The sequence below is a fragment of the Phaeobacter italicus genome, from assembly GCF_001258055.1.
In the GTDB taxonomy this organism is placed as follows: Bacteria; Pseudomonadota; Alphaproteobacteria; order Rhodobacterales; family Rhodobacteraceae; genus Phaeobacter; species Phaeobacter italicus.
Window position 1 is genome coordinate 1 of the sequence record NZ_CVRM01000036.1, and the last position, 114,256, is coordinate 114,256.

Annotated in this window: 102 protein-coding genes, 1 tRNA gene and 1 pseudogene (1 of these 104 cut by a window edge); 50 read left to right on the plus strand and 54 right to left on the minus strand. The window is 58.7% G+C overall.

Annotated elements, in window-relative coordinates; translation table 11 throughout:
• The first annotated feature begins 195 nt into the window (after window positions 1-195).
• The 6 genes from NIT7645_RS17660 (at window position 196) to NIT7645_RS17685 (ending at window position 5,930) form a co-directional block, all read left to right on the plus strand.
• Window positions 196-1,140: a CheB methylesterase domain-containing protein gene (locus tag NIT7645_RS17660; RefSeq protein ID WP_046212009.1), complete on the plus strand. Its 945-nt coding sequence runs from the start codon at window positions 196-198 to the stop codon at window positions 1,138-1,140.
• Between the two features lie 23 nt (window positions 1,141-1,163).
• Window positions 1,164-1,718, plus strand: coding sequence for a chemotaxis protein CheD (locus tag NIT7645_RS17665; RefSeq protein WP_037303182.1), 555 nt, complete (start codon window positions 1,164-1,166; stop codon window positions 1,716-1,718).
• 152 nt (window positions 1,719-1,870) lie between these two features.
• Window positions 1,871-2,710, plus strand: a complete 840-nt coding sequence (gene modA, locus NIT7645_RS17670) for a molybdate ABC transporter substrate-binding protein (protein WP_074964303.1) — start codon at window positions 1,871-1,873, stop codon at window positions 2,708-2,710.
• A 9-nt stretch (window positions 2,711-2,719) separates the two neighbouring features.
• On the plus strand, window positions 2,720-3,415 hold the full coding sequence (gene modB, locus NIT7645_RS17675) for a molybdate ABC transporter permease subunit (protein WP_008563543.1): 696 nt from the start codon (window positions 2,720-2,722) through the stop codon (window positions 3,413-3,415).
• Entirely contained in the window at window positions 3,412-4,521 is a 1,110-nt protein-coding gene (gene modC / locus NIT7645_RS17680) for a molybdenum ABC transporter ATP-binding protein (protein WP_008563354.1), read from the plus strand. Before modB ends, modC begins: the two co-directional genes overlap by 4 nt.
• A gap of 119 nt (window positions 4,522-4,640) precedes the next feature.
• Complete coding sequence (locus NIT7645_RS17685; RefSeq protein ID WP_110732353.1) at window positions 4,641-5,930, plus strand: NAD(P)/FAD-dependent oxidoreductase; 1,290 nt, start codon at window positions 4,641-4,643, stop codon at window positions 5,928-5,930.
• A 32-nt stretch (window positions 5,931-5,962) separates the two neighbouring features.
• On the opposite strand, the gene NIT7645_RS17690 is transcribed toward NIT7645_RS17685, so the two are convergent.
• The gene (locus NIT7645_RS17690; protein ID WP_008563553.1) at window positions 5,963-7,006 is read right to left on the minus strand and encodes a zinc ABC transporter substrate-binding protein; all 1,044 of its coding nucleotides are present in this window, start codon (window positions 7,004-7,006) and stop codon (window positions 5,963-5,965) included.
• A gap of 94 nt (window positions 7,007-7,100) precedes the next feature.
• Between NIT7645_RS17690 and NIT7645_RS17695 the strand changes: the two genes are divergently transcribed.
• The 3 genes from NIT7645_RS17695 to NIT7645_RS17705 are packed head-to-tail and all read left to right on the plus strand — an operon-like array spanning window position 7,101 to window position 9,141.
• Window positions 7,101-7,583 carry a Fur family transcriptional regulator gene (locus tag NIT7645_RS17695; protein WP_008563511.1) on the plus strand — a complete coding sequence of 161 codons (483 nt, stop codon included), beginning with the start codon at window positions 7,101-7,103 and terminating at the stop codon, window positions 7,581-7,583.
• A complete protein-coding gene (locus tag NIT7645_RS17700) occupies window positions 7,580-8,350 on the plus strand; it encodes an ATP-binding cassette domain-containing protein (protein ID WP_008563518.1) in 771 nt (256 codons plus the stop codon). The genes NIT7645_RS17695 and NIT7645_RS17700 overlap by 4 nt, the downstream gene beginning before the upstream one ends.
• Window positions 8,347-9,141, plus strand: coding sequence for a metal ABC transporter permease (locus NIT7645_RS17705; protein WP_008563525.1), 795 nt, complete (start codon window positions 8,347-8,349; stop codon window positions 9,139-9,141). The genes NIT7645_RS17700 and NIT7645_RS17705 overlap by 4 nt, the downstream gene beginning before the upstream one ends.
• A gap of 66 nt (window positions 9,142-9,207) precedes the next feature.
• Here NIT7645_RS17705 and NIT7645_RS17710 read toward each other — a convergent pair whose 3' ends face one another.
• Together NIT7645_RS17710 and NIT7645_RS17715 are read right to left on the minus strand one after the other, a co-directional pair.
• Window positions 9,208-11,490 (minus strand): response regulator, encoded by a 2,283-nt coding sequence (locus tag NIT7645_RS17710; RefSeq protein ID WP_008563515.1) that lies wholly within the window; start codon window positions 11,488-11,490, stop codon window positions 9,208-9,210.
• 21 nt (window positions 11,491-11,511) lie between these two features.
• On the minus strand, window positions 11,512-12,393 hold the full coding sequence (locus NIT7645_RS17715; protein WP_008563469.1) for a PhnD/SsuA/transferrin family substrate-binding protein: 882 nt from the start codon (window positions 12,391-12,393) through the stop codon (window positions 11,512-11,514).
• Window positions 12,394-12,686: 293 nt separating this feature from the next.
• On the opposite strand from NIT7645_RS17715, the gene NIT7645_RS17720 reads away from it, so the two are divergent.
• Window positions 12,687-16,649 (plus strand): PEP/pyruvate-binding domain-containing protein, encoded by a 3,963-nt coding sequence (locus NIT7645_RS17720; RefSeq protein WP_008563457.1) that lies wholly within the window; start codon window positions 12,687-12,689, stop codon window positions 16,647-16,649.
• 104 nt (window positions 16,650-16,753) lie between these two features.
• Window positions 16,754-17,662 (plus strand): MurR/RpiR family transcriptional regulator, encoded by a 909-nt coding sequence (locus tag NIT7645_RS17725; RefSeq protein ID WP_008563420.1) that lies wholly within the window; start codon window positions 16,754-16,756, stop codon window positions 17,660-17,662.
• 24 nt (window positions 17,663-17,686) lie between these two features.
• On the opposite strand, the gene tviB is transcribed toward NIT7645_RS17725, so the two are convergent.
• The 5 genes from tviB to NIT7645_RS17750 all read right to left on the minus strand — a co-directional run bounded on the left by tviB (window position 17,687) and on the right by NIT7645_RS17750 (window position 23,355).
• Window positions 17,687-18,958: a Vi polysaccharide biosynthesis UDP-N-acetylglucosamine C-6 dehydrogenase TviB gene (tviB, locus tag NIT7645_RS17730; RefSeq protein ID WP_037303234.1), complete on the minus strand. Its 1,272-nt coding sequence runs from the start codon at window positions 18,956-18,958 to the stop codon at window positions 17,687-17,689.
• A 110-nt stretch (window positions 18,959-19,068) separates the two neighbouring features.
• Window positions 19,069-19,851: a dimethylarginine dimethylaminohydrolase family protein gene (locus NIT7645_RS17735; protein WP_037303232.1), complete on the minus strand. Its 783-nt coding sequence runs from the start codon at window positions 19,849-19,851 to the stop codon at window positions 19,069-19,071.
• 17 nt (window positions 19,852-19,868) lie between these two features.
• Entirely contained in the window at window positions 19,869-21,527 is a 1,659-nt protein-coding gene (locus NIT7645_RS17740) for a 5-guanidino-2-oxopentanoate decarboxylase (protein WP_050687677.1), read from the minus strand.
• Window positions 21,524-22,711: a pyridoxal phosphate-dependent aminotransferase gene (locus NIT7645_RS17745; protein ID WP_037303179.1), complete on the minus strand. Its 1,188-nt coding sequence runs from the start codon at window positions 22,709-22,711 to the stop codon at window positions 21,524-21,526. The genes NIT7645_RS17740 and NIT7645_RS17745 overlap by 4 nt, the downstream gene beginning before the upstream one ends.
• Window positions 22,708-23,355, minus strand: coding sequence for a TetR/AcrR family transcriptional regulator (locus NIT7645_RS17750; protein WP_008563404.1), 648 nt, complete (start codon window positions 23,353-23,355; stop codon window positions 22,708-22,710). The genes NIT7645_RS17745 and NIT7645_RS17750 overlap by 4 nt, the downstream gene beginning before the upstream one ends.
• A 91-nt stretch (window positions 23,356-23,446) precedes the next feature.
• On the opposite strand from NIT7645_RS17750, the gene NIT7645_RS17755 reads away from it, so the two are divergent.
• From NIT7645_RS17755 to NIT7645_RS17770, 4 genes are all read left to right on the plus strand, one after another.
• Window positions 23,447-24,232: an ABC transporter ATP-binding protein gene (locus NIT7645_RS17755; RefSeq protein WP_008563397.1), complete on the plus strand. Its 786-nt coding sequence runs from the start codon at window positions 23,447-23,449 to the stop codon at window positions 24,230-24,232.
• Window positions 24,233-24,304: 72 nt separating this feature from the next.
• Complete coding sequence (locus NIT7645_RS17760) at window positions 24,305-25,084, plus strand: transporter substrate-binding domain-containing protein (RefSeq protein WP_008563527.1); 780 nt, start codon at window positions 24,305-24,307, stop codon at window positions 25,082-25,084.
• Between the two features lie 9 nt (window positions 25,085-25,093).
• The gene (locus NIT7645_RS17765; RefSeq protein ID WP_008563347.1) at window positions 25,094-25,846 is read left to right on the plus strand and encodes an ABC transporter permease; all 753 of its coding nucleotides are present in this window, start codon (window positions 25,094-25,096) and stop codon (window positions 25,844-25,846) included.
• On the plus strand, window positions 25,843-26,622 hold the full coding sequence (locus NIT7645_RS17770) for an ABC transporter permease (RefSeq protein WP_050687679.1): 780 nt from the start codon (window positions 25,843-25,845) through the stop codon (window positions 26,620-26,622). The genes NIT7645_RS17765 and NIT7645_RS17770 overlap by 4 nt, the downstream gene beginning before the upstream one ends.
• Before the next feature lie 75 nt (window positions 26,623-26,697).
• Here the strand turns inward: NIT7645_RS17770 and NIT7645_RS17775 are convergent, their stop codons facing one another.
• Window positions 26,698-27,381 (minus strand): DnaA N-terminal domain-containing protein, encoded by a 684-nt coding sequence (locus NIT7645_RS17775; protein ID WP_008563361.1) that lies wholly within the window; start codon window positions 27,379-27,381, stop codon window positions 26,698-26,700.
• Window positions 27,382-27,965: 584 nt separating this feature from the next.
• On the opposite strand from NIT7645_RS17775, the gene NIT7645_RS17780 reads away from it, so the two are divergent.
• The 3 genes from NIT7645_RS17780 to NIT7645_RS17790 all read left to right on the plus strand — a co-directional run bounded on the left by NIT7645_RS17780 (window position 27,966) and on the right by NIT7645_RS17790 (window position 32,174).
• Complete coding sequence (locus NIT7645_RS17780) at window positions 27,966-29,270, plus strand: AAA family ATPase (protein WP_008563394.1); 1,305 nt, start codon at window positions 27,966-27,968, stop codon at window positions 29,268-29,270.
• Entirely contained in the window at window positions 29,267-30,391 is a 1,125-nt protein-coding gene (locus NIT7645_RS17785) for a ParB/RepB/Spo0J family partition protein (protein ID WP_037303224.1), read from the plus strand. Before NIT7645_RS17780 ends, NIT7645_RS17785 begins: the two co-directional genes overlap by 4 nt.
• 490 nt (window positions 30,392-30,881) lie before the next feature.
• Window positions 30,882-32,174: a family 16 glycosylhydrolase gene (locus tag NIT7645_RS17790; RefSeq protein WP_008563556.1), complete on the plus strand. Its 1,293-nt coding sequence runs from the start codon at window positions 30,882-30,884 to the stop codon at window positions 32,172-32,174.
• Window positions 32,175-32,198: 24 nt separating this feature from the next.
• Here the strand turns inward: NIT7645_RS17790 and NIT7645_RS17795 are convergent, their stop codons facing one another.
• A complete protein-coding gene (locus NIT7645_RS17795; protein ID WP_242656139.1) occupies window positions 32,199-33,113 on the minus strand; it encodes a sulfotransferase domain-containing protein in 915 nt (304 codons plus the stop codon).
• 126 nt (window positions 33,114-33,239) lie between these two features.
• Here NIT7645_RS17795 and NIT7645_RS17800 point away from each other — a divergent pair, with 126 nt between their 5' ends.
• Genes NIT7645_RS17800 through NIT7645_RS17810 form a run of 3 tightly spaced genes read left to right on the plus strand, consistent with a single transcriptional unit; the run spans window position 33,240 to window position 37,061 of the window.
• Window positions 33,240-34,514 carry a glycosyltransferase family 2 protein gene (locus tag NIT7645_RS17800; protein WP_110732350.1) on the plus strand — a complete coding sequence of 425 codons (1,275 nt, stop codon included), beginning with the start codon at window positions 33,240-33,242 and terminating at the stop codon, window positions 34,512-34,514.
• A complete protein-coding gene (locus tag NIT7645_RS17805) occupies window positions 34,507-35,775 on the plus strand; it encodes a glycosyltransferase family 2 protein (protein ID WP_159420190.1) in 1,269 nt (422 codons plus the stop codon). The genes NIT7645_RS17800 and NIT7645_RS17805 overlap by 8 nt, the downstream gene beginning before the upstream one ends.
• Window positions 35,772-37,061: an O-antigen ligase family protein gene (locus tag NIT7645_RS17810; protein ID WP_008563467.1), complete on the plus strand. Its 1,290-nt coding sequence runs from the start codon at window positions 35,772-35,774 to the stop codon at window positions 37,059-37,061. Before NIT7645_RS17805 ends, NIT7645_RS17810 begins: the two co-directional genes overlap by 4 nt.
• 7 nt (window positions 37,062-37,068) lie before the next feature.
• Here the strand turns inward: NIT7645_RS17810 and NIT7645_RS17815 are convergent, their stop codons facing one another.
• Window positions 37,069-37,818, minus strand: a complete 750-nt coding sequence (locus NIT7645_RS17815; RefSeq protein ID WP_008563517.1) for a hypothetical protein — start codon at window positions 37,816-37,818, stop codon at window positions 37,069-37,071.
• 12 nt (window positions 37,819-37,830) lie between these two features.
• Window positions 37,831-39,909, minus strand: a complete 2,079-nt coding sequence (locus tag NIT7645_RS17820; RefSeq protein ID WP_008563519.1) for a GumC family protein — start codon at window positions 39,907-39,909, stop codon at window positions 37,831-37,833.
• 167 nt (window positions 39,910-40,076) lie between these two features.
• Here NIT7645_RS17820 and NIT7645_RS17825 point away from each other — a divergent pair, with 167 nt between their 5' ends.
• The 3 genes from NIT7645_RS17825 to NIT7645_RS17835 are packed head-to-tail and all read left to right on the plus strand — an operon-like array spanning window position 40,077 to window position 43,224.
• On the plus strand, window positions 40,077-41,132 hold the full coding sequence (locus NIT7645_RS17825; protein WP_050687686.1) for a glycosyltransferase family 2 protein: 1,056 nt from the start codon (window positions 40,077-40,079) through the stop codon (window positions 41,130-41,132).
• 5 nt (window positions 41,133-41,137) lie between these two features.
• Window positions 41,138-42,079, plus strand: a complete 942-nt coding sequence (locus NIT7645_RS17830) for a glycosyltransferase family 2 protein (RefSeq protein ID WP_008563401.1) — start codon at window positions 41,138-41,140, stop codon at window positions 42,077-42,079.
• Window positions 42,080-42,081: 2 nt separating this feature from the next.
• Window positions 42,082-43,224 carry a glycosyltransferase family protein gene (locus NIT7645_RS17835; protein WP_037303223.1) on the plus strand — a complete coding sequence of 381 codons (1,143 nt, stop codon included), beginning with the start codon at window positions 42,082-42,084 and terminating at the stop codon, window positions 43,222-43,224.
• On the opposite strand, the gene NIT7645_RS17840 is transcribed toward NIT7645_RS17835, so the two are convergent.
• Complete coding sequence (locus NIT7645_RS17840) at window positions 43,152-44,189, minus strand: glycosyltransferase (RefSeq protein ID WP_050687688.1); 1,038 nt, start codon at window positions 44,187-44,189, stop codon at window positions 43,152-43,154. The genes NIT7645_RS17835 and NIT7645_RS17840 overlap by 73 nt on opposite strands.
• Before the next feature lie 238 nt (window positions 44,190-44,427).
• On the opposite strand from NIT7645_RS17840, the gene NIT7645_RS17845 reads away from it, so the two are divergent.
• Window positions 44,428-45,588, plus strand: coding sequence for an ABC transporter substrate-binding protein (locus tag NIT7645_RS17845; RefSeq protein ID WP_008563362.1), 1,161 nt, complete (start codon window positions 44,428-44,430; stop codon window positions 45,586-45,588).
• Between the two features lie 95 nt (window positions 45,589-45,683).
• Complete coding sequence (locus NIT7645_RS17850; RefSeq protein ID WP_050687690.1) at window positions 45,684-48,338, plus strand: methyl-accepting chemotaxis protein; 2,655 nt, start codon at window positions 45,684-45,686, stop codon at window positions 48,336-48,338.
• 89 nt (window positions 48,339-48,427) lie between these two features.
• Here NIT7645_RS17850 and NIT7645_RS17855 read toward each other — a convergent pair whose 3' ends face one another.
• The gene (locus NIT7645_RS17855) at window positions 48,428-49,576 is read right to left on the minus strand and encodes a lytic murein transglycosylase (RefSeq protein WP_037303222.1); all 1,149 of its coding nucleotides are present in this window, start codon (window positions 49,574-49,576) and stop codon (window positions 48,428-48,430) included.
• Window positions 49,577-49,833: 257 nt separating this feature from the next.
• Here NIT7645_RS17855 and NIT7645_RS17860 point away from each other — a divergent pair, with 257 nt between their 5' ends.
• The 5 genes from NIT7645_RS17860 to NIT7645_RS17880 are packed head-to-tail and all read left to right on the plus strand — an operon-like array spanning window position 49,834 to window position 53,628.
• On the plus strand, window positions 49,834-50,709 hold the full coding sequence (locus NIT7645_RS17860; protein WP_050687692.1) for an STAS domain-containing protein: 876 nt from the start codon (window positions 49,834-49,836) through the stop codon (window positions 50,707-50,709).
• Window position 50,710: 1 nt separating this feature from the next.
• Window positions 50,711-51,073 carry an STAS domain-containing protein gene (locus tag NIT7645_RS17865; protein ID WP_008563411.1) on the plus strand — a complete coding sequence of 121 codons (363 nt, stop codon included), beginning with the start codon at window positions 50,711-50,713 and terminating at the stop codon, window positions 51,071-51,073.
• Entirely contained in the window at window positions 51,070-51,477 is a 408-nt protein-coding gene (locus NIT7645_RS17870; RefSeq protein WP_008563403.1) for an ATP-binding protein, read from the plus strand. The genes NIT7645_RS17865 and NIT7645_RS17870 overlap by 4 nt, the downstream gene beginning before the upstream one ends.
• Entirely contained in the window at window positions 51,474-52,490 is a 1,017-nt protein-coding gene (locus NIT7645_RS17875) for an ATP-binding protein (RefSeq protein ID WP_008563474.1), read from the plus strand. Before NIT7645_RS17870 ends, NIT7645_RS17875 begins: the two co-directional genes overlap by 4 nt.
• 4 nt (window positions 52,491-52,494) lie before the next feature.
• Window positions 52,495-53,628, plus strand: coding sequence for a sensor histidine kinase (locus NIT7645_RS17880; RefSeq protein WP_082204900.1), 1,134 nt, complete (start codon window positions 52,495-52,497; stop codon window positions 53,626-53,628).
• Between the two features lie 9 nt (window positions 53,629-53,637).
• Here the strand turns inward: NIT7645_RS17880 and NIT7645_RS17885 are convergent, their stop codons facing one another.
• Window positions 53,638-54,765 carry an amidohydrolase gene (locus NIT7645_RS17885; protein WP_008563529.1) on the minus strand — a complete coding sequence of 376 codons (1,128 nt, stop codon included), beginning with the start codon at window positions 54,763-54,765 and terminating at the stop codon, window positions 53,638-53,640.
• Entirely contained in the window at window positions 54,758-55,783 is a 1,026-nt protein-coding gene (locus NIT7645_RS17890) for a diaminopropionate ammonia-lyase (protein ID WP_008563383.1), read from the minus strand. The genes NIT7645_RS17885 and NIT7645_RS17890 overlap by 8 nt, the downstream gene beginning before the upstream one ends.
• Window positions 55,784-55,867: 84 nt before the next feature.
• Here NIT7645_RS17890 and NIT7645_RS17895 point away from each other — a divergent pair, with 84 nt between their 5' ends.
• Entirely contained in the window at window positions 55,868-56,341 is a 474-nt protein-coding gene (locus tag NIT7645_RS17895) for an Lrp/AsnC family transcriptional regulator (RefSeq protein ID WP_008563524.1), read from the plus strand.
• Between the two features lie 93 nt (window positions 56,342-56,434).
• Window positions 56,435-57,676: a lytic murein transglycosylase gene (locus NIT7645_RS17900; RefSeq protein WP_008563559.1), complete on the plus strand. Its 1,242-nt coding sequence runs from the start codon at window positions 56,435-56,437 to the stop codon at window positions 57,674-57,676.
• 38 nt (window positions 57,677-57,714) lie between these two features.
• Here the strand turns inward: NIT7645_RS17900 and NIT7645_RS17905 are convergent, their stop codons facing one another.
• The 6 genes from NIT7645_RS17905 to NIT7645_RS17930 all read right to left on the minus strand — a co-directional run bounded on the left by NIT7645_RS17905 (window position 57,715) and on the right by NIT7645_RS17930 (window position 64,335).
• Window positions 57,715-58,629, minus strand: coding sequence for a LysR family transcriptional regulator (locus NIT7645_RS17905; protein WP_008563399.1), 915 nt, complete (start codon window positions 58,627-58,629; stop codon window positions 57,715-57,717).
• A gap of 47 nt (window positions 58,630-58,676) precedes the next feature.
• On the minus strand, window positions 58,677-59,711 hold the full coding sequence (locus tag NIT7645_RS17910) for an ABC transporter ATP-binding protein (RefSeq protein WP_008563480.1): 1,035 nt from the start codon (window positions 59,709-59,711) through the stop codon (window positions 58,677-58,679).
• Window positions 59,708-60,700: an ABC transporter ATP-binding protein gene (locus NIT7645_RS17915; RefSeq protein WP_008563513.1), complete on the minus strand. Its 993-nt coding sequence runs from the start codon at window positions 60,698-60,700 to the stop codon at window positions 59,708-59,710. Before NIT7645_RS17915 ends, NIT7645_RS17910 begins: the two co-directional genes overlap by 4 nt.
• A gap of 5 nt (window positions 60,701-60,705) precedes the next feature.
• The gene (locus NIT7645_RS17920) at window positions 60,706-61,653 is read right to left on the minus strand and encodes an ABC transporter permease (RefSeq protein ID WP_008563452.1); all 948 of its coding nucleotides are present in this window, start codon (window positions 61,651-61,653) and stop codon (window positions 60,706-60,708) included.
• Window positions 61,650-62,630, minus strand: a complete 981-nt coding sequence (locus NIT7645_RS17925) for an ABC transporter permease (protein WP_008563468.1) — start codon at window positions 62,628-62,630, stop codon at window positions 61,650-61,652. Before NIT7645_RS17925 ends, NIT7645_RS17920 begins: the two co-directional genes overlap by 4 nt.
• A gap of 148 nt (window positions 62,631-62,778) precedes the next feature.
• Window positions 62,779-64,335, minus strand: coding sequence for an ABC transporter substrate-binding protein (locus NIT7645_RS17930; RefSeq protein ID WP_050672392.1), 1,557 nt, complete (start codon window positions 64,333-64,335; stop codon window positions 62,779-62,781).
• Between the two features lie 492 nt (window positions 64,336-64,827).
• On the opposite strand from NIT7645_RS17930, the gene NIT7645_RS17935 reads away from it, so the two are divergent.
• From NIT7645_RS17935 to NIT7645_RS17945, 3 genes are all read left to right on the plus strand, one after another.
• On the plus strand, window positions 64,828-65,748 hold the full coding sequence (locus NIT7645_RS17935) for a calcium-binding protein (RefSeq protein WP_008563428.1): 921 nt from the start codon (window positions 64,828-64,830) through the stop codon (window positions 65,746-65,748).
• Window positions 65,749-65,883: 135 nt separating this feature from the next.
• A complete protein-coding gene (locus NIT7645_RS17940; protein ID WP_008563437.1) occupies window positions 65,884-66,369 on the plus strand; it encodes a DUF995 domain-containing protein in 486 nt (161 codons plus the stop codon).
• Window positions 66,370-66,511: 142 nt separating this feature from the next.
• Window positions 66,512-66,588: transfer RNA gene (locus tag NIT7645_RS17945), tRNA-Arg, on the plus strand.
• 107 nt (window positions 66,589-66,695) lie between these two features.
• On the opposite strand, the gene NIT7645_RS17950 is transcribed toward NIT7645_RS17945, so the two are convergent.
• Window positions 66,696-67,892: a tetracycline resistance MFS efflux pump gene (locus NIT7645_RS17950; protein ID WP_008563369.1), complete on the minus strand. Its 1,197-nt coding sequence runs from the start codon at window positions 67,890-67,892 to the stop codon at window positions 66,696-66,698.
• A 173-nt stretch (window positions 67,893-68,065) separates the two neighbouring features.
• Between NIT7645_RS17950 and NIT7645_RS17955 the strand changes: the two genes are divergently transcribed.
• Complete coding sequence (locus NIT7645_RS17955) at window positions 68,066-68,821, plus strand: class II aldolase and adducin N-terminal domain-containing protein (protein WP_008563482.1); 756 nt, start codon at window positions 68,066-68,068, stop codon at window positions 68,819-68,821.
• A gap of 15 nt (window positions 68,822-68,836) precedes the next feature.
• Here the strand turns inward: NIT7645_RS17955 and NIT7645_RS17960 are convergent, their stop codons facing one another.
• The 3 genes from NIT7645_RS17960 to NIT7645_RS17970 are packed head-to-tail and all read right to left on the minus strand — an operon-like array spanning window position 68,837 to window position 70,718.
• Window positions 68,837-69,175: a carboxymuconolactone decarboxylase family protein gene (locus NIT7645_RS17960; RefSeq protein WP_008563551.1), complete on the minus strand. Its 339-nt coding sequence runs from the start codon at window positions 69,173-69,175 to the stop codon at window positions 68,837-68,839.
• A 29-nt stretch (window positions 69,176-69,204) separates the two neighbouring features.
• A complete protein-coding gene (locus NIT7645_RS17965; RefSeq protein WP_008563514.1) occupies window positions 69,205-69,969 on the minus strand; it encodes an amino acid ABC transporter permease in 765 nt (254 codons plus the stop codon).
• A gap of 8 nt (window positions 69,970-69,977) precedes the next feature.
• Window positions 69,978-70,718, minus strand: a complete 741-nt coding sequence (locus NIT7645_RS17970) for an amino acid ABC transporter ATP-binding protein (protein WP_008563493.1) — start codon at window positions 70,716-70,718, stop codon at window positions 69,978-69,980.
• 125 nt (window positions 70,719-70,843) lie between these two features.
• On the opposite strand from NIT7645_RS17970, the gene NIT7645_RS17975 reads away from it, so the two are divergent.
• Window positions 70,844-71,614 (plus strand): transporter substrate-binding domain-containing protein, encoded by a 771-nt coding sequence (locus NIT7645_RS17975; protein WP_008563533.1) that lies wholly within the window; start codon window positions 70,844-70,846, stop codon window positions 71,612-71,614.
• Between the two features lie 63 nt (window positions 71,615-71,677).
• Here the strand turns inward: NIT7645_RS17975 and NIT7645_RS17980 are convergent, their stop codons facing one another.
• The gene (locus NIT7645_RS17980; protein WP_008563360.1) at window positions 71,678-73,858 is read right to left on the minus strand and encodes a methyl-accepting chemotaxis protein; all 2,181 of its coding nucleotides are present in this window, start codon (window positions 73,856-73,858) and stop codon (window positions 71,678-71,680) included.
• A 373-nt stretch (window positions 73,859-74,231) separates the two neighbouring features.
• Here NIT7645_RS17980 and NIT7645_RS17985 point away from each other — a divergent pair, with 373 nt between their 5' ends.
• Entirely contained in the window at window positions 74,232-75,014 is a 783-nt protein-coding gene (locus NIT7645_RS17985; protein WP_008563450.1) for an SDR family oxidoreductase, read from the plus strand.
• A gap of 62 nt (window positions 75,015-75,076) precedes the next feature.
• On the opposite strand, the gene NIT7645_RS17990 is transcribed toward NIT7645_RS17985, so the two are convergent.
• Both NIT7645_RS17990 and NIT7645_RS17995 read right to left on the minus strand, forming a co-directional pair.
• Window positions 75,077-75,730: a DsbA family oxidoreductase gene (locus NIT7645_RS17990; protein WP_008563506.1), complete on the minus strand. Its 654-nt coding sequence runs from the start codon at window positions 75,728-75,730 to the stop codon at window positions 75,077-75,079.
• A gap of 92 nt (window positions 75,731-75,822) precedes the next feature.
• On the minus strand, window positions 75,823-76,431 hold the full coding sequence (locus tag NIT7645_RS17995) for an NAD(P)H-dependent oxidoreductase (protein WP_008563391.1): 609 nt from the start codon (window positions 76,429-76,431) through the stop codon (window positions 75,823-75,825).
• A 116-nt stretch (window positions 76,432-76,547) separates the two neighbouring features.
• Here NIT7645_RS17995 and NIT7645_RS18000 point away from each other — a divergent pair, with 116 nt between their 5' ends.
• On the plus strand, window positions 76,548-76,913 hold the full coding sequence (locus NIT7645_RS18000) for a winged helix-turn-helix transcriptional regulator (RefSeq protein WP_008563412.1): 366 nt from the start codon (window positions 76,548-76,550) through the stop codon (window positions 76,911-76,913).
• Between the two features lie 95 nt (window positions 76,914-77,008).
• Here the strand turns inward: NIT7645_RS18000 and NIT7645_RS18005 are convergent, their stop codons facing one another.
• The 7 genes and pseudogenes from NIT7645_RS18005 to lpdA all read right to left on the minus strand — a co-directional run bounded on the left by NIT7645_RS18005 (window position 77,009) and on the right by lpdA (window position 86,423).
• On the minus strand, window positions 77,009-78,055 hold the full coding sequence (locus NIT7645_RS18005) for a helix-turn-helix domain-containing protein (protein ID WP_008563523.1): 1,047 nt from the start codon (window positions 78,053-78,055) through the stop codon (window positions 77,009-77,011).
• A gap of 91 nt (window positions 78,056-78,146) precedes the next feature.
• The gene (gene gcvP / locus NIT7645_RS18010; RefSeq protein ID WP_050687693.1) at window positions 78,147-81,002 is read right to left on the minus strand and encodes an aminomethyl-transferring glycine dehydrogenase; all 2,856 of its coding nucleotides are present in this window, start codon (window positions 81,000-81,002) and stop codon (window positions 78,147-78,149) included.
• A 61-nt stretch (window positions 81,003-81,063) separates the two neighbouring features.
• Window positions 81,064-81,429, minus strand: a complete 366-nt coding sequence (gcvH, locus tag NIT7645_RS18015; RefSeq protein WP_008563446.1) for a glycine cleavage system protein GcvH — start codon at window positions 81,427-81,429, stop codon at window positions 81,064-81,066.
• Window positions 81,430-81,447: 18 nt separating this feature from the next.
• Window positions 81,448-82,544, minus strand: a pseudogene (gene gcvT, locus NIT7645_RS18020) (glycine cleavage system aminomethyltransferase GcvT).
• 79 nt (window positions 82,545-82,623) lie between these two features.
• Entirely contained in the window at window positions 82,624-84,000 is a 1,377-nt protein-coding gene (locus NIT7645_RS18025) for an alanine/glycine:cation symporter family protein (RefSeq protein ID WP_050687694.1), read from the minus strand.
• A 52-nt stretch (window positions 84,001-84,052) separates the two neighbouring features.
• The gene (gene lipA / locus NIT7645_RS18030; protein ID WP_046211970.1) at window positions 84,053-85,000 is read right to left on the minus strand and encodes a lipoyl synthase; all 948 of its coding nucleotides are present in this window, start codon (window positions 84,998-85,000) and stop codon (window positions 84,053-84,055) included.
• A gap of 40 nt (window positions 85,001-85,040) precedes the next feature.
• On the minus strand, window positions 85,041-86,423 hold the full coding sequence (gene lpdA, locus NIT7645_RS18035; protein WP_008563546.1) for a dihydrolipoyl dehydrogenase: 1,383 nt from the start codon (window positions 86,421-86,423) through the stop codon (window positions 85,041-85,043).
• A 172-nt stretch (window positions 86,424-86,595) separates the two neighbouring features.
• Between lpdA and NIT7645_RS18040 the strand changes: the two genes are divergently transcribed.
• Window positions 86,596-87,207 carry a helix-turn-helix domain-containing protein gene (locus NIT7645_RS18040; RefSeq protein WP_008563417.1) on the plus strand — a complete coding sequence of 204 codons (612 nt, stop codon included), beginning with the start codon at window positions 86,596-86,598 and terminating at the stop codon, window positions 87,205-87,207.
• Between the two features lie 81 nt (window positions 87,208-87,288).
• Here the strand turns inward: NIT7645_RS18040 and NIT7645_RS18045 are convergent, their stop codons facing one another.
• Window positions 87,289-87,744: a hypothetical protein gene (locus NIT7645_RS18045; protein WP_224834538.1), complete on the minus strand. Its 456-nt coding sequence runs from the start codon at window positions 87,742-87,744 to the stop codon at window positions 87,289-87,291.
• A 296-nt stretch (window positions 87,745-88,040) separates the two neighbouring features.
• On the opposite strand from NIT7645_RS18045, the gene NIT7645_RS18050 reads away from it, so the two are divergent.
• The gene (locus NIT7645_RS18050) at window positions 88,041-89,378 is read left to right on the plus strand and encodes an NAD(P)/FAD-dependent oxidoreductase (protein ID WP_037303268.1); all 1,338 of its coding nucleotides are present in this window, start codon (window positions 88,041-88,043) and stop codon (window positions 89,376-89,378) included.
• Window positions 89,379-89,438: 60 nt separating this feature from the next.
• Complete coding sequence (pdxR, locus tag NIT7645_RS18055; RefSeq protein WP_050687736.1) at window positions 89,439-90,881, plus strand: MocR-like pyridoxine biosynthesis transcription factor PdxR; 1,443 nt, start codon at window positions 89,439-89,441, stop codon at window positions 90,879-90,881.
• A gap of 9 nt (window positions 90,882-90,890) precedes the next feature.
• Here pdxR and NIT7645_RS18060 read toward each other — a convergent pair whose 3' ends face one another.
• Genes NIT7645_RS18060 through NIT7645_RS18070 form a run of 3 tightly spaced genes read right to left on the minus strand, consistent with a single transcriptional unit; the run spans window position 90,891 to window position 95,154 of the window.
• Window positions 90,891-92,375 carry an aldehyde dehydrogenase family protein gene (locus NIT7645_RS18060; protein ID WP_050687738.1) on the minus strand — a complete coding sequence of 495 codons (1,485 nt, stop codon included), beginning with the start codon at window positions 92,373-92,375 and terminating at the stop codon, window positions 90,891-90,893.
• Window positions 92,372-93,547 (minus strand): mandelate racemase/muconate lactonizing enzyme family protein, encoded by a 1,176-nt coding sequence (locus NIT7645_RS18065; RefSeq protein ID WP_008563351.1) that lies wholly within the window; start codon window positions 93,545-93,547, stop codon window positions 92,372-92,374. The genes NIT7645_RS18060 and NIT7645_RS18065 overlap by 4 nt, the downstream gene beginning before the upstream one ends.
• Complete coding sequence (locus NIT7645_RS18070) at window positions 93,544-95,154, minus strand: GMC family oxidoreductase (protein ID WP_008563423.1); 1,611 nt, start codon at window positions 95,152-95,154, stop codon at window positions 93,544-93,546. Before NIT7645_RS18070 ends, NIT7645_RS18065 begins: the two co-directional genes overlap by 4 nt.
• A gap of 117 nt (window positions 95,155-95,271) precedes the next feature.
• Between NIT7645_RS18070 and NIT7645_RS18075 the strand changes: the two genes are divergently transcribed.
• From NIT7645_RS18075 to NIT7645_RS18090, 4 genes are read left to right on the plus strand one after another with little or no spacing between them, the layout of a single operon-like run.
• Window positions 95,272-96,180: a LysR substrate-binding domain-containing protein gene (locus NIT7645_RS18075; RefSeq protein ID WP_050687695.1), complete on the plus strand. Its 909-nt coding sequence runs from the start codon at window positions 95,272-95,274 to the stop codon at window positions 96,178-96,180.
• A gap of 31 nt (window positions 96,181-96,211) precedes the next feature.
• Complete coding sequence (locus tag NIT7645_RS18080) at window positions 96,212-96,472, plus strand: metal-sensing transcriptional repressor (protein ID WP_037303212.1); 261 nt, start codon at window positions 96,212-96,214, stop codon at window positions 96,470-96,472.
• A gap of 5 nt (window positions 96,473-96,477) precedes the next feature.
• Window positions 96,478-97,683, plus strand: a complete 1,206-nt coding sequence (locus tag NIT7645_RS18085; RefSeq protein WP_050687697.1) for an MFS transporter — start codon at window positions 96,478-96,480, stop codon at window positions 97,681-97,683.
• A 53-nt stretch (window positions 97,684-97,736) separates the two neighbouring features.
• Complete coding sequence (locus tag NIT7645_RS18090) at window positions 97,737-99,035, plus strand: AGE family epimerase/isomerase (protein WP_008563539.1); 1,299 nt, start codon at window positions 97,737-97,739, stop codon at window positions 99,033-99,035.
• 62 nt (window positions 99,036-99,097) lie between these two features.
• Here the strand turns inward: NIT7645_RS18090 and NIT7645_RS18095 are convergent, their stop codons facing one another.
• Window positions 99,098-101,536, minus strand: a complete 2,439-nt coding sequence (locus NIT7645_RS18095; RefSeq protein WP_008563505.1) for a YbcC family protein — start codon at window positions 101,534-101,536, stop codon at window positions 99,098-99,100.
• 18 nt (window positions 101,537-101,554) lie between these two features.
• Window positions 101,555-103,105 carry a proton-conducting transporter transmembrane domain-containing protein gene (locus NIT7645_RS18100; protein WP_008563364.1) on the minus strand — a complete coding sequence of 517 codons (1,551 nt, stop codon included), beginning with the start codon at window positions 103,103-103,105 and terminating at the stop codon, window positions 101,555-101,557.
• Between the two features lie 118 nt (window positions 103,106-103,223).
• Here NIT7645_RS18100 and NIT7645_RS18105 point away from each other — a divergent pair, with 118 nt between their 5' ends.
• Complete coding sequence (locus tag NIT7645_RS18105; RefSeq protein ID WP_008563466.1) at window positions 103,224-104,117, plus strand: LysR family transcriptional regulator; 894 nt, start codon at window positions 103,224-103,226, stop codon at window positions 104,115-104,117.
• Between the two features lie 161 nt (window positions 104,118-104,278).
• A complete protein-coding gene (locus NIT7645_RS18110; RefSeq protein ID WP_008563393.1) occupies window positions 104,279-104,863 on the plus strand; it encodes an invasion associated locus B family protein in 585 nt (194 codons plus the stop codon).
• 74 nt (window positions 104,864-104,937) lie between these two features.
• On the opposite strand, the gene NIT7645_RS18115 is transcribed toward NIT7645_RS18110, so the two are convergent.
• From NIT7645_RS18115 to NIT7645_RS18140, 6 genes are read right to left on the minus strand one after another with little or no spacing between them, the layout of a single operon-like run.
• A complete protein-coding gene (locus tag NIT7645_RS18115) occupies window positions 104,938-105,711 on the minus strand; it encodes a LamB/YcsF family protein (protein ID WP_008563558.1) in 774 nt (257 codons plus the stop codon).
• A 9-nt stretch (window positions 105,712-105,720) separates the two neighbouring features.
• On the minus strand, window positions 105,721-106,737 hold the full coding sequence (locus NIT7645_RS18120) for a 5-oxoprolinase subunit C family protein (protein WP_008563453.1): 1,017 nt from the start codon (window positions 106,735-106,737) through the stop codon (window positions 105,721-105,723).
• A complete protein-coding gene (locus NIT7645_RS18125) occupies window positions 106,734-107,486 on the minus strand; it encodes a 5-oxoprolinase subunit B family protein (RefSeq protein ID WP_008563478.1) in 753 nt (250 codons plus the stop codon). The genes NIT7645_RS18120 and NIT7645_RS18125 overlap by 4 nt, the downstream gene beginning before the upstream one ends.
• A 4-nt stretch (window positions 107,487-107,490) precedes the next feature.
• A complete protein-coding gene (locus NIT7645_RS18130; RefSeq protein WP_008563365.1) occupies window positions 107,491-108,795 on the minus strand; it encodes a TRAP transporter large permease in 1,305 nt (434 codons plus the stop codon).
• 9 nt (window positions 108,796-108,804) lie between these two features.
• Window positions 108,805-109,353 (minus strand): TRAP transporter small permease, encoded by a 549-nt coding sequence (locus NIT7645_RS18135; RefSeq protein ID WP_008563508.1) that lies wholly within the window; start codon window positions 109,351-109,353, stop codon window positions 108,805-108,807.
• Between the two features lie 53 nt (window positions 109,354-109,406).
• Window positions 109,407-110,378, minus strand: coding sequence for a TRAP transporter substrate-binding protein (locus NIT7645_RS18140; RefSeq protein ID WP_008563451.1), 972 nt, complete (start codon window positions 110,376-110,378; stop codon window positions 109,407-109,409).
• Between the two features lie 219 nt (window positions 110,379-110,597).
• Here NIT7645_RS18140 and NIT7645_RS18145 point away from each other — a divergent pair, with 219 nt between their 5' ends.
• Window positions 110,598-111,119 carry a winged helix DNA-binding protein gene (locus tag NIT7645_RS18145; protein WP_008563557.1) on the plus strand — a complete coding sequence of 174 codons (522 nt, stop codon included), beginning with the start codon at window positions 110,598-110,600 and terminating at the stop codon, window positions 111,117-111,119.
• A gap of 12 nt (window positions 111,120-111,131) precedes the next feature.
• Here the strand turns inward: NIT7645_RS18145 and NIT7645_RS19790 are convergent, their stop codons facing one another.
• The 6 genes from NIT7645_RS19790 to NIT7645_RS18175 form a co-directional block, all read right to left on the minus strand.
• Window positions 111,132-111,974: a TonB family protein gene (locus tag NIT7645_RS19790; protein ID WP_050687699.1), complete on the minus strand. Its 843-nt coding sequence runs from the start codon at window positions 111,972-111,974 to the stop codon at window positions 111,132-111,134.
• The gene (locus tag NIT7645_RS18155; protein WP_008563465.1) at window positions 111,971-112,357 is read right to left on the minus strand and encodes an ExbD/TolR family protein; all 387 of its coding nucleotides are present in this window, start codon (window positions 112,355-112,357) and stop codon (window positions 111,971-111,973) included. Before NIT7645_RS18155 ends, NIT7645_RS19790 begins: the two co-directional genes overlap by 4 nt.
• Window positions 112,354-112,701: a biopolymer transporter ExbD gene (locus NIT7645_RS18160; protein WP_037303209.1), complete on the minus strand. Its 348-nt coding sequence runs from the start codon at window positions 112,699-112,701 to the stop codon at window positions 112,354-112,356. Before NIT7645_RS18160 ends, NIT7645_RS18155 begins: the two co-directional genes overlap by 4 nt.
• Before the next feature lie 25 nt (window positions 112,702-112,726).
• A complete protein-coding gene (locus tag NIT7645_RS18165; RefSeq protein ID WP_008563430.1) occupies window positions 112,727-113,380 on the minus strand; it encodes a MotA/TolQ/ExbB proton channel family protein in 654 nt (217 codons plus the stop codon).
• Entirely contained in the window at window positions 113,377-113,811 is a 435-nt protein-coding gene (locus tag NIT7645_RS18170; protein ID WP_152333938.1) for a hypothetical protein, read from the minus strand. Before NIT7645_RS18170 ends, NIT7645_RS18165 begins: the two co-directional genes overlap by 4 nt.
• A 256-nt stretch (window positions 113,812-114,067) precedes the next feature.
• A protein-coding gene (locus NIT7645_RS18175; RefSeq protein WP_008563464.1) for an aldehyde dehydrogenase crosses the window boundary here: on the minus strand, window positions 114,068-114,256 show its 3' portion. 1,290 nt of this gene lie beyond the right edge of the window; the window shows 189 of its 1,479 coding nt (coding positions 1,291-1,479); its start codon lies off the right edge, out of view — the gene reads right to left on this strand; the stop codon is at window positions 114,068-114,070.

A 114,256-nucleotide genomic window follows, 5' to 3' on the forward strand; every position in this document is an offset into this window, starting at 1 on the left:
TTTGACGGCAACGCAGCAAAAGACATCTGGCAGGATTTCTGATCCAGCCTCGCGCATTCGCGCCCCAGCGGCGCGGATGCACCCATTCGAAACCTTTCGGCCCTTGTCCGAACGCAACAAGCGGAATGAACATTGTCACAGAGCCTTTTGATCATCACCACGGACCGGCGTTTTGCGCAGACTTTGCAACAGCATATGGAGGCCACTTACCCTGGTATGCAGGTGCTTTTGGCCAACAATCTGATGATGGCCTACAATCAGGCCGAAGCCGGCCAGCCCAAGTTTGCATTTGTCGAAGACGGTTTCACGAAACTTCCCGAATTTGAAATGATGATGGCGCTGTTCTCGGCGCTGGACATCCGCTGGGTGTCTGTCATGGACAATCAAACCTCTACACCCGCGCGGAGATCTTCGCCGCTGTTGGACGTGGGCGCAGGTATCTTCGAGCTGACCAAATCGGATCACCCCCGCGCCTTTTCTCAGTATTTTGACATGATGGTGCGGGCGCCACGGCGCAACCAACCCGCCACAATGAACAAATCTGCGTCCGGTTCGGCGAACGCGGCACCCGGCAGTGACAAAATCATCCTGATCGGGTCTTCTACCGGCGGTGTGGAAGCCCTGCGCAGCGTGCTCGTTGGCTTTCCGATCAATTGCCCACCAACACTGATTGTGCAGCACACCGGCAAGAACTTTGGCCGCGGATTGGTGTCTCTTCTGGACCGGGTCTGCCCTGCCAAAGTCAGCGCCGCAGAAGATGGCATGACCATCGCGCCCGGCAATGTCTATGTGGCCGCAGGGCAGCCGCGCCACATGGGGCTGACCCCCCGCAAACCATTGCGCACCCGCTTTAAGGATGGCCCACCCATTTCTGGGCATATGCCATCTGTCGATGCACTTTTTATGTCCGCAGTCCCGATGGCAAAACATGTTGTTGCGACAATCTTAACCGGTATGGGCCAAGATGGAGCACAAGGGCTGCTGGAGCTGCGCAGAGCCGGTGCCAAGACCTTTGCGCAGGATGAAAAAAGCAGCGTTGTCTACGGCATGCCACGTGTCGCCTGGGAAATGGGCGGCGCGCAACAACAGGTCTCGCTTGCGCGTATGGCCGGAACACTCATTCAGGCCTGCAAAACCTGAGACTAATTGGGAAGGAAACCACCTTGAGCGTCTTCGCTAACTCTTCGACGGTGACCGTTCTTCAGGGCGAATATCGTGTTTCTACCTCTCCAACGGTGGTGTTTTCCACCGTATTGGGGTCGTGCATTGCGGCATGTATTTATGATGACCAGGTCGGCGTCGGGGGAATGAACCATTTTCTTCTGGCCTCCTCCACCGCCAGCGACAGCGTGAATGCCCGCTATGGTATCCATGCAATGGAACTGTTGATCAACGGGATCATGAAAAAAGGGGCGCGCCGCGAAAATCTGAAAGCCAAGGTTTTTGGCGGCGCCAAGATGTCGGCCAACCTATCCGATATTGGTGCCTCAAATGCTGACTTTGTGCAGCGCTTTCTCCGTGATGAGGGCATCCCGGTTATTTCCTCCAGTGTCGGCGGAACATCTGCACGGCGTGTCCGGTTCCATCCGACCACAGGCGCTGCCCAGCAGACCCAAGTGAAGGACGATCGCCGACTGGGCGAAGTCGAACGCGCGGCAGCCAAGCCGGTTCCGCCCCCACAGCAAGCCGCAGATGCGGGAGCTGTTACCCTTTTCTGATAGGCGGCGTCACCATGCGCCTCTTTCTGGAGCGGGTCCGAACAAGGTTCGGGCCCGTTTTTTGCAGGCTCCCGCAAATCATACCGTCCCCCTTGTGATCCGCTCCCATTGCCACCTAATCTGACAGCTGTCGCTGCCAGAGGAGCAAACCCTTGAAACTACGGCCCTTGTTGCAACAGATCCAGCGCGTCCTTGCCGTCGCCAGAAGGGGTCTTGTGCGTCGTGCATCGGGGATCGCGGTCGCCATTGGACTTGCGCTGCTTTCCCCGCAACAGGCGACAGCCCAAGGTCCGGACAGAATAACTATTTTTGCGGCTGCAAGCCTTGGTAAGGCGCTCGGTGAGATCACGGAAGAATTTGAACGCGCCACCGGGATCAAGGCGGATTTGTCTCTCGCTGGATCCTCGCTCCTTGCCCGGCAGCTGCAATACGGTGCACCCGCTGACGTGTTCATCTCGGCCAACAGCGCATGGATGGACTGGGCCGAGGAAAAAGAGCTGATCGTTCCGCAGAGCCGGGTTGATCTGCTGTCGAACCGACTTGTTCTGATCGCGCCCGTTGACGCAGTCGAAACACTCGACCTGTCAGACAAGGCCGGGCTGTTGGCTGTCCTGTCAGATGGCCCACTCGCGATGGCGCTGATCGACGCGGTCCCGGCTGGGATCTACGGCAAAGCTGCGCTTCAAACACTTGATTTGTGGGATGATTTTTCCCCACATATTGCGCAAACAGACAATGTTCAGTCGGCCCTGACGCTGGTCGCGCAAGGCGCCGCGCCGCTTGGTATCGTCTATGAGACCGACGCAAAAGCGAGCGCACTGGTGCAGATCCTCGACCAACTGCCAAGGGAGAGCCATCCGCCGATCATCTACCCTGCCGCGGCGACCACCACCGGGCAGCAGCAAGCAAGCCTTGCCTTTCTCAGCTTTTTGCAGGGTGAGATTGCACAGGCCATTTTTGTCGGGCAAGGTTTCGACGTTCTAACGGAGTGATCCAAAAAGATGCAGTGGCTTGGGCCGGAGGAATGGCAGGCGGTCGCGCTGTCGCTGAAAGTGTCGTTTTGGGCGACCCTTCTGTCCCTACCCTTGGGCCTGTTGACCGCTGTTGCGCTGGCTCGGTGGTCGTTTCGCGGCAAGGCCCTCTTGAACGGTCTGGTCCACCTTCCATTGATCCTACCTCCTGTTGTCACCGGGTATATCTTATTGGTGGGATTTGGACCCAACGGTCCTGTTGGCGCTTTGCTGCAACCGTTTGGTATCGTGTTGGCCTTTCGCTGGACAGGCGCCGCACTGGCGGCTGCAGTGATGGGTTTCCCGTTGATGGTGCGGGCCATGCGCCTTTCGGTTGAAGCGGTGGATCCCAAGTTGGAGCAGGCCGCCGCCACCCTGGGAGCGTCACGGTTCTGGGTTTTTGCAACCGTTACCTTGCCGCTGATCCTGCCCGGTATTCTGGCGGGCATGGTGCTGTGCTTTGCCAAGGCGATGGGAGAGTTCGGCGCAACCATCACCTTTGTCGCCAATATCCCCGGCCAGACCCGAACGTTGCCGTCGGCCATCTATGCCTTCCTTCAGGTCCCGGGCGGCGAAAGCGCGGCCATACGGCTGGTCATCGTCTCAATCTGCATCGCCATGAGCGCATTGATTTTGTCGGAATGGCTGTCCCAGAGGATCGCCAAACGGGTGCGGGGTACGCCATGATCACACTCGACATCCGTCATAACCTTGGCAGTTTTGCGCTTGATCTTTCCTTTGACGCACCACGCGGTGTTACCGTGCTGTTTGGCCGCTCGGGGGCCGGGAAAACCACCGTGACCAATGCCGTTGCTGGGTTGTTGCGACCTGACTCAGGGCAGATCCGGTTGGGCGAGAGGGTTCTGTTTGACAGCAATGCCGGGATCGACCTGCCCACGCACAAACGTCGGATCGGCTATATCTTTCAGGACGCACGGCTGTTTCCACATCTGAGCGTCGCGAAAAACCTGACCTACGGACAGCGGTTTGCCCGGGGGAAGAAACCTGCTGCGTCCTTTGATAGGGTTGTGGACCTTCTCGGTATCGGCCACCTTTTGGATCGGGCACCGATCAACCTGTCTGGCGGGGAAAAGCAACGGGTCGCTATCGGTCGGGCGCTACTGTCCTCGCCCGAACTGATCCTCGCGGACGAGCCGCTCGCTGCGCTGGATGATGCGCGCAAAGCGGAGATTTTGCCCTATCTCGAACGGCTCCGGGACGAGATCGAGATCCCTATTTTGTACGTCACACACTCTGTCGCCGAAGTCGCCCGCCTGGCAACGACTGTGGTGGTGCTGCAAAACGGGCGGTGCCTGAAGTCCGGCCCGGCGGATCAGGTGCTTGGCGATCCAGAAGTGCTGCCGACGGGTGTGCGCGCTGCGGGTGCCTTGATCCAGGCACAGGTGACAAAACACCACCCGGACGGGCTGAGCGAACTGTCAGCAGGGGGCATTGCGCTGTTCCTGCCCGGCCACGACCAACCCCTTGGGCAAAGCCTGCGTCTCAGGATCGCCGCACATGATGTCATCCTTTCCCGCTCCCGCCCGGAAGGTTTGTCTGCCCTGAATATCATCCCGGGCCGGGTCACTGCACTGCACAGCGGGGGTGGGCCTGGCATGATGGTGTCTCTTCAAAGCGCCGCTGGTCCTGTTCTCGCCCGGATCACCCGTCGCTCTGCAGAGGCCCTTGGCCTCGCAGTCGGGGTTGAATGCCATGCAATCGTGAAATCTGTTTCGGTCGCGCGTGAAGATGTCGGCATTGGTGCGCCTTCCGCACAGACACCATCAGGATAAGGGAAATTCCAATTCTGCGAAGGCGTTTGATCATATTTTTCTCGGCAGATCCCGCGGTCTACGCTACTGCCGTTGTATTGATCTGATCTGAACCATCAAACCGGTAGCACGACATGAGTATCACCGCTGATCTTCCGCAAACGCTCTGGCACCAAACAGCACAGGAAACAGTTCAGGCCCCACCGTTGCTTGGCGAGGTGGAGGCAGATCTGGTGATCATTGGCGGCGGTTATACTGGCTGTTCTGCGGCATTGCGGGCTGCCGAACTTGGCGCCGAGGTCTGCCTGCTTGAGGCAGATACCTTTGGTGCGGGTGGCTCCGGTCGCAATGTTGGCCTGGTCAACGCCGGACTGTGGTTGCCACCAAAGCAGATCGACGCGCTCCTTGGACAAAAGGATGGCGCCCACCTGTCCCAGACCCTCGCAGCAGCACCGTCAATTGTTTTCGACATCATCAGTGCCCACCAGATCAACTGCGAGCCGACCCACAACGGAACGCTGCATTGCGCCCATGCGCCAAGCGGCCTGCAGGATTTGCAGATGCGCCACGCCCAGCTCACTGCGATAGGTGCACCGGTTGCGCTTATTTCGGCAGAGGAAGCCCGCGAACGGGTTGGCAGCGATCAGGTGCACGGGGCGCTGTTTGATCCCCGCGCGGGAACGATCCAACCCTATGCCTATGCCGTCGGGCTTGCCCGCGCGGCGGTCGCACAGGGTGCAAAACTGCACGCAAAATCTGCCGCAACCGAGATCTCCCACAATGGGCAGGGCCCGCGAGGGTGGCTGGTGAAAACCGCAACGGGCGCAGTGCGGGCGCGTCATCTGATAATGGCGACCAATGCCTATCCCCTGCCGATCAAAGGATATGCCGCCCCTGCAACGATCCCGGTCAGTTATTTTCAGGCGGCAACCGCGCCATTGCCAGATCACCTCGGCGACCAGATCCTTTCGGGATCAGAGGGCTGCTGGGACACCGGGCTTGTGATGTCGTCCTGGCGACGTGACCGGGCGGGGCGCCTCATCATCGGGGCCATGGGCGCGCTTTCCCATGTCGGCAGCGCCGTTCATATCAACTGGCTGCGCCGCAAGCTGGGTCAGATGTTCCCATCCCTCGCAGATCAACCATTTGAAGCGCAATGGGCCGGGCGGATCGCAATGACCAGCGAGCATATCCCCAAGATTCTCGATCTTGGCCAAGGGTATGCCTGTTTTGGATACTCAGGTCGCGGCATCGGGCCCGGAACGGTGTTTGGCCGTCAAATGGCAGAGGCCCTGCTGAGCGGCGATCACACAGCCCTGCCCGTTCCGGTCAGCCGCGACCACAGCCTGCCCTTTGCTCGATTGCGCAGCACCTACTACGAAACCGGTGCAACGCTTGTCCATCTGCTTGCTGATCGCGGGGCCCGCTGACGGCCCCGCCACCTGTATCTTATTTGCGTATCTTATTTGCAATCCGCAATGGCATTGGCAATGCTGGCCAAAAGATCCGTGTAAAACCCCGGTCCCGGCTCCAGCGCGACGCCAAGCGGATCGACGACGGCGGTTCCCGCATCAGTCCCATCAAGAACCGTGGCAACAAGGCCCGGATTGAACTGCGGCTCTGACAAGACGCATGTCACATGCTGGTCCGTAACCACGTCGCGGATCTCAGCAATGCGGGCCGGGCTAGGGTCTGACGCGTCAGACAAGGATATCGCGCCGGCCGCGGGCAAACCAAATCCGGTTTCGAAATACTGATAGGCATCGTGGAACACGACAAATGGCTTGTCGCGCACAGACTCCAGGTCTGATTTGATCTGCGCGGCCGCAGCAATGATCTCCGCCTGCCCCGCCTTGGCGTTGTCACGGTACAACCCTGCATTTTCCGGATCTTTTTCAGCCAAAACATCGGCAATGACATCCAGCCATGCCAAACCGTTCTCGGCCATCAGCCAAGCGTGGGGATCCAGACTTCCTGCTTCATGCGCATGACCATGATCGTCGTGAGTGTCATGATCTTCATCGTGATGGTCCGCATGATCATCATGATGCTCATCATGGCCGCCTTCGTCATGGCCATGACTGTCATGGCCGTGGTCATCATGATGATCGTCATCGTGGTGTGCATCGCCGGAAAGGGTGAACTGCACGGCATCGCGTATCACCAGCGTTTGCGTTCCTTCTGTCGTCAGAAGGGGCACGACAACCGCCTTGGACGCAAGGGTAGAAATCGGTCCCTCAAGCCACGGCGTCAGCTCGGGCCCGATCCAGAACACCACATCAGCCCGGTTCAGTGCCTTGGCCTCTGAGGGGCGCATCGAATGGCTATGCGGGGACGCGCCGGGGGGAACGACGAGATCGGGCTGTCCGACACCCTGCATGACACGCGCGACCAACCCGTGAACAGGGGAAATGTCTGTGGCAACCGACGGAACATCAGCCCAGGCTAGCCCGGTCATCGCCCAACCAACCGCGGTCAGGCCTGCGGCTCTGATGATTTTGGTCATATCTCACCTATGTAATCTTATAACATTGCAGTGGTTGATAAACGTCATAACATTACATATCAAGTCCCTTACGAGACTCACACCGGAGCACAACATGGATCCCATCGGCTTTGACGCGCATGACCACAGCCACTGCATCAGCGACGGGATCGCAGTTGCGGATGCCCATTGCCGTGCCAACGGCCTGCAGTTTACCCCCGTGCGCCGACGTGTTCTGGAAATCCTACTTGAGGCCCATCGTGCACTGGGGGCCTATGATCTTCTTGATGTCTTGCGCAAAGAAGGATTTGGATCCCAGCCACCGATTGCGTACAGAGCATTGGATTTTCTTGTAAAAAACGGGTTTGTCCACAAAATCGAACGACTGAACGCCTTTGTCGCCTGCTGTCATCCGGGCGAACGACATGCCCCATTGTTCATGATCTGCCGCGAGTGTAACGCCGTCGCAGAAGCCCCTGCCGAAGCCACCCAAGGCCGCCTTGGCGAGGCGGCCCGCGAAGTCGGCTTTCAGATTGAGCGCACCGTGATGGAGGCCGAAGGGCTCTGCCCCAAATGCCAGCCAGGGGGCGCGGCATGAACCTTGTCACGCTGTCGAACGTGACTGTCGCCCATAATGCCAACCCGGTTCTGCGCAACGTCAACTTTGCCATCAGTCCAGGAGAGATCGTGACGGTCGTCGGACCAAACGGCTCCGGTAAATCCACGCTTTTGCGCACCATTATCGGTGCTCTGCGCCCCAGCCAGGGCGCGCTCAACAAGGCGCCGGATCTGCGCATCGGGTATGTGCCGCAGAAATTGCATATCGACCCGACCCTGCCGCTAACAGTGCGCCGTTTTCTCAGCCTGCCAGTCGCTGTTCACGACGAGGCAGCAAAACGCGCGCTAGAGCAGGCAGGTGCGGGCCAGCTGATGCAACGACAGATGACCGGCCTGTCCGGAGGTCAATTTCAGCGGGTCCTTCTGGCCCGTGCGCTTTTGTGCAACCCGCAACTGCTCATCCTGGATGAGGCGACACAGGGCCTCGATCAGCCGGGATCAGCAGCCTTTTATCAACAGATCGAAAAGCTCCGCCAGGAGCTCGGCTGCGCCATTTTGATGGTCAGCCACGAATTGCATGTCGTCATGGCGGCCTCTGATCGGGTGATCTGCCTCAACGGTCATATCTGTTGTGAAGGCGCGCCGGAACAGGTGGCTTCTGCTCCGGAATACCGCGCACTCTTTGGCTCGGGCACCCAAGGCGCGCTCGCGCTTTACAGACATGAACACACCCATTCCCATGACCACAGTTGCGGACACGATCACGCCCACGACCCGCAGCCCGCGAAAGAGACCGAAAGCCAATGATCTTTGATGCGTTTTTGATCCGCGCTGCGCTGGCGGGGGTGGGTGTCGCACTGGCCGCGGCACCGTTGGGCTGTTTCGTGGTTTGGCGCCGGATGGCGTATTTTGGTGACGCCACTGCACATGCCTCAATCCTGGGCGTCGCGCTGGCCCTGAGCTTTGATACCTCGGTGTTTGCGGGCGTTCTGGTGATGGCACTGGCAATGGGCAGCACCGTTTCCAGCCTCAGCGGAAGGGGCTATGCCGTCGATACGCTGCTTGGTGTTCTGGCCCATTCTTCGCTGGCCTTCGGGCTGGTTGCTGTTTCATTTCTCAGCGGCGTGCGTCTTGATCTGATGGCGTATCTTTTCGGTGATATCCTTGCCGTCAGCCAGACAGATTTGCTGATCATCTGGGGTGGGGCCGCGATGGTCATCGCACTGTTGTGGTGGCGCTGGTCTGCGCTTTTGACGTCCACGCTCAATGCCGATCTGGCGCATGCGGCCGGGATTGACCCGCGCCGGGAACAGTTGATCCTGACCCTCGCGCTGTCGGTTGTTGTCGCAGTCGCCATCAAGGTCGTTGGCGTTCTGCTGATTGCTGCGCTTCTTATCATTCCCGCCGCCACGGCCCGGCCATTTGCCAAAACACCAGAACGCATGACGCTGATTGCCGCAGTCATCGGCGCGGTATCGGCGATCGGTGGGCTACAGCTTGCGTTTAGTTTTGACACCCCAACCGGTCCGACGATCGTCTGCCTTGCAGCCGTTCTGTTCGCCCTGTCCAACCTGCACCAGCTAATCCGGCGCACCTAGAGAGACCGCGATTTCCAGAAGGCCGTCACTTCGGCGCAGGAAAGCAGGCTGTCACAGCCAACCCTGTCAGGTTCCGGTCATTTGCACCGGGTCGACATCGACCCATTTGGTCACCGCATCCAGAAGCTCCTGCTTCTTTATCGGTTTGCTGAGGAAATCGTCCATGCCTGCAGCAAGGCACTGCTCCTTGTGGGATTGCAGCGCGTTGGCCGTCAGCGCAACGACAGGGCAGCGGGGCCAGTTACGGCTCGCCTCCAAGGCGCGGATATCACCTGTCGCCTCGATCCCGTCCTTTTGCGGCATCATCATATCCATCAGAACGATGTCGGGCCTGTGAGCCTTGAACAGATCCACCGCGTCTTCGCCGTTTGATGCAACGATAACCTCGATCGGCGCGGATTTGAGCATGCGGGTGACGACAAGCTGATTGGTTTTGTTGTCCTCTGCCAACAGCAGTTTCAGCTGTGGCTGTGCTGGGGCGGCACCGCGCGCGGCTGTGCTCAGCTTTCCGGGTCTCGCGGGGCTCCCGCCGTTCAGCGCCTTGGACATCACTGCACGAAGCTGAGACGCACGCACCGGTTTCAGTGCAACCTCGCACCGGCCCAGCCGTTCGCGGGTATATTGGTCAATCGTATTTTCCACCGACGACAGGATCACGATGGGCAGGTCGACATATTCAGGGATATCGCGGATGCGACGTGCCAGTTCATGACCGTCCATTCCCGGCATCTGGAAATCCTGCAGAATAATGTCAAAGCTGCGGCCTTCGTGGCGGGCATCAAGCAGCGTCTCCAGTGCCGCGTCACCGGAGGCAACCGCAACAGTGTTGACACCCCAGGTATCAAGCCGCTCGTTCAGGATAATGCGGTTCAGTTCCAGATCATCGACCACCAGAACGTTCAACCCTTCCAGCGAAACCTCATCGACCCTAGGCTGTCGCTGATGCTCACGCACCTTCAATGGCAGTTCGACCGTAAAGGTGGAGCCCTCGCCGAGGACCGATGTCACCGAGACAGTCCCGCCCATCATGCCAAGAAGACGGGTTGAGATCGCAAGCCCGAGACCCGTGCCTTCAAAGTTGCGTGTCGCAGCACCGTCGACCTGTTCAAACGCATTGAAGATACTGTTCAGCTGGTCCGCAGGAATGCCCGTGCCTGTATCCTTTACCGAGATGCGCAGATCACTATAGCCGCCTGCGGTGTGGCCTGACACCTCGATGTAGACATATCCCGCCGAGGTGAATTTGACCGCATTTCCGGCAATGTTTGTCAAAATCTGCCGGATACGTCCCACATCGCCTTCGAAAAATTCTGGCAGACCGGGGTCGTAACGGAGGGTAACCTCGACATTCTTTTCCGCGGCCTTGGGCGACAGCAATGTGACGACATCCTCGATCGCCGTCTGCAAATTGAAGGGAGCCCGGTCAAGCTCCATCTTGCCTGCTTCGATCTTGGAGAAGTTCAAAATGTCGTTGATGATCGTCAGGAGAGCAGAGCCAGATTTGGAAATGGTCTCCGCATACATCTTCTGATCGTCATCCAGATCCGTTTCCAGGATGAGCTCAGCCATGCCGATCACCCCGTTCATCGGCGTGCGGATCTCATGGCTCATGTTGGCAAGGAACTCTGATTTCGCGCGATTTGCGATGTCGGCGGCTTTGCGGGCGTCCTCCAGTGCAAATTCGCGTTCGTCGCGCTCTTCAAAGGTGTCCTCAAGCACACCGACAGAAAAGTTCAACGCGCGAAACTCACGCGAGGCAAACCAAGGCAGACGGTCCCGCCGACTGGCCATACCTGCAATCGCATCCGACATCCGCTGATGAATCATGTGGAGGGGACGCAGGGTGAGTTGATGAACCAGGATCAGCACCAAGAGCGACAGAACCGCGACCGATACGACGGTCCACATGATTGTCTGACGCACCTTTTCCTGAACCAACAACTGGCCTTCGCGTGTCGACCAGCTCACCACCATATGGCCAAAGTCAAACCCATCCAGCGTGATCGGGCTTTCGTACCTGACAAAATCCTCTTCTGCGACGCCTTCGGCAGAGCCTGCCTCAGCAATCGCAACGTCATCCACACTGCGGATCTGGATATGTAGCAGCTTGGGGTTTCGGGCGATTGCCTCATTCAGGCCGGTTTCCAGAACCGGAACATCTTCGACGATGATCGATTCCAGCATCAGCCCGCTGAGGAGAGAGATTGTCGTCTCGGCCTGTTCCTTCAGCTGGGCCTGCAGATTGCGCGTTTCGTAGCGGCGTGCAAGATCGCCAACCACCACGCCAACCAGCAGCGCGGCCAGCGCCAGCGATGCAACAATCTGAAAGAGAATGCCCGTACGTTTCATAAGGGTCCTTTAGTCGTGACGCTAAAACGCCTCGCTCTGCTCCATCGCATCACGGATCAAATCGTAATCGGCATCCGTTCCGTGAAGGAAGCCATTCTTGGAGACCCTGCGAACAATTTCTTCATTTTCAGAGGACAACATGATCTTGCGCATGGCGAGAACAATGGGTTCCGGCAAATCTGATGCCGCGAGCCAGGGCTTGGTCACGTTGTCAAAACTGGCGAGTACGCGGATCGGCACACCCTTTGCAACCAGCTTCTTAAAAGTACTTTCCTTCAATGCGCCTGCGGTGAACTTTCCAGCGCCAACCGCCTCTCCCACCAGGTCGTGACGACCCAGATATTCAAAGGTATGCAGATCCTCGCTCGTGATGCCCGCCTCCAACAAATGGCTCTGGGCAAGATATCGGCCGATGGTTGAGAGTTCGTCACCAAAGGCAAAGCTCAACCCGGCGAGATCTGACAATTTCGTGATCGTGCTGTCCTGATGAACCACGATCACACCCTTGAACCGCTTCTCTCCCTTTTTCGATTCCATCGCGACGATTTGGACATCAGGGTTCTTCTTCATCACATGCACGTAAGAGGCCGGGCCAAAGCGGGCAAAATCCACCTCGCCATCCGCGAGCTGATTGATCCCTTCTTCATATTCCTTGGCAACGGTCATCCGGATCGTCACCTTCTCGCCCAGCTCCTCTCCCAGGCGATTGGACAGGAAGGTCAGGAAAGGCATGTATTTTCGGACAGTTACAGTCGGCTTATCAGCCGCATATGTGCCGAAGGTGAGCGTGATTTCAGCCTGCGCAGCGCGGGGAGCCGCCAGCACAAGCATCAATCCAAGGGCGACCGCAAAAGCGGGCGTTGCGAAGCGCAGAATGCAACCAACAGACTTCAAACTCTTCATCACCGGTGATCTCCTTCTGGGGCCGGGTCACTGTTCAAACAAGGTAGTCCGCCCACATGCTGCCCTGATTATTAAGAAAATTCGGTTAATCGTTACTGAATAGTACAAAGAATTTTACGACTGTAGCCCGCAGACTGTATAAAAATTAACGTTTCAGTAACGAATTCAGCGCTTTTTTATAAAATTCGTCAAAAATTTGAAGATCGGACCTCAGTCCGACAGGAACTTCCGTGCTTACACAAACTCATAGATCCTCCCAGCCCCTCCGTTGCCCCCTATGGGCCTGCGTCGCGGTGTGCTGTCTCGCCCCCGGAGCGGCCTGGGCCATTCCCTCACCCGAACTTGTCATCGGCTCTGTCTCCTCTCTCTCGCAGGTGCTCGCAGTCGGCGTCGCAATGGTCTCGGGTCTTGGTGCTGTCGTGGCGACCAAACTGGGCTTCCAGCCCAAAAAAGGAGCCGAAGCGCGGCGCTATCCTGTCAAGCTGATCAGCGGTCTGGTTCTTTTCGCCCTGGCGCTCGCGTTCCTCAACTACTGGCAGTTCAGCACCCAGAAAGCGGCAGATCAGGCAAGGCTGCAGGCGACTTTGGTGCGGCCTGCGCAATTTGATGGCACAAAGATCAAGGATGCTACCCTGAAGGAGACCAGTTTCTCCAAACAGTCCGACCATCCGCTCGCGATGTCGACAGAGGACGCAGCTGCAGCCCTTGAGGATGGGGAGACCGTATTCTTCGACATCCGCGAAACCGGAGAGAATGCGATGGGAACCCTGCCAGGGTCCACGCACATCCGCTTTCCCGACTTTCTCCAGAGCCGCCCGGTTCAACCCGGTCAGAAGGTCGTTCTGTTCTGCCACAATGGCAACCGCAGCTCTGAGACCTGTGCAGAATTGGCCAAGCTTGGCATCGACTGCAGCTTTATTGCCGGCGGCATCGAGAAATGGATCGTGGAAGGGCGCGAATTCTCTGACAAGGATGTCAAAACCCTCTCCGACCTGCGCGCGATTCCCGAATACCCCGGCCGCGACACTCTTTTGACCACTGCCGAGTTTACAGACCTTCTGAACACGGAAGACCTGCAGATCGTTGACACCCGGTATCCCGGCGATTTCGCCTCTGGCCATCTGCCCGGCGCCATCAATATTCCGATCCGCAAGATGACAACGCAGGATCTGATGGCACAGATTGCGCTGCTGGATCCCGACAAGCCCACTCTGGCAGCCTGCTACGATCGGCGCAGCTGCTTCATGAGCCAGGTTCTGGGGCTGGAGTTGTCGCAGCAGGGCATCGATTTCCTTGGTCGCTACACTCTGCCTTGGGAATACTTCGTTGCCCCCAAACCCAAACCCCATGTTCAGGCCTGGCTGGCCGACCAACAAAGCGGGCTGTGGGACAAGGCGATCTCTGCGCTCGCGGCTGGCCTCCTGTGGGTGCATGAGCGCAGCCATATTCTGTGGGGATTGCTTGCCCTGTCATTGATCACCCGCATTCTGATCCTGCCGGTCGCCCTTAAATCTGAGCGCGACCAGATCATCACTGGTGAAACAGCTGATGAAATGAAGGAACTGAAAGAGCGGCTGGCCCATGACCCGGTGCGCAAGGCCCGCGCCGTCCAGGCGTTCTATGCCGAAAAAGGCCTGACACCGATGAAAAACCTGACCGCGCTTTTATTCCTGCCGGTCATGATGCTGGGTGTGTCAGCCGCACAAGAGGCCAGCGCCAGCCTGCAGACGCCATTCCTGTGGATGGCCGACCTGGGCTTGCCAGATCCGCTGTTCATCATGCCCGCACTGTTTTGCGCATTGGCCGCGATTTACCTCCTGTGGGCTGTTGCCAAAACACGGCGACAGAAACAGTTGTGGATGATCCTAGGCGTGCCTGCATTGTTTGCGATGGTGTTCAGCCTGACAGGGGCCGCCAATGCCTATCTTTGCTTCAGCCTGTCTTTGCTGCTGGTCCAGCGTGCGTATGTCACGGGTCTGCATCGCAAACTGGGCGACGCGCTCTCCTTGCGTGCTCACAAACGCCGCCTTGCCAAACTGCCGCGCGGCGTGATCCCGATGGGCTATACCGAGGAACTGGAACAAGCAGGCAACAAGGCGTTGCGCCTGTCGATCCTGAAAAATGCGGGACTGCCCGTTCCTGGCGGCGTCATTGTGCGATCTGATGCGATTCACGACTACAAAGCGATGTCTGACACCCAGAAAGACGTCTTTGCGGCACATGTTTTCGCCCTTGCCGGTGGCAAACCCGTTGCGGTGCGCTCTTCGGCCTCTAATGAAGATGGCGCCGACCAGAGCTTTGCCGGGGTGTTTGAATCCGTGCTTGATGTGACGGCCGACACGATCCGTTCTGCCTTGGATGAGGTTGTTCAGAGCTTCTCGTCTGAACGGGCTGCCAGCTACTCGGGTGAAGGTGACAGCGCCGATCAGGGCAATATCGTGGTTCAGGAAATGGTGCAGGCCGAATACGCCGGTGTTCTGTTTACTCAAGACCCAATGGCGCCAGGAATGACGATGGTGGAATGGGTCGAAGGCTGCGGCGAAGATCTGGTTTCGGGCCGCGTCACCCCGACCTCTCTCCGCTTTGGCCGCTATTCCGGTTTGCCTGCGGACGAAACCCAGGACACGACATTGGATCTGGCGCCGCTTTTGGCACTTGGTAAACAGATCGAAGACACATTCGGCTGCCCGCAGGACGTGGAATGGGCCTATGCCAATGGTCGCTTCCAGATCGTCCAGAGCCGCGACATCACCACCCTGACGCTGGGTTCCGAGGCCGAACAGGTCCGTCTGAGAGAATGGCGCGATCTCCTCGATCAGTATGGCGACGCCACCGCAGACCAGACCATTCTGGAGCAGGATGAAATGTCCGAGGTTCTGCCCCGCCCCACCCCGCTGTCGTTCTCGCTGATGGGCAGTCTCTGGGCACCGGGTGGCAGTGTCGACCTCGCGTGCCGGGCTTTGTCTGTCCCCTACAACCTGCCCGAAAACCGCCCCGGCCATCTGGTCAACCTGTTTGGCAAGACCTACGTCGATGTTCAGCTGAAAGATCAAATGACGCTCAAGCTGACGGCGGCCAAAGCCAAACAGCTGCGCAAGCAGGCCCGCCCGATGATCGATCGCTTTCGGGGGGAAACCCTGCCCGCGCTGACCGATCAGCTGGCCTTTTGGCAGGCGGTTGACTACCGCGCCCTGCCCTTGCCCAAACAGCTGGAGGCCATTCAGACGCTGCGCGACATGTTTGTCACCGACATTTATGTCGAGGCTGAAAAGGTCAACATTCTGGCAGGCTTTACCATGGGGGAGGCCAGCACGGCAGCAGCGGGGGATCCTGCGATCCGATCCCATCTGATGCACGCTGAACTGCCCCATGCGCCATCCAACCTGCTGTCGTCCTGCACGGGCGAAGCAGCCGAGGCACGTGCGCAGGCGCTGATGGGACACCGGTCCATCTTTGACTACGAGCTGAGCGCGCCGCGCTACAGCGAGGCACCAGCACTGTTGTCATCGCTTCTTGATAGTGCGGTGGAACCAATCAGCGGCAGTGTCCACACCCCGGCCAACTTGCCGGATGACCTGCATGAAACGGTTGAACTGGCCATCGCCTATCAGGACCTGAAAGAGCAGGCCAAGCATGAAGCCCTGCGGGTTCTTGCAGAACTGCGCCGCGCGCTTTTGGGACTGGCAGAAACGACCGGCCTTGATGATCTGGTGTTCTACCTGACGATGGAGGAAATCCTGTCCGGCAACTGGGACGCGCTTGCAGCGCTGCGCAGCAAGGCCGAAGCCCGCAAAAACCGCGAAGACCTGCGCAAACGCTCTGCTCCCAGCGAGGTGTCTTTGACCCTGCGCGACTGCGAACTGTTGTCGCTTGGGGCTCAGGCGGGGTCGGGCGACGGATCACTTGGCGGAACATGCGTGGCTGGTAGCGGCAGCGTGAAAGCCCGCATTTTCTGGGTCGAGGATGAAACCGCCATCGGTCCTGAGGTGTTTGACGGGTTCCAGGACGGCGACATCCTTGCCTGCCGCATGATCAACCCGGCCTGGCTGCCTTATGTTCAGCGCTCTGGCGCAGTCCTGAGTGAAGTTGGCGGATGGCTCAGCCACATGGCGATTGTTGCCCGCGAAAAGGACATCTTGATGCTGGTCGCCTGCAAGGGATTGGATCAACTCACCCATGGTGATGAAGTCACGGTCTCAGACGATGGCTCTATCACCGCGCCGGACGTGGAAGACTTGCAGGTGGTCTCTGCCTGAGACCTCATGACAAGATGGTGTTCCGCCCCTGTTGGTCATCAATGGGGGCGGAAAAACAGATGTTCCATCTTGCGATTTCTCACACATATGTTTGAAGTCCCCGCATGGAGCAGAACCCGGACCCAAAACAAAAGACCCGCCTCCTGGAGCGGCTGAAGGCAGATATGGCTGATCTGCCCCCTGCCCTGTCGGGGGCTGCGAAATACATCATAGACAACCCCGGTGACTTTGGTCTCGACCCGATCCGCGTCTCGGCACAAAAGGCAGGCGTCAGTACCAACTCACTTGTGCGGCTGGCTTCTCATCTGGGGTTTGACGGTTTTGAAGGGTTGCGCGGGCCGTTTCGCGCATCGCTCACCACCGAGCGCGAGGGCGGTCTTGGGCTGGCATGGCTGGATCGGCTCGAACAGCACGAAGCCACAGAGCGCCACGGGCGCATCGCACGAAACGAAGTCAACATCGTTGCCCGGTCCCTGCGATTGATGACGCCTGAGCGTACAGCCAAGATATGCCGCACGCTCACCTCGGCGCGGCGCTGCTATATCACGGCGACCCGTGCCAGCTATGCGCTGGCTTACTATTTTCACTACGTAGGCCGCATGGCCCTGCCCGGTCTGGACCTGGTGCCGCGTCACATGGGAACAGCCGTAGACGAGATGATGGACATCGGCCCATACGATTGTCTCGTGGCGATGACCTTTGCCCCCTATTCGGCCGAGACCCTTCAGGCGCTGCATTTCGCGCAATCCCGCGGTGCACAGCTTGTTCTCATTACGGACAGCGAGGTGATTACCCCCGGTCTGACCCCCGATCATCTGTTGCAGGTTGCGGATAACGCGCTGCATCCATTTGGGGGATATGCCGGCGCGATGGCTGTTCTGGACTGCCTGCTTACGCATCTCGTGGATGCAGGCGGCGATGCCGCACAGGATCGGATCCGCCAATATGAGGCGCTGCGCGAAGACACCGGCGCCTATTGGCGCGGGGGAAAGCTGCCAAAACTGCCAAAATAGTCAGGCGCCGTGGTTCAGCCGGACTCAGAGCCGCAATTCCGCCTCTTCCGGTTTCAGGACATATTTCAGATCATAGACGACTGCACCTGCGCGCCCAAGACTACGGATCGCACCCACGCCCATGCTGCGGAACTCATCATGGGCAACAGCAAGCAGGACGCCATCGTAGGCGCCTGCATCTGGATCCTGCACCAGATCCACACCGTATTCGCCCCGTGCCTCAACAGCGTCTGCATGGGGATCGTGAACATCAACCGTCAGACCGTATTCCTCTAGCGCACGCACCACATCAATCACCCGCGTGTTGCGCAGATCGGGGCAGTTTTCCTTGAACGTCAAGCCCATGACCAGAACCCGACCATCAGCCACCGCCATCTTTCTCTGCAGCATCGCCTTGACCATCTGGCTCGCCACATAGGCCCCCATCCCGTCGTTCAGACGACGGCCTGCCAACAAGATTTCCGGATGATAGCCGAGCTGCTCGGCCTTGTGGGTCAGGTAATAGGGGTCGACCCCAATACAATGCCCGCCAACAAGACCCGGACGAAAGTTCAGGAAATTCCACTTTGTTCCGGCGGCGCGCAGCACCGCTTCGGTGTCGATGTCCATCCGGTTAAAGATTTTGGCAAGTTCGTTGATAAGAGCGATGTTGATATCGCGCTGACTGTTTTCAATGACTTTCGCGGCTTCAGCGACGCGGATGCTCTCGGCCTTGTGGGTGCCAGCGGTGACCACCTCGCGGTAGAGCGCATCCACCTTATCAGCGATATGCGGTGTCGATCCGGAGGTAACCTTGACGATATCCGGCAACCGGCGGTTTTTGTCGCCCGGATTGATCCGTTCGGGGCTGTAGCCGGCAAAGAAATCCCGGTTGAACACCAGGCCAGAAACCCGCTCCAGCACGGGAACGCAATCTTCTTCGGTTGCGCCGGGATAGACCGTGGATTCATAGATCACCAGGTTACCTGGCTTCAGCACCTTGCCCACAGTTTCAGACGCAGCAAGGAGCGGACCAAGATCAGGTCGGTGGTTGGCATCAATCGGCGTGGGAACCGTGACGATATAGATTGCGCATTCCGCGATCTCTGCAATGTCAGAGGTCAGCGTCAGTTCAGTCGCCGCCGCCAATTCCGTTGCGGTGATTTCGCGAGTGCTGTCTTCGCCGCGCGAAAGGGCCTCGATCCGCTGTGAATTGATGTCAAAGCCAACAACTGGCCGGGATTTGCCGAACTCCACGGCAAGAGGAAGGCCGACATAGCCAAGGCCAATCACACAAATCCGTTCTGTCCTGCTCATCGCGATGCCTTCATGGTCCTTGCCTGCCCGATTGCCTTTCATAAGGGGTCGGGCAGCCAAGTTTCAACCGCGCGCGTGTCGATCACCTCTTATAGGCACGCCGCAGGCCGTCAGAACCGCAAAGACAGGCACGACATGCCGCCATCAAGCTTGGCGCATTCGGTATTGCTGATCTCAACCACCTCAAACCCCTCACGGCTCAACATGTCCGCCGTTCGCGGGAATCCTGCAGCCATCAGAACGAGATTGTTGAAGCGGATCGCATTTGCTGCAGCTTCCTCGCCGTCCGCGACATGCAGGACGCGGTAGCCTTCAAAACAGCCCGAGGCGTCCAGACGCTTGGTCGCCAGGATCGTCTCACCATCCATCAGCGAACAATCGGTCTTAAAGTGCAAGACACCCTCTGGCGTGAAAACCTCGCGGAGCTTGTGGCCCCATTCAGCTGCGATTTCGGCCAGCTCTGCCACCCCTGCCGCATCCGTGCGCGCAGAGCGCCCGACCAGGATCTCGCGTTCGGTGACCAGAATGTCGCCACCTTCGATATAGCCCGGTCCTTTGATTTCGCGCACATCATCATAAACCGCACGGATCGCCGGGGCCATTTCTGCCACCTCGCCCAAACGGGACGGAGCACCCGGGCGCATCAGAACCGCCCCCTGCGGCAGGCACAAAGCGGTATCCTCGACAAAGACCGCATCGGGATAGGCCTCAAGCGGCGGCAGCTCGATCACTTCTGCGCCGGTGCTTTTCAGTGCAGCAACATATTCGGTATGCGCCGCCAACATCTTGTCCAGATCCGGCGTGCCGATGTCTTCGGCCCGCAGCCCATCGACAATGCTCGCGGCAGGGCGCCGGGTAATGGCACGGCGGAACTCATAGGTTGGATTTGTCATCTGCATGTCCTTGATGCTCACTGTCCGGAAGGGACGAATTTTGGCGTGGTGATTTCGATCATTGCCGGCCCGCCAGCGTGGGCGACAGCCCGCAACGCCAATGCGACCTCTTCGGGAATGGCTGGAGTTGCCTTGTGGGCGATGCCATAGGACGCGGCGGTTGCCGCAAAGTCCGGCGGGGTTGGATCGCAGCCCAGCACTGGCACCCCAACATCCTCCATTGACCGGGCGATTTCCTGATAACCGTAGTTGTTCCAGACCACGAATGTGATTGGCAGGGCTTCATCGACCGCGGTCATGATTTCGGGGAGGGAAAACTGGGCGCCCCCATCGCCCACGATGCAAACGACCCGCGCCTGCGGTGCTGCGACAGCGGCCCCGATCGCTGCGGGGATGCCGTAGCCCAACGCACCATAGCCGGTCGCTGCATTAAACCAGCCGCCGGGGCGATCGTGGTCGTAGTAAAGATTGCCTGCATAAATCGGCTGCGCGGAATCCCCCACAATTATAGCGTCCGGCACCGCGTCCCGGATGGCATTCAGCACATCGACCTGTGCGCGATAGCCGGCCCCGATTTCCTCCCAGGCCTGGGAACGGGCCGCCGCAGCGCGATCACTGCCCCACCCCGGCTCCAGAGCGCTGGCCGTGGACAGATCCGCCAGCAGCCCCGCCAAGACCGCGGAAACATCCGCCTGCACCGCCAGATCGGCTGGATGGCGGTTCAGTTGCTCGGCGCAAAGGTCTACCCGGATCAGACCGGCCAGCTTGGGCATGGTCCCTGTTGCGTACATGTCGTAATCCGTCGGGCCCAGTTCCGTTCCAAGGGCCAGCACGACGTCCGCCTCTTCGATCAAAGCCCGCACCGCAGAAAGCGTCGGGCTAGCAGGTACGGACAAGGGATGATCAAACAGCACACCACGGGCATTCACCGTTTGCACAACCGGCGCTGACAGCTGTTCAGCCAGCTGGCGAAGCGCAATGCCACAGGTTTTCGCACCGCCCCCGACCAAGATCAGCGGACGGGCCGCACGACTGAGCCGCTCACGAATATCGGCAACCACTTTATCTGAAACAGACGACCGCTGGGGCTGGCAGTCAGGGGGCTGTGCCCCTTCCCCCTGCACGGTGGCATCGCGGTGACCTGCGATGTCCAGCGGGATCTGCACATGAGTGGGGCCTGGACGGGCCAGCTGTGAGCCGTCAATCGGCGCAAACACCTGATCCAATGTGGCAGACAGCGCATCGGCCTTGCTGACGTGACCGGACACAAGCGCAACCTGAGAGATCAGCCCATGCTGGTCCGGCAATTCGTGCAAATGGCCAAACCCACGACCGATCGTCTGGCTCTCATTAACACCGGAAATGACCAGCATCGGCACGGAATCCGCGCGGGCTTGGGCCATCGGCGTGATCGTGTTCGTCACCCCCGGCCCAGTGATGACAAAAGCAACGCCAGGCTGGCCGGATACGCGCGCATAGCCATCGGCCATGAAGCCCGCACCCTGTTCATGGCGCGGGGTGATGTGGCGGATGCCAGAGTTGGTCAGACCGCGATACAGTTCGACAGTATGCACGCCCGGAATGCCAAAAACGTGGCGGACCCCGCGTTTTACGAGCCCGGCAACCAGCGCTTCACCGACAGTGGGCGCATCAGATGTCTTTGCCTCACTGCTCATGCGACGGCCTCAGCGCGTTGATTTGCATGACGGGTGATCCGCTCAAGCGCTTTGTCAAACTCCGCATCATCAATCGTCAATGCGACCCGGACCCACTGGCGCAGGCTCTCGCCAAAGGATGACCCAGGCATGACCGCCACACCGCCGTTGAACAAAAGGTCATGTGCATAGGCATCGCCATCCATGCCCGTCGCAGAAACGTCGATCATCGCAAACATGCCCGCCTCGGGTCTATGAACGCGCAATCCTGTCGCGCCATGCAAATGGTCTGCCAGCTTTTCGGCCCGCGCAGCAAAACGCTTGCGCATTCCGGCTGCGACAGAAGACCCGTCGCGCACGGCCTGTTCGGTCATGTCCGCGATAAAGGGTTGATTGCCGAACAACATGGTTTCAGACAGCGGCAGCAACGCATCACAGAATGCCTCGCTTGCGATGCACCAACCGCTGCGAAACCCCGGCGCGGCGTGTGATTTGGAAATCGACGAAACCACAATCACGCGATCCGCATAAGCCTCACGAGACAGCGGTGACATGAACTCTGCCGCATCAAAGACCAGCTGCTCATAGACTTCATCCGAAATGATCCAGAGGTCATGCTGCACCGCCAGCGCGCCAATCGCGTCAAGATCATCAGCCGTCAGAATTGACCCAGTGGGATTATGCGGCGTGGTCAGCAAAATGGCCCGGCTTTGGGGGGTGATCCGTTCAGCGATATCATCGGCCTGCATGCGAAACCCGTGTTCAGGGCGCAGGGGAACCGGAACCACTTTTGCACCCGTCGACCGGATGACGCCCTCGTAGGTCGCATACATCGGATCGCCCACCAGCACCTCGTCCCCCGCCTCGGCAACCCCCATCATCACAGCATAAAGAGCTGTCTGCGTACCCGGAAAGCACAGGACATTTTCGGCACCGATCGGTCGCCCCAGACTATGGGTATATCGCGCCGCCAAAGTCTGTCGCAGGCTGTCTTCTCCGCGGCCATCGGAATAACCCGTCCGCCCTGCGAGCATGGCACGGCAAGCGGTATCCATCAGGGCGCTTGGCGGGGGGACATCCGGTTCACCGATGGTCATCTCGACAATATCAGCCCCCTCCGCGATCATGTCGCGGGCTTTCAGGTGCACTTCCCATTTGGCCCCACCAAGACCTGCGAGCCGCCGGGTCACATCTGTCATTCTCATGGCTGATCCACCTTGTTTTCCAGGTTAAGTCCCAAAATCGCGCCAACGGATTCCAAGCCGATTTTGGGCAATTCATCTTCAGCAAAAATCTCAGGAAGGGCGCCGCCCTCCATCCAAAGGCCATCGATCACAGCGTTGCAGGCCACCGCCAGGTGATGAAGCCGCGCAGGGCTGGCTGGGCGACCCGCCTCTTCCAAGGCGGCGGCGATCATCTCGGCCAGCTTGTGGCGGAAATAGTCGTAGGTCCGCTGGTGGATCTGCCGCATATGCGCATCCTGTTGGACCTTGTTCAAAAACCCCGCCCAAAGGGCGACTGCAGTGGGCTCCATCACCGGTGGGCGCAAGGACGCAGAGACAAATGCCGCTAGACGACCGCTGGCATCCGCGGAAATTTCCTTGAGCGGCGCCGACGTCAGATCGGTGATCCGAACCATGTGATGCTCGTAGGCGGCGGTCATCAGCTCTTCCTTTGAGGAAAAGTAATGCCGGATCAGGCCCTGGGTCACATCCGCCCGCTCCGCAATGTCCCGCACGGTTGCACCCCTCACGCCTTTTTCGGCGACCAGCTCAAGCGTGGCCTCGATCAGGGCCTCTTTGCGCTCCTCTGCGCTGGCGCGCTTAAATTTCCGGCGTTCTGGGGACACGGGCACTCCAATTGGCAGACAGTTAATTATACACTTGAATAATTACTGGAACTGCGACTTACTACAAGTCGAAATATGAGGACAGACGAAAATGCCCGATCCGACCCCTTCAGCCAGCTCAGCCCGGCCCGAAGCGATCCGCATCAGCGATCTGCACAAGTCATTCGGCTCGCTTGAGGTACTGAAAGGCGTCTCTCTGACCGCCCGCCAGGGGGATGTGGTCGCCATCATCGGAGGCAGCGGGTCTGGCAAGTCCACCATGCTGCGCTGCATCAACTTTCTCGAAACACCAAAGTCGGGCGAAATCGTTATCGGCGGCGAGACCGTGGAAATGCGCGCAGACGGCAGCCCAGCCAATCGCAAGCAGATCGAACGCATCCGGACCCGGCTGGCAATGGTATTCCAGCAGTTCAATCTCTGGACCCACCGCACCCTGCTGGAAAATGTGATCGAGGTTCCCGTCCACGTCCTCAAGATGCCGCGTGATCAGGCTGTTGCTCGCGCCCACGAATTGCTCGCCCGCGTTGGCCTGGGCGACAAGGCCGATGCCTTTCCCGCCTTTCTGTCTGGAGGGCAGCAACAGCGCGCGGCCATTGCGCGGGCTCTCGCTGTTGATCCAAGCGTCATGCTGTTTGACGAGCCGACCTCCGCACTTGATCCCGAACTTGTCGGGGAAGTTTTGACCGTCATCCGCGATCTTGCCGCCGAGGGGCGCACCATGCTGCTGGTCACGCATGAAATGAAATTCGCCCGCGAGGTCGCGGACCACGTGGTCTACCTCTTTGAAGGGCGGATCGAAGAACAAGGCCCGCCAGCAGAGGTCTTTGGCAATCCAAAATCAGAACGGCTGAAGCAGTTTCTGCGATCAGTCGCATAACCGGCCACACTCCAAGTGTGCGGCCCAATAAAATAAACAAAAACAAATACATCAACTGGGAGACAAACCAAAATGGCACTTCAGAAAACAATCCGGAAGACCCTTCTTACAACCGTGGCGCTGGCCGCAACAGCGGTGATGGCGCAGGCCGAACCGGTCAAGATTGGCGTCGCCGCCGAACCATATCCACCCTTCGCTTCGCTTGACTCCTCCGGGACCTGGGTCGGCTGGGAGATCGATGTCATCAACGCTGTCTGTGCCGCTGCAGAGCTGGAATGTGTCATCACGCCCGTTGCTTGGGACGGCATCATCCCATCCCTTACCGGCCAGCAGATCGATGCGATCATGGCCTCCATGTCGATCACCGAAGAGCGCCTGAAAACCATCGACTTCAGCGACCCCTATTACAACACCCCTGCCGTGATCGTGGCGGACAAATCAATGGACATCGACGCAACGCCCGCCTCTCTGGAGGGCAAGATCGTTGGCATCCAGGCGTCGACTATCCACCAGGCTTATGCGCAGAAATATTTCACCGGCGCCGAACTGCGGGTCTACCAGACCCAGGATGAAGCCAACCAAGATCTCTTTGCCGGGCGCATTGACGCAACCCAGGCAGACAGCATCGCAATGGCGGATTTCGTTGGCTCCGATGCGGGCGCCTGCTGCGAGATCAAGGGTGCCGTCGCCAATGACGAGGCAATCCTCGGCAAAGGCGTCGGCGCGGGTGTCCGCAAAGGTGAAACAGACATTCTGGAAGCCCTGAACAAGGGGATCGCAATGATCCTTGCAGACGGCACCCACGCTGAAATCACCTCCAAGTACTTCACGACCAGTATCTACTCGGAATAAGGCCTGGCCGTGACCAACGTCCTTGAACTGCTGGGACTGGCAGAGAGCGCAGAATTGCTTGCGCTCTCTCCACCGGGCTGGGGCGGCAACCTGCTCAGGGGCCTCCTCAATTCGCTTCAAATCGCCTTTGGCGCCTTTGGAATGGGCCTGATCATCGGTCTCTTCGGCGCCTACGGCAAATTGTACGGGGGGCCGGTTCTGCGGGATCTGCTGGCCATCTACACCACCGTCATCCGAGCCGTCCCGGAGTTGGTGCTGATCCTCATCCTCTATTACGTAGGCACCGATCTCATCAACAAGGCGGCGACTGCGATGGGGTATGATCGCGTTGAAATCAGCGGCATCGTCGCGGGCATCTGGGTTTTGGGCATCGTCCAGGGCGCCTATGCCACCGAAGTCCTGCGTGGCGCCATCAAAGCCGTGCCTCCGGGCCAGATCGAGGCCGCCCGCGCCTATGGCATGCCGGCCTTCATGACCATGCGCCGGGTAACCATCCCCGCAATGATGAGCTTTGCAACACCCGGTCTGGCAAACCTGTGGCTGATCGCAACCAAGGATACTGCGCTCCTTGCGATTGTCGGCTTTGCCGAGCTGACCCTTGAAACCCGACAGGCCGCCAGCAGCACCCGGGCGTATTTCACTTTCTTCCTGGCGGCTGGGGCGCTGTATCTTCTCGTCACGCTGTTTTCGGGACTGATCTTTGGCTGGATCGAACGGTGGGCGCGTAGGGGACAGCCGTCGCTCAAGGGGGGGCAGCCATGACGTCCTTGAAATCGCTGTTTGTTCCCCACCGCATCGTGATGATGATCCTATTTGCAGCTTTGGTTGTCTGGTGTGCGCTGTCTTTGCGCTGGGACTGGATCCCGCAGTATGCACCGCTTGCGGCCGAGGGATTGTGGACCACTGTCTGGATCCTCGTCGTAACCAGCATCCTTGGGTTTGCGTTGGCGGTGCCGCTTGGATTGGCCCAGGCAATTGGCCCTTGGTATCTGGCGGCCCCTGCCCGGCTGTTCTGCACCATCATCCGCGGCACCCCCCTGCTGCTTCAGATCTGGCTCTTGTACTACGGTCTCGGCTCTCTCTTCCCGCAGTTTCCGTGGATCCGCTCAAGCGAGCTGTGGCCCTATCTGCGGCAGGCGTGGCCATATGCTGTTTTGGCGCTGACGCTGTCTTATGCGGGCTATGAGGGCGAAGTGATGCGCGGCGCCTTCTCTGGCGTTGCCAAGGGCCAGCTGGAGGCCGCCAAATCCTTCGGGATGCCCCGTATGACAATGTTCCGTTGCATCTGGCTTCCTCAGGCTGTGCGGAACGTTCTGCCGACCTTGGGCGGGGAAACCATCTTGCAACTCAAGGCGACGCCTTTGGTGGCAACGATCACGGTCCTCGACATCTACGCGGTCTCTTCGCGGGTGCGATCCGATACCTTTATTGTCTATGAACCCCTGCTTTTGCTGGCGCTGGTCTACATGGCAATCGCGGGTGTCATCACCCTTGGGTTTCGCTGGTTCGAGAACAAGGTACCAAGCGCACAGCGCTAGGGCGTCCTGATTGTGATCTTGTCACACGGGCCCTCACTTGCCGGTGGGGGCCTCTTCTCTGTCTGGGGTCCGTGACTAAGACAGGATTGTCAGCATCTCGACATCGTCGTCGACATCACGACAGGCTGCAAGCAACCGGTCGCGCAGGTGCGAGATGACGTAGTTGGCATGAAAGCGGCTGGGGGCCTTCAGAACCAATCTCCCCCCTGCCCTGCTCTCCCGTGTGAGAGCCTGGATCCAGGCGGTGTAGGTGGCACCATCTTCCTGATGCAGGACGGCCTTGGCCAGGCTCCACTCTGTCCCGTCAGAGACATCAGGCGCAGGTGCTGCAGTCCCGGTCATCAGAGGTACGACATTGCGCTCAGGTTCGTTTGCGCCTTTCATCCGATGTTCAAAGTCAGGCCCGACCGCAGGCCAGCTGGCTTTGGTGTCTTCCAGGATCCTCTCGAGATCAAAGCCGTATTCAGTGACGCGACCCCGGGCTCCCTGGCGCTTCACGATAAGCCAGCCCAAAGCGCGCAACTTGGCCATTTCGCGTTTCACGGTTCGTTCGTCTACAGACCACATTCGTGCGATCTCGCGCTGACCAACGGCGAGTTCATCACGCTGCCAGTTGTAGCGCGCCGTCATCAGGGTCATGAACCGAAGAACCAGCCGCTGTGGTCCTTTTTCCAGCGACAAGGCATAAGTCCCCATCGCGGTCAGAATATCATACTTCAATGCCGAGGCATTACGCCCGACTGGTTTATTGGCAAGCATGGCTGCCCTCATGTCTCCGTCCGTGCGCGAACGGGTGCCTCGTCGTCTCATGTTGGCCATGAGATCCTGCTGGACGTTGATGGCTGGAAAAAGGACCGGTCCTCTCTTTGCCAAGAGGTATGGGTCAGTGCCGAACTCAACGCATTTCAGTTTGTGTATCCGATTTGCGTCCAGCGGCACGATTCTGTCAAGGGCTCAGTGATCGGGTATCCATCCCCAATTCCATTTTTGAATCAAAAATCGGTATTAATTGGTATTGGGTGACAGTCAGGGCGTCCCCTAATAGTGCAAAAATGTCCCCCAATATGTCGAGGGCGGGAAAGCAGTGTCACCCTATATAAGGGTCTGTAGTGCCTCAAAAGACTCTCAAGATCCGCGTGGCCCCATGATGTCGTTCCGAATCGGATGCCCCATAAAATAAGGGAATTCAGGCGCTTTTCCGCAGGATGTCCCCGCGGGGACAGGACGCTGATTGCTACGATAATAGGTTTTGCGTTTTTTGCAAATTCGGCGTAAACGGGTTTTGAGGAAGAAAAAGCGTCCGAAGGCAAGAATAATGTCGGACGTAAGATTGAGGAGCAGAGATGTTTACCCATCAAGACCTGGCACAGATGCAGGCGCAATCTCTCAAGATGCAGACCTGGATCCGGCAGCAGACGTTTTCACCACAGATGGAAAAAACCCTGCGCCGCTTTTCCAGCTGGGAAGTGGCGGAGCTGATTTTCAAAGTCAACCAATCCACCCTGCGCGGCCGCCTTGCAGCAGACCCAAGCCTGCCGCAAGGCCATGTTGAGGCCGATGGCCGACAGCGTTGGTATTCGCTGGAAGAGATCAACGAGCTGCGCCGACGCCTGAAGGTCAACCGCAAGTCGCTGATGCCGGAACGACCGGCGGGCAAACGCGCGCTGCGGGTGGCGGTCTCAAACTTTAAGGGCGGTGCCGGGAAATCCACCGTGGCGCTGCACTTTGCCCACGCGGCGGCGCTGGATGGCTACCGGGTTCTCTGCGTTGATTTTGACCCGCAGGCGACGCTGTCCCATTCGATGGGGTTGAGCGACGTGACGGAGGACTACACCGTCTGGGGGATCATGGCGCGCGATCTGGTCCGCGAGACAGAGCGGATGAACGCCACGACCCGCGGCGCAGAAAGTGGTAACGCCCTGCCCGAACGGCGCCTGCCTGACGCGATCACAGGCATGGGTTTGCAGGATTTGCGGATCAGCGACTTTGTCAAACCAACAAGCTGGCCAACCATTGATATCATCCCAAGCTGTGCCAACGCCGCCTTTGTTGAATTCGCCTCAGCGCAGTATCGTCATCTCAATCCGGAATGGTCATTCTTTGCGGCGGTATCGCGCTACCTCGATCAGCTGCCCTCCGAGGATTATGACATGATGATCTTCGACTGCCCGCCGGCCATTGGCTACCAGTCGATGAATGCGGTGTTTGCTGCGGACATGCTCTATATCCCGTCCGGGCCCGGATATTGGGAATATGACTCCACCACCTCTTTTATCGGGCAGCTGTCCGAAGCGCTGGAAGATCTTTCTGCCTTCAACGGTGTTGTCCCCGCGGGGACATTCAGCCTTCCCAAGGTTTTCCAGGAGGTCCGCTTTCTTCTGACGCGCTATGAATCCGGCAATGACTTGCACCGGGCGATGCGTGATGCGTTCTTCAAGGTGTTTGGTGATCGGATGACAGATCACCCGATTGAAATGACCCGGGCGGTTGAACAGTCGGGGCGCTTCCTGAGCTCGATCTACGAGATCGACTATCGCGATATGACGCGCGAGACCTGGCGGCGCGCACGGGCGTCGTTTGATCAGGCTTACGAAGAATTCAAGGGCAATGCCCTGGAGGCATGGAACAAGCTGGAGGATGAGGCATGAGCAAGCGCAGAATGTTCGACATCAACTTTCCGTCTGACCCCGCGCCGGAGCCCTCCCCTGCCCCGGCCGTGGAGCCCCCTGCCCGCGCACCTGAAACCAAATCTATGGGCCGACCGGGTGACGCGCGCCGTGGGCCGATGGCAACTGCGATCAGCGAAAACGCCGATGCGCTGCGGGCCCGTGCCGAAGCAGAGCAAAACATCCGTGCCGAAAATGACCGGCTCGCGCATGAGTTCGTTCGCCTCAAAAACTTGGGTCTGGTGGTGGACCGTATCCCGCTCGACAAGATTTCGACGAGCAAGTTGATCCGTGACAGGGCGGTAAATCGTGACCCTGATCTGGATGAGCTGAAAGAGTCGATCCGCGATCTTGGGCTGTCCAACCCCATCCGGGTAGAGGAAGACGGCGACGGCTATCAGCTGGTTCAGGGCTTTCGCCGGTTGTCGGCCTATCAGGCGCTTTATGCCGAAACCGGAGACGAAATTTACGGGCAAATCCCCGCAGGTCTGGTGGCACGCGGCGAGACGCTTCAGGGCCTTTATCGGCGCATGGTGGATGAAAACCTTGTCCGTCGTGACATCTCATTTGCCGAGATGGCGCAGCTCGCGCTTTCTTATGCTCAGGATCCGGAAACCTCCTCCGAGACGGTCGAGGATGCGGTTGCGATCCTGTATGCCTCTGCCGGGCGGCAGAAGCGCAGCTATATTCGCCACTTCGCTGAGCTGCTTGAACTTATCGGTGCAGAGCTGTCCTTTGCTGAGGCTATTCCGCGGGCGCTTGGTCTGGATCTGAAAAAACGGCTGGTCGAAGATCAAACGGCAGTCGAACGGCTCAAGGCTGTGCTGCGCGGTGCGACCTTTGCCTCCGCCGAGGAAGAACTGGCTGTTTTGAAGGAGGCGTTGAAAGCCCCTACCGAAATGCGCGAAACCGCCACCACGGAAAAGAAACCCGGCATGGCCAAGACCACATTGCGCTGCGTTGTCCCCGCGGGGACAGTGCGCTGCCAGGCGCGGGATGGCCGGATTGAAATGGCGATGGAGCGGGATTTTTCTGCCGTGGATCAAAAACGGTTGGAGAATGCGATCTCTGCCTTCTTTGATGCGCTGGACGGTGACGGCTGATCCTTGAAAGGCTGAGCACACAACCATCTACGGACCAGAAAGGTCGCCCCCCGGGGCGGCCTTTTTTTCTGGCAAAGCGCACGGCGATGGTTAACAGTCATTAATGTAGCTGCCGCATCCGCCCTTAGCCCCTGATCCATCTGCCGGGTCGCGGGTTTTGTCGGGTGCCTTGTTTTGGCTTCCCTCGGTCCTGCCGGACCAGTTCTTGTCGCGTCCCCGCGGGGACGGCGGCGCATATTGCCGTGTGGTCCAGCGCTCTGGCCTGTGCGGTATCATTTGTCATGCCGCTTTGTGGCCCGTTGTGGGCCACAGGGCCTGGGTCCAATTCGTTTCAAATGGAACCCTCTAAGATGGGTATTGAGTTTGTGTTAAACTTTATGAATGAGGCATCAATAGGCGGCAATTATGGCACAATCCCGCCATGCTTCGCCTCAAAAACCAAACCTGAGGCAAGACCGCTCAAGCGGCCATCAGGTTTGGAGACGCCAGAATGACCACGACTGAAGACACCGATCCCATTCTTGATCTGCGCCTGCCGGGGCAGCAACGGGACGAGGATGATTGGCTGGTCTCAACTTGGAACGCGGGCCAGTCCGTCGATACCAAATGGTCTGCAGAAAACGTGGTCATCAATTCCGATGGAGCGGTGGAACTGCATTTGACGTCCGACAATGACGCTGGTGAGCGGACATTCTCTGGCGGAGAGATCCAGTCAGAGGCCGCGCATGAAACCGGGGTTTGGTCCTGGACCGCACAGGCGCCGGATATGCAGGACGGCACTGTTTTCGGGATGTTCCTGTTTCAGGAGGACTATCAAAATGACCGCTGGCTGGAGTTCGATTTCGAGTTTGTGGGCGCCGACACAACACAGGTCCAGCTGAGCATCCATATGGAGGCCGAGGACGGCAGCAGGATCCGGCTGGCGGATGGCCCCGCGGGGACACAGGTCATTGATCTTGGGTTTGACGCCTCGGAGGGGATGCATACCTACGAAATCGAGCTGACGGGTAGCAGCGCGATTTTCCGGGTGGATGGTGTGGTTCTGGCCGAATACAGCGCCGCAGATATGCCGGGGCAGGTTTGGTATTCCGGCCCGGTCAAAAGCTTTGCTGATCTCTGGGCGGTATCGGAAAAACAATCGGCCTGGGCTGGCACGCCCGATCCCGATGCACCGCCTCTGGTCGCGGTTATCGAAGAGGTCAAATTGCCGGGGGACGACGGCACGGATGGAAACCAATCTTCCTTTGCCAGCGAGGTCACGGGGACCTCTGCCGCAGAAGATCTGTTTGGCACAGAAGGTGATGACCTGATCCGTGGTGCGGCGGGCAATGATCAGGTTGTTGGCGACAAGGGGGCTGACCATCTTTATGGCAACCGGGGCCGCGACATCCTGCGTGGAAAGGAAGACGATGATTTCCTGTTCGGCGGGGGCGGTCGTGACCGCTTGGCCGGTGGCAGCGGAGACGACCGTCTGAATGGTGGCGGAGGGTTCGACCAGCTGCGTGGCGGCGGGGGCGCCGATGTTTTCGTGTTCAAACCTGCGGGTGGGGCGGATCGGGTCAATGACTTCCGGCTGTCCCACGGGGACACTCTTGATTTCAGTGCGCTGGGGATAGACAGCGCAGACCAACTTCGTTGGCTGGATGGCGAGCGGGGCAGGGGGACACGCGATCTCGTCCAGATGGAAACCGCGGATGGGTGGAAAAACATCGCGGTGATCAATGACAAGGCAGAGGTGCTGACGCTGGACCTGTTGCTTGCGCAGGATGCGATCCTTTTCTAGACATATGTGTACATTAGTGTCTGATTAGCTGTTTAGAGCCTTCCAACTGTCCCAAGGAAGGCTCTCTCTCCCCAAGAGAGCGGGCAGGGCCCGCAGATCATCCGCAAAGATCCCCAGCATGGTTTCGCGGTCGCATTCGGTCATCGGTGGGACCACCTCCCGCATGTTTTGAGAGTTTGCCTGCAACAGGGTCGCAACCGGTCCTGTCTGTTTTACCCGCGCGAGCGCGTCTTCCAGACCTGCCTTGCGCAGTTGGTCCCCGCCCGCACGCAGCGCGCGCCGCAGGAGCGGACTGCGGGCGCGGTCGCTTTCGTTGCGCCGCTCCGTCAGAACGGGTGAGACGTAGGCGTCATCCAAGCCTGCAAAGCGATACACTGTCTGAGCGGCGGCAATCGGATCTGCACTGATCTCTTCTGCAAGCAGCACCAGCACCTGTGGAGGCCCCATCGTGTCGAGCCAGCGGCTCAGGTGGCGGTGGTAAAACCCCTGTTCGACATACGCGGGATTGTTTGCCAGCCCCTGTGCAAAAGGAAGCGGGGGGATGTGGCCCTTGATCACTTCGTGCAGGTGGTTCGAATAGGCGCGCGCGATGGGGTCCCGTAGCAAGCAGACGATCTTGATGTCTGGGTCGAAGGCTTTGACGCGCGCGGGGCAACGGGGATCGTAGAAATACGATGGTGATGCCTCAAAGCGGACGGGTTTTTCAGCGCCGGTCGCAAAGTGGCCGCAGTACCAGCTGTAACCGCGATCAAAATAGGCGCTGAAGAAGTCGATCTCCTTCGGGTCGGAGACGGCGGCATCGGGGTGGGCGCCGATCGCGGCATGGATGAAGGTCGAGGCACATTTCTGCGCGCCGATCCCGATTAGCGTCGGGCCGGTTCGGTGCAATTCTTGTGACTCTGACTTGCCGGGGGAGGGGGCCCTGCGCTGCTCACTCATCTTGGTGCCTTGGTTGGTCTTTGTTGTTCGGTGCTTTGCGGTATTAACAAGTCTTAACATTTTGCTCTACTGGCGCCACGGAAAACGGGCTGCTAGATCTGGGGTAAGACAAAGATGGGCAGGCAGATGCAGGGACCGGGCGAAACAACACCGGCGGGGCAGGCGAGCGCGACGGCGCCATTGGTATCCGTCATCATGGCAAACCATCAGGGCGCGGCCTATCTGGAGGCGGCTGTCCGTTCCGTACTGTTGCAGAGCCATGACCGGCTGGAGCTTATTGTTGCGGACGATGGCTCGACCGATGGTTCGCTTGAAATCCTCGACAGATTGGCAGCACAGGATGCCCGCATTGTGGTGCTTTGCCACGACAGCCCGTCTGGGCCTGCGGCCGCCCGAAACCGGGCTCTGAGCCATGCAAGGGGGCGCTGGCTGGCAATATGCGACTCTGATGACATCATGCACCCAGACCGACTTTCGCGGCTCCTGCGGGCTGCTGAGGCGCTGTCAGCAGACGCCGTGGCTGATGATATGATCCATTTTGCCACCGAGCCGCTGGCAGCCCCGCAGAGTGTCTTGGGTGAAGCTGCAACGGCGGACCCGTGGCAAATTACAGCTGCAGATATGCTGCGGATCCCGGCCAAGGGGCAGGGGGGTGGACAATTGGGGTATCTCAAGCCGTTGATGCGACGTTCCGCGCTTGAGGCGCTGCGCTATGACGAGACGCTGCATATTGGTGAGGATCAGGATTTATATCTGCGGTATCTGCTGCAGGGGGGCACGATGTGGGTGCTGCCGGAGGCTCTGTATCTGTACCGACGCCACCCTCGGTCATTGTCATATCGATCCAGCCAGGCGCAGGTTCTGGCAGCAATGGACGCGATGGAGCACCTGTGCGGCAGTCTGGATGCGGATCAGCTGAAGGATCTGAAAGAGATTATCGCAGATCGCAGGCGTATTCTGGAGGGCCGTCTTGCGTTCGAAGCCCTTGCCGATGATCTGAAAGCGGTCCGATTGTGGACGGCTGCACGTGGCTTGTTGCAACGGCCCGGATTGCTGCGACCGCTTCTGGTTGCGGTCTGGGCAAAACTCTCGCGTCGGATCGCCCCTGCTGATGCCGGGCGAGAGAGCCGGACCATCCATCTGATCGCGCCGGGTCAGCCCCATCCCAAGGCCGGAGAGTGGCGGCGGGTGCCAGATTTGGGTGCGGATCACGCGCAAAGCCCGCTGTGGGCAGAGCTGTGTTTCATTGCGTCGCGTTGCGCGCTGACATTGACCTACGGCGATCCGGCAGGTTTGTCGGCCGCGTGGCGGGTGCCTGCCGCTCAGGACATCGTGGCCCGGTCTGATGTGCAAAGTGATCTGCCCAGACCGTTTTTCGGTGATGGCGGCAAAAATGGATAGATCCGGTCCGCTCGTCTCTGTGGTGATGGCGAACCGCAATGGGGCCGCTTACATCGGGCTCGCGATTTCGGCGGTACTTGCACAGACGTTGAGCGATCTGGAGCTGATCGTTGTCGATGATGCCTCAGAAGACAACAGTTGGGAGATCATCCAAGGGTTTGCAGCCCAGGACAAGCGGGTTCGAACATTGCGGCGCACCTCGGTGGGTGGCCCGGCTGCTGCGCGAAATGAGGCACTGGCGATAGCGACAGGGGAATGGGTGGCGATCTGCGACAGCGATGACAGTCAGCATCCAAGTCGTTTGCAGCTGATGCTGGCGTCTGCCCTGAAACTGCAGGCCGATTTCGTTGCCGATGATCTCATCCTGTTTTCAGACCGGCCAATGGTGCGGGGCGAGACGATCCTCGGACAACATGCGCCAGCAGAGCCGCGACGATTGGGTGTTAACGATATCGTCTTGAGCGGCGTGGAGCGATCCGGCCTGCGACACGTCGGTTATCTGAAGCCTCTCATTCGTCGCGATGCCCTGCAAAAATTGGAGTATGACAGCGCGCTCCGTGTTGGAGAGGATTACGACCTGTATCTGCGGTTGGTGCTGTCCGGTGCAAAGATGTGGGTGTTGCCGATGGCGGCCTATCTCTACCGGCGCCATGCGGGATCGGTGTCTTATCGCAACGTGCCTGCGGATCTGACGGCGCAGATGGATGCCCTCAGGCGGATTGCACAAGATATCAACGCCCCGCAGATCGACACCGCTCTGCGCAGGCGGCTGCGATCCCTGAAACGGCGTCACGCGCAGCTGGTGCTGGCGCGTGAGGTGCGAGCGGGGCGCTGGTTGCGGGCTGTCTGGCTTACGCTGGGCCGGCCGGATCACCTGGTCTGGTTCGGTGCGGTTGTGCGAAATCGCGCAGGCTTGCGGCTGCAGGCTGCTGTCTCGCGGTTTTTGCGCCGACCGGTGGTTTGGCATCTGGGGGAGGGCGCCGGAGCGCTGCCTGTTCCGCGCCGATCCGACGGTTCACTGGATTTGAGCCATTCTGCGGCGGGGTTCTGGTCCAAGCTTGCAGCGGCCGCCTCTCGCCGCGTCGTGCGGCTGCGCATAAGCGGCACCATCGGGCAGTCAGCGGCTTGGATGGTGCCCGCAGCCCAAGCCACTGTGACTGGATCGACAGCGCAAGACGCGTTACCCATTGTAGCAGATCCCGCTTTGGCAGCGTCTGAGGCGAAAGGGACAAGCCCGAGCAGCAAAGGGGCAGCACAATGACCATGACAGCGGATGCCGACCCGCCTCGACCTCAGGGGGAGAACGCATCGAAAACCAGCTTGCGGCGCAATCGCGGCGGGTTCTGGTTGACCCGTGGGCAGATCCACATGGGGTATCTGATCCTTGCGGCGATGTCAGGAACCGGTGTTGTGTACCGCCTCGGGTTTCAATCTCCGGGCTGGATGGCGCTTTATGCGCTGACAGTGCTGTGGTTTCTGCGGGACTGGCGACAGAGCGCCAAGATCATATGGCAGGCCTGGCCGGTGCTGCTGCCCTGTTTGGTTGCGATGGCGTCAACCCTGTGGAGCGTCAACCCACCGGTTACGGCATATCGTAGTTTTCAGCTGACGATGACGACGTTGATTGCGATCCGGATTGCGTCTGCCATTCCGGCGCATCGGACAATGATTGTCGTCAGCCTGACCTCTGCGATTGGTGTGGTGTTTTCCTACCTGAACTCGGTCGTGACCTTTCTTGCGCCGGCCTACCACCCCAATGGCGCGTTGAAAGGCATCTACATGCACAAGAACTCGCTGGCGAAGGCGACCGTGAACGCGGCGCATGGGCTGGTGAGCCTTGGTTTCTATTGGCGCATGGCTGTGGTCGGATTGGTGGGCGCGGCGCTGATGATCCCGGTCCTCGGCATGGCGCAATCGGCAGGGGCCTATGTGACTTTTGCCATCCTCGCAATCTACGTGCCGGTTCTCTACATCCGGCGCTGGGGGGGCACCGCACGGCGCGTGGCGTTGGTGTTTTCGCTGATGGTGCTGTTTCTGGTGCCGCTTGTGATTGTCCTGTCCGGAATAGATGCGCTGGGATTGCTGCTGGAAAAGCTGGGCAAGGACAGCACATTGACCGGGCGGACCGTGATCTGGGCTTTTGGTCTGGAGGAGATCGCAGAGGCCCCACTGGGTGGGGTTGGCTTTGGGGCGTTCTGGTCAGTTCCCTCATATGCGCGGCTATATATCGAAGCCTATGTGGATGAGGGGCTTTATTGGTTTCACAACAGCTATATCGAGCTGATGGTCGGCAATGGGCTGTTGGGTGCTGTCACCTTTTTCGGCTTGCTGATTGGCGTCGTGATCCGTTGCTTTCAGTGGTATCTGCAGGATGGCAGTGTCACAGCCGGGTATTTCCTGTTCTACATTCTGATCAATCTGGTCGCAGCCCTGTCGGACAACGTCATCTACAATGAGCATTCGATCCGCCACATGCTGATCGCGATGGCGTGGATCTATGCCGGTCGTGCGCTGGGGCGATGGACGGACGTGCCGCGCAGTGGCTAGGGGCAACTCACAACGGCAAACCCATCGCAGCCTCAAGCGCCGGATCAAGCTGGCTGGCTATCCAGCTGCGATCTTCTGCGCTGATGAGACTACCGGGAGTTTTGGGCTTTACGTTGCGATCCGACCATGACCAGCCGAAATGCCCCTTTGGCACCTTCAAATCCGGGTGTGGGGGCACCGGGCTGATCTCGGCCAGACGTGCGATGATGGTTTCAGGGGATGTGCTGACCTCATCATGGGTGGTGAAAACCACCTTTGCGCCCCGCAGAGGAAGGGACAGCAGCGCTTCGGCCTTGGCGCGCCGCAGATCTAGGAGGTTGGCAAAGGGTCTCCCCGTGATGGGATGCAGATCCTGATTGAGCGGCTGGTTTTCCGCCGGGCTGGATCGGGGCAGGTCGAACCACTGTGGTACGTCGACGATGCTTTGCCATTCGGAGCGTATAAAGTCGGAAAATGCCAGGGCTCTCAGCTCTGGTCGGCTATGCCAGGGTTTGCCGTACATGCTTTCGAGCCAACCATAGGGTTCGCGAAAAATGACGACAAAGACGACATCTGATGGGGCAGCGATGAAATTCGGGAAAGCGTGTTTCCACATCTCATATCGCGGTCGCGCATGGGTGAAATTCTGCAGGATCAGCTGATCCAGAAAATTGGTGCCAGAGCATCGCTCTCCCAGAACCTGATAGTTCAGGACCGGAAGCCCGATTGCACGGCGGGCCAGATTTCGGGATTTCCGAACGAGAGAGGAAACCTGCATGATGCCTGCCCGTCAGCCGCGATAGTAGTTGTCGTGAGACCGTCGCGCCGGGCCGTAGAGCGGTTTGCGCCCGGCCTTGACCTTGGTCAGGACAATGCCATCGGGGCTGCGCCCACCTTGTTCCAACTGGCGCAGGGCATCGGCAAAGACCGATTGGCGTGTGGTGTTCCACTGGGCGAGTAGGATCAGGAGATCAGCGTGGCGGCCAATGATCCGCGCGTCGGGCACCACCGAGATGGGCGGTGTGTCGATCACGATAACATCCCAATGGTTGCGAACCTCTGCCAACAGATCCGGCAGACCCCCCTGGCTGAGCAGGTCTGCAGCACTCCCGCTGACGGTGCCTGCAGGCAGAATATCCACCTGACCCAATGCTCCGGGCAGGATGGCGTCAGCCAATGCGACCTTGCCGGACAGAACATCCGACAGACCCGGATGCTGATTGCCGTTGGCGAGCGGGTTGGACAGATAGTGGCGGCGGATGTCACCGTCGATCAGCAAGACCGATTTGCCGATTTGCGCAATGTTATGCGCCATCGCGGCGGACAGTGTCGATTTTCCATCCCCGCTCTCGGCAGAGGTAAAGACGACCACCTGAGGCGGGACATCGTCGCGAGCCATCAAAAGAGAGGTGCGCAGGTTGCGAATGGCCTCACCGTCGCGGGTTTGCGGGCCAAGGGCGGCAGCATCCTCGGGGCGGACCTTTTGGGTGAACTGATCAAGCACGGCGATCACCGGCACAGATGTGATGTTGGCAATCTGGCTGGCCGAATGCAGGCGGGCGCGGGTCAGTTGCAACGCAACAACCAGAACCGTGCCAATGAACCCGCCAAAAAACACCGAAAGGATCAGGATACGGCTCTTTTGGGGGAGGGCGGGCCTGTCTGGTGGGAAAGCCCGCGAGATCACCCGGCTGTCGGCGCGTTGCAGCCCCACCTGCATGGAGGTTTCTCGCAAACGGTTCTGGAAGTTTTCAAACAGCAGGCGGCTGGATTCCGCATCGCGCTCTGCCTGAACGATTTCAGTCAGCGCATCGCTTTGTGTGGCGATGGTGATCTCAAGCTCGGCCATTGAGGTGCGGATGGCCTGTTCCTTGGCCTCGGCCTCGCGCAGATCACGGGCGGCCTGAGCAAGAACCGCACGCCAGCCAGTCTGCGGATCGCTGGCGCGGCTCATCAATGCGCCATAGCCAAAACGACGGGCTGCGGCGCGTTGATCTGCTTCTGTTTGAACGGCGCTCAGTTCCGCCTGGGCAGAGGCGCGGGACGCGACCTCTTCGCTGCGTTCAGAAAGCGCGCTGCGCAGGGAAATCAGCCGGTTTTCCAATCCGATCAGCTGGGCAGGGCTGGTTACGTCTGCCTGGGCCCGAATTTCTGCAACGCGCCGTTCGTTTTTTTCCAACTGCCCGCGCAGTTCAGTCACCCGTTCAGCCAGCCAGCCGGTCGCCTGTGCGGTCACATCGAGTTTTACGGCCACCTGGTTTTCGACATAGATATCTGCAAATGCATTGGCGATTTCGGCAGCCTTGAACGGATTTTCGCTAAGAACCCAGATCGAGAAAATATAGGTGTCGGGGATGTTCACCACCTCGACATTCGACAAAAGCGTCTGGATCACCTTTTCACGCAGGAATGCGGGATCGGGGTCGCCGGTTATCTGATAGATCTCCATTCCGAGGATCGTCTTGATCGCGTTCTTCAGGCTCTGGACTGGATCAAATCCGGGATCACGGAGCAACATGTTGAATTCAGGATCCGCAACCAGATTGAGCCGGTCAACAACCTGGCCGCCCAGCTCGCGGCCGCCGAGAATATGGACTTCGGTTCGGATCACCTCGTCCGTTGCTGACAAGCTGCTGACAACGCTTTCGATGTCGACGACCTTTTCATCCCGCGGATCAAGCACCAGCTGCACTTCGGCTCCGTACAGGGGGACCGCAGCGATGAAGCCGCGCCAGACGCCAAAGGCGAGACCCAAAAGAACACAGAGCAGGATCAGCAGGCGGCCGCGCCAGATGATCGCGAAAATCGCACCGAGATCGAGCACTTCTTGCCCGTCATCAGCGGCAAAGGACGTCTTTGGCGTAGACACGTGGTTGACCCCATCGTTGTTGTTGCGCCCCCAACCCCCTTGCGCTGCACGATACCGCCTGGGGCCGGGTCTGGATTGTCCGGCCAGACTACGCGCAAAAATCAATCTGTTCCAGCGTCCTCCGATCCGCTAGACAGGTTGTTAACACTTTGCAGGCCGATAAGAGCATGAAGAAGAGCAGGCAAACAGGCGAGGTTGGTGCGCGTGACGTCACCGACGGGGCGCAGGCGCTGCGCATCCTGCTTGTGATCCCGACGCTGAATGAAGCCCAACACATTGTTGATTGTCTCGACAGTCTTCTGTGCGATCCGTTGCTGCAAGATCCTGACCGGTGCAGCGTGGTCGTGGCCGATGGTGGCAGCACGGATGGCACGGTTGATCTGGTGACGGCCTATGCGGCTGGCGCGCCCTGTCCTGTGCATGTGATGCGCAATCCCGATCGCATCCAGTCGGCAGGCATCAATCGGGCTGTCGAACACTACGGAGATGGGTTTCACCTGCTGCTGCGGTGCGACGCGCATGCGCTGTATCCTCAGGCATTTGCCAGTGATCTGGTGGCGGCATTTCGGGACGGCAGGGAAAAGGCATCCGTCGTGGTCCCGATGGTATCGACCGGACGCACGCCATTTGGCCAAGCGGCAGCGTGGGTGGTGGATACCCCTGCGGGATCAGGCGGCTCTGCCCATCGGGGCGGTCGCCGTTCGGGATATGTGGATCATGGCCATCACGCGCTGATGGATCTGACCTGTTTTCGCAAGGTGGGGGGATATGATCCCGACTTTAGTCACAACGAAGATGCAGAGCTCGATTGGCGGCTTTCTCAGGCTGGCGGCCGCATCTGGCTGGCGGGGGATGTGCGGCTTGGCTATATCATGCGAGATACCCTTGGCGCGCTATCACGCCAATACCGCAACTATGGGGCAGGGCGGGCACGGACCATTCTGAAGCATGGAATGCGCCCCCGGCTGCGGCAGCTGATCCCCGTCTTGAATTTCGTGGTCTGTGTGCTGGCTGTCCTGATTTCACCACTTTTTCCAGTCACGCTGTTTTGGCCTGTTGCCTATCTTGTGGCGCTCGCGGCCATCAGCGGTCTTGGAGTGCGAAAGCTGGGTGGAAAGGGCGCCTGGGCCGGCGTGGCCTTGTTTGCGATGCACATGAGTTGGGCGGTCGGATTTTTGGGAATGACACTGCGCCATTTCTGGCGGGGAATAGGAAAAGGCTGAAACTGATGCAGCGGATCTCGGTCCTTCTTTGCACATATCGACGTCAGAGCGTGGTTGAGACACTTGCCTCGCTGGCCCGACTGCGCGCGCCTGAAGGGTGTTTCATCAACATCATCGTGGCGGATAACGACGCGCGCCCCAGCGCCGAACATCTGGTGCGGGAGGAACCGGGCAGTTGGCCGGTGACCTATGTGCATGCGCCGGCGGCCAATATCTCTGTTGCGCGCAACGCCTGTCTGAGCATTGCACGTCAGCGTGGCTCTGACTGGATCGCCTTTATTGACGATGATGAGGTTGCGCCGGAGGATTGGCTTCTGCAGCTGATGGCTTGTGCGTTGGATGGGCAGGCCGATGTGGTGTCCGGCCCGACCCTGACACGCTATCCGGCAGATGCGCCTGCATGGATGGTTGCGCAGGACTGGCACAGCAACTGGCCAGAGATCCGGCGCAGCGCGACGGGGCAGATCAGCCCGCGCCAGACCGCCCACAGCTGCAATGCGCTGGTCCGCTTTTGTGGCACACCTTGGAGCGACGTGGAGTTTGATCTGAAACGCGGCACCAGTGGTGGGGAGGATACGGCGTATTTCTTTGCACTCTCTGCCCGTGGCGCGACGTTTGCAGTCAACCCGGACGCGGTTGTCGAGGAGGATGTCTCAGCTGATCGGCTGACATTGGCGTGGTTGGCCAGGCGGCGCTATCGCATGGGGCAAAGCTATGCCTCTGGGTCCAGTGGCTGGGCTGCCAAAAGTCGGCTTATTGTTCTTGCGCTTGCCAAGGTGATCTATTGCCTGTGTGCGGCCTTGATGAACGGGATGTCAGAGGGGCGGCGCAACTACTGGATTTTGCGCGGTCTCTTGCATGTGGGTGTCTTGTCGGGATGCGCCGCCCTGCCGCAGCCGCAGATCTACGGCCAGTCCAATCAGTCAATACGCGCGCCGGGGGAATAGGTTTGGCGCGGATTGTCTGCTTTGGGTCTGATCTGACGGATGTTGCGCAACTGCGGCGTCTCAGCTCGTTTCACGAGCTGGGGCATGAGGTGATTTCGGTCACGTCCCGCAAAGGACCAAAGCCTGAGGTCGCGTGGCAGAATATTGATCTGGGGCAGATCGGCCAGCACGGTCTCATGAAGAGAGCTGCGCTCGCACTCAAAGCGGCGCTTGCAGATCCGCGGCTTGCGCCGATTGTGGCGTCCGCTGATGTTCTGGTTGCGCGCAATCTCGACATGCTGGCGTTGGCTTGCGTGGTGAAGAGGCGTAGCAAGAGCACAGCGCCAATCGCCTATGAGGTCCTGGATATTCACAGCCTGCTGGAAGGGGACGGCGCTAAATCCCGTCTGGCACGTCTGGCAGAGCGGCGCCTTTTGCAGAGCGTCAGTGCGTTGTGGCTCTCCTCTCCCGGGTTCCACCGAGGCTACTTCTCGAACCGGCAGGGGTATGACGGGCCTTGGCATCTGGTCGAAAACAAGCTGGTGCTGGTAGATGATGCCCGTCGCCCCGACCCCGTCGCCGACAGTCGAGATGCGGGGGTGATCCGTCTGGGCTGGATCGGCGCGATCCGCTGCCGCCCGAGTTTTGAGTTGCTACTGGAAACCGCAAAGCGGATGGGTGGCGCGGTGGAGCTGCATATTCATGGGCAGATCCACGACCACGTCCTGCCGGATTTTCACGACCGAATAGCGGACGTGGCGCAGGTGGTGTTTCACGGCGCTTATGCCTATCCCGATGGTCTGGCGGCCTGTTACGGCTCTTGTGACGTGGTCTGGGCGCAGGATCTCTGGCAGGCGGGCGGGAATTCGGATTTGCTGCTGCCAAATCGGATCTATGAGGCAGGCTGGCACAATTGCCCGGTCATCGCGCTGTCAGGCACTGAAACCGGTCGCAAGATTGCGCAGACGGGGCAGGGGTGGACGATCGATGCTGCAACTCCTGACGCGCTGATTTCATGTCTGTCAGCGTTGGATCAACAGGCGATCAAAGCCTGTTCCCAAGCGATTGCGGCGATACCGGATGCGGTTTTTCGTCAGACAGAGGCCGATGTGACAGGTCTGCTTGGATCTGTGGGGATACCGGCGCGGTCGCACAGGGCTCCGTAAAGCTCCATGAAACGTTGCCCGCCGCGTAAGAGCGAGAGGTTTTCGACCACATAATCGCGCGGACGAAAGCCATGCCGCTGGTTCCAGAATTGATCAAACCGCTCTTCCATATTCTGGGTGGTAAAGCGCAGCCCACAGCGGTCATCGAAATACGGGACTGAACTGGGGGTGACAGGCCCCGGCGCGATCCGCTGTTGGCTGGGGTCGCTGAGTTTCCCTTCATCCCAGGCAAAAATGGGCAGTCCTGACGACATCGCCTCCTGACAGGCGAGCCCCTGCGTTTCATGTTCGGTGCAAAATACCATCGTGCGACTGCGGCCTAGGCTGGCACGAAACTGTTCAGGGGTGTGATGGCCATAGTGGATCTCTTCCACGGCCAGTCCGCGGGCCTTGAACAGCGCGCGAAGGGGGGCCATGAGATCAACGTCACGGGTTGGGACCTCCCATCTAACCTTGTTGTAGAGAAGGATATCGACGGTTTTGGTTTGGCTGGAAAGATCCGGCCAGGCATCGGTGTCGATGCCGACAAACATCGGGGCAAACAGGTCTCTGCTTTCTACCGGGTTGAGCATGATCGGCCATTGTGACGGATAGGTGACCGTCGCCAGGTTCATGCGTTGTCTGAGCGCGGCCAGATGGTCTGGATCAGGCACGCGGCCAGGACCATAGAGGATCGGGTTCTGCAGGCCGAATCGCGCCAGCGGAGCAAGATATCCGCTGAAGCCGACAGGGTAATCCGGGTTGCGGCGCGCAAATCCAAAGTCATTTATGCAGATTTCATGGCCAAGCATCTCAAGGCTTTTGGCGAGGTTGCTGAAGGCAACATAAAAGCCGGTACTGGGCTGGGCCCCTTTCATCAGACGATAGTGATACCGTAGCCGCTCGCGTAGATGAGACAGTGGCCGACCCCCTGGGAAATCATAGGCCTTCAGGTCATAGCCATCAAAAAACAAAGGAATTTTCACAGCGATACCCGATAAACAATCACTTCAAAATGTTCACAATGGTTAGCAGACAGGCGCCCCTGCGTCGATTGAATTAACCAAATTCCGCGGGAACGTCCGCACCGGCAGGGTCAGGCGGCTTGCCGCACTCTCGATAAAATTGGTCGCATTTCTGACGTAGGGGTACTTTGTCGCATATCTGGTTTGTTAACGCCTACGCCTCACTCTCCATCAGCGTTCTCGAAGGTGGAGTAGATCTATGTATCTCGGAAAGACAATGATTTCAGCGGCGCTGGCCTTGGCGCTGCCCGCGATGGCCCTGGCCGAACAAGGCATTACGAAAGACAAAGTCAGCTTTGCACAGGTGGCCGCTCTGGAAGGGCCGGCGGCTGCGCTTGGCCAAGGTATGCAGTTGGGCATGCAGGCGGCATTCAACGAAGCGAATTCCGCAGGCGGTGTCCACGGACGCCAGATCGCCTTGGACAGCATGGATGACAGCTATGAGCCCGACCGTTCGGTGGCGCTGGTCAAGAAAGTCATCGAAGACAACAACCATATTGGCCTGATCGGCGCGGTTGGTACGCCTACGTCATCCGCAACACAGCCTATTGCAACAGCGGCAAACGTTCCTTTTCTTGGCCCGTTTACCGGTGCCGGTTTTCTGCGTGATGCAAGCCACGGCAACATCCTGAACGTGCGGGCAACCTATGCCGCCGAGACAGAGGCCTGGATCGCGCATCTCGTTGATGAGCAGAACATGAAATCCATCGCACTGCTCTATCAGGACGATGGATTTGGTCGTGTTGGTCTCGCTGGTGTGACCGCAGCCTTGGAAAAGCGCGGCATGACATTGGTCGCGGAGGGCACTTATACCCGCAACACGACCGCTGTGAAAAAAGCCCTGTTGACCATCCGCAAGGCAAAACCGGATGCCGTTGTCATGGTTGGCGCATACAAGCCGGTGGCAGAGTTCATCAAACTGTCGCGCAAGCTGAAGTTCAATCCGACCTTCGTAAATATCTCCTTTGTTGGCTCTGACGCGCTCGCCAAGGAGCTTGGCGATGCGGGTGAAGGTGTCATCATCAGCCAGGTCGTGCCTTTCCCGTGGGATACATCTGTTGCCGTAGTTGCGGACTATCAGGCCGCGCTCAAGGCTTTGGACCCAGCAGCCGAGCCAGGTTTTGTTTCGCTTGAAGGGTATCTGACCGGTCGGCTTGCCATTGAGGCGCTGAAAGCCGCTGGTGCAGAGCTGACACGCGACAGCTTCCTTGCCGCGATGAATGGATTGGGCACCGTCGATTTTGGTGGCGTGACCATGACCTTTGGCCCCGGCGACAATCAGGGCATGGACGATGTGTTCCTGACCCGCATTACACAGGACGGTGGTTTCCAGCCGGTCGCGACCGGCGGCGAGTCCTGACTTTATCTCATGGGCCGGTGCGTTGTTTGCGCCGGCCTGTCTGAGAGCCGCCACAACCGGGCGGCGAATGTGAACTGAAATTTACAGGTAAGATCATGACGACGCAGACTCCCACAAGTGCGCTACGCAAATGGAATCCCCTGTCCAGCATCCGCGCGAAGATGTTTTTCATCCTGCTGGCGATGGCAGGAACCACGGCGGCGCTTGGCTTTGCAGTGATCCTTGCCTTTGAACGGGTTTCATCCGAGATGACGACCCTTTCGACAGAAAAGCTGCCCCAATTGCAGTTGAGTGGACAGATGATCGGGGCCGCGAGCGAAACAAAAGACGCGATGGTCAATGTGATGATGGCAGACAACGCCGATCAATTGACCAGTGCCACGCAGACTGTCGAGACGGCAGTCGCGCAGCTGGAGCAGACCGTCGCACAAATGCCCGAAGCCTTGCGATCGGAGTTTCAGCCAGATGTGGTGCAAGTCAAAACCGCGCTGGCGGAATCCGTGTCCTCGCGCAGGATCGCATTTCGCAACTCGGACGAGGTGATCAGCCTGACCGGCCAATTGCAGGAGTTGAGCGCGACGCTTCAGGGGACCCTGGCTGAAATTGCTGATGATGCGTATTTCAACCTGTCCATGGGGGGCGAAGACACCATCACATCGGTCGAGGAAACGTTGGCTGATTTGGTCGAGGTGAAGTTTGCAACGCTGCAAGCCCTGCTGGAAGCGCGCGGAGAGATCAACCTGATGTCCGGCATCGCACTGGCGATTGGCAACAGTTCCGATCTCTCAATGCGGTCGATCCTCAGCGATCTCGCACAGGCGTCTGCGGGCCGACTGTCTGATGTGGTCGATGGGCTTGAAGCGGCGGAAGTTGTAGATACGGAAGAGCTGCGCAATGTGTCCGCAACATTGTCTGATGCCGTGTCCCGTGGACGGTTCCAGTCAGAAGCACTTCGCCAAGAGGTGCTCGCTGCGCGGCTGTCAGCCGATGGGCTGCTGTCAACTGCGGTTGATGACATGGTGTTTGAGCTGACGATCGCAGCGGAGGATGCCAGCACAGGATCAAAGGACGCAATCCAGGGCCTTTTGACCAATGAGGTTGGTTTTCTCAACACGCTGCTGGAGATCAACACATGGATCAGCAACTTTCAGACCTCTGCGCTTGCGGTCGTAACCTCGCAGGATCCGGAACGGACGCTGGCGGCTGCCAAGCCGATGGCTCGCGCGGCAGGGGCGTTGGCGGAATACAGAGACTTTAACGACGGTGTTCTGGCAGCATCGCTTGATCAGATTGTTGCCCTTGCGCAGGCTGATAGCGGATTGTCTGCCTACCGGATTGCGTCGCTGAATGCCGATGCGGATGCCCGCAGCGCGGCCGAGGCGACAACTGCAGCGGTGCTGCAGATTGCCAACCGTGCCTCTGACCTTGGGGCAGGCAGCCAAAGCGAGATAGCCACGATGGCGGGGCAGATCGGCGCCGAGGTTGCAGAGGCGAAAGCCAATATTGAACGGCTTCTGGTGGTCGCGGGGGGTCTTTTGATCGCTGCACTGATTGTGACGCATGTGCTGATCCAACGGCCCCTGAATGCTATCAGCCGCACAACGGAACGGCTGGCAAACGGCGATATGAGCCCCATCAAAGGGTTTGATCGCACCAGTGACGAGGTTTTCAGGATCGCTCAGGCTCTGACCGTATTCCGCAACGGGCTGGTGGAAAAGGACGAGCTGGCCAAAACTGCAGAAGAGGAACGCGCCTTGCATCAGGCAGAGCAGGCGGCGGCCGTCACAGCGATCGGCAATGGTCTTGCGTCCTTGGCGCAGGGGGATCTGAGCGTGCGGATCAACGAGGATCTGAAAGATGGCTACGCCCAGCTCAAGGCTGATTTCAATCAGACCGCCGAGACGCTGAGCAACACGGTGGTGGAGATGGTCGATGTTGCCTCCTCCATCCGCAATGGTGCAGATGAAATCAGCCAGGCCTCTGATGATCTGTCTCGCCGGACGGAAAGCCAGGCGGCGACCCTTGAACAAACCGCAGCAGCGCTGGACGAGTTGACCGCCAGCGTGAAGTCCGCGGCAGAGGGCGCGCGCCAGGCTGAAGGGACGACGCAAAAGGCCAAGACAGAGGCGGTTGAGAACGGCAATGTGGTCGGCAGCGCGGTTTCCGCCATGACCGATATCGAAGAAAGCTCAAAACACATCGCGCAGATCATTGGTGTGATCGACGATATCGCGTTCCAGACCAACCTCTTGGCGTTGAACGCCGGGGTGGAGGCGGCCCGTGCAGGCGAAGCTGGTCGGGGCTTTGCGGTGGTTGCATCCGAGGTTCGGGGTCTGTCACAGCGCACATCGGACGCCGCGATGGAGATCAAGACCCTGATCAGTGAAAGCTCGAAGAAGGTGGACCTGGGGGTTGAGCTTGTCGGCAAGGCGGGTGCGGCGCTCAATGCGATTGTTGATCAGGTCAGCGAAATCTCAAAGCAGGTGTCTGAGATTGCTGATGGTGCGGTTACCCAATCAACTGGCTTGCATGAGATCAACATCGGCATGGGCCAGCTTGACCAAGTGACGCAGCAAAATGCAGCCATGGTCGAACAATCGACCGCAGCCAGCCATATGCTGCGGGGGGACGCGACCAAACTTGCCGAGCTTGTCGCGCATTTCACGGTGACGCCCGGCACTCCAAAATCGATGGAGACCTATGGCGCAGATGGTCAGGCCGAAAGCATGGATTGGCAAATGGTCAGCTGACGCTGCACAGGATCAAACAGAACACTAACCACAAGGGCGCAGAGTTTCTGCGCCCTTTTTGCTGATAGCCAAATCAATGCATCCTGACCCTAGAGCTCCAGTAGCAGGGACTGCGATGGTGTTCCGGTCAAAGGCAGACCGCGGCTTTGCTGATAGGCGCGGATAGCCTTTTCGGTGTTGGGGCCGATCACCCCATCTGCACCACCGGTATCGAAACCTCTGGCTGTGAGCCCCTTTTGCAGGGCAATCCGGTCCTCTTTGGTGAGTCCGTTTGCATCAGGTGGGAAGGGCGTGCGCAACGGTCCGCCGCCTGCAATCCGGTCAGCAAGATGACCAACGCCGATCGCATAGGCATCAGAGTTATTGTAGCGTTTGATGGCGCGGAAGTTTCCGGTCACCGCAAAGCGCGGCCCCCCTGGTTGGGGCTGGATGACTGTGCCTGTCGCTGATGTGTCGCCAGTGATCTCGCGTCCCCACGCTTGCCCGCGGGTCCAGCCATTGCGGGCAAGATAAGCGGCGGTGGATGCCAGCGCGTCGCTGGGGTCCTCTGACCAGATGTCGCGTTTTCCATCGCCGGTAAAATCCACCGCAAAGGCCTGGTAGGACGTTGGAATAAACTGTGTGTGGCCCATGGCGCCCGCCCAGCTGCCGGTCATGCGGGCGGGCGTGATATCGCCACGCTGCAGGATGCGCAGGGCTGCGATCAGCTGCTTTTCGAAAAACGCGCCGCGACGGCCATCAAATGCCAAGGTTGAGGTTGCTGAGATAACGGGAACATCGCCTTTGCGTTCGCCAAAGAAGCTCTCAAGCCCCCAGATCGCTGCGATGATCTCGGCGTCCACGCCGTAGGCTTGCTCCAAAGCGGCCAAGGTGCTGCGGTGGCGGGCAAAGGCGGCACGTCCTTTGCCGACCCGTTCATCTGAGGCGGCGATTGACAGATAGTCCTCCAGGCTGCGTTTGAATTCGGTTTGATTTCGGTCGCGTTTGATCACACCATGCAAATAGCCGGTCCCGCGGAACGCAGCGTTCAGTGTGTTCTGAGAGATCCCAGCCGCAAGAGCGCGTGGCTTGAATGCATCAACCCATGCGTCATAGGCCGCGTTTGGTATTGGTCTCAGATCTGCGGGAAGGCCTGTGGATTTCACCGGGCTGGTTTCCCCGGTGGGGAGGCCCCCGCCGCATGCTCCCAAGCCGAGGGCCGCAAGCCCCAATCCGAAATGCCGTCGTGAAATGCCCATCTTGCCCGCCGTTTTTCCGTGCTCTTTGCCGCAACACTAGCGGATCCAGTTTGCCCTGCAAGGTGAGGCCGCCAAGAAATCACAGCCTTTGGGTTGCGCGGCGGCTTGACGCCGACGAGAGCCCAGCCAACGAATTAAAAAATCTCAAAGGTGCTGGCGAAGCGGTTTTCGGGGTCTACATAGTTGACGTTGATACAAAAAAGCTGGCGCGCATGTGTAGGGCGCGTGTCAGGTGGATCCCATTTCTTGAGGAAAATATGTCGGAAACTGAAACAAGCACGGTCCTGTCCATCCTTCGGGAACGGTTTGACGCGATTTTGGATGGCTGGATTTCCACACAGAGCGACGAAGGTGTCCAGAGAACCGATTTGTTTTCTCACAAGGAAGGGCGTGAACAGACCTCCTCTCTGCTGCGGGCGATGATTACAGGGATTGCCGAGGGAGATACCGGCAGCCGCTTTGATCTGAGCAGCGAGCCCTGGACAGAGCTGCGCACGGTTTTGGTGGATGTCACCCAAGAGCGCAGCGCCCGTGGCGTGAGCCCGAGCGATATGGCTTCGTTTGTTCTTGCGCTCAAGGGCCCGATCTTTTTTCAGCTGCAGGAGCTGCTGGCAGATCAGGCAGGCGAGCTGGTGGAAGAGATTTTCTTTATCAGCCGGGTGATCGACGCATTTGCGGTCTATTGCACCGAGGTTTTTATTGCAGAACGTGATCGCATCATCGAACAACAGCGCGATCAGATGCAGGAGCTGTCAACGCCGGTTGTCGAGTTGTGGGACAAGGTGCTGACCCTGCCGCTGATTGGTACGATGGATTCTGCCCGCGCTCAGGAGGTGATGGAAAACCTGCTGGAAACCATCCTGCAGCGTCAATCCGAGGTCGTGATCGTTGACCTTACAGGTGTGCAGACCGTGGACACGCAGGTCGCTCAGCACATGCTGAGGATGGCATCGGCTGTCAGATTGATGGGCGCGGAATGCATCATCAGCGGCATCAGCCCGACGATTGCCCAGACAATGGTGCAGCTCGGCGTCGATGTCGGCGAAGTGACCACCCGTTCGACCATCCGCACCGGTCTTGCGGATGCTTTGAACAGGGTGGGCTACGAGATTGTCCACAAGGCCAAACAGTAAGATGAGCGCGGCATCAGCAATCTACTTTGTCGAGGGTGTGCTTCTCGTTGCCATCCAAGAGGATATCTCGGACACGGATATCCTTGATCTGCAAGAGGCACTGGCAGAACGCATTGTGAGGGATTCAGCGCGCGCTGTCGTCATGGATATCAACGCGCTCGAAATCGTCGATACCTTTGTTGGCCGGATCCTGGCGCAGCTGGCGAGTGTTTCCAAACTTTTGGATGCGCAGACCTATGTTGTGGGCATGCGTCCTGCCGTTGCGATGACGCTGGTCGAACTTGGCATGGACCTGCCAGAGAGCAAAACGGCGCTGTCGCTCAGCCATGCGCTGCAGGATCTCAGGGGCAAACCATTGGCATGAGCGTTCCGGAAGGGGCATTGGTGAGCGTTTGCGTTCTGCTGCGGGACCGGGATGTCCTGCATGCGCGCCGCGTGGCGGGGCAGGAGCTGGAGAAGTTGGGCGCGCGCTCCGTGAAAAAGACACGCTTTGTCACGGCCGTCAGCGAGATCGGCCGCAACGCTGTCATGCATGGTGGCGGAGGCGAGGCGCGCATCTACAGTCAGGTGCATCCGCCGTGTGTCACCGTGGTCTGCCGGGACAAAGGGCCGGGGATTGCTGATGTCGACGCCGCGCTTTGCGATGGATTCAGCACGGCAGGCAGCATGGGGCGCGGGCTGGGAGGTGCGCGCCGCCTGTGCGATCAGATGGAAATTGAAACTACAGTAGGCAAAGGAACCTGCGTGACAATGGTGGCCCGACTATGACCCATTGGTTGCCCATAGCTGATCCAAGCGACATTTCGGCGTGCCGACGGTTGGCACGACAACTCGCCTATTCGGCGGGGTTTTCACGCGACCGAACCGAAGAAATTGTCATCGTCGTCAGTGAGGCGGCTACAAATGCGCTGCGGTATGCCCGTCGGGGCAGGTGTCTGCTGCAGATCATGCCGGGGCTGCGCGGGCCGCGGCTGGCCATGATTGTGCATGATCAGGGGCCGGGCATCGTTTCGATCGAACGGATGATGGAAGACGGCGCAAGCAGCGTGGCGTCTGCCGGGCTTGGGCTTGGGGCGATGCGACGCCTGGCTGACCGGTTTGATATCTTTTCGGACCTTGATGAAGGCACCACGGTCGCCTGTGAATTCGTAACCAGCAGGTTGGCAGCCGGAGACAAGGTTGAAATCGCGGGTCTTCTCGTCACGCATCCAAACGAACAGCGCTGCGGGGACGGATGGGGTCTTGCGCCAGCGCGGGGCGGGCAGGATCTGTCCGGGCCGAGTGATGTGATCCTGTGTGATGGCCTGGGACATGGCGCCAAGGCAGCCGATGCGACGACCGAGCTGCTGAAGAGCTTCTTTCGGGGCAGAGGGAGGGATGTTGTCCAGACCCTCACTGACGCCTCATCCGATATTGCGGGGACACGTGGCGCGGTCGCGGCCTGCCTGTCACTTGATGGCGCGGGACGTTCTGTCAACTTTGCGTCGGTTGGCAACATCTCGACGTTGCGAGCCCGCATTCAGGACACCAAACGGTTTGCCACCCGTGACGGGCGCCTGGGTGGCCTGGACGCAAAACCCTTCCATGAACAGGTTGCGCTGGAGCCAGGAGATATCGTCATCATGCATACGGACGGCATTCGCACCCTTCGGGATCTGCAGGCCAAGCCCGCGTTGCTCATGCGCTCTGCCCTGTTGATTGCCGGCAAGCTGATGGCGGAAAATTTCAGAGGTCGCGATGACGCCGGGATCGTTGTCTGCCGCATAGCCAGAGAGAACTGAGCCCATGTCGATCCATCTGATCACGATCAAGGCGGAAACCGAAAAAGACATTCAACGTCTGCGCTTTACAGCGATGGCCGTCACCAAAGCTTTGGACCTTGGAACGTTTGCACAGACACGGGCTGTCACAGCTTTGCTTGAAGCAGCACGCAATGCACAGCAACACGCAGAAAATGGCCGCGTCCGTCTTAGCCTGACACAGGAGAGTGGGCGGGTTGCACTGCGTGCGATCGTGACAGACCAGGGCAGCGGGATCGAGAGCGGAGCCGCACCATCGCCCACAGATCGGCTCGTTGTGCCGGGTCTTGGCCTTGGGCTCAAGGGCTTGGGGCGACTGGCCGACCAGCACGTCATCAACACAGGGTCTGAAGGGACCGAGGTGGACATGTTGTTCATGAGCCACACGCGGGCAGATGAGCTGGCCGAAGTTGCGGCGCGCGTTACAGATGCCATCGCGAGCATCCGCAAAAGCGATCCCCTTGCTGAGCTGGAAGAACAAAACCGCGTTCTGATCGAGGCGCTGAACGAGCGTGATTTGATGATGCGGGAGGTCCATCACCGCACCGGGAACAACCTTGCCCTGATTGGTGCCCTGATCCGGATGAGCCGAAAGGATGCTGAGCTCGAAGAAACCAAATCAGTTCTGGGAGATCTGCAACAGCGGGTGCAGTCGATCATCAAGGCCCACGAACAGCTGCAGAAATCTGCCCGTGTGGATCGGCTGCAGGCGCGACCATTTCTGGAAGATATCGCGCGCAACGCAGAGGCTGCATTTAGTTCGAATGCGCTCAAGGTGGATGTTTGCGTGGAAGGGGAGGACCCAGAAATCTCCGCGTCCATGGCGATCGATTTGGGGCTGCTGGTTGGCGAATTGCTGACCAACGCCTTCAAACACGCATTTGTCGGGCGCTCTGAAGGGGTGGTCAGGGTACATATCCAAGAGGAGGCGGATGAAATTCGCCTGACCGTCAAGGACAATGGCCGCGGGCTGCGTCAGGAAGACGAGCGGCCAGAACGGTCTGGCTCGCTCGGCTGGCGCATGATCCGCAGCACGGTCGGGAAATACGCAGGCACGCTGGAGGTGGATGGATCAGATGGGCTCAGCGTTGCCTTTCGGCTTCCCCTTGCGGACAGTTGACCCGCCGTGTCAGTCGGCTTTGGCCAGCGCACACCAATAAGCCACCCCCGGCGCAATGGCATCGTCGTTGAAGTCATAGCCCGGATTGTGCAGCGGCATGGCATTTGCACCCTCGGTTCCGTTCCCCATCAGGATAAAGGCGCCAGGGCGATGCTGCAGGAATGCTGCAAAATCCTCGGAAAACCCGACGCGACCGTAGGCGTCGTCCACCTGACCGACCAAGCCAGCCGCCTTGATCGCGGACTGGGTCGCGTCTGGATCGTTCACCAGAGGTTCAAACGAGGTTGAATACTCAACGCGACCGCTTGCGCCCTGCGCCGCACAAACCCCATCCACGATTGCGCGCATGCGCTCTTCGATCCGGGCAGAAACATGGGCATCAAACCCCCGACAATCACCGGTGATCTGCACATTGCTGGCAAGGATGTTTCGCGCACCGTCAGTCTGGAAGTCAGTCACCGACACAACACAGTGGTCTCGTGGTGCGACCGCGCGTGATACGATGGTCTGCAGCTGGGTGACAACTGCGGCGCCGGTCACGATGGGATCCACGCCGCGTTCGGGCATGGAGGCATGGCCGCCCTTCCCAGAAATCCTGATGTCAAAGTTGTCCTCAAAGGCACAGAAGGGCCCGGACTGCGTTGCAAACTGCCCAACCGCCATTCCGGGCATATTGTGGAGGCCAAAAACCCTGTTGATCTGAAAGCGGCTGAACAGGCCGTCGTCGATCATCGCCTTTGCGCCGGTACCGTTTTCTTCGTCCGGCTGAAAGATGAAATGGACCGTCTTGTCAAAGCCGGGATCCGCCGCCAGAGCCAAAGCTGCCCCAACCAGCATGGTGCTGTGTCCGTCATGGCCACACCCATGGAAAACGCCCGCATTGGTCGAGCGGTACGGCAGGTTGGTTGCTTCCTCAATTGGGAGGGCGTCCATATCTGCGCGCAAGGCAATGCCTTCGCTTGAGGGCCCGCGCTGGAGCGTTGCGACAATTCCGCTGGTGCCAATGTTGCGGGTGACGGACAATCCCGCTGCCTCAAGCACCGCTGCGATCCTGTCTGCGGTTCGATGCAGGTCAAACCCTGTTTCGGGATGCACGTGCAAGTCGCGGCGAAACGCGACAAGATCGAGATCAGTCATCTTGCACAGCCCCTTCGGACAAGATCACCAAGGGGCGGGCGTCTGCGGGCAATTTATGCATCTGTTCCTGCAACAAGGCTGTAAGCCCGGCAGCGCCAGAGGGAGTGCTGCCAATACCAAGGTCATGCGCCTTGGCGACACCTGCAAGGGCGTCGGTATCCGAGATAGCGATGTAGCGGTCAGCCGCTTTTGACAGGATTTCGAACGCCAGCATGGACGGCGTTTTGCAGTCCAGACGCCCCATGTTGGAGACAGGCCCCGCAACCGTCACCATTTCACCTGCCTTCGCACTTTCGCTCAGGCAGGGGGCCGCATCGGGTTCAACCACGATGATTTCCGGCTGAACCTCCCAGTTTTTCCGGATCATGTAGGCGATTGCACCGGCAAGGCCACCGACACCGGCCTGCAGGTATACATGGGTCGGCCAGCTGCCCGCCGCGGCAAAGCTGTCGCGCATTTCTTCTGCGATTGTCGTGTAACCTTCCATCACCAGGCGGGGTGGCTCCGTGTAGCCGGGCCATGATCCGTCAGCGAGGTGGATGGCGCCGCTGTCTTCGGCGTCCTTGATCGCGGCTGCGATGCTGTCCTCATACGTGGCGCCAGAGCGCACGACTTCGGCCCCTTTTGCACGCAGGCGGGACACGAAATCTTCGGGAACGGTGTCGGCCAGGTGAATGCGGCAGCCTGCGCCAAACAGCATTGCGCCGGCGGCGACCGCCATGCCGTGATTGCCCGCACTTGCGCAGACAAAGTTTACACCCGCCGCTTTGTCACGTGCTTCGGGGCTGGTGAGATCCTGGATAGATGTCCCGCATTCGCGCACCAGGAGTTCGGCGACGGCGTAGACGCCGCCCATTGCCTTAAACGCGCCAAGTCCCATGCGTTGGGTTTCGTCCTTAACCCAAACGTCATGCGTTCCAACCTTATGAACGGAGAGCGGAGAGGGCTGATAGGCCGGGCAGGACTGCAGCATTGCGAGCGGTTTGGCGGGGTCGAGGGTGACGTTGATCTGTTCCATGACCACATTTTATCCAAGCGACTTGCGCGATGATGTGCAATTATTGCCTTGAAATGAGAAAAACTTGCAAATTTCGGGTGAGATGTGAGCGAGAAACTTGATACATCAGATGTGACGATCCTGCGGCTTTTGCAGCGGGATGCCAGAATTGGTCTTGAGGCATTGGCGGAAGAAGCGGGACTATCTGTTGCGTCTGTTCAGCGCAGGGTCAAATCCCTGCGGGCACGAAAGGTCATTACCGGTGATGTTGCGTTGGTCGATCCGGCGAAGGTGGGAATGCCCATGACCTTTGTCGTGATGGTCGAGTTGGAACGCGAACGACTGGATCAGATCGATGCCTTCACCCGCCGCGCGGAGGCAGAGCCGATGGTGCAACAGTGCTATTATCTTACTGGTGAGGCAGATTTCTGTCTGATCTGCACGGCGTCGGATATGGCCGCGTTTGAAGAACTGACCAAGCGCCTGTTTTTTGAGGATTCAAATGTGCGCAGGTTCAGAACGTCGGTTGTTATGGGGCGCAAGAAAATCGGGTTGGAGGTGCCGATCGAAAAGAGCTGATTTTGCAGCAATTCTCCCCGCGACGCGTGTCGCGCCTGTGGTTAGGCTGGCAGGGCAGGGGACATTGTGCCGGTTGGGGAAAGAGGAATGATTATGCTCACGCGTTTGGTTTGTGTTCTGATGGTCTGCGCGGCACTCGTCAGCCCGGCTCTGGCCCAAAACCGCGCAAAGATCGAGCGCGATTTTCAGACCTGGCTTTTACAAGAGATTTGGCCCGCCGCACGCAAGGCAGGTGTGTCCCGGTCCACCTTTGACCGCTCCTTTCGCGGTGTGAGCCTGAATTGGGATCTGCCCGATCTGGTGCCGCCGGGGTCGAACCGGCAAGCGCCTCGTGCACAACGACAGGCGGAGTTCGGCGCGCCGGGTCGGTACTTTGGCCGTGGCGCGGTTAACGGAGCAAGCGCCACAGGACGACAGATGGCAAAACGCCATTCCGCTGTCCTCGCCCAGGTGGAAAAGCGCACAGGTGTTCCCGGACGGATTATCCTTGCGATTTGGGGCCGAGAGAGCGCCTACGGGAAAGCGGCCATTCCGCATAATGCGTTTCAGGTTCTTGGAACCAAGGCGTTCATGAGCAGACGAGCCGCTTTTTTCCGGGCAGAGTTGATTGCGGCCTTGCAGATCGCGCAAACAGGCCAAGCGCCAAACCAGAGTATGAAGAGCAGTTGGGCTGGGGCCTTGGGTCAGCCGCAATTCATGCCATCGAGTTTCCTGAAATTTGCAGCCGACGGCGACGGTGACGGGCGGGCGGATATATGGACCTCTGAGGCGGATACGATTGCATCAATTGGCGCCTATCTTGACCATCATGGCTGGGACCGGCGCAGGGATTGGGGGTTTGAGGTGCGGTTGCCCGCGTCCGTGTCTTGCACGTTGGAAGGGCCGGATCAGGGGCGTCGTATCCGTGACTGGGAAAAACTGGGGATCACCCGCGTATCTGGCCGCCCCTTTCCAAACCACGAACGGCGCGGCGAGGCCTATTTGATGCTGCCTGCAGGGCGCAATGGACCTGCATTTTTGGTGACGCCGAACTTTTACGTTCTAAAGGACTACAACAAGAGCGATCTCTACGCGCTGTTTGTTGGCCATGTCGGCGATCGCATTCAGTTTGGTGTTGGCGATTTCGTCGCCCCTTGGGGGCGCGTCAACAAAATGCTGAGATCTGAGGTCGCGGCGCTGCAGCGCGGGTTGGAGGCCCTGGGCCATGATGTTGGCGGTGCAGACGGGCTTGCAGGTTTCAAAACCCGCCGCTCCATCGGGAGATGGCAGGAAAGGCAAGGTGCGGCAGCGACCTGTTTCCCCGACAAACAGATAATGGCAAAGCTAGCCCGTTGAAAAATAGATGATTTGTCCCCGTGGGGACGGTGTGTCGTTCAGGCAATGCTGGCGCTCATCTTGCGCCAGAAATCGTGAAGAGTTGGTTTGGTGTTTTCCGTCTCACGGTACAGGCGCACGGAAAGAGCTGTGACAAACTCGTCACCGCCGGCCAGAGCCAGACGGCCTTCTGCGAGTTCGGCCTCGCAGAGTTTGCGGGGGAGCCAGCCCAGACCAAAGCCCTCAAGGATCATCGCCTTGACCGAGTTTGCCAGCGCATTCTGATTTACCACCAACAGGTTGGGCGGGCTGATCTGCTGACGCAACGTGTGGTCAAGAACAGAGCGCAGCGCAGATGCGCTGCCGTAGGACAGCAGTGGGATTTGGCGTTTGGTGTCCCGGCGCAGATCAAACAGGGGCGCCCCATCAGGGCCGGTCTTTGACACTGGCACGAACTGATCCTCTGACAGGGTGAGGAAATCACACTTGCTCACTTCCAGCGGCGAAAGAAAGTCCATCGCGGGATGCCAATAGGTCAGGATAACATCGCAGTAGCGCTGTTGCAGGGCCGAGACGAACTGATCTGCGGCCCAGCTGGTCGAGTTGAGATCAACATCCAGCCCGCCCGCCTCCATCAGCGGCTCGATATGATCCCGGAAATGGGTCATGTAGAGCGACTGGCTGGAAGCAAAGCGGATCACGTTCTCGCCGGCCGCATCAATGGTCTGGCACCGTTCAATCGTTTCCGAATAGGTGCGCAGGATCAATTTGGCCTGAGACAGAAAGACCTCGCCTGCAGGGGTGAGCGAGAGGGGAAAGGTCTGGCGGTTGATCAGCTTGACCCCCACCTCGTCTTCCAGGGCGCGGATGCGCCTGGAAAACGCGGGTTGGCTGACATTGCGCTCCTCTGCCGCACGAGAAAAATTCTTGTGCGTCGTGAGCGATTCAAAGTCTCTGAGCCAGATGATGTCCAAGATGCCTAGGTCCGTTCAGGGGTCCGGGGTGATGGGGTGGTAAAGGGTCAGCCGTCCAGCCGTCCCTCTTCCACGGCATGACACGCCACCGTGCTGCCGTCGGTCTGCAGCAGGGGGCGAGGCCGCGACTCGCGGCACCTAGCATTGGCAAATGCACAGCGGGTTTGAAAGGGGCAACCCTGCGGCAGATTGATGGGTGTCGGAATTTCGCCTTGCAGCCGGATATGGCTGGGGCCTTCATCCTTCAGCTTTGGAACCGCCGACAGCAAGGCCTTGGTATAAGGGTGCTTGGGGTTTTCAAACAGGGTCCGGGTATCCGCCAACTCGCACAAAGTGCCAAGATACAGAACAGCCACGCGGGTGCCGAAATGCTCGACCACGCTCAGGTCGTGGGTGATGAAGAAATAGGTCAGACCGCGTTCGTCCTTGGCCTCCAGCATCAGGTTCAGCACCTGCGCCTGAATGGAAACATCCAAGGCTGAGATCGGTTCGTCCGCGATGATGAACTCCGGGTCCACTGTCAATGCACGGGCGATGGCGATCCGCTGGCGTTGCCCGCCTGAGAATTCATGCGGGTAGCGGCTGGACCAGCTGGGATCGACCCCAACGGAGCGCATGACCTCTGCCACCTTGTCGCGCACTTCACCCCGGTTCATTTGCGGATTGTGGTGGCGCACCGGCTCTTCCAGTGCCTGCTGGATCGTCATCCGGGGATTGAGCGACGCATATGGGTTCTGAAAGATCATCTGCATCTTCTTGCGCAGCGGCATCATGGCTGCGCGACTGCGATCGTCAATGCGGTCGCCATCGTAGTGAATTTCACCACCGGTCGGTGACAACAGGCCCGCAACCAGCCGAGCCACAGTGGATTTTCCGCAGCCGGACTCCCCCACGATGCAGAGCGCTTCGCCACGGTCGACATTGAGCGAAACATTGTTGACGGCATGGACCGATCGCCGCTCGCGGGTCAGGCGCCCGCCACGTAGTTTCACCGTTTCCAAAAACCCCTTGTCGAGATCAAAACGTTTTTCCAGCCCCTTCAGCTCAAGCAGGGGTTTGGTCTGCTGGGATGCGGTGCTCATGCGCTGGCCTCTTCAAAGTTGGTATTCTGCAGGCGGCTGACTTCGTGACATGCGACCTCGACCTGACCATAGCGGACAATTTCGGGCAGGATTTTGCGGCAATGATCGACTGCATATTCGCAGCGCGGGCTGAAGGGGCAGCCGGTGGGGATGGCCGTCAAGGACGGCATGTTCCCCGGGATCTGTTTCAGTCGCTGTCCAGGCAGCGTCTGTTGTGGCAGCGCATTGATCAGCCCTTGGGTATAAGGGTGCTGTGGGTCATTGATGATCTCGCGCGTCGGTCCTGCCTCGATCAGGCGGCCTGCATACATCACCAATGTGCGTTCGGTCATCTGGCTGACGACGCCCAGGTCATGGGTGATGAGGATCAGACCAACCTTGTTTGATTGGCAGAGCTCCAACAACAGTTCCATGATGTCGGCCTGAATGGTCACGTCCAGAGCAGTGGTCGGTTCATCCGCGATGATCAGCTCTGGGTCGAGCAACAGCGCCATGGCGATGATGATGCGCTGGCGCATCCCGCCCGAGAGCTCGTGCGGATATTGGTTCAGCCGTTCTTCGGGAGACGGGATATAGACCTCACGCAGTTTCAGGATCGCGATCTGCTCGGCCTCTGCCTTGCTGAGCGACCGATGCGCGCGCAGGGTCTCTACCATTTGCTGGCCGATTGTCAGGACGGGGTTCAGGGTGACCATTGGATCCTGAAAGATCATGGCCATCCGATTACCCCGGATCTTGCGCATCTCCGCTTCGGACAGCTGGGTGATGTCCTGACCGCCGAACAGGATTTGGCCGCTGTCGATATAGCCGGGTCGGCTCAGCAGGTTCATCAGTGAAAATCCGGTGATGGATTTACCGGCGCCGGATTCCCCCACGATCCCCAGTCGTTCCCCCTTGGCGAGGTCAAAGGAGATTTGGTTCAGCGCGGTAACTGTGTTGTCCCGCATAGCGAATTTGACCGTCAGGTCACGGACGGAAAGCAACGACATCGCTCTTATCCTTTGTAGAGTTTGGGGTTCAGGACGTCGCGCATCCAGTCACCGAGCAGGTTGATGACCAGAACCAGCACAACAAGAACCACACCGGGAATGGCGGTGATCCACCAGCTGCCCGAGAAGATGTAGTCAAAGCCAGACGAGATCAGCGAGCCAAGCGAGGGCTGGCTTGGAGGCATGCCAAGACCCAGGAAGCTGAGGGAGGCTTCGGAGATGATTGCATTCGCCACCTGCACCGTTGAGATCACGAAAATCGGCGATAGAGAGTTTGGCAGAATGTGACGCACCATGATGCGGATCGGACCAAAGCCCAGCACACGGGCGCTGTCGATATATTCCTTCTTTTTCTCGGCCAGCACCGTTGCGCGGACTGTCCGGGCGTACTGGGGCCATTCGGCGACGCCGATCACCGCAATCAGGAAGTAGATCGCATATTGGTTGAAGGTCTCGCTGCCAAACATGGCTTGGGTCACGGCAAGAAAGATGATCGCGACCATCAGCGTCGAAAACGACAGCTGAATATCTGCCAGCCGCATCAAGAGACTGTCGATCCGCCCCCCGACGTATCCTGCCACCAGGCCGATGGAGATCCCTAGGAAAGCTTGGAGCGCAACAGCACAAAGGCCGATCAAAAGCGACAGGCGCGTTCCATAAAGGATCGTCGACCACAGATCGCGGCCCTGATCATCGGTGCCCAGAAAGAACTGCGGGTCCGCGCCGTCCACCCACATCGGTGGATATTCACTGTTCATGATGTCGATCTGGGCCGGATCGTAGGGATCGAACGGGGCCAAAACCGGTGCCAAGGTGGACGCGATTGCAATGATCAGAAAGATCGCCAGGGAAACAATTGCCACCGGGTTGCGGCGGAAACTGTAGCCCATGTTGGAGTTCCACAGGCGGCTGAAGCGTGAGGGGGTAGGTTGGTTTGTGCTCAGGCTGCTCATGCGCCCATCCTCGCCAGGTTAACAGTTGGATTGACGAGACCGTAGATCAGGTCGACGATTGTGTTGGTAACGACAAAGATGAAGCCAACGACGATCAGATAGGCCACGATCAGGGGGGTATCGACGCGGTTCACGGCTTCGAGGAACATGAACCCCATGCCCGGCCACTGGAAAACGGTCTCGGTCAGAATGGTGTAGGCGACCATTGTGCCGATCTGTACACCACCCACGGTGATGACCGGCAGCAATGTGTTCTTGAGAGCGTGGACAAAGTAGATCCGATACGGCCGGATCCCTTTTGCACGGGCATATTTCACATACTCGCTCTGAAGGACTTCCATCATTTCGGCGCGGATCAAGCGGACAAAGAGCGGCAGCATGATTGACGCCAGTGCCACGGAGGGCAGCATAATGTGAACCCATCCATCTGCCGTGGCAAAGTTGGTTTCCCAATAGCCGAAGACATGGACGACATCACCACGGCCATAAGAGGGGAACCAGCCCAATTCTACCGAGAAGACAAAGATCATCAGGATCGCGGTCAGGAAGACGGGAATGGAAATCCCGACGATGGACAGGCCCATGATGATACGGCTCAGGACAGAGTTGGGCTTGATCGCGGTATAGACGCCGAGGGGAACCGACAGGCCGATGATGATCAGCGTGGCCCCAGCCACCAGTTCCAGCGTCGCGGGAAGTTTCTTCAGGATGACGTCCAGGGCCGGTTCCTTGAAGAAATATGAGGTTCCCAGATCGCCCTGCAGCACATTGCCGAGGAAGCGGATGTATTGGGTCATAAAGCTGTCGTTCAGGCCCAGTTCGTCCCGGAGCTGCTGACGCACCTCTTCGGAAACGGATTGGCCAACGAGTTCGCGCAAGGGGTCGCCCAGATTGTCCTGGATCGCAAAGCCGATCAGCGAGATGGCGAACATCACCGCGATCGCTTGAAACACACGTTTCACGAGGTAAGCGAGCATGTTTTGATTACCTTCAGTCGGTCACTTGTTGATGGACACAAAACCACAAACGCCCGTCGGGCGGCAGGGACATGCCCATTAAGAAGTGCAATTTTCGGGAAGCTGGCGGTGTGACCGGGGCAGCAGGGCCGCCCCGGCCGGATCAGGATCACTCGACGACGAGATCACCAAAGTACGGGAAGTTCAGAGCATTCACGATTTTCTCTGCGTGGACACCTTCACGTGCACCCCAGGCAAGGTTCTGCCAGTGCAGCGGGATGAAGGCGGCTTCGTTGTAGAGAATACCTTCCAGCTTGCTCAGCAACTCGGCACGCTTGGCCTGATCGGTTTCGGCATTTGCCTGCGCCATCAGAGCGTCTGCTTCCGGGTTGCAGTAGTTGCCGGAGTTGTACTGACCGTTGCCGGTTTCCGCATCCGGGCAGTGTGTCAGGAACTGGTGGAAGTTGGCGGAGTCTTCGGTGTCAGAGTGCCAGCCGATCATCATCATGTCTGCTGCGCGCTCGTCGAACTTGGGCCAGTACTGCGCCTTCGGCATGGTTTGCAGGTCAACCTTGATGTTGATCTTGGACAGCATCGAGGCAACGGCCTGTGCGATCTTGTCGTCATTCACATAGCGGTTGTTCGGCGCCATCATGGTGACGGTGAAGCCATCTGCATAGCCTGCTTCGGCCATCAGAGCTTTGGCTTTTTCCAGGTCGTAACGCGGAGCGAGAGCCGGATCATGGCCGAGGTAGCCAGCCGGGCTGGCCTGTGCGCCAACGGTGCCGAAGCCACGCATGATGCGATCAACGATACCTGCATTGTTGACGGCAAAGTCGATGGCCTGACGAACACGGGCATCCTTGAACGCTTCAACACGGTCCTGGTTCAGCTGGAACGTGATGATCCGGGTGCCGGGCATCGTGATCAGGGTTGTACCGTCGTGCTCTTCGACGCGCTTCAGGTCGGTCGGCGGAACCGGCGCGATAAAGTCCACATCCCCTGCCAGCAGGGCAGCAACGCGGGTCGGGTCTTCCTTGATCGGGGTCAGGATGATGTTGTCGACGTTGCCCTCGGATGCGGTGTCCCAGTAGCCGTCGAAGCGATCAAAGACCACTTTTACGCCTTGCTCACGCTCGGTGACGGTGAACGGGCCAGTGCCAGAGAGGTTGCGCGATGCAAAGCTGTCGCCGTGCTTGACCAGCTCGGACTTGTCTTTGCCGTCTTCGGTGGTGCCGGTGTAGAACGCACTGTCCATCGGGAAGATGTAGGTCGCGGTGTGCAGGACCAGCGGATAGGGTTCTGAGGTTTTCAGATCAAACGTCAGATCATCCACAACTTCCACGTCGGTGAAGGACGCAAAGATACCCTTGAAATCGGGGCTTTGCTTCAGGCGGTCAAAGGTCCAGTCAACGTCCTTGGCTGTCAGGGCATTGCCGCTGTGGAAGGTCACACCATCGCGCAGCTTGAAGCGCATGGTTGTTTCGTCGATCTGTTCCCAGCTTTCCGCCAGGCGCGGTTCAAACTGAAGATCCTGCGTCCAGCGGACCAGCGGATCAAAAACCATATGCGACAGTTGCAGGGTGCCGCCGGACAGCTGCTCATGCGGGTCCAGCGAAACCGGGTCCGCGTCATAGGCAACCTTGACGGTCACTTCTGCCAGCGCAGCTGTTCCCAGCGTTGCCGACAGGGTCGCAACTGCGAGCGTGCTCGCGAAAAACTTCATAATTCGGTCCTCCCGTTACGGTGTTCTTTTTTATTCGGTACCGTAGGCCCCCCAAAACAATCCAATGCCGATTGCAACGGTGCTATGCAAAATGGGTATAGTGAAAATAATGAAGATAAATCATATATTTACGGCATGATCTTGCGTGCCCTGGCTGATGGCGCGCGACAGTTATGCGGAAAATGATGCATCCGATTTGAGCGCACAGCTGCGCGATATACGGACAAAAGCGGTGCTGACGGGACAGCGCAGATGATCTGATGCCCCCCGAAATTGGTGGGTTGCAGGGGCAGAATCACTGCCGGACATCCGCGCGTAGCCCGCACTCTGTCCCTTATTTGGGAACAATGCCGACACTTGCTGATCTTTGTCTGCCTTCTGGCCGCATTAATGCAACGTTAACCATGTCTCGATGCCTGAAATTTGCCAGAGAGGCCGTAAAAACGTATCCCCTTTTAATCAATTTGTTCCACTTGTCTGATGAGGGGCCCCATGGCCAATGTATTTGTAGCCACCGTTCCTGGTGTTTCGTCTTTGCGTAATCGGTTGTCCTTTGACGGGCTGGAAAAGGGGCGCGAGGCCTTTACGACGGTTGTGTCCGACACAGAGCTGGAACAGGTCGGGTCAGACGGATCCATCCTGAGATTGTTTGGCAATTTCTCTAGCGAAGATCAGGCCGAATGGATCATTTACGCGATCGACCATTCGCTTGATGGTGCACCGATTATTTCCATGTCCGATCTGACGCTGAGCTTTTCAGATTTTTCGTCACTCGGGTCGAGCGAACTTTCGCGGCTGATGCTGGCAGGTGACGACAGGATTTCGACGCTGCAAAATTCAGAAAGCAACCTGCGCACTTTCGGGGGCAATGATGAGGTGCTGCTGGGTTCTGGCAATGATGTGGTGCGGGCTGGCGGCGGCCACGATCAGGTGCGCGGCGAGTTGGGGGACGATCGCCTGATTGGCGGCTACGGGCGCGATACCCTGCACGGCAACGGAGGAGAGGACATCCTGCGCGGTGGCGTGGGGCGCGACCTGCTATTTGCCGGTGTCGGAAATGACGACGTCGGCGGAGGTGCGGGCGCTGACCGGCTGTTTGGCGGGCATGGGTCGGATGTTCTGCGCGGCGGTGCGGGTGCGGACCGGATCAATGGCGGCACCGGCGATGACACCATGTATGGTGGGGCCGGAGCGGATGTCTTTGTCTTCAATCGGGGCGATCACACGGACCGGATCGTTGACTTTGAGGTTGGCGTCGACCGTATTCGCCTGAACCGAGGAGCCGAGAGCATGGATGACGTGGATTTCGGTCTCGTCGGAGATGATGTGGCAATCTACTTCGCCAACGTCACTGTGTTTGTGGAAAACACCACGATCGCCGAACTTGATAACGCAGACAACTTCCTGTTCTGACCAGGGTCTGTTGTGGTGCCAACGGTGGCACCGGTTTTTGATACGCCTTGAGCCAGCGTCTTCGTGAAATGCTGTTTTCGGGGTAATCTCTATGTGTCAGCGTGTTTGGCTGGCCCCATCAAGGAGGGAAAGAAGATGACATCTTTCAGCCGCAACCTGATTGCTGCCGTTGTTGGCATGGTGATCCCAGCCGTGGCCAGTGCTGACCCGATGCCGCGCAGTGCAAAGATCCCGGATACTCAGAAAGTCGCAAAGATCTACTCGGGCAAGACCGAACTTTGGACGAACAACTGTGGCGGCGGCATCTATTTTGCACCCAACGGTCAGGCGCGCGCGTGGTGTGCGAATTCCAGCGACAACCTTGGGGCCGGCACATGGAGCATCGATGCGAACGGGCGCATGTGCCAGGATCTGATCTGGTACTATCCTGACGGCCGCCGCGCCGGTGCGAGCCCTAGCGATAGATCCTGCATCAGCCATGTGGTGGATGCCTGGGGCACAGTCTGGCGCAGTTGGCCAAACGACCCGGAATGGTGGCCAGTGGACAAGAACGCAGGTTTTGTCCGGGGCTATAAATTCCAGACCGAAGTCAGCCAGACACGATCAAAACTCGGGTTTTGATCATACCAAAGGCGCCTCAGTGGCGCCTTTGTTCTTTTGGGCCTGGGTAAAAGCCACGCCAATGGCCCCGTCGCAGTTTTTTGCAATTCTTTGCGCTTTGGGCTTGCGACTCTCTCAGGACAGCAGTAAACCCCGCCGCAGTGGACCGATAGCTCAGCTGGATAGAGTACTTGACTACGAATCAAGGGGTCGGGGGTTCGAATCCTCCTCGGTCCGCCACTACCCCCACAAGATAATGCCTTTGAATTTGTCCGGTCGCCCAGACGTTTGGTCATGGCGTTTACCGGGTGCTTGCCTGTGAATGCGGTGCTTTGACTGGCCAGCCGTCAGGTTCGACATATCCTGATGATCAAAGGCAGGATTGCCAAGACCAGGACGGCTCCAACAACATATGGTGCGCCGGGAAAGTAGATGCCTTGGTCATCGACAAAGGTTTCAAATACCCCGGTCAGTGCAATTGGGGCGGCGACGGCTGCAACTGACGACAGAGAAGCAATCACCCCCTGCACCAAACCTTGCTGATCATCCCCCACCCGATTGGCAGCAAATGCGGTCATCAAGGGAGGGGCCATGTCGGATAGCGCTGCAATGGGCAGAAAGACGGCTACTGCCCAGATCGCACCTGCAAATCCAAATCCGACCATGCCGACGATCGCCGCGCCGCTGGCTAGAATAAGTGTTCGGCCATCGCCCAGGCTGCGGGTGAGCCGAGGTAACAGGCCTGCCTGCACAATCGCAATCAGGACACCGTATGCGGAAAGGCTGAGCCCAATGGTGAAACCATCCCAGGCAAAGACTTCGCGTCCCCAAAAGGCCCAAAGGGTAGGGTAGACGAGATTTGCAAACTCAAAAACGAAGATGCAGAGCAATGGTGCGGCAAGGCCGGGAATGGCAAAGGCGCGCAAGATTGATCCAAATGGGTTAATGTCAGCTCTGCCGAAAGAACGACGGTTCTCTGGTTTGAGCGATTCCGGCAGGATGAACAACCCGAACGCAACATTCAGCGCAGAGAGGCCCGCGGCGATCCAGAACGGGGCAGTGATATGCAAGCCCGATGCCACGCCGCCAAGGGCAGGGCCAAGGACAAAGCCGATGCCAAAGGCGGCACCAATCATGCCAAAACTTGCGCCGCGCTGCTCGGGCTTGGCAATGTCTGAGATATACGCGGTTGCCGTGATGTAGGTTGCCCCTGCCATCCCCGCGATGATCCGCCCCAGCAAGAGCACCCAATAGGTCTGCGCCATCGCCATGATCACATAATCCAGCGTCAGGGTCAGGAGAGCCGCGATCAGGATGGGTTTGCGACCGTAGGCATCCGACAGGCTTCCGATAATTGGCCCGCACAAGAACATGGCAGCTGCATATGCGGACATCATGATCCCGCCCCATAGCGCGCCTTCTGCGGTGCTGGCTGCACCCACTCGGTCCATCAGATCGGGCATGATCGGAAAAACAATACCAATGCCGATGGCATCGATCATCAGGGTCGCAAGAATAAAGAGAAATGGGCCGGTCAGTTTCATGCGCCTAACGGATACGGGATCGGCGTGGGTGGCAAGTGTTAAAACCTGTCATTGCTTGCGCTCTTGCTCGCGCGCCCAGCAAATTGTTTTGCGATCAGTTGTTTTGGCAGTACCGTCGCCTGATGGGCCCGGGAACGGTGCCAAGAGAGCCGATCAGTCGGGGAGTGAAAAAGATGCTGGATCAGCAGAAGCTTGCAAATATTGCCCACTGGGCCGAACGTGTTGATCTGGCCGCGGCCTTTCGGTGGACGGCGCGGCTCAATATGCACGAAGCCGTGGCGAACCATTTCAGTCTGGCAGTGAATGAAGACGGCACGCAGTTCCTCATGAACCCCAATCAGCGCCACTTTGCGCGCATCAAGGCGTCGGACCTTTTGCTTTTGGACGCTAATGATCCCACCACAATGGATCAGCCTGACGCGCCGGATCCAACGGCATGGGGTTTGCATGGCTCGATCCACCGTCTTTGCCCGCATGCGCGCTGCGTTATGCATGTCCATTCTATTCACGCCACGGTTCTGGCCTGTTTGGCAGACAGCACACTGCCTCCGATCGATCAGAATACCGCGACCTTTTATGGGCGCATGGTTGTGGACGAGCAGTTTGGCGGGTTGGCCTTTGAAGAGGAGGGGATGCGCTGCGCCCTGCTTTTGAAAGACCCGAAGGTGCGCGTCATGGTCATGGGCAACCACGGGGTTCTGGTGATCGGGGATAGCGTCGCTGATACGTTCAACCGGCTCTACTATTTTGAACGCGCCGCTGAGACCTATATCCGCGCGTTGCAGACCGGACAGCCGCTTCGGGTGTTGTCGGACGAAATTGCAGAAAAGACGGCGCAGGAGCTAGATGACTACCCCGATCAAGCAGGCCGCCATCTGTCGGAGCTGAAAGCGATCCTGGACGAGGAAGGGTCAACATACGCCAGTTGACCCCCTTCTTACCGCTCAGGTGGCCGAGAAGGTGTCAAATGCTTTCAGGGCTTTGGCACTGTAGGCCATCGAGGGACCGCCACCCATGTAGGTTGCCATGGCGAGCGCTTCGCAGAATTCGTCTCTCGTCGTGCCAAGGCGCACCAGGGATTTTGTGTGAAACCCGATGCAGGAGTCGCACCGGGTGGCGATTGCGATTCCAAGTGCCATGATTTCCTTTGTTTTTTCGCTAAGGGCGCCATTGGTTTTGGCGGCGGCCCCCATAGCGGCAAAGCCTTTCATGGTGGCAGGAACTTCCTTGGCGTAGGTGTTAATCTCACCTTCGATTTCTGACATGAATGCGGTCCAGTCCATCGACTTTGACTCCTTTTTTGTGAATGGGTCTAGCTTCGTTCATCCGATCCCATCCGACGTTCCAGCCAGCGGACACCTGCGCTGATGAGAAGAACAAGGATCAGGTATTCCAGGATCAGGAGTGTATAGATTTCAAGCGGTCGGTATTCCGTGACCACCAGCTCATTTGCCCGGCGGGTCAGCTCCTGCATTCCGATCACACTGGCAAAGGCGCTCATCTTCACGATGTAGATGAACTGATTTGCAAGCGGGGGCAGGATCCTGCGGATGGCCTGTGGCAGGATGACGTAACGCATGGTTTGCGCATAGCTTAGCCCGACCGTCTGGGCAGCTTCGCGTTGGCCCTTGGCGATGGACTGAATACCCGCTCTGTAGATCTCGGCTGTGAAGGCACTGTCCGACAGCGCCAGCGTGATGATGGCACCCCAGAATGGGTCAATCGGGACGTTCAGGCCCATCGACCTGAAGATGATCGGCAGGCCATAGAACACCCAAAACAACATCGGCAAAAGCGGAATGGCGCGGATCAGTTCGACATAGACCCTGTTGACGATGCGCCAGCCGCGTTTTTCCGACAGGCCCGGCAAAGCCACGAGAAGACCCAAGACAATGGAGATCACCGCCGCAATCACAGAGATCAGAATGGTGTCTCCCATGCCGGAAATGAGAAACTTGATATTGGTCCAGCCAGCCGCGGTTGTGGGGTCGATGACATACCAGCCCCATGTGGCGGAGGATCCGCAACCTGCCAGAACCGCGAGCGAGGCCAGCGCCAAGAATGATGAAATCCGCATGGTCTGCCTCAGTGCTGAAGTATTTGCGACAAGAACGTCTTGCAGCGCTCTGACTTTGGGGTGGTAAAGAAATGGTCCGGCGGACCCTGTTCAACGATTTCGCCGCCATCCATGAAGACCATCTTGTCCGCAACCTTGCGGGCAAAACCCATTTCGTGGGTGACCACCACCATGGTCATACCGTCCTGCGCGAGGGTGATCATGACATCCAGAACTTCGGCGATCATCTCGGGATCAAGGGCTGAGGTCGGCTCGTCAAAAAGCAGTACCTTGGGTTCCATGCACAGCGCCCGCGCGATTGCGACGCGCTGTTGCTGGCCACCGGACAATTGCGAGGGGCGTTTGTCTGCCTGATCGGGGATGCGCACGCGTTCCAGATAACGGCGCGCGCGTTCCTCGGCCTCTTTTCGGTTCAGGCCGAGGGCCTTTGTCGGCCCCAGCGTGAGGTTTTCCAGAACGCTTAGGTGCGGAAATAGATTGAACTGCTGAAAGACCATTCCAAGATCGCCCTGCATAGCGCTGTAGCTGCGGGGGTCATTGGTGATCTCTTGGCCAAAGACGCGGATGATGCCGGTGTCATGTGGCTCAAGTTTGTTGATGCAGCGCACAACAGTTGACTTGCCAGATCCCGACGGCCCGCAGATCACGACCTTTTCACCGCTGGCCACCGTGAGATCGATATCTTTGAGGACGTGGAATGTGTCATACCATTTGTTGACACCGCGCAGCTCGATTGCCGAAGCAGCCATATGATTTCGCTTTTTTTGAACTAGTTCTGGGAAGTCGACTTTATTGGGTTATATTTTTCGATCTGCGTTTATCAAGGCGCAAACCCTTGGTGCCGAAAAAGTGAAATTCTCCGTGGGAGCGAAACATGAAGCAATTCCTCAAAGCCGCCGCTGTTGCAGCGCTGGGTCTGATCAGCGCCGGTGGCGCATCTGCGCAATCTGCGCTCAACGAAATTCTGGACAGTGGCGTCATGAAGGTTGGCACCACCGGTGACTGGAACCCGATGAGCCTGCGCGACCCGGCGACAAACAGCTACAAGGGGTTTGATATCGACATCATGACCGAGCTTGCCAAAGACCTCGGTGTCGAAGTCGAGTTCGTTCCGACAGATTGGAAAACGCTCGTGAATGGCGTGGTTGCAGGCCAGTATCATCTGACCGGATCCGCGTCGATTTCGCCGGCCCGTATGAAGGTCGCAGGGTTCTCGGAGAGCTATATTTCGGTTGAGATGTATCCCTTCACCACTGAAGACAAGGCTGACCGTTTTGATGGCTATGACTCGATCAACAACCCGGATGTGACCGTCGCGACGACCCTGGGCACTGTGTTTGAGAAAAACGTGCGCGAATGGTTCCCGCAGGCAACGATCAAAGTGGTAGAGGCCCCCGCACGCGGTTTTCAGGAAGTTCTGGCCGGGCGGGCGGACGTTTTTATCACGTCGAATATCGAAGGGGCGACACTCACCTCGAAATTCCCGGTCGTGCGTGTGACCAACGCCGAAGCCCGATCGCCAACCGCCATCGCGATGCTGTTGCCGCAGGCGGATCAGGTTTGGATCAACTATGTGAACAACTGGGTCAAGGTAAAGCAGACCACTGGTTTCTTTGAAGGGATCAAGGAAAAATGGGGTCTCTGAGCTGAGGCTCAAATGAAAAACGCCCGGCGAGAGCCGGGCGTTTTGTGATTTTGAAACAGGGCTTTATTCCGCAGCGGTGCGATAGGCATTGCCGGGAAAGTGGGCGATGTCTGCCGTCGCGCCATCCGTCTGGAAGTCGGCAACAAGACGAGACAGGTTTGTGGTCTCCTGGTCCAGCGACGTGCAGGCCGCAGCTGTTTCTTCGTACATTGCCGCGTTTTGCTGCTGCGCCGTTTCGAGACTGCGCATGGCACCGTTGAGTTCCGAAATGCCCTGCGATTGCTCATCGGCCTGTTTGGCGATGTCCCCGACATGATCCGAGATACTGCCGATGGAGTCGATGATCGTCTGCAGCGAGTCATTGGTCTTGCCCACGAGATTGACACCATGAGCCACCTGATTTCCGGATGCGGTGATCAGTTCCTTGATCTCATGCGCCGCGTCGGAAGAGCGAAGCGCAAGGTTTCGCACTTCTGCCGCCACGACAGAGAAACCAAGGCCGGCTTCGCCAGCGCGGGCTGCTTCGACGCCTGCGTTGAGAGCCAGAAGGTTCGTCTGGAACGCGATGTCATCAATCATGCCGGTGATCTGAGTGATTTTTTCGGAGGTCTGAGCAATGGAGTCCATCGCCGTCACGGTTTCATTTGCAATGACAGAGCTGTTTTTTGCGTGCTGGTTGACCGAGGCCACAAGGGTTTCGGTTTCCCGCGCACCGTTGGCCACATGCTTGACGGTCTGCGTCAGCTCATTCAGCGCAGTGGCTGTTTCTTCCAATTGCATTGCCGAATGTTCGGTGCGCTGTGAAAGATCGTTTGAGGCAGTGGTAATCTCGCTGACCCCGCGGTCGATAGACTCCGCAGATACGCTGATGGCATCGATCAGGTGACTGAGCTGCTCGACCATGTTGTTGTAGTCTCGGCGCAGCTGTTCATAGCGCCCTGGCAGTTCTTGATCGATCTTGGCGTTCAGCTGGCCACCAGCCAGTTTCTGCAACCCATCAGCAAGGGATTGCACAACCATGTCCTGATCGGCCTGTTCCTGTTTGCTGTTGGCTTCCATTGTTTCCTTTTCCGCCAGCCCCTGACGCAGGGTCTCGATGGAGACGGCCATATCGGCGATCTCGTCTTTGCGGGTCGGAATATCGATTGGTGTGTGAACCCGGCCGGAGGACAGCTCGTTCACTGCGGTCAGCATCTTGTTCAGTGGGCGACGGACAAGGGATCGCGCAGTGAAGAAGATCGTCACAAGCGTCATGGCAAGCAGGAGGGCGCTGCTGACCAGTTCCTTGTAGATGCTTTCCATGACAGGAGTGACAAAGACATGGCGGGGCACGTCCATCACCAACACCCACGTCTTGTTCATGCCATAAGCCGAGAACGGGAAGAACAGTCGGGTGTCGCCGTTTGGCAGATCACTAACGATCTGGGTTTCACCGGTTTCAAGAGCGGTCTGAAACGCAGCTGCGCCATGCCCCTCAAAGGCTTGTGTGATCAGATCGGTTTGTGGATGAGCCAGCCATTTGCCACCTTGGCCAAGCAGCATGACGTTGCCGCCGTCAAAGACGGAAAGTTCGTTCACAAACCCGGCCAGCTGATCGAGGATGATGTCGACACCTGCGACTGCGATGATCTGATCCTTGGCGAAAACAGGCACCGAAACCGAGGTCAGAAGCCGCCCCTCGTCAGAGAGATAGGGCTCGGTAATGACGCTTTGGCGGGTGACTTGTGGCAAGCGATACCATTCTGCGGTGCTTGTCGGGTCAACGCCAAAGGTTTCAAAATTCAAACTGCCGTTGGATGACTTGGTCCAGTAAGGAGTGAACACGCCGTCTGCGTTGCGGCCCTCGGTTCCTTCGATAAAGTCTTCAGTAGCGCCATCCGGGATCGCGGACAGCCAAGAGGAGAAGACCATCTCGTATCGGCCTGGAACCCCTTCCAGTATCTTGATGATGTCGGCGGTCGACGCTTTGCCGTCTTGCACAAATCCGGATACGGCGCCGCCAAGAGCGGCAGCAGCTGAGGTGGCTTCGGTCAGTTCGGCAGAGAGGTTCTGGGAAATGTCCGAGGCGCTTTGCGTCGCCATTTCCAGAATGCGGTCTTCGACTTCTGCCGAGACGGTGAAGGCACTGTAGGTGGTAAAGCAGATCACTAGCGCGGTAATCGCGATGGTGATCGCCGCCAGTAGCTTGCCAGAGATCGTGTGAAACGGAGCGAGCATATTGGTGTGGTCCTGTTGAATGAGCACGTCTGCCCATTCAATTCCACGGCTGTCTGAACAAAGTGTTGACCGGTTCGACGAAACGGCGCGGGAACGCGTTTTCCCGGCATGGGCTAGGTCGCATTTTATCTGTTGCGCCAAACTTGGGGGCAGTGCGGTATTGCACTGCCGTCGCAGTGGCAAGTTTGCGACACTTGGCTTGGACTGCTGCCTGTCCGTAAGCAGGTGATTCCATATCCAGGCGCTCATCACGACTGACTTTGTCCGGCAGGCAGGCCAAAGGGCCTGCGAAAATGACAAGACGCGCGGGGCAGCGGGCAGAGAAAACTGTGGATTGGCGGTTTCGGATCTGTTTGCCTAGGCATGCCGCCGCTTGGCCGCCACGAGAAGGGACAGCATCATGGATCCATCAGGTAAACTCGCCGTCGTAACCGGAGCCGGTGCAGGCATTGGCCGCGAAATCTGCCGAAAGCTATCTGCCGCGGGTGCCAGGGTTGTTGTGTCTGATCTGGATGCCGAGGCTGCCGCTGCCGTGGCTGCGGACCTTGATGGGCTGGCCTATGGATGTGACGTCAGCAAGGAACAGGACATTGCCGCGATGATTTCCTCAGTCGAGAGGGACGTCGGACCGATTGATATCTTTGTGTCGAACGCCGGTGTTTTGACAGGGGTGGATTTGTCCTTTGACAACGCCGCGGGCGCGCCTGACGCTGTCTGGGAAATGGCTTGGGCAATCAATGTTCTTGCCCATGTTCGCGCGGCTCGGCAGCTTGTTCCGCTAATGACTGGCCTTGGTGGGGGGTATCTGGTCAACACCGTTTCGGCGGCGGGATTGCTGACGCAGGTGGGCGCGGCGGTCTATTCCACGACGAAGCACGCGGCGATGGGGTTTGCCGAAAACCTCGCGATCACCCATATGAAAGACAACATCCGGGTAAGCGTTCTGTGTCCTCAATATGTTGATACCGGCATGATAGAGGGGGTTTCGGGTGGTGTTCTGAGCCTGTCGGAAATCCTTTCCCCCTCCCAAGTTGCCGATTGTGTGGTGGAGGGCATCAGGAACGAGCGCTTTTTGATCCTGCCACACGACTGTGTTGCCGACTACTACGCCAAAAAAGCCGCTGACCCTGATCGTTGGATCGATGCGATGGCCGGTCTGCAGGCCAAGATCGCTCAGATCTGACATGCGCTTGTCAAAAACGCCGCCCATTCCAGGTCTGGGCGGCGTTGTTTCATTGGCGTCTGTCAGCTTCGCTGGCCAGCCAGGTGTTCAAGGATGCGGGCATAGTTGGTTTCCCCTTGCGCACCGGTCACAAGATGCTGACGGTCAAACACCATGGCGGGCACACCTGTCACACCACGAGAAGTCCAGAACTGCTCTTTTGCGCGCACCTGCTCCGTGCGGTCACCGCTGTCGAGCATGGCGGCTGCTGCAGTCCGGTCGAGCCCGATGCTGTCTGCGATATCAGCCAGTACCTCAGGATCGTGGAGATCTTTTCTGTCGGTGAAATAGGCGTTGAACAGGGCCAGTTTGGCCTCTTGGCCACGTCCCTGATCTTCGGCCCAGTCAATCAATTGATGGGCGCGAAATGTGTTCACGATCCGCATGTCATCGCTAAAGCGGAACGCAAAGCCCAGCTCTGCGCCAAGGGAGGTCAGCCGGTCGCGGGCCTGTTGGGATTCCGCGGCTGTGCTACCATATTTTCGGGTGATATGTTCGCGCAGGTTTTCGCCTTCATCTTCCATCTGCGGGTTCAGCTCAAAGGGGTGCCAGTGGACGTCGAGCGCGATACCGGTGTCTTTTGCGGCTTTGGCCAGTTGGCTATAGCCCACGACACACCAAGGGCAGACGACGTCCGAGACGATATCAACACGAATGGGTTCAGGGGTGTCGGTCATTGAAATTCCTTTCAGTAGGCCGGGTGGCCCAGGGGATCTATTGTATCAATCTGAGTGCGCCCGCAAAACTGCGGGTGCTGTCGGACTCTGCTCTAGGCCGCGACGCCGTCTGCGTGCTGGAATGCTGCATCGAGATGGGCATCAAACCGTTGCAGATCCGCTTCGACCTCGGGGGCCTTCATGACATCATTGGCCATGAACGTCGGCAAGGCCGTCAGGCCAAAGAACTTGAACACCAGGTGCTGGGGTTTCAGCAAATCATCAATGCCGTCGCCTTGAAGGAATGGCTCGGCCGGAGTGTCAAATGCCTCTTTCGGTGCGTTTAGGGTCACGGACAGCAGATATGTCTTGCCTTGCAGCGTGCCGCCCATGCCGTAGTTCGACTTGGGGTTTGCCTCGGTGCGGCCATCACCGTTTGCCAATCGCCCGTCCATCGCTGCGGTGTAGACTTCGTCCATGTATTTCTTGAACGACCACGGCACGCCCATCCAGTGCACCGGAAACTGCAGGATGATGGTGTCGGCCCACAGATGGCTGGCGATCTCCGCATCTGCATCATAGCCTTCCGCGACGGTGGTGAGGCGCACCTCATGGCCTTGTGCCTCGAGCCGGGATTTTGCGCGCTCAGCAAAAGTCGCGTTGAGCTTTCCGGGTGCAAACTCGTAGGGCTGCGCTGCATTCAGAATAAGAACTTTGGACATTGTGTTTTCCTGATTGTTGATATGTCTCGTCGCGTTGAGGGAGAGGTGAGAGACTAGACAAGGAAATTCAACCAGTTTACTTTTTGTAACCTACTACTTTTTTGTGAACGACACCCATGGCAATCACTGAAACACCTGTAAAAACGCAACGCAGACGCGCGTTGTTTGCCTGTGGAGAGCCCTGCCCGATTGAGCGCGGTATGCGTATTCTGGGCGGCAAATGGACGGCTTCGATCCTGTGGCACCTGAAAGACGGTCCAGTCCGTTTCAACGAATTGTCCCGAATGATCCCGGGAGCGTCCAAGAAAATGATCACCGAACGGCTGCGCCAGTTGGAGGCACAAGGCCTGGTGTCGCGCCAGGTGCTGGATACGGCACCGGTGTCAGTTCAGTACGAGGTTACGCATCTGGGATGCTCGGCGTTGGGTTTTCTGGATCAGCTCCGGACATGGACGGATAGCCTGCCTGGCGCAGAAGACTGATTTCGCACTCTTGGAGCAGATGAAAAAAGCCACGCCAACCGCTAGGCGGAGGCGTGGCTTCTGGTGTGACTACCTAAGGAGGGAGAGAGGGGCAGTCACATAACTCTATTTTCGCCGGACAGGCCTTCGTTCTGGCGAAAACGGGTAGGGCGAACCGTTTCGGGTGCTACCCCACGAAACGCACTACGGCGGATGACGTCGGGGGAATGGCCATAGGTCTCACGGATGTGCTGGCTCAGGTTTTGGTAGCTGCCAAAACCAGTCGCAACAGCGACCTGACGAACGGGAATATCTGTCTGTGTCAACAGCTGGTGTGCACGTTCGGTCCGCAACGCCCTGTAGACGCTCAGCGGGGAGCGTTGGAAGTGACGGGTGTAGCGCCGCTGCAGGCATCGGGTCGAGACACTGAGGCTCTCGGCAAGCTCTGCAACAGAAAGCGGGGCCTCAATGTGGTCTTGCATCACCGCCAGAGACTGGGAAATCAGCGTATCGCCTGCGGATTTTTGTTCGAGGTTCAGCGCGACCCGGCTCTTGGTTGGGCCTTTGCGGGCCTCTAGCCCAAGATAGTTCGCCATGCCGTCCGCAGCCAGTCGGCCACAGTCGGCCGCGATGATGTCAATAAGCATGCGTGGCGCGGCGAAGCTGCTGATTGCAGAGTGCACGGAGCCCGATACTGCGGTGGATGCACCGGGTTCGCTTGAGAACAGGTTGCATTCACCGGCCGAGGCCTGGAAGTTCGGATGGATCGCAAGATCCAAGTCCTGACCGCGCTCCAGTTCGTGCAACAGGAAAATCGCCCCACCTACGAAGGCCGTGCGATCGGCCACGCGCATGACCTGATTGACCCGGGCACGTTCCTTGGAGTCGAGCTGCCAGCGTTGTTGAATATCGCCCAGAAAGATCACCAGACGACGCGGCCGCGCGGCGGAAGGATCGCTGGACAGGGCCTCAAGCGGGCAGACGCGGACGCGGTAATACACATCGTCAAGCAGATGGTTGGCAGCGTGAAACAGGTCTGTGATGACCTGAGCCGCCGACCGAGACGCGCTCTCGGGCAGGATGACGTCGATATTGCGCTGTTTGCGGCCTTGTGGTGCCACGGCAAAATCGTTCTGGGCATGTTGCGTGGAGAAGTGGGTCATTGGTCTGCCTCTCGTACTGTGACGTGGATTTGGTCCGGACAGGGGTGCCGCCGGTCGGTACCGGCGACACCTCGGTTCTTGGAGCAGTGGCTTATTCAGCCGCCTCTGCGTAGTCCTCCATCGGAGGGCAGGTGCAGATCAGGTGACGGTCGCCATAGGCGTTGTCGACGCGGTTCACCGCGGGCCAGTATTTATCAACACCGAGGTTGCCCGGAGGGAAGCAGGCCTGTTCACGCGAGTAGGGACGATCCCACTCGCCGACCAGATCACGCACAGTGTGCGGTGCATGCTTCAGCGGGTTGTTTTCAGCATCGATCTTGCCGTCGATGATATCCTGCGCTTCCGAACGGATCGACAGCATGGCATCGCAGAAGCGGTCCAGCTCATCCTTGGGTTCGGATTCCGTCGGCTCGACCATCAGCGTGCCAGCAACCGGCCAGGACATGGTCGGAGCGTGGAAACCGCTGTCGATCAGACGCTTGGCCACATCGTCTACGGTCACACCACCCTCATCGTTGAGCGGGCGTGTGTCCAGGATGCATTCGTGCGCCACACGACCGGATTCGGAAGTGTAGAGGATCGGATATGCGTCCTGCAGACGGGCAGCGATGTAGTTTGCGTTCAGGATCGCCACTTTGGTCGCCTGCGTCAGACCTGCGCCACCCATCAGCAGGATGTAGGCCCAGGACACCGGCAGGATCGACGGCGAACCAAATGGTGCCGCAGAAACCGGACCCAGTGCAGAGCCATACTCCGGGTGGCCCGGCAGGTGCTCTGCCAGATGCGCTTTGACGCCGATCGGACCCATGCCGGGGCCGCCACCGCCGTGCGGAATGCAGAAGGTCTTGTGCAGGTTCAGGTGGCTGACGTCGCCGCCAATGTCACCTGGACGGGACAGACCGACCATCGCGTTCATGTTCGCGCCATCGATGTAGACCTGACCGCCGTGGTCGTGGGTGATCTGGCAAACCTCCTGAACGGTGGTTTCGAACACGCCGTGGGTCGACGGGTAGGTGATCATGCAGGCTGCGAGGTGGTCAGAGTGTTTCTCTGCTTTCTCACGGAAGTCTGCGACATCGATGTTGCCGTTGGCGTCCGCTTTGATCGGAACAACCTTCCAACCCACCATCTGCGCCGAGGCAGGGTTGGTGCCGTGTGCAGAGGTCGGGATCAGACAGACGTTGCGGTGCGCCTCGCCACGTGATGCGTGGTAGTTGCGGATCGTCAGCAGGCCCGCATATTCGCCCTGCGCGCCGGAGTTCGGCTGCTGGGAGATCGCGTCATAGCCGGTGATCTGGCACAGCTTGTCGTTCAGATCATCGATCATCTGGTGGTAGCCTTGCGCCTGATCTTCTGGGCAGAAGGGGTGCAGGTTGCCAAATTCCGGCCAGGTGACCGGGATCATTTCGATGGTCGCGTTCAGCTTCATGGTGCAGGAGCCAAGCGGGATCATTGCGCGGTCCAGCGCCAAGTCACGGTCCGCCAGGCGACGCATGTAGCGGGTGATCTCAGCCTCGGCCCGGTTCTTGTGGAAGATCGGGTGAGTCAGATACTCGCTCTCGCGCAGCAGGGTTTCCGGCAGGCGGTATTGCTTGTTGGAGCTGTCGTCCTTGCGATCGATGCCAAAGGCACCCCAGACGGCCTCGATGGTTTCGGGGCGGGTCTGTTCGTCGAGAGAGATGCCAACTTTGGTCTCGCCAACTTTGCGCAGGTTGATGCCACGCTGAACAGCAGCTTCCATGACGGTTTTCTGCAGGTGGCCAACTTCGACGGTGATGGTGTCGAAGAAGACTTCGGGCTCAACCTTGAAGCCTGCCTCTTCCAGACCTGCGGCCAGACGCGCGGTCTTGCGGTGCACGGATTGCGCGATCGCTTTGATGCCATCGGGACCGTGATAGACGGCATACATCGACGCAATAACAGCCAGCAGCGCCTGAGCAGTACAGACGTTGGAGTTCGCCTTTTCGCGGCGGATGTGCTGTTCACGGGTCTGCAGCGACAGACGATAGGCTTTGTTGCCACGTGCGTCGATCGACACGCCGATGATGCGGCCCGGCATGGAGCGCTTCAGCTTGTCGGTGGTCGCCATATACGCAGCGTGCGGGCCACCATAACCCATCGGCACGCCGAAACGCTGGGTGGAGCCGACGGCGATGTCCGCGCCCATTTCACCAGGAGACTTCAGGAGCGCAAGCGACAGGATGTCAGCCGCGACAACCGCGATGCCCTTGTGCTCGTGCAGGGCGGCGATCTGGTCGGTGAAATCAGTCACATGGCCGTTGGTGCCGGGGTACTGGAAGATGGCGCCAAATACTGCACCTGCGTCCAGCTCGCTCGGCTCGGCAACGACAACGTCGATGCCCAGAGGCTCGGCGCGGGTCTTGATGACGGCGATGGTCTGCGGGTGGCAGTTCTTGTCGACAAAGAAAGCTGCGTTGTTCGCCTTGGAACGTGCGCCGCGATGCGCCATCGCCATTGCTTCTGCTGCGGCGGTTGCCTCGTCCAGCAGGGATGCGTTGGCAATGTCGAGACCGGTCAGGTCGCTGACCATGGTCTGGAAGTTCAGCAGCGCTTCAAGGCGGCCCTGGGAAATCTCGGGCTGGTAGGGCGTGTAGGCCGTGTACCATGCCGGGTTTTCCAGAATGTTGCGCAGGATAGGCGCCGGGGTGGTGGTGCCATAGTAGCCCTGACCGATCAGCGAGGTCAGCACTTTGTTCTTGGAAGCCACTTCCTTCATGTGGAAGAGGGCGTCGCGCTCGGTCATCGCCGGGCCCCAGTCGAGGGCCTCTTTCTGGCGGATGGCAGGCGGTACGGTGGCGTCGATCAGCTCGTCGAGCGTGTTGAAGCCGATGGTCTGCAACATGTCCGCCATTTCGCGCGGAGACGGGCCGATGTGGCGGCGATTTGCGAAGTCGTAGGCTTCGTAATCAGTCAGTTTGAAGGCCATTGGTGATGTCCTAGTTCAGAGTTTCCCCGCCGGACCATACCGGCGGGGGGAAGGGTCTTGGTTAGCCGATCAGGGCTTTGTAGCCGTCCAGATCCATCAGATCTTCCAGCTGGGAGCTGTCGGACAGCTTGATCTTGTAGATCCAGGCTGCGCCTTCGGGATCTTCGTTCAGCGCGCTGGGGTTGTCGGCCAGATCTTCGTTCACTTCGGTGATTTCACCATCGAGCGGTGCGTAGATTTCGGAAGCCGCTTTTACGGATTCGATGACGCCGATCTCGCCGCCTTTTTCGAATTCTTCACCGCTGTCCTGCTGTTCGATGAAAACAACTTCGCCCAGCTGGTCAGCCGCGTGCTTGGTGATGCCGAGTGTGGCGGTGTCGCCCTCAACAGTGATCCATTCGTGATCTTCGGAGTAATAAGTGGTCATTGCAGCTTCTCCTGGAGCTTAGCGTTTGTAGTTCTGGGTGACGAAGGGCAGGGCGACGATTTCCGCGTCATGTGCCTTGCCACGAATGATCAGCTTGACCTGTTCGCCGGGTTCGCCGTGACCGGCAGAAACGTAGCCCATTGCAACCGGGCCACCGACGGTGGGGCCAAAGCAGCCAGAGGTGATCTCGCCGATGGTGTTGCCTTCGGCGCACTGGATTTCGACGTGCTGACGCGCGGGTGCACGGCCAGACGGTTTGATGCCGACGAGTTTTTTCGCTGCACCCTCGGCAAGTTCTTTCTGGATGCGCGCTGCACCAGGGAAGCCGCCTTCTTCCTTGCGACGCTTCTGAATTGCCCAAGCCAGAGACGCCTCGATGGGGGACGTCGACTGGTCGATGTCATTGCCGTAGAGGCACAGACCCGCTTCCAGACGAAGGCTGTCACGCGCGCCAAGACCGGCAGGTTCGCAGTCATCATGAGCCAGGAACAGCTTGGTGATGCGAACGGCGTCAGCATCGGGAATGGAAATCTCGTAGCCGTCTTCACCGTGTAGCCGAGACGGGAGATACGGCATTCCACGCCATCGATGTCAGCCAGGACGGTTTCCATGAACTTCAGTTCGCGCGCGGCGGGGCACAGATCGCCCACAACGTTTTCCGCAGCGGGGCCCTGAACGGCAACCAGAGCGCGGTCAAAGATCTCGGTGACTTCGACGCCTTCGAGGTTGGCCTTCATGTGCGGGATGTCCTGGTGACGCAGAGCAGCGTTGACCACGACAAAGAAATGATCACCGGCATTGGAGACGATAAGGTCGTCCATGATGCCGCCTTCTTCGTTGGTGAAGAAGCCATAACGGGCCTTGCCCTCTTTCAGGGTTGCATAGGCCTGCGGGCAGATCGCCTCCAGCTTTTCACCGACGTTTTCGCCACGCAGGATTACCTGACCCATGTGGCTGACGTCGAACAGCGCGGCTTTTTCGCGGCACTGCTTGTGTTCGCCCATGATGCCCATGGGATACTGGACCGGCATTTCCCAGCCGGCGAAATCCACCATTTTGCCGCCCAGTTCGACGTGCAGATCATAAAGCGGGGTTCGTTTCGGCGCATTGGTCATAGCGTCTAGCCCTTGAATTGGTGTTGGTTTTAGGGATCGGAGCGCAGCGCTGGCTGCGCTCCGAAGGTGATTTGGGTCGTTATTCAGCGGCGTTTTTTGCGGTTTCTTCAGTTGCACCGTTGGAGGCAAAGAACTCCTTGGTGATTTTGAAGACGACCGGGCTCAGCAGGGCGAGTGCGATCAGGTTCGGGATCGCCATCATTGCGTTCAGCGTGTCCGCCAGCAGCCAGATAAAGCCGAGGTCAGCGGTGGCACCGAAGTAGATCGCAATGATCCACAGAACACGGTAGCCGATCAGGACTTTTGCACCGAGCAGGTAGCCTACGCATTTTTCGCCATAATAGGACCAGCCAAGGATGGTGGTGAAGGCAAAAATGGAGAGCGCGATTGCGATCAGGTAACCGCCAAAGCCGGGCAGGGAGGTCTCGAACGCCAGCGAGGTCAGTGCCGCGCCGCTTTCGCCAGAAGTCCACGCGCCGGAGGCGATGATTGCCAGGCCGGTGATGGAGCAGACGATGATGGTGTCGATGAACGTGCCAAGCATCGCGATCAGGCCCTGGTTTACCGGACCTTTGGTTTCAGCAGCAGCGTGTGCAATCGGAGCGGAGCCCAGACCGGCTTCGTTCGAGAATACACCGCGTGCCACACCAAAGCGGATCGCTGCCCAAACAGCTGCACCGGCAAAGCCACCTTCGGCAGCGGACGGGGTGAAGGCGTGGGTGAACACCATACCAAGCGCAGTGCCCAGCTGATCGGCGTTGATCAGCAGAACGATCAGACCCATCACGATGTAGCTGACAGCCATGAACGGAACCAGCTTACCTGCTACGGCACCAATCCGGGTGATACCACCAAGGATCACGGCACCAGTCAGGATCATCAGAACGACACCAGTAACCGAGGTGTTGAAACCGAAGTTGGTTTCCAGAACCTGGGCTACGCCATTGGCCTGTACGCCGTTGCCGATACCAAATGCGGCGATTGCGCCGAACAGGGCAAAGGCGACACCCAGCCACTGCCATTTCGCGCCGAGGCCGTTTTTGATGTAGTACATCGGACCACCGACGAAGTTACCCTGGCTGTCCTGCTCGCGGAATTTCACGGCACAGACGGCTTCGGAGTATTTGGTTGCCATACCAACCAGTGCGGTCATCCACATCCAGAACAGCGCGCCCGGGCCGCCCAGGAAAACGGCGGTTGCAACGCCTGCGATGTTGCCTGTCCCGATTGTAGCGGACAGCGCTGTCATCAGTGCGTTGAACGGGGTGATCTGGCCTTCGCCTTCACCGCTTTCACGACCTTTAAACAGCAGGGCAAAACCTGTTCCGATGCGCAGGATCGGCATCAACTTCAGGCCGATCTGCAGGAACAGACCTACGCCCAGAATGAGGACGAGCATCAACGGGCCCCATACAATCCCGTTAACCCAGCCCACAAACGAGTTCAAAACTTCCATATTTTTCCTCCCTTGAGTTCTTCCTTAGGGTGTTATCCCTGATGCCAAGCCGTCAGTTGGCAGCTGCCAGCTGCTTTTCACGGGCTTGTTTCAGGGCAGCAAAATCCTCGTCCGCGTGGAACGACGATCGGGTCAAAGGTGTCGCGGAGACGCCGAGGAACCCTTTGCTACGTGCCATCCGTTCGATCTGGTCAAACTCCTCCGGTGTGACAAAACGATCGATCGGGTGGTGTTTCGGCGTGGGCTGCAGATATTGGCCCACGGTCAGGAAATCGACGTCTGCAGCGCGCAGATCGTCCATCACCTGGCGCAGATCCTCGAGGGTTTCACCCATGCCGACCATCAGGCCAGATTTGGTGAACACCTGCGGATTTGCGCGTTTTGCATCATCCAAGAGCCGCAGCGAGCTGTAGTAGCGCGCACCCGGGCGGACCTTGGGATAAAGATGCGGAACTGTTTCGAGGTTGTGGTTGAACACATCCGGGGCCGCGTCAAAGACGACCTGCGCGGCATCACCCTTACCCAGAAAATCAGGCGTCAGAACTTCGACTGTTGTTTCGGGGTTCTGATGGCGGACAGCGCGGATTGTCTGTGCAATGTGCTCTGCGCCACCATCGTCCAGATCGTCGCGGTCCACGCTGGTAATGACCACATGGCGCAGCGCCAGCTTTTTCACCGCTTGCGCGACACGGCCCGGCTCGAACGCATCAAGCGCGTCCGGGCGACCTGTCGCGACGTTGCAGAAAGAACAACCACGGGTGCAGACCTCGCCCATGATCATCATCGTCGCGTGGCGTTTGGACCAGCATTCCCCGATGTTGGGGCACGCGGCTTCTTCGCAGACGGTGGTCAGATTGTGGTCCCGCATCAGGCGACGAGTTTCGAAATACTCGGCGCTTTCGATCTTTTTCTTGCGGATCCACTTTGGCTTGCGCGGAATCACGCTGTCGGCCTTCTTCGACTTTTCCGGGTGGCGGAGCCGGGGCATCGGGGCGTTCATGGGGATGACCTCCTCAGGCGTCTTTGCGGACAACACAGGCTTAGGCGTGGATGGCGCGTCCCATCGCATCCAGGCAGGCTTCCTTGACTGCTTCGGCCATCGCGGGGTGAGCATGGCAAGCTGCAGCAACGTCGCTGACGGTTGCGCCTTTTGTCATGGCCAGAACCAGTTCTGCGATCAGGTCACCACCGTGCGCACCACAAATATGGGCACCGAGGATCTTGCCTTCCGGGGTTGCCAGAACCTTGACCGCGCCATCGGTTTCACCCTGCGCGCGGGCGCGGGAGTTCGCCATGAAGGTGAACTTGCCGACGACATAGTCGGTGCCTGCTTCTTTCAGGGCTTCTTCCGTGACGCCAACCGATGCGACCTCTGGATCGGTGTAGACGATGCCGGGAACAGTGCCGTAATCGACATGCCCGGCCTCACCCGCCAGCATTTCGACACAGGCAACGCCATCTTCTTCTGCCTTGTGAGCCAGCATTGGCCCAGGGACACAGTCGCCAATGGCATAGATGCCCGGAACAGATGTTGCGAAGCGTTCGTCGACCTCAACAAAGCCACGCCCGTTGACCGAGACGCCGAGAGCTTCCAGCCCCAAACCACGGATGACGGGGCGACGGCCGATCGCAATCAGAACCTTGTCCGCCTGCAGCTGCTCTTCTTTGTCCTTGCCGACGCGGTCCAGCGTCAGGGTAAGACCCTCGTCGCCCTTGTCGATGGATTTCAAGGCCCGACCCAGCTGGAATTTCAATCCGCGCTTGGACAGGGCACGTTGTGCAAGCTTGGCGATTTCGCCATCGATGCCGGGCAGGATGCGGTCGAGGTATTCAACAACGGTGACTTTCGCGCCGAGACGGGACCACACTTGGCCAAGCTCCAGACCAATCACGCCTGCACCGACAACCACCAGATGCTCTGGCACGTTTGCCAGCGACAAGGCGCCTGTGCTGGACACTACGTCGATTTCGTCAATCTCGACACCGGGCAGCGGGGTAGGCTCGGATCCGGTGGCAATCAGGATGTTCTTGGTTTCGAAAACGTCGTCGCCGACCTGAACCTTGCCAGGTGCGGGAATGCTGGCCCAGCCCTCGATCAGATCCACGCCGTTCTTTTTGAACAGGAACGCGATGCCTTTGGTCAGATCACCGACGATCTTATCCTTGCGGCCCATCATTGCGCCGAGATCAAGAGAGGCGCCATCAACCGCGATGCCGTGGCCCGCGAGATGCGACAGGCTCTCGAACTTGGCGGAGGAGCTGAGGAGCGCCTTTGATGGGATGCAGCCGACGTTCAGGCAAGTGCCACCAAGTGCGCCGCGCCCTTCGACGCAGGCGACCTTTAGGCCCAGCTGTGCAGCACGAATAGCTGCGACATAACCGCCCGGGCCACCGCCGATAACGACCAGATCATAGAGGCTCATATCTCGCTCCCTCTGAATTTTTCTTCTCTTAGGAGTCGAATGACGCCTAATGCTCACATTTCGCCTCCTTTAGGAAACTTTTCCCGCTTAGGCAATGATCTGTTTGTGTCAGAAATTTTGACGAAACTGTGAGTTGGCAGTAAACGTTGGGAAATACAGGAGATTGTGAAGCATGGAACCGGTCAGCCAAGAAGACGGAACCCCCGCATCAGAAGCGATTGAGGCGCCGGATGGTGATGCCCTGGGGAAAATGATTCGCGAATCTCGTAAGGAAAAGGGCCTGACGCTTGAGGAGGCGGCAAAAGCGGCGAACATCGGGCGTTCCACATTGTCGAAGATCGAGAACAACCAGACCCGGCCAAGTTTCGAGATCATTCGCCGCTTGATGCAGACGTTGGACCTTCAGACGCCGCAACTCTTTGTGCAATCGGCGAAAAGCGACATATCCGGTCGTCGCGACCACACCCGCAAAGGTGAAGGTGAGCATCAGGAAACGCCAACATATGATCATGAGCTGGTCTGCAATGAGCTGACGAGCAAGCGCATGCTGCCCTACATCAGTCAGATCAAGGCGCGTGATGTGTCAGAGTTCGACACTTGGATCCGCCACAGTGGGGAAGAGTTCATGTATGTCATCAGTGGCGAGGTGACATTATATACAGAGCACTATCGCCCCCTTCCGATGAGGGAAGGCGATAGTGTCTATTATGACAGCGGAATGGGTCACTGTTGTGTGTCAACCGGTCCGGAAGATGCGCGGGTTTTGTGGGTATCCCTCGATTGATGAGGTTTCTTTTCGGAAATTGAAACGGCAGCGCCATCACTGGTCGCTGCCGCTTTTGTTTCCTATGGGGGAATTTTCGCGTCAGTCGCGTTCGATCATCCGCATGATCGCGACCATGACGATCCCGTAGAGAACATGCCCTACAAGGGCGACCCACGTGATGCCGGTAAAGTTGAGGAAGAACGGCAGCCCGGCAATGGCAGTAATCCCACCGATGGCAAACACCCAAAGACCAAACCCATAGATGGCCGAAGGCAGGAACCAGTGCGTTTGGCCCATGACACGGGTCCAGATTGGTTCAAAGATATAAAGCCAGCCGACCGGGTAGCCGATCAGACCCACCAGATAGAAATGCACGAAATAGCCGGCGAAATCACCATTTGGCAGACCGAAACTGCCAAGCAGGCTGCGGGCCAAACCGTGCGGCGAGAGATTGGCAAAGCCAAGCGCAGGGCTGATCATCTGCCCCCAAAGATCAAAGGCGTTGGTGGCAAAAAAGCCTGAGATGAACATCAGACCAACGGTCTGAACTGTCAAAGGAGGCAATCCTTTTGTCATGCGATCACTCATATTACCCTCGTGGTTTTTATTTTTTCTGAGACCATTAGGCCCGTCAACGCTGCGCGGTACAATCTCATGACAGCCTTCTCGCGTGATGGTGACGGTTTGGGTCAATTCTGTAACAAACGGCTCCGAATGCAGAGGAAATGTTTCAGTATTTGCATCTGGAGAAGGAGATTTGCGTTGGATTTGCGCCTAGAGCGGTGTCAGATCTCGACATTGCAGGCCGTAGAGGCAGCACAGTGTTGATGACAGGCAAAGGCCAGACGGGAATGAAGCGGATCTATGAACCACTCGCCTATTCGGATCGACCGATCCGAGATCGCTATTGGAACCGGTTTCTGCCAGTACCTGCCCCCGCTTACCCTGTTTTGCAGGGGGAGGCTGAGACGGAGTTCGCAGTCGTTGGCGGCGGATACACGGGGTTGTCGGCTGCGCTGACTCTCGCTGAGGCGGGGGCCGAGGTCACACTTCTTGATGCTGCAACTCCCGGCTGGGGGGCCTCAGGGCGCAATGGAGGGCTGGTTTCAGTCGGGAGCGCCAAGCTGGCCGATGGGCAGATAGTGCGAAAGTTCGGCAGGGAAGATGCGCAGTGCTTCTTTGATGCCGAGCGCGCAGCGGTTGATCTGGTCGAAACCTACCTGGAGGTTCATGGAATTGACGCAGACAGGCATTCCAAGGGCTACACCTATGTGGCGCATCGTCCCGATCGAGTGGCAGAGATCCGGGCATACGGAGAGAGTTATCAGCACCGCTATGGGCTGGATTATGAGTTCGTTCCAAAAGAAGAGATGGCGGCCCATGGGCTGAACTCGCCAGACTACCACGGGGCAGTCCACTTGCCGCTCGGTTTTGCCCTCAATCCGATGAAATTCGTTCTTGGTCTTACCGCAGCAGCAGACAAGGCAGGAGTGACGTTTCATTCGCAGACGCCGGTGGTGCGGATCACGCATGATGGCGCGCAACATGTGCTGGAAACGCCGAATGGTCGGTTGCGGGCGCGAAACCTGATATTCGCGACCAATGGCTATTCTTCGGATGATCTGCCTGGCGCTTTTGCGCAGCGGTATCTGCCGGTTCAGTCCAACATCCTTGTCACGCGCCCGCTGAGCGAAGAGGAAATCCAAGACCAGGGATGGTGGAGCGAGCAGATGGTCTGCGACAGCCGGACGCTCCTGCATTATTTCCGACTGCTGCCAGACCGGCGGCTCATGCTGGGCTTGCGCGGATCAGTCAAGGTTAGCGAACATGACATCGCTGCAACCAGGCGAAAGGCACGCGCCGATTTTGACCGGATGTTTCCGAAATGGCGTCATGTTGAGACGGAGTACTTCTGGTCCGGCCTGATCTGCATGACGCGCAATCTTGTGCCCTTTGCAGGTGCGGTGCCGGGGATGGAGCGCACATGGGCCGCGCTGGGTTACCATGGCAGCGGCGTCACTATGGCCCCTTATGCGGGCAAGCTGATTGCTGAACAGGCGCTTGGTCGGAAGCGGCGGTATCACCCGGCTTTCATGCAGCGTCCGCTCCGCCCGTTTGAACTTGGCCCCCTCCGGCGCCTGTCCCTGCCTCTGGCATTTGCCTGGTACAACATGAAGGATCGTTTCTAGGGGCAGTTGGTAGCAAGACGGTGATTGACTGGTCTTATGGATTTGTCCAACTTTCCCGTTATGACTAAGGCCAAAACAGGGGCGTCCCTGCTATCATTGTCGCTGGATCGCGACGGGGGTGAAACGCTGCAAGCGCAGTTGCTGATGCAGCTGCGGCGATTGATCCTGCATGGCGGCCTGACACCTGGCAGCAAATTACCGTCCAGCAGGACGCTGGCAGCAGAGCTGTCCGTTTCGCGCGTTACGGTTGCAGCCGTGATCGACCAGTTGATCAGCGAAGGATATCTGGAAGGACGAGCGCGATCCGGGGTTTTTGTCGAGGCAGAGCTGCCCGATCTTGCCCCTCGTTCTGCGACGGATCCATTGGGTCCCGCAGAACTTGATGAGATCTCTCAGCCCGTACCGCCGCGTCCTTTTGATGTTTCTGCCCCAGACATGGCAGAGTTTCCATTTCGCCAATGGAGCCGACATCACGACGCGGTCTGGCGTTACCCTGATGTCGAACTGCTGCAGCGCCCGGACCCTTTTGGTTGGCATCCGCTGCGCCGGGCCATCGCTGAGCATCTGGCGCAATGGCGCGGCCTGCGTTGTGGGGCGGATCAGATCATCATCACATCGGGCCTGGGAGAGGCGATCAGCATACTGGCCGAAACGCTTTTTGCGCCCGGTGATGCCGTGATGACCGAAAACCCGGGCTACGGTGCGATGAACCGCGCCCTGCGGAGGAACGGTTTGCAGGCTGTACCTGTTGTCGTTGACGATCAGGGCTTTGACATCCGGCGCGATCAGCACACAGTGTCAGAGGCCAAAGGTGTGATCGTGACGCCGTCCCGGCACTACCCACTTGGTGTGACGATGCCGCTGTCGCGGCGACTGGAGCTGATTGACTGGGCCAAGCAGAACGACGGCTATGTCATCGAGGATGATTTCGACAGCGAGTATCGCTATCAGGGCCAACCCTTGCCCGCGATGATGAACCTTAGCAACGATGATAGGGTTATCTATGTCGGCAGTTTCTCAAAGGTCGTGTTTTCGGCGCTGCGCCTGGGGTTTGTGGTGGTGCCAAGGTCGTTGATCGGACGTTTCCGCGAGGGTGTCGGTGACGTTGATCCACAAGCATCTGTCATGGTCCAGCCGGTTATGGCGCGGTTCATGGAAAGCGGAGATTTCGCAACCCACATCCGGCGGATGCGGCGCATGTATAGCAAGCGTCACAGCGCGCTTGTCACCGCGTTAGAGCGGTATGCAGGGGATCTTCTGGAGGTGGACAACATCCCGTCGGGTATGCATCTGGTCGTGCGGCCATCGCTTGAATTGGCCAGCAGGCTGTCAGATGACGAGATTTCCAAGCGGGCGAGAAAGCGGGGTGTCAACCTCATGCCGCTTTCAGGGTTTTTCGAAGGTCCAGAGACTGCGCGAGGTCTTGTGTTGGGGTTCGCAGGATTTGATGAACGCGCGCTGGAGGACGCAGCGCGCGTTCTTGCAGATTGTCTGCGTGCCTAGCCAAGTGGATCAGACTGCGACCGTGATCGCCTTCGACCGCAGATAGGCATCCAGCCCTTCGATCCCTTTTTCCCGACCAAAGCCGGATTTTCGGTTGCCCCCAAATGGCAATTCGATCCCACCGGCCCAATAGTCGTTCACTGTGACTTGGCCGGCATCTACCCGTCGTGCCATGCGCAAGGCTGTTGAAATATCACGCGTATAAATTCCCGCGGCGAGCGCGAACTCCGTTCCATTTGCAAGCGTCAGCGCCTCGTCTTCGTCGTCAAAGACCTGGATGGTCAGCACGGGGCCGAAGATTTCTTTCAGCACAGCGTCGTTGTCTGCTGCGACATCATCCAAAATTGTCGGAGTATAAAACCAGCCAAGCCCGGTCTCGGGATCGGTCAGGCTGTGTCCGCCACAGACAATATCGACTCCACAGGACCGGGCCCGCTCTACGTGTCCATCTATCTGAGCCAGGTGACGATCCGAGTTTACTGCGCCCATGTCTGGATTGCGCAGCCCGTGGCCGATGGTCATGCCTTGTGCCCTGGCGATCAGTCGGTCGCGGACCTCGGCGTGGATGTCGCGGTGAATGACCAGTCGAGAGCCGGCAGAGCAGATTTGCCCGGCATTCGAGAAAATTGCCCAGAACGCTCCTTCGACAACAGCATCGATATCTGCATCCGCAAAAGCGATCAGCGGCGATTTCCCGCCCAGCTCCAGAGTGAGCCCTGTCACATTCGGCGCCACCTGCTGCATGACGCCGACGCCTGTGGCAACTGACCCGGTAAAGGTCACGTGCCGAACGCGGGGGTCTTGCACCAGTGGCGCTCCGGCTTCTGGGCCAGTGCCTGTGACGACGTTCACCACATCAGGCGGAAGGCCGGCGCGGACCAGAAGCTCAGCAATCATCAAGGCCGTGAAGGGCGTTGTCTCAGCTGGCTTCACTACTGCGGAACACCCTGCAGCAAGAGCCGGGGCAATCCCTCGAACCAGCGTCGAAGTGGGGTAGTTCCAAGGAATGATATGCGCGGTCACGCCAACAGGTTCCCTGACCGTAAAGGCCGCGTTGTCATTGCCAAGATTCACGCTGCGCCCGTCCAGTTTGTCACTTGCCCCTGCGTAGTATTCCAGCAATCTGGCCGAACCCGCGATATCACCAGAAGCCTCGGCCAGGGTTTTGCCGCTGTCGATGCTTTCGAGCAGAGCCAGTTGATGGCTCTGCGCGCGCATCAGGCGGGCAGCTTCGTTCAGAACGGCGCAGCGTTTGGCCGGGGGAGTGCTGCGCCAGACCTCGAAGCCGACGCAGGCGCTGGTGATCGCATGATCGATGTCTTGGTCGTTGCCACGGGCAAATTCGGAAAATGCCGTGGCAGTACCGGGGTCATGGCTCAGCATTGTTTTGCCATTGGCGGGGGGCACTGACTGGCCGCCAATGAAATGGCTGGTCGGCAGGTCCGCAATGCGACCGGTGTTCATGTAGTCAGAGATCAGCTGGTCTTGTGTCATCGTGATGTTTCGCTGCATTTGTAGGACGACTGGGCGAGCCATTCGGGGCAAACTTCAACGCCCCAACCGGGCGCGTCTGTGACATGGGCCTGCCCGTCCTGAATGGTGTAGGGGGTGTTCACAAACAGATCCCGTTGCCAGGGGTAGTAGTCATCGCCCTCGATCGAGAATTCGAGATACCGCCCAGCATTCGGAATGGCCCGCAGCATGTGCATGGTGAAAAGGGTCACAAGGGAGAGATTGGCGCAATGCGGGGTGCAGGGCAGGCCAGCCTCCGCCCCCATATGGGCGACCTCCATGCTGCGGCCGATCCCGCCGAGGTATAGAATGTCTGGCTGAAGGATATCGACAGCGCGCGTATCGATCATGCGGCGCCATTGCTGCATGTCCCAATCCTGCTCTCCGCCGGCGACGTCCATCGTCAGGGACTTCGTAACCTTGGCGGTTTCATCGAGCAGCCAGAAGGGGCAGGGTTCCTCGAAGTGTTCATAGCCATGGTCCTGCAACATGTGCCCCACATCAATGGCGCGGGTAGCTGAAAAACCGGAATTTCCGTCCACAAGCAGCGCGACATCTGCGCCCAATTCCTGTCGGATGACCGGGATGATTTCTTCTGTTCGTCCCGGCCATTCGTCGCGATCCTGACCGCATTCTGCGCCGACGCGCACCTTGAAGGCATCAAATCCGAATTGGTCGCGCAATGCCTTGAGCCGGTCCGCCTCGTCAGTTGGTGAAATGTCCCGCCGCATGGAAGAGGCATAGGCCCGCACTGGCCCTGCCGATCCCCCAAGAAGCGCAGCAACAGGTTTCTGCGCGTCTCTGCCACGCCAGTCCCAAACGGCCGTGTCGAGACCAGCCATCGCGCGGCGGAGATACGTGCCGGGGTACTTGTGTTCGCGCAGGGGGATTTCGCTGATCACCTGCTCCATCGCATCCATCCCCCGGCCGAGCGCCCAAGGGGCGACCTGTCGGTGGAGGATTTCGCAGGTCAGATCGCTGTTATAGGTCGACACCTGACCCCAGCCTTGCTGTCCGTCTTCGCTGGTGACCCGTACAAATCCAACAAGGGGCGTACAGAAGGTTTCAATTTTCGCGATGCGTGGGCCTGTGTCGTCCTGTCCTTGGCCATTGCTCAAGGGGACGGCGCCAGAGGCAGAGTAGGGTGTGCTCATGTGGACTCCAAAATGAGATCAGCGGCCCGATGGGCCAGCATCATGGTGGGGGCATTTGTGTTGCCTGACGTGATGTTGGGAAAAACAGAGGCGTCAATAACCCGTAGCCCGTCGATGCCATGCACACGCAGCTGCGGGCAGACGACAGCCGTCTTGGGATCGGCACCCATTCGGCAGGTGCCGACGGGGTGGAAGACAGTTCCGCAACGCTCTCTGAAGTCTGCGAGGATTTCGTCCGCAGAAAGTCTCCGGATGTCAGGCTCCATCGGGGTCTCGATCAGACGTTGCAATGCTTCGGTCCGTGCGAGGCGTTGACACAGCATTCCCCCTGCCACCACCTGCGCCTGGTCCTCTTCAGTCGCGAGCGAATTAGGTTGGATCAACGGGGCATCATGCGGATCTGCGCTGCGGATATCGATGCGGCCCCTACTGGTGGGGCGAGAGGGCTGGAAGCCAAGAATGAAGCCCGCAAATGGATCTGGCTGGATCACCTCGCGCTTGCCATCGGGTGTTGTCGTGTATGTCACCGGATTGAAGTACAGTTGCTGATCCGGAGCAGGTAAATCCGCAGCTGAGCGGAAATAACCCCCGCATTGGTTCACCGACAGAGCCAGAGGTCCGCGCCGAGCCAAAGCATATTGAGCAGCTGCCCGCAGCTTGCCGTGAAAAGGGCGAAGTGCGTTGTTCAGCGTGGGTTCCGTTGCTTTGAAGTAGTAGTTGATCCCCAGGTGGTCTTGAAGATTGCCACCAACCTCGGGCGCGTCGAGGACCGGATCAATTCCATGTTGTTTCAACAGCGCAAGCGGGCCGATGCCGGACAGCTGCAGCAGTCGCGGTGAAGTGACTGCGCCGGCTGACAGGATGATCTCCCGACCGGCTGACAAAAGCCGCGGCTTGCCTTTCACCTTGGCCTTTACAGAGACCGCCCTGCGGCCATCAAAGTGGATACGTTCCACAAAGGCATCGGTCATCAGAGTGAGGTTGGGTCGGCGCAACGCAGGGGACAGACAAGCCCGAGCCGAGTGCATTCTGCGGCCCCCGCTTGTGTTGATCCGGTAAACGGCAGCGCCTTCACCGCCTGGTGCGTTGATATTGTCCGTTTGTGGCAGCCCAAGCTCTTTCGCCGCGGCAAAAAAGTGGCGATTGGATACGTGGATCTGGTCTGAGACATCTTGCACATGGATCGGTCCCGCGCCGATCTTGGACCCATCCGGCGCGACCTGTGTTTCCAATGCGCTGTATGCCGCTTCGACCGTTCGCCAGCCCCAGCCGACGGCGCCGTTGGCTTCCCAATCGTCAAAGTCCGATGGCAGGCCGCGGGCGTAGACCAGCGCATTGATGGCCCCCGATCCGCCGACACCTTTGCCCCGTGGCCAGTACCCGCTGCGCCCTGCAAGAGTGCTTTCTGTTTCTGTATGGTATTTCCAGTTTACAGACCCATTGTAGAAGGTCTTGCCATAGCCAAGCGGCAAGGAGATCCAGGGAGACCGGCCCCTGCCGCCGGCTTCCAGCAAAAGCACGCGATGGCGTCCTGATCGTGTCAGGCGTTCGGCCAAGACGCAGCCGGCGGAGCCCGCTCCGACAATAATGAAATCATAGTCCGCCATGTGGCATCCGCTCGCGATTGTTGTCATGCGAGCGTTACAGAGCGGGGTCTCTTTTCCAAAACGAAAAAAAATTTGTCATGACCTTGAAAAAATTCGCCCAACTGTCAGGCTCTGGGGATGTACCAAGATCTTCCTCCGCTCACATGGCTGCGCGCTTTTGATGCAAGCGCGCGTTTGCGCAGTTTCACCTTGGCGGCGGGGGAGCTGGGGCTTACCCCATCCGCGGTCAGCTATCAGGTCCGCGGACTAGAGGCGCAGCTTGGCCACAAGCTGTTTCGCAGAAGCCGAAAGTCACTAGAGCTGACCCCCCTTGGTCATGCCTACCTACCGGTGGTGGCCAAGGCTTTTGTCGACATTGACGCGACCACCGCCTCGCTGTTCGGCAAGGACGTCAAGTCCGAGATCACAATTCGCTGCCTGGCCTCGTTGAACATCCTGTGGCTGGTTCCGCAATTGGAACGCTTCAAACGAGAGTTCCCGGACAGCAAACTGCGGGTCTTGTCCTCCTCTTGGGCGGAGAAAGTCGATGGTGACGCAATCGACATCGATATTCGCTACGGCGATGGTCGCTGGGCGGATGGCATGGCTGTGCCCCTTTTGCGCAACAAGGTGATCGCTGTCGCCGCGCCGCACCTTGTTGCGTCAGTTGGCTCAGAGGATCTGCAAGAGCTGCCATTGATCGAGCTGGGAGGGGTGGTGGACACCTGGCAGCATTTCTTTGCCGAGATGGGGTTGAGCGGCGGAGTTCCTGAACCGGTTTTGAAAGTAGATCAATCGCTGATCGCGTTGGAGTTTGCAGCAAAGGGCCTTGGGGCTGCGTTGGTCGCGGATATCTTTGCGCGTCCCTATCTACAAGAAGGACGTCTGCAACGCATTGGAGATACGGAGCTTTCGACGGATCAGGGGCATTATATCGTGCTCCCGTTTGATCGAAACCCACACCGAGCGGATGCCGCGGAACTGGCACGCTGGCTGCAAGCGGCGGCCAGGCAGGACCCCCTGTCCGGTGTTGCAGATGTTCCTTGATCCAACCCCCTAGGGGGGATATGTCGACTATATGGAACACCCTCACAAACACAGGACTCACCCCAAGCTCATCACCCGATTGAAAAGGGCGCAGGGCCATTTGCGCCACGTGATCGAGATGCTGGAGGACGAAAAACCCTGTTCCGATATCGCGGTGCAGATGCAGGCCGTCGAGAAAGCGGTGGGCAACGCCAAGCGGGTTCTGATCCACGATCATATTGACCACTGCATCGGCACCGAAAGCAGCGAAGCGGAGCTGGCAGAGCTGCGCGCGCTTGCAAAACTGTTGTAGTTTTCATGCTGTCGATCCTTGCAAACCGGACCTATCGCCACCTGTTCGCGGCTCAGGTCATTGCCTTGTTGGGCACGGGGCTGGCAACCGTCGCGCTTGGCCTGTTGGCCTGGAACATTGCGGGTGATGACGCAGGTGTCGTCCTTGGCACAGCGCTCGCAATCAAGATGGTTGCCTATGTGACGCTTGCGCCGGTGGCGTCGGCGCTGGCTGTTCAGGTTCCGCGCCGAACCATGCTGGTGGGTTTGGACGTGCTGCGTGCGGTGGTTGCCGTTGCGTTGCCCTTTGTCACCGAGGTTTGGCAGATCTATGTCCTGATCTTCCTCATGCAGGCGGCGTCAGCTGGTTTTACCCCCACGTTTCAGGCGACAATTCCGGACGTTCTACCGGACGAGGCAGAGTATACCCGCGCCCTGTCGTTATCCCGATTGGCCTATGATCTTGAAAGTCTGCTGTCGCCAATGCTGGCGGCGGCTCTTTTGACAGTTGTCAGTTTCCCCGTGCTGTTCGGTGGCACGGTTCTGGGTTTTCTTGCGTCGGCAGTGTTGGTCTTGTCCGTGCCGGTCTCATCGCCGCGCCCCTCAAAACCTCGCGGTATCTGGGAGCGCACGACACGTGGGCTGCGCCTGTATCTTGCGACGCCGCGCCTGCGGGGGCTTCTGGCCCTGAATGTGACCGTCGCGGCCGCATCTTCGATGGTGATTGTGAACACTGTTGTTCTGGTGAAGGGGCGGTTTGAGTTGGGGGAACCCGAGGTCGCGATTGCCCTGTCAGCCTTTGGCGCAGGATCAATGGTTGCTGCTTTGCTGCTGCCTCGTGTTCTTGAGATCGTTGCAGATAAACCGATGATGCTGCTTGGCGGGGGCGTTCTGACCGGAGGGCTGTTCGCCGGTCCGTGGCTGGGCAGTTTCACTGGCATGGTTGTGCTTTGGGCCCTTCTTGGGTGTGGATTCAGCATCGCGCAGACGCCGACCGGCCGCCTTTTGCGAAGATCGGCCAGCGCAGAAGATCGGCCCGCTCTCTTTGCAGCCCAATTCGCCCTCAGCCATTCTTGCTGGCTCATCACCTACCCGCTTGCCGGCCAAATCGGAGCCCGGTTCAGTTTGTCCTCGGCATATTTGATCCTCGGAGGGATTGCGCTGTTGGGCCTTGGCGCGGCGATGGTGCTGTGGCGCAGGTCGCCGGATCGTGAGATGCAACAGCGCCTTTGACAGCGCTAACTGTTCAAGGAATAACGGTGTCACAAACCCTCAGGAGATATGTGATGACCGCCCCGGACCCCCACACCTGCGGCGCTGCTGTCGATGCAGCTGGATTTTGGGTTGATGATCAGGGTCATCGCGCTTTCCTGCGCAGCGATGCTCTGCGTCAGTTGAAATTTTTTGAGGCAAGCCTGGGGGAAACGCCCGGTTTCCAGCAGCTCGACATGCAGGGAAACCACCGCCCTGACGACCTGCAGGAGCTGCACAGTACAACGCGTCTTGTTCACTGCTATGCGCTTGCTGAAATGATCGGGCTTGCAGGCGCGGGAAAGATGGTCGAGCAGGGGCTGGCCTACTTGCGGGATTTTCACCATGACAAAGTCCACGGTGGTTATGTCTGGGGGCTGCGAGGTAATCAGATCGCTGATCCCCGCAAGCTCGCCTATGGGCATGTTTTTGTTCTGCTTGCAGCGTCGACTGCAAAGATGGCCGGGCATGCGGCTGCAGATCCGCTCTTGTCCGATGTGGCAGATGTCCTGGCGGAACGTTTCTGGGAAGAAGAGGCAGGCCTTTTTGCGGATGAGTGGAGCAGGGATTGGTCGCCGTTTTCAACCTACCGCGGCATGAATGCCAACATGCACGGGGTTGAGGCGCTCCTTGCAGCTTATGAAGCAACTGGACAGGAGCTGTTCCTGCACCGTGCCGGTCGCATTCTTGATAGGTTCACCGTGCAAATCGCCCCGCAAGAGGGTTGGCGCTTGCCCGAACACTATACGGAGAACTGGCAGATTGATCGGGCATACTCCGGTGATCCGATGTTCCGCCCGGCAGGTACGACACCGGGGCATTCGCTGGAATTGGGGCGCCTGCTGCTTCACCATTGGGATTTGACGGATCGCAGGGATGCAACTGCTCCCAAACGGGCGCGCGCGTTGATCGAACAGGCTTTGACAGATGCTTGGATGGTGGGTGCAAAAGCCGAGGGGTATTCTATCGAGGGCGGTCTTGCCTACACGCTGAATTTTGATGGATCGATTGCGATGGCAAACCGGTTCTGCTGGCCTGTGACAGAGGCGATCGGCGCGTTAGCCACGCTTATCAAGCTGGAGCGCAGAGACGAGGACGAACATTGGTATCGGAGATTGTGGCAGTTCGCGTCGGCGCGATTTGTGGATCACAAAAACGGTGGCTGGATCCCGGAGATCGATCCTTCGGGCAAGCCGAAGATGACGATCTTTGAAGGCAAACCAGACCTGTATCATTCATTCCAGGCGTGCCTGTTTCCGCTGGCCAAAACGCCGATTGCACATATCCGCAGTGTGCAGGCGTTGGGGCGTGATTTTCTTGCTAGCCCGATCTGATCCGTGAAACGCAAACACCCACCCGCAATGCTGCGAGGGGTGTTTGGTTCCGGATATGAAAATCACTCCGCTGCCAAATCAAAGCTGGCACCGTCGTTTTTCGCCGCCGGTGTGATTGCGGACCATTTCAGATCTCCATCGTAGCGTGCGGCCAGCTGGCCGTCGCTGTCCATCGCAATCAGGTGCAGCCAGCGGTTGTCAAACAGGGCGCGAACCGTCGGGTGACGTTCCAGAATATCGGTCATCGCCTCCTGCGGCGCTTCGATGATTACCGAAAGGCGCAATGGATCGTGCTGATACGCCTCGCCATCATGCACCGACTGCCAAGGCAGGCCCGGTTTTGGAGCGCCGCCGTTGCCTTCCAGCACTCCAATGCCACCGACCACGTTGTGCAGCAGCTTGTTGCCACCCCCAAACAGCGTGGGCGACACGGTTGATCCGTAATACTGCAAGCTGATCCAGCTCGCGACAACGACCGGCGCAGTCATGATCAGCTCTAGCACACCAAAACCGTCATCGGCCTGCCAGTCGTAGTTGTGCAGGAACGACTGACCATCCAGTACCGTCCCCTCGGTCCGCCCACGCGGGGCGGCGACGAAGGCGCAGCAGCCGGCAAGTCCCCATTCGGGGCGCAGCTCGGACCAATCCGTGGCACGGCCAAGGATATCCTCGCCATTGTCTGCACGCGGCAGGCGGGCGGCCCGCTCTGTGCGGGTCAACGCGCCAGCAGCATCCAGCCATCCGCGGATCTTGGAAAGTTCTGCGGTCAGCCCGGCGGCGACTGTTGCGGGGATGTCCTGCTCATACAAAGTCACCTTGTCAGTCGTCGTGTAGTGCAGCGCTGGCAGGAACACGGTGTCAGCAGGGATTTCGATCCCCTGCTCGTGCAGTCCGGCCCGGACTGCGCTGTCGTTCAACAGACCGGCAAGCAGCCGGGCGTTTACATCACCAGCGTATCCGCCGCAGGCGCCGCAATGCAGCGCACTGGCGTGAGGGTTGTTGGCCACGTCCGCACCGTGGCCTGCAAGCATGACAACACGGGCAAATCCTTTGGTCAGGGACATGGCGGACAGGATCGTCTTGGCCGTCGTCACCTTTGTCGCCAGATCAACAGAGCTGTCCAGTTGGGGTGCGGGATCAGCCCGGGCGCTGTGGCCGGTGCCGAAGGCATCTTTCAGCAGCTTACCAGCATAAACCGGGCCAGTCGCCTCGACAAAAGCAAAGGACGATACGGCGGCGAGTTTGAACCGCCCCCAGGCCCGTTTCGCACGTGCCGCATAACGCCGCGCCAAATCTGCATCGCTTGCTTCTACTGCCGAGGAGGTCACGCCCGGATTGAGCAGAACTGGTCCGCGCCCTTCGCAGACGTCCGAACCAGCTGCCTTGTGGGCTGCTGCCAAACCGAAGAATCCTGCAAACCCGATGGTTTTGATCGCACCGTCCTGTGCTTCCAGTGCCCGGCGGAACACTTCGGAGCGGACGTCGATGCAGAAGGCCGCTTGCAATGCAGGCCGCTGGTTTTCGTCTTCGGCTTCTGTTGTCTTGCGTGCGGCCAACGTCGCCCCAAGTTTACGCTGCTGGGCCCGGTCTCCTGCTTCCTGAAGGATCGCGTCAATGACAAGGTCCCGGCTTGGGGTGACCGGCGTCTCATGCTCGGCGATGATGTCGTGCCACCGATCGATGATCTGCTCGCGATACTGGTGGAACAGCGCCTCGTCAAAGACCATCCGGATCGCCAGCAATTCAACGGTTGTGGTGTCGCTCTTGCCTGCCAGTTCTGCCTGCCACAGCAGGTAGCGGCCATACTGAGCCCAACCTTCGAGGGTGATGAGATAGCGGTGAAAGGCTGTTGCCGCAGCATCAAAGCCGATCCCCAGGGTTTCCGATGCCCGCCCGATGGCCCGCCACTGCGAGCGGTTGGTCGCCGATACAAAGGCGCCAAACCCCTTGAGGCCGTGAATTTCCGGGGTCAGATCGCGGCTCGCAAATTGGCGCCAAGCTGCAAAGGTGCCTCCGGTGCGATCCGGTTGCCACAACGCCTGCCCGTTATCAAAATGGCTTGCCGCAAAGGCGCCGATCCGTTCGCTGATAAGTCCCGGCCAATCAATGCCAGATACGTCTGCAGCCAGTTCCGCGACAGTTGGCAGCGGGTTCGGTTCGTCCGTGTCACCTGCGTCCAGTGCAGCCTGGATATCCTCAATGGATGGGGCATCAAACGGACCGGCCACAACGGCCAGAGCGTCCGTCAGATCGTCGTCGAGGATGTCGCCCGCTGCGATCTTGTCCCTCCAGTGGCTCCGAGCCGGAGTGACACGGCCATCCGCCACACGCGCCAGCCGCGCCGACGCGGTTGCGAGGGGTTCTTCGGTTTGGCCAAGGAACGGGTTCACGGCGACGCTTGAGGTCAGCGGAAAGAGCGGCGGAATCTGGCGGCTGGCTGAATTTGCCTTGCTGACAAGCTCCAGGAGCGCGGCGGGGTAGGTTTCATGCTTCATGAACATCGTGCAAATCTCCTGGGGTTAGGTTGTGGCCCGCTTTGACCAGCCATCAAGGACACGATCAAAGAGAGCGTTGGCGTAAAGCCCGTTGGACAGGTGAACGCGCAGGCCTGCCGCAGCCGGGTGGGTGGCCCACAGGGGGAATGTGGCCTGCGCAACCGCAACCAGGCCAAAGCTGATCAAGGCGAGGATGATGAGCGCCCATTCCAGCGGGCCGGGGGATGGAGTCGCGGGCAGGGTGCCTGCGGTCAATTTCAGTGCGACAATCTGCAAAACGAAGTAGCTGATCGATGTTGCAGCGGCATAGATCACTGTCCGGCGGGTCAGCGCACCAGGGGCGGCGTCCGCAAATCCCTGAGCCAGCAGATAGGCCACACCAAAGATCAGGATGACGCCAAGGGCGACCGCCTGCACGGACTTGCCGTCAAAGCCGAAGACGCCCCCGACGACCGCATAGATCACGATCCCGATCCCGAAGGCTTGCATCACATTGCGCGCGCTGGGGACCGCGACGGGACCAGGCCGGCGGATCGCCGCAACGTTGCTGACGGCTTCACCCGCACTGAGGAAGGCATGGGCCTTGTAAAGCGAGTGCGCCACGATGTGCAGAAGGGCGAGTGGGAACAGCGCGAGACCACATTGCATGACCATGAAGGCCATCTGAGCAATTGTTGACCATGCCAGAGAGGTTTTGACTGCGGGCTGGGTCAGCATCACAAGGCCGCCAAAGAGCGCGGTAAAGCCGCCGAGCATCACCAAAAGCGCCATGATGCCGGGTGCAGCGAGCATAACATCTGCAAAGCGGATGAGGAGAAAGCCACCAGCGTTGATCACGCCTGCATGGAGCAGCGCAGAAACGGGAGTGGGGGCTTCCATGACTTCGGTCAGCCAGCCGTGCACAGGAAACTGGGCCGAGGCCAGAACTGCGGCCAAAGCAATCCCAAGGGCTGCGAAAACCGTCAGAAGATCCGGTGTTGCGGTGGCCAAGATGGTGGCGATGTCCGTCGTTCCATATGCGCCGACCAGAACAGCGACCGAAACGGCCAAGGCGGCTTCACTGGCGCGGGCGACCACCGCCTTTTTGCGAGCCGCACGCTGCGCAGTGGTCCGTTCGGGATAAAACAAAAGCAGCTGATGCAGGCTCAGGCTGGTCGCTGTCCAAGCAAGAAGCAGCTGGATCAGATTGCCAGACATGACCAGAAGAAGAACCGAAGCAAGCGTTGCGCACATCCATCCGGTGAATGCGCCCTGCCGCATTTCGCCATCCATATAGGTTGCGCTGTAGCGCAGGACGATCCAACCGATAAAGCTGACAAGGCAGAGCATTGTGACGCTCACCGCATCGAGGCGGGCGGAAAGGCCAACGCCATACACCCCGATCAAGGGGGAGGTGGCGGGGCCCTGCAAGATCACTATCAATGCAGAGATGGCAGACACCGCGAATGCAGCCAATGCGCCCCATTCGGCCAGGCGGGGCAGGTTGCCGGGGCGTTGTCCTGGAAAATTGCGGGCGCGCAGGGCCAATCCGATCAGAATGGCGGGTGCCAGAAATGGCAGCAGAGTGAGGAACATGTCGATCTCCCATCAGGCGTGGCAGCAGAGGAGCGCTGCGTTGCCGGACTAGGTAGAACAGTTCCAGGGTTAGGAAAAATTCATTGTTTTGATCTTTTCGTTCTAATAAAATGAACGAATGCCGCTCAATTATCATCACCTTCGCTACTTCTGGGCCGTCGCTCATGACGGGAACCTGACCCGCACGGCGCAGCGTCTCAATCTGTCGCAATCGGCACTGTCGGTGCAGATTAAACAGCTGGAGGAGCGTCTGGGTCACCCCCTGTTTGATCGCCGAGGTCGGCAGCTGCATTTGACCGAAGCAGGGCGCATAACGTTGGATCATGCAGATGCGATTTTCGCTACAGGCCAAGAGCTTATCGCGACGCTGCAGGAAACAGGGCGCAGTCGGCAGGCGTTGCGGGTTGGTGCCCTTGCGACACTGTCTCGCAACTTTCAGATCGGTTTCTTGCGGCCAATGTTGGCGCGCACAGATGTGGAGGTGATCGTCCGCTCTGGTAGTCCAACAGAGTTGTTGGAAGGGCTCGCGACCCTCAATCTCGATCTCGTTTTGATGAACCGCGAACCCCCAAACGACAGTTTGACACCGTACGAGACGCACCAGATCGCAGATCAGGCGGTGAGCATTGTTGGTTCTCCGGATCGGTTTGATCCAGAACAGCCCATCCGCAATCTTATCGAAGACCATCCCTTTGTCCTGCCAACCACCGATACCACGATGCGCACAGCATTCGATGCCATGGCAAGTCGACTGTCCGTGGTGCCTCAGGTGGTGGCCGAGGTGGACGATATGGCAATGATGCGTCTGCTTGCCCGCGAGAACATCGGTCTTGCGCTGGTGGCGCCTATCGTCGTTCAGGACGAGCTGACCTCTGGGCGTCTGGTCGAAGCCCGAGAGCATCCTCGCATTCGAGAGACGTTCTATGCCATCACCTTGCGCCGCCGGTTCCCCAATCCTCTCGTGCAGGAACTGCTGGCTGATCGCAGCGAGGTCTTGGGCACAGCGGGCTGATGTCACTTGAGGTTTCACCGAAGTGATTGGCCGCCCTATCGCAGTTGTGAGCAGATGTCACCGCTCGCAGCCACAACTCCTCTCAAACGGCGGGTATAACACCCTCATATGCGTCGCGGCATTTGAGTGGCTGATGTGACCACCGTTTTCAGGAGATGAATATGTTACCTCGTTCTTTTGGTCTGGCCATCGGTCGCGGGTTTGCGGCTGTTGGCCTTATGGTACTGAGCACTGCAAGTGCAGCAGTGGCGCAGGACCTTGATGGCCGCGATACAGCTGGAAACTGGCGTGTAACGGAATACGAAACCCATGGGGTTTGGAAGACAATCTGTGATGAGAGAGAAGAGCCATCAGGCCTGCGCCAGCGCTGCTATGTGCGTTGGGTAGATGTCTATACACAGACCCCGAAACTTGGCGCTTTGTTTGCCTTTGTTACGCCTGACGGGGCGGGCGACCGGATCCAGTTTGGCCCTGAACCGGGCAGTGTTTTTCTGCCGGGTGGGTTTCAGATCCGCAGAGGCGACGACATCGTCTGGGTTCAGGATGACCGCCAATGTCTGTTGTGGGCGCAGTGTGATTTCGATGCCGAGAGCTCAAGCGCTGTCCTGAGAGAGATGCGCGCAGGCGGTGTTCTGGAGCTGCGTTTTGAAGATCGCAGCGGCGCACGATACGCGCTGAGCTGGCCGCTGGATGGGTTTTCTGCCGCATTTGACAGCTACCGCGCCCATTGGGCAAAGCGACAATAGGGTGGATCGGCCAGGCCCAGCTTGCGTGTGCCTAGCGCTTGCGCGGGAAAAGTGAGCCCGCGCAAGCGCTGTCATCAGATCGGGGCGCCTGTGAATTGGGCCAGCCCTACACCGCTGTCTTTCAAAGCGCGGCGGACTTCTGCGGCGATGGCGACGGCCGTTGGGGTGTCACCGTGCAGGCAAATCGTATCGATGCGTGTTTCGATCCGTTTTCCGCTGGCCGTGATGATTGCCCCTTCACGTACCATGTCCACCATACGTTGACCTGCCTCCTTGGGGTCGTGGATGACGGATCCTGGCAGTTTGCGGTCGACCAGTGTTGCGTCGTCATTGTAGGCGCGATCTGCAAAGATTTCGCAGGCGGCGGCGCATCCCAGCTCTGCGACAGCGGCTTGCTGGGCCGTCCCTGCCAGAACCATGACGATGATATCAGGATCAGCAGACAGTGCCCCCTCGTAACAGGCTCGCGCCATGTCCTGATCTTCAGAGGCCATATTCGCCAATGCACCGTGCAGTTTCAGGTGGCGCACCTTGGTGCCGGCCGCAGTCGCCATCGCCTGCGCCGCACCAAGTTGGTAGCGCACAAGATTGGCAAGTGAGGCATGCGGGATGTCCATTCGGCGTCGCCCAAACCCGTGCAGATCGGGGAAACCCGGATGCGCGCCGATGCCAGTGCCCTTTTCGCGTGCATTTGCCATTGTCTTGGCCATCACGTCCCAATCACCTGCGTGAAAACCGCAGGCAATATTGGCTGAGGTGACGATATCCAGAAGGGCTGCGTCATCCCCAAGGTTCCAGGCACCAAAACCTTCGCCCATATCGGCGTTCAGATCGACAGTTCGGGTCATGTCAGCTCCTTACAAGACATCTTCTTCGCCAGCGATCGCGCCGCTGATCAGTTGATAGGACAAGAGATCCGCAATGGTGTGGGGATCACGGATGAGCGGTTTGCACGCCGTGCGCAAACCGGATTGATGAGAACGGGCTTTCTCCTCTGCCTCCAAAGCTGCCTCAAGAGTGACAAACTGAAAGCAGAGGGGCGCACCGGCCGGGGCTTGGGCGAGGAGAGGTAGATCACAGGGGATGACCGTCCCAATGCGAGGATAGCCCCCTGTCGTCTGACATTCTGCCAACAGCAAATAAGGGGTTCCGTCACCAGTGATCTGGATGTCGCCGGGACTGATGACCTCTGACAGCACGGTCCGCCCCCCGTCAGGTGAAAACGCGGCACCGTCACTATCCAATGGCACCCCCATTCTGTTTCCGCGCGTCCCGCGGCGGAACTGTGTTTGTTCAAAACGGGCGCGGTCTTTTTCAGCGAACAGATGGGTTTGCAGGCTGGCCACCATTCTGACCTGTCCGCCCTCAAACCGGTTGGCCACCTTGAGCCCCAGCCCCGTCTGGAACTGGCCATCTTCGCCCACGGGGAGTGTGTCGCCAGATTGGCAGGCTGCACCGATCCCTGCTGAAAGGTGAACAGAACGTGCTCCCAGTTGTTCGGGCACCACAAGGCCGCCGCCGACGTGCAGGTAGCCGTATGTTCCGCGCAAGGCTGCACCAATGCTGAGGCGAGCGCCCGCAGGAAGGACATGACTGGCGTTCCAGGCAATGGCGCTGCCGTCGATCGAGGCTTTCATCGGGGCACCGGTCAAGGCAATGCGGAGGTCTTCTGTGGCCTCGAACTCTCCACCCATGCCGACCATCTCAAGTGCTGCGAGGGTGTGGGATTGGGCAAGGAGCGCCGCACCTTCGGCAAGTGCCAGTCGATCCGCGGCGCCACCGCGGGACACGCCATATTCCAGCCAGCCGGGTCGGCCTGCGTCCTGAACGGTGCAGCCGGGGCCAATGCGCAGAACCTTGAGTGATCGGGTCATTTCAGCACCTCGGCCTTGGCGCCGCCCATCGGGTCGGCCCGCAGGTTGGTGATCTCCTCGGCGGTAGCGGGGGTAAATGCCACCTCGTCGCCGGGTCGGAGCACAAAGGGATTTGCGCTTTGTGGTTGAAACAATTGCACCGCTGTTTGACCAACGTGCATCCAGCCAGTTGGCGTTGCGACCGAAAACAGCACCATTTGGCGAATGGCTACCGCCAACGCACCCTCTGGGATACGGTTGGTGAGTTGGCTTTGACGGGGAATATCCCAGGCCTCCGGCAGTTCACCGAGATAAGGCTGGCCCGGAGCAAACCCGATGGTCTGGACACGAACGCGGGCGGCAGCAAGCTGTGCAATCGCGTCTTCCGGGCTCAGCCCGGCCGCGCTTGCTGCCTGCTCCAGTTGAGGGGCGAGTTCAGATCCAAAAACTGCCGGAATGCGCCACAGGCGTCGGTTTTCCGGCAACGGAGCCCCGTACCAATCCTTGGACGCTAGAAGCCCCTCAAGCTTGGTCCGTAGGGTCCTGTGATCCAGATGGAGCGGATCAAAACGAATGTAGGTAGAGACTAGGGACGTTGAGACCTCTTCGATGCCATCCCAGGTCAACCGCCCAAGCTCAGCTCGCAGTGCAAGAGCCGCGCGGTTTGCTGGCTCGTTCAATCGTTCGCCAAAACTGATGAGCATGCCATCTATCCCGACCGTGCGGATCAGTGGCGTGAAATCAGCAGGTTGTGTGTGCAGGTCAGTCATCGGCTCACATCTGTTCGGGCAGGTAGGTCACGATAGACGGGAAAAGCACGATGAGGACAAGGGCTGCAACCATCAGGAAAAAGAATGGCAACGCGGCGCGGGCAACAGTCAGGATATCGCGACCGGTCAGCGACTGCAGCACAAAGAGATTGAAGCCAACTGGTGGGGTAATCTGCGACATCTCAACCACGATCACCAGGAAAATACCGAACCAGAGCGGATCAATCCCCGCCTCAAGAACCATGGGCATGATGACCGACGCCGTGAGCACCACGACGGAAATCCCGTCAAGAAAACAGCCAAGCACAACAAAGAAGATCGTCAGTGCAGCCAGAAGCGTGAAGGTCGAGAGGTTGAGCGAGCCGATCCATTCCGCCAGCAAGCGGGGAATGCCGGTAAAGCCCATCGCAACGGTCAGAAAGGACGCGCCGGCAAGGATGAAGGCAATCATGCAGGACGTTACTGTAGCGCCCATGAGGCCGTCGACAAAGGTACGGCGGGTTAGGGACCCCGACTGCCAGGACAGCAGCAGCGCAAGCACAACACCAACCGCCGCTGCATCAGTGGGAGAGGCAATGCCTGCGTAAATCGATCCGATGACACCGGCAATCAGCAACATGACAGGGATCAGGCGGCGTGTTCTGTTGAGCTTTTCACCAAAGCTCAGGCTGCTTTCCGTAGCGTCGCCCTGGGGAAGGGACTTGCGGTTGAGAAAGGCCCAGATGGCGACATATCCGACAAAGAGCGAAACCAGCAGGACACCCGGCAACACGCCGGCGACGAACAGGCGGGCGATGGATTGTTCGGTCGCAACGCCATAGACGATCAGAATAATTGACGGCGGGATCAAAAGACCAAGCGTCGCTGAGCCAGCAAGGGTGCCAATCACCACTTTTTCCGGATACCCGCGGCGCGCCAGTTCGGGGATTGACAGTTTACCAATGGTGGCCGCCGTTGCGGCGGAGGAGCCGGAAACCGCAGCAAAGATCCCGCAGGCAAAGATATTCACATGCAGCAGTTGGCCGGGCAGGCGGTTCATCCACGGGGCCAGACCTGTAAACATGTCCTCTGACAGGCGTGAGCGAAACAGGATTTCTCCCATCCAGATAAACAAGGGCAATGCCGCCAGCGCCCAGGAATTGCTGTGGCCCCACATAGTGGTTGCCATCACCAGCCCCAAAGGCGCTTCGGTGAATAGGGCCATGGCGGCGACACCGACACCAAGTAGGGCAAAAGCCACCCAAAGGCCCGCACCCAGAAAGAGAAACAGGAGAAAGAGAAGGACGATGGAAAGCGCAGCAACCGACATCGGGAAATCCTATTCGTTGAGGAGGTTTTCGCCTTTGCCCTGCCAGCTGGGCTCAGCGCCGCGCAGGACGCAGATCAGCTCATCTGCCAGCGCAATCGTCAGAATAATGAGGCCAAACGCCACCGGCAGTTGCGGAATCCAGAGCGGAACAGACACCATTCCAGAGCTGCGGTCGCCAAATTCGTGGGATTCCAGTACCAGCAGCCCCATGTACCAGCTTGCATAGCCAGCCATCACTAGGGCGAGGCAGATAACCGCGATCTCGCTGAGGCGGGCCATCGCTGCGGGCATCTTGTTGGTCAGGAGGCTCACCCGGATATGACCGCCGGCGCGCAGTGCATAGGCGAGCGCAAGAAAGCTTGATCCAGCAAGAAAGAACCCGGTGAAATCGGAATATGATGGGATCGTCAGGCCAACGCCCTGTCCAGTCATCGCAACCGAAATCTTGTCGGCGAGGTTCAGGCAAACCTGTGCAAAGACGATGGCGACGATGGCAACGATGAAAACTGCAGCCAAACCTCCGGCTGCTCTGTAGACGAAATCAAGCGCGGCGCGCATGGCAATCCCTCCCTGATAGATGACCGGGCGCCAAGGGCGCCCGGCACACATGCTTATTGGTTGTAAGCTTCCATCAGAGCTTCGCCGGCATCACCTGCCTTGTTTTGCCAGCCTTCCAGCATATGCGCACCGATCGCTTTCAGGCCTTCGATCAGCTCCGGAGAGGGCTGGGAGACAGTGATGCCGTTTTCGGCCAGAACCTTCACCTTTTCGCTGGTTTCGGCGCGGCTCATGTCCCAGCCCCGTGCTTCTGCAGCGGCTGCAGCATCCAACACGGCTTTCTGGGTTGCGTCGTCAAGACGGCGAAAGGCACGTTTGTTCACCACCACGATGTTCTTGGGGATCCAGGCCTGGATATCGGTGTAGTGGCTGAGGAAGTCCCATGCCTTGGAATTCACACCGGTGGACGGAGAGGTGATCATTGCTTCCACGCGACCGGTGCTGAAAGCCTGGGGGATATCCGGCACTTCAACCTGGGTGGGTGCTGCGCCTGCGAGATTTGCGAATTCTTCAAGCGTCGCATTGTAGGTGCGGAACTTCAGGCCAGCCAGATCTTCGATGCTGTTGATCTCTTTGGTGGTGTACAGCCCCTGGGGCGGCCACGGTACAGCGTAAAGCGCCATCAAGCCCTGTTTATCCAGAAGACCATCGATGACGTCTTTCTGCGCGGCCCAAAGACGTTCTGCATCATCATAGCTGGTGGCAAGGAAGGGCAGGGAGTCGACACCAAAGGCGGGATCGTCATTGGCCAAGAGGGACAGGAAGAATTCACCGATCGGAACCTGCCCGCTGCGCACTGCCTTGCTGATTTCCGGGTGTTTGAACAGCGAACCTGCAGAATGAACCTTGATCTCAAGTGCACCGTCAGTCGCCTTTGCGACATCCTCGGCGAAACCAGCGATGTTCACCGTGTGAAAGGTGGCGTCGGGGTAGGGCGTGGGCATGTCCCAAGTGGCGGCCTGAGCGGACATTGCCAGACCCGCGATTGCAGCGGTGGCCCCGCTGAACAAATGTGTAAGTTTCATAATGACCTCCATGTCAGTCAAATTTGTTGGTTCTTGTTTATTGATAGTTTGATTGCATAACGCTGACATTTTGTCAACGTTATGCAAGTGAGACGTTGGGCCGGTCCACAGGATCGCGCCGAATTGGTGAAAATCCGTGCTTGAACTTGGCCTTACACTCCCGTCCAATGGATACGAATGCAAAACGCCAACGTTTTATTGGCGAAAAAGGAGCCAAACTTGCCTGATACACCGCCTGATGGCCGCAGAATCGTATCCTCCCGTCACTTGGCGGAAGGCGAAGGCTGGGAACTCTCTGAATTGGAGTTCGGTCTGATTGTTGCCTACAACGCGTTTTCTCGATGGATGATCCGCTGCATGGCAGCGGCCGGGCAGGCCGACCTCAGCCCTCTGGACATCCTGATCCTGCATAATGTGAACCATCGCGGCAAAGACAAACGGCTCACGGACATCTGTTTCCTCCTTAATATCGAGGATACCCACACGGTGAACTATGGCCTCCGAAAGCTGTTGAAGGCTGGGCTCCTGGATTCTGAGAAACGCGGAAAGGAGGTGTTCTATCGCACCTCGCAAACCGGTGCGGATCTTTGCGACGCCTACCGTGATATTCGGCGCCAATGCCTGTTGGATGGTGGAATGGGGCCGGAACTGCCGGGCAAGGAGTTGCGCGCGCTGGCCCGCAGTCTGAGGTCATTGTCGGGGCAATATGATCAGGCCAGCCGTGCGGCGGCGTCTCTCTAACATCGAAGATGTCTATCGCCCTTGGATCTTTACCGAAAAACTGCGCCGCGCGCCTGCGGGCGGTTTGGGGAAGGGGCCGGCCCTGCGCACAAGCTGAACAGCGGCCTTATCCAAGGCTGCCGACCCGGAGGCCCGGGAAAGGCTGACTGACGTCAGCCCCCCGTTGGCCCCAATCGTAAATGAGATAAGAGCGACACCGCGGGATTTGACCCGCGGTTTTCCTGCCCGGGCCAGTTTGCGCATGACTTGCCCGGGATAGTTGCTGGCTGCGGCATTGCCCTGTGTCTGCGCGGCTGTGGCGTCGGGTTGACCTCGGCGGGTTGCCTTGGCTTCTGCCCGGCCGGATGTGTCGCCAGCCGTAGCAGACTGGGCACCTCCGCGTCGGCTCTGTTGTGGTTTGGTCGGGGCCGGTTGCGCCGCTTTTGGGGCCACCCTTGTCACTGCGGATTGCGGCGCGACTTTTTCTGCCGGCTTGGCCGTGTCTTGTTGGGGTGAGGGGCGCCGCGCCGCAACCGTTTGCGCTGTACCTGCAGACCGTGACGTGAGCCTTTGCACTGCGTGCGTTCGGTCGACAGTCGGCCTCGCAGATGAGTTTGCGATGGTGGGGCGGTGGGGCTGAATCAGCGGCTTTTCCTGTGCCGTGACGATTTTCGCGTCTAGCTGTGGGGGCGATGCACTGGCTGTGCCGGCCACCATATCCTTGAATGCGGTGCCAAGGTGTACATCGCTGCTGCCTTGCCCTGCCTCCATCAGAATTTCACCTTTCGCCGGGGCCAGCGTGTAGGCCAATACCCCATGTGCGGTCACGGCAAGGGCGACGGCAAATGTTTTTGCCGCACGTCTACGTCGCATCATCGCAGGCCCCTTTCGGAAACGATGAGGATTTTCTCGGCCCCCGCCTGACGCAATTTTTGGCCGATCCGGACCAGCTGGCTGGCAGCAAGATCGCGGTCGGGGACAATGCGGACAGTTGCCTGCATCTCAGCTGGCAGGCCAGTTAAGAAGCGGGCCGGGTCCGCAATGTTCTGCCCCATGTGGCTCAACCGGCCATCGGCATGGATCACGAGCGCATTTGGCGGCGGTGATGATGCCAAGTCTTCGGTATGGACCAGCTGCAGGTCTGCGTCCAAGGGGGGCGCAATGCGGCCGGCCACCAGAAAGAAGATGAGCATGAGAAACACGACATTGATCAGCGCAATGGTCGGTTCCCGGTGTTTTTTCTGCCGTTTCTGGATCATGACGTTTCAAGGACCGTAACACTCAGCCCCGCAATACCGTTCACCACAGCAAGAAAATCGGTCAGCCGCTGCGCAGTGACCCTGTTCCCGAGAGAGACAATTAAGGAAAGCGTTTGCGCATTCTGTTGCTGCGGTTTCAACCGGTCCTTGAGGTCGCTCAACTCAGCATCGCGGCCATTTACCCGAAGCGTATCTGCCTGAAGCGAAACAAAAACTGGTCGGCGATCCTGCGGATTGTTGCCGCCCGCGGCAGCGGTCAGTTCGACTTCACCAAAGCGGGAAAAGGTTGATGACAGCATGAAAAACAGCAGAAGCAGAAAAATGACGTCAATCAACGATGTCATCGAAAGCGGACGCCTGCGTTTGGCCCTACGCATGGGCGTGATGTCGGATGGGGGCAGTCACGTGCCGGATGTCACTGCGGGGCGCCAGAAACATCTGGATCGCCTTTTGGGCAAATACGCGGTCGGCATCCATCCGGCTCTCAAGAATGCTGAGCAACACAGCTGTCGGCATCGCGACGGCAAGGCCAACAGCTGTTGTCAGAAGCGCGACCCAGATCCCACCTGCCAAGATAGACGGATCAACCTGCGCCCCGGCCTCCTGCAAGGCCTGAAACGCTGTAATCATGCCCAAAACAGTTCCAAACAACCCTAAAAGCGGGGCCAGCTGTGCGACAGAATCCAACAGGCGAAAGCCCCGCTCAAGCCTTGCAAACCGAGTTTCAGCCTCGGCTTCCAGACGAGAAAACTCCGCTTCGCCTTCTACGGCCATGCCCATAACAGCTGCGAGATAGCTGGAGGATTTTTCGAGATGGCGGAGTGCGTCATCACGCTTGCCCTGGTCCCAATCTGTTGCTGCAAGATGGAGGTGATGGTGTTTTCCCACCCCGGCGGCAGCAAACTGCCAGAGCTTGTAAAGAACCACTGAAAGGACAATCACCGATAAACCGCAGAGCAGCAGAACGACTGGCCCACCAAGATCGTAGAGCGCCAGCAGGGGCGACAGCACATCATCCATCATCCGAGCAGCTCCACGTCAGTGCGAGAGGTCAGGGAAAGCCCGCCGGTACACATCTGATTGGGCAAGACGGTCTCGTCCGAGCCGAGACACGTTTCGGCACCATTGATCAGGACAGCCCCAAGATGCGCGCAATTCAGATCTGGCAGAACAAACTGGCGCACCCGTGGCCGCCCCGTCGGAAGGTCGGCAAAATCAAACAGCATCAGCCGATCAACGTGTTGATCGTTGTCCAGCAAGACGGTTTCGAAAACCACTTGTCCGATATCTGCAGAATGCGTGTTTTCAGCCAGAAAGCTGATCCGGCAACTGGTTTCGATGGTTTCGACCGAGTTGAGCTCAATGGAAAGCCCGGCATCTTTCTGTTCCGCGGCGCCAAGGTCCGGGGCCAGAGTGATCAGAGAGAGGATGAGTAAGTTCCAAGAATTTCGCATGCTGTCAGCCTGAGGTTTCATACAAACATCTGGCTGGGCAACACCCATCGCTGGACGGCCAAACCCTATCAACGCCGGGCCGCAGGCGCAATACCTTATCAAAACACTTTGTTTTTCCAGCAGCGAACGAACTACCTTTCAGCAAGTTTGGTGGATTGTCGCAACTCGGTTTCGAATCCCCTCCCATCACATCGGGATCCAATAAGCAGGATTATGTAAATTCAGGCCGAGGCCTGATTTACAACCGACATTCCTTTCATCGCATCACAAATGGATTCGCCATTGGTGTGTCAGAGGTATTGATCCAGGTGGTTTTGGTTCGGGTGTAGTCTTGAATGGCTTCAAGGCCTGCCTCTCTTCCGTAGCCAGATTGGCCATAGCCGCCAAATGGCGCGATGGGTGAGACTGCGCGATATGTGTTGACCCAGCAGATCCCCGCCTTCAG

Excerpts from the sequence above, each read along its gene's own strand:
- NIT7645_RS18000 (WP_008563412.1), top strand. The coding sequence starts at position 76,548 with ATGGCAATCACTGAAACACCTGTAAAAACGCAACGCAGACGCGCGTTG.
- NIT7645_RS17715 (WP_008563469.1), bottom strand. The coding sequence starts at position 12,393 with ATGAAGAGTTTGAAGTCTGTTGGTTGCATTCTGCGCTTCGCAACGCCC.
- lipA (WP_046211970.1), bottom strand. The coding sequence starts at position 85,000 with ATGAACGCCCCGATGCCCCGGCTCCGCCACCCGGAAAAGTCGAAGAAG.
- NIT7645_RS17830 (WP_008563401.1), top strand. The coding sequence starts at position 41,138 with ATGCAGCGGATCTCGGTCCTTCTTTGCACATATCGACGTCAGAGCGTG.
- NIT7645_RS17925 (WP_008563468.1), bottom strand. The coding sequence starts at position 62,630 with ATGCTCGCTTACCTCGTGAAACGTGTGTTTCAAGCGATCGCGGTGATG.
- NIT7645_RS17910 (WP_008563480.1), bottom strand. The coding sequence starts at position 59,711 with ATGAGCACCGCATCCCAGCAGACCAAACCCCTGCTTGAGCTGAAGGGG.
- NIT7645_RS17825 (WP_050687686.1), top strand. The coding sequence starts at position 40,077 with ATGAAGAAGAGCAGGCAAACAGGCGAGGTTGGTGCGCGTGACGTCACC.
- NIT7645_RS18110 (WP_008563393.1), top strand. The coding sequence starts at position 104,279 with ATGTTACCTCGTTCTTTTGGTCTGGCCATCGGTCGCGGGTTTGCGGCT.
- NIT7645_RS17940 (WP_008563437.1), top strand. The coding sequence starts at position 65,884 with ATGACATCTTTCAGCCGCAACCTGATTGCTGCCGTTGTTGGCATGGTG.
- NIT7645_RS18170 (WP_152333938.1), bottom strand. The coding sequence starts at position 113,811 with ATGCGAAATTCTTGGAACTTACTCATCCTCTCTCTGATCACTCTGGCC.
- NIT7645_RS17915 (WP_008563513.1), bottom strand. The coding sequence starts at position 60,700 with ATGTCGTTGCTTTCCGTCCGTGACCTGACGGTCAAATTCGCTATGCGG.
- NIT7645_RS18075 (WP_050687695.1), top strand. The coding sequence starts at position 95,272 with ATGTACCAAGATCTTCCTCCGCTCACATGGCTGCGCGCTTTTGATGCA.
- NIT7645_RS17860 (WP_050687692.1), top strand. The coding sequence starts at position 49,834 with ATGTCGGAAACTGAAACAAGCACGGTCCTGTCCATCCTTCGGGAACGG.
- NIT7645_RS18115 (WP_008563558.1), bottom strand. The coding sequence starts at position 105,711 with ATGACCCGAACTGTCGATCTGAACGCCGATATGGGCGAAGGTTTTGGT.
- NIT7645_RS17965 (WP_008563514.1), bottom strand. The coding sequence starts at position 69,969 with ATGCGGATTTCATCATTCTTGGCGCTGGCCTCGCTCGCGGTTCTGGCA.
- NIT7645_RS17755 (WP_008563397.1), top strand. The coding sequence starts at position 23,447 with ATGCCCGATCCGACCCCTTCAGCCAGCTCAGCCCGGCCCGAAGCGATC.
- NIT7645_RS17785 (WP_037303224.1), top strand. The coding sequence starts at position 29,267 with ATGAGCAAGCGCAGAATGTTCGACATCAACTTTCCGTCTGACCCCGCG.
- NIT7645_RS17780 (WP_008563394.1), top strand. The coding sequence starts at position 27,966 with ATGTTTACCCATCAAGACCTGGCACAGATGCAGGCGCAATCTCTCAAG.
- NIT7645_RS17735 (WP_037303232.1), bottom strand. The coding sequence starts at position 19,851 with ATGACAAATCCAACCTATGAGTTCCGCCGTGCCATTACCCGGCGCCCT.
- NIT7645_RS18160 (WP_037303209.1), bottom strand. The coding sequence starts at position 112,701 with ATGACATCGTTGATTGACGTCATTTTTCTGCTTCTGCTGTTTTTCATG.
- NIT7645_RS17770 (WP_050687679.1), top strand. The coding sequence starts at position 25,843 with ATGACGTCCTTGAAATCGCTGTTTGTTCCCCACCGCATCGTGATGATG.
- NIT7645_RS17710 (WP_008563515.1), bottom strand. The coding sequence starts at position 11,490 with ATGAAACGTACGGGCATTCTCTTTCAGATTGTTGCATCGCTGGCGCTG.
- NIT7645_RS17850 (WP_050687690.1), top strand. The coding sequence starts at position 45,684 with ATGACGACGCAGACTCCCACAAGTGCGCTACGCAAATGGAATCCCCTG.
- NIT7645_RS17995 (WP_008563391.1), bottom strand. The coding sequence starts at position 76,431 with ATGTCCAAAGTTCTTATTCTGAATGCAGCGCAGCCCTACGAGTTTGCA.
- NIT7645_RS19790 (WP_050687699.1), bottom strand. The coding sequence starts at position 111,974 with ATGATGCGACGTAGACGTGCGGCAAAAACATTTGCCGTCGCCCTTGCC.
- NIT7645_RS17880 (WP_082204900.1), top strand. The coding sequence starts at position 52,495 with ATGTCGATCCATCTGATCACGATCAAGGCGGAAACCGAAAAAGACATT.
- NIT7645_RS17960 (WP_008563551.1), bottom strand. The coding sequence starts at position 69,175 with ATGGACTGGACCGCATTCATGTCAGAAATCGAAGGTGAGATTAACACC.
- NIT7645_RS17900 (WP_008563559.1), top strand. The coding sequence starts at position 56,435 with ATGCTCACGCGTTTGGTTTGTGTTCTGATGGTCTGCGCGGCACTCGTC.
- NIT7645_RS17920 (WP_008563452.1), bottom strand. The coding sequence starts at position 61,653 with ATGAGCAGCCTGAGCACAAACCAACCTACCCCCTCACGCTTCAGCCGC.
- NIT7645_RS18125 (WP_008563478.1), bottom strand. The coding sequence starts at position 107,486 with ATGACTGACCTGCACACACAACCTGCTGATTTCACGCCACTGATCCGC.
- NIT7645_RS17990 (WP_008563506.1), bottom strand. The coding sequence starts at position 75,730 with ATGACCGACACCCCTGAACCCATTCGTGTTGATATCGTCTCGGACGTC.
- NIT7645_RS17695 (WP_008563511.1), top strand. The coding sequence starts at position 7,101 with ATGGATCCCATCGGCTTTGACGCGCATGACCACAGCCACTGCATCAGC.
- NIT7645_RS17855 (WP_037303222.1), bottom strand. The coding sequence starts at position 49,576 with ATGGGCATTTCACGACGGCATTTCGGATTGGGGCTTGCGGCCCTCGGC.
- NIT7645_RS18140 (WP_008563451.1), bottom strand. The coding sequence starts at position 110,378 with ATGAAACTTACACATTTGTTCAGCGGGGCCACCGCTGCAATCGCGGGT.
- NIT7645_RS17740 (WP_050687677.1), bottom strand. The coding sequence starts at position 21,527 with ATGAGCAGTGAGGCAAAGACATCTGATGCGCCCACTGTCGGTGAAGCG.
- NIT7645_RS18060 (WP_050687738.1), bottom strand. The coding sequence starts at position 92,375 with ATGACACAAGACCAGCTGATCTCTGACTACATGAACACCGGTCGCATT.
- NIT7645_RS18070 (WP_008563423.1), bottom strand. The coding sequence starts at position 95,154 with ATGGCGGACTATGATTTCATTATTGTCGGAGCGGGCTCCGCCGGCTGC.
- NIT7645_RS18165 (WP_008563430.1), bottom strand. The coding sequence starts at position 113,380 with ATGATGGATGATGTGCTGTCGCCCCTGCTGGCGCTCTACGATCTTGGT.
- NIT7645_RS17875 (WP_008563474.1), top strand. The coding sequence starts at position 51,474 with ATGACCCATTGGTTGCCCATAGCTGATCCAAGCGACATTTCGGCGTGC.
- NIT7645_RS18050 (WP_037303268.1), top strand. The coding sequence starts at position 88,041 with ATGAAGCGGATCTATGAACCACTCGCCTATTCGGATCGACCGATCCGA.
- NIT7645_RS18080 (WP_037303212.1), top strand. The coding sequence starts at position 96,212 with ATGGAACACCCTCACAAACACAGGACTCACCCCAAGCTCATCACCCGA.
- NIT7645_RS17700 (WP_008563518.1), top strand. The coding sequence starts at position 7,580 with ATGAACCTTGTCACGCTGTCGAACGTGACTGTCGCCCATAATGCCAAC.
- modB (WP_008563543.1), top strand. The coding sequence starts at position 2,720 with ATGCAGTGGCTTGGGCCGGAGGAATGGCAGGCGGTCGCGCTGTCGCTG.
- tviB (WP_037303234.1), bottom strand. The coding sequence starts at position 18,958 with ATGAGCAGGACAGAACGGATTTGTGTGATTGGCCTTGGCTATGTCGGC.
- NIT7645_RS18085 (WP_050687697.1), top strand. The coding sequence starts at position 96,478 with ATGCTGTCGATCCTTGCAAACCGGACCTATCGCCACCTGTTCGCGGCT.
- NIT7645_RS17790 (WP_008563556.1), top strand. The coding sequence starts at position 30,882 with ATGACCACGACTGAAGACACCGATCCCATTCTTGATCTGCGCCTGCCG.
- NIT7645_RS17955 (WP_008563482.1), top strand. The coding sequence starts at position 68,066 with ATGCTGGATCAGCAGAAGCTTGCAAATATTGCCCACTGGGCCGAACGT.
- NIT7645_RS17865 (WP_008563411.1), top strand. The coding sequence starts at position 50,711 with ATGAGCGCGGCATCAGCAATCTACTTTGTCGAGGGTGTGCTTCTCGTT.
- NIT7645_RS17690 (WP_008563553.1), bottom strand. The coding sequence starts at position 7,006 with ATGACCAAAATCATCAGAGCCGCAGGCCTGACCGCGGTTGGTTGGGCG.
- NIT7645_RS17795 (WP_242656139.1), bottom strand. The coding sequence starts at position 33,113 with ATGAGTGAGCAGCGCAGGGCCCCCTCCCCCGGCAAGTCAGAGTCACAA.
- NIT7645_RS17815 (WP_008563517.1), bottom strand. The coding sequence starts at position 37,818 with ATGCAGGTTTCCTCTCTCGTTCGGAAATCCCGAAATCTGGCCCGCCGT.
- modC (WP_008563354.1), top strand. The coding sequence starts at position 3,412 with ATGATCACACTCGACATCCGTCATAACCTTGGCAGTTTTGCGCTTGAT.
- NIT7645_RS18025 (WP_050687694.1), bottom strand. The coding sequence starts at position 84,000 with ATGGAAGTTTTGAACTCGTTTGTGGGCTGGGTTAACGGGATTGTATGG.
- NIT7645_RS17870 (WP_008563403.1), top strand. The coding sequence starts at position 51,070 with ATGAGCGTTCCGGAAGGGGCATTGGTGAGCGTTTGCGTTCTGCTGCGG.
- gcvP (WP_050687693.1), bottom strand. The coding sequence starts at position 81,002 with ATGGCCTTCAAACTGACTGATTACGAAGCCTACGACTTCGCAAATCGC.
- NIT7645_RS17705 (WP_008563525.1), top strand. The coding sequence starts at position 8,347 with ATGATCTTTGATGCGTTTTTGATCCGCGCTGCGCTGGCGGGGGTGGGT.
- pdxR (WP_050687736.1), top strand. The coding sequence starts at position 89,439 with ATGACTAAGGCCAAAACAGGGGCGTCCCTGCTATCATTGTCGCTGGAT.
- NIT7645_RS17930 (WP_050672392.1), bottom strand. The coding sequence starts at position 64,335 with ATGAAGTTTTTCGCGAGCACGCTCGCAGTTGCGACCCTGTCGGCAACG.
- NIT7645_RS18120 (WP_008563453.1), bottom strand. The coding sequence starts at position 106,737 with ATGACCCGATCACTCAAGGTTCTGCGCATTGGCCCCGGCTGCACCGTT.
- NIT7645_RS18095 (WP_008563505.1), bottom strand. The coding sequence starts at position 101,536 with ATGTTCATGAAGCATGAAACCTACCCCGCCGCGCTCCTGGAGCTTGTC.
- NIT7645_RS18065 (WP_008563351.1), bottom strand. The coding sequence starts at position 93,547 with ATGAGCACACCCTACTCTGCCTCTGGCGCCGTCCCCTTGAGCAATGGC.
- NIT7645_RS18130 (WP_008563365.1), bottom strand. The coding sequence starts at position 108,795 with ATGTCGGTTGCTGCGCTTTCCATCGTCCTTCTCTTTCTCCTGTTTCTC.
- NIT7645_RS17890 (WP_008563383.1), bottom strand. The coding sequence starts at position 55,783 with ATGGAACAGATCAACGTCACCCTCGACCCCGCCAAACCGCTCGCAATG.
- lpdA (WP_008563546.1), bottom strand. The coding sequence starts at position 86,423 with ATGAGCCTCTATGATCTGGTCGTTATCGGCGGTGGCCCGGGCGGTTAT.
- gcvH (WP_008563446.1), bottom strand. The coding sequence starts at position 81,429 with ATGACCACTTATTACTCCGAAGATCACGAATGGATCACTGTTGAGGGC.
- NIT7645_RS17810 (WP_008563467.1), top strand. The coding sequence starts at position 35,772 with ATGACCATGACAGCGGATGCCGACCCGCCTCGACCTCAGGGGGAGAAC.
- NIT7645_RS17845 (WP_008563362.1), top strand. The coding sequence starts at position 44,428 with ATGTATCTCGGAAAGACAATGATTTCAGCGGCGCTGGCCTTGGCGCTG.
- NIT7645_RS18155 (WP_008563465.1), bottom strand. The coding sequence starts at position 112,357 with ATGATCCAGAAACGGCAGAAAAAACACCGGGAACCGACCATTGCGCTG.
- NIT7645_RS17985 (WP_008563450.1), top strand. The coding sequence starts at position 74,232 with ATGGATCCATCAGGTAAACTCGCCGTCGTAACCGGAGCCGGTGCAGGC.
- NIT7645_RS18005 (WP_008563523.1), bottom strand. The coding sequence starts at position 78,055 with ATGACCCACTTCTCCACGCAACATGCCCAGAACGATTTTGCCGTGGCA.
- NIT7645_RS17950 (WP_008563369.1), bottom strand. The coding sequence starts at position 67,892 with ATGAAACTGACCGGCCCATTTCTCTTTATTCTTGCGACCCTGATGATC.
- NIT7645_RS18105 (WP_008563466.1), top strand. The coding sequence starts at position 103,224 with ATGCCGCTCAATTATCATCACCTTCGCTACTTCTGGGCCGTCGCTCAT.
- NIT7645_RS18135 (WP_008563508.1), bottom strand. The coding sequence starts at position 109,353 with ATGCGCGCCGCGCTTGATTTCGTCTACAGAGCAGCCGGAGGTTTGGCT.
- NIT7645_RS17800 (WP_110732350.1), top strand. The coding sequence starts at position 33,240 with ATGCAGGGACCGGGCGAAACAACACCGGCGGGGCAGGCGAGCGCGACG.
- NIT7645_RS17885 (WP_008563529.1), bottom strand. The coding sequence starts at position 54,765 with ATGACTGATCTCGATCTTGTCGCGTTTCGCCGCGACTTGCACGTGCAT.
- NIT7645_RS18100 (WP_008563364.1), bottom strand. The coding sequence starts at position 103,105 with ATGTTCCTCACTCTGCTGCCATTTCTGGCACCCGCCATTCTGATCGGA.
- NIT7645_RS17660 (WP_046212009.1), top strand. The coding sequence starts at position 196 with ATGGAGGCCACTTACCCTGGTATGCAGGTGCTTTTGGCCAACAATCTG.
- NIT7645_RS17725 (WP_008563420.1), top strand. The coding sequence starts at position 16,754 with ATGGAGCAGAACCCGGACCCAAAACAAAAGACCCGCCTCCTGGAGCGG.
- NIT7645_RS17745 (WP_037303179.1), bottom strand. The coding sequence starts at position 22,711 with ATGAGAATGACAGATGTGACCCGGCGGCTCGCAGGTCTTGGTGGGGCC.
- NIT7645_RS17805 (WP_159420190.1), top strand. The coding sequence starts at position 34,507 with ATGGATAGATCCGGTCCGCTCGTCTCTGTGGTGATGGCGAACCGCAAT.
- NIT7645_RS17760 (WP_008563527.1), top strand. The coding sequence starts at position 24,305 with ATGGCACTTCAGAAAACAATCCGGAAGACCCTTCTTACAACCGTGGCG.
- NIT7645_RS18040 (WP_008563417.1), top strand. The coding sequence starts at position 86,596 with ATGGAACCGGTCAGCCAAGAAGACGGAACCCCCGCATCAGAAGCGATT.
- NIT7645_RS17970 (WP_008563493.1), bottom strand. The coding sequence starts at position 70,718 with ATGGCTGCTTCGGCAATCGAGCTGCGCGGTGTCAACAAATGGTATGAC.
- NIT7645_RS17775 (WP_008563361.1), bottom strand. The coding sequence starts at position 27,381 with ATGCTTGCCAATAAACCAGTCGGGCGTAATGCCTCGGCATTGAAGTAT.
- NIT7645_RS18090 (WP_008563539.1), top strand. The coding sequence starts at position 97,737 with ATGACCGCCCCGGACCCCCACACCTGCGGCGCTGCTGTCGATGCAGCT.
- NIT7645_RS17935 (WP_008563428.1), top strand. The coding sequence starts at position 64,828 with ATGGCCAATGTATTTGTAGCCACCGTTCCTGGTGTTTCGTCTTTGCGT.
- NIT7645_RS17975 (WP_008563533.1), top strand. The coding sequence starts at position 70,844 with ATGAAGCAATTCCTCAAAGCCGCCGCTGTTGCAGCGCTGGGTCTGATC.